This is a genomic window from Vibrio mytili (genome assembly GCF_000830505.1).
Lineage (GTDB): Bacteria > Pseudomonadota > Gammaproteobacteria > Enterobacterales > Vibrionaceae > Vibrio > Vibrio mytili.
The window spans coordinates 1-113,919 of sequence record NZ_JXOK01000058.1 but is presented as its reverse complement, the minus strand read 5'-3'; the positions used below and the strand labels follow the sequence as shown (position 1 = coordinate 113,919).

Sequence of the window (113,919 nt, the reverse complement as noted above, 5' to 3'; positions counted from 1 at the left end):
GGGGATCAACGTAAGTGTCACGAGGGTCAAGAATGCTTGTCTCTACACCAGGTAGTGATGTCGGGACTTCAAGGTTGAAGATCGGAATATGTTTGGTCGGTGCATCTTCGATTGATCCGTCTAGGATCGCGTCAATGATGCCGCGGGTGTCTTGAATTGAGATACGCTTACCGCTGCCGTTCCAGCCAGTGTTGACTAGATACGCCTCCGCGCCAGACGCTTCCATACGTTTTACTAATACTTCCGCATACTTAGTTGGGTGAAGTGTTAGGAACGCAGCACCAAAACAGGCCGAGAAGGTCGGTGTTGGCTCAGTAATACCACGCTCGGTTCCGGCCAATTTCGCGGTAAAGCCCGACAGGAAGTGGTACTTGGTTTGCTCAGGAGTCAATTTCGATACCGGTGGCAGTACCCCAAACGCGTCAGCAGAAAGGAAAATGACTTTGTTGGCATGACCGCCTTTCGAAACTGGCTTCACAATGTTTTCGATATGATGGATCGGGTAAGAAACACGCGTGTTTTCTGTTTTTGAACCATCATCGAAGTCGATAGAACCATCATTGCGCACCGTCACATTCTCGAGTAATGCATCGCGGCGGATAGCGTTATAGATGTCAGGCTCTGCTTCTTTAGATAGCTTAATGGTTTTCGCGTAACAGCCGCCTTCGAAGTTGAAGACACCATCATCGTCCCAGCCGTGTTCATCATCGCCGATTAAAGCGCGTTTTGGATCGGTAGACAGTGTGGTTTTACCCGTACCAGACAGGCCAAAGAAGACCGCGACGTCACCGTCTTTACCCATATTCGCGCTGCAGTGCATAGATGCAATGTCTTTGAGAGGAAGGAAGTAGTTCATCATGGCGAACATGCCTTTCTTCATTTCACCGCCGTACCAAGTGCCGCCAATCAGCTGCATGCGCTCCGTTAAGTTAAAGACAGTAAAGTTTTCAGAGTTTAGACCTTGTTTTTCCCAGTTTGGATTGGTGCATTTCGCACCGTTCATGACCACAAAGTCGGGTTCAAATGTGGCGAGTTCTTCTTCTGTTGGGCGAATGAACATGTTTTTCACAAAGTGAGCTTGCCAAGCCACTTCAGTAATCACACGAATGTTCAGGCGTGTGTCTGGATTAGCACCACAGTAACCATCAATAACAAATAAACGCTTACCTGATAGCTGATTGGTCACGAGATCTTTCAGCTCTGACCATACTTTTTGATCAATGGGTTTGTTGTCGTTTTTTACTTGCTCAGAGGTCCACCACATGTTTTCTTCGGTCGTGGCATCTTTAACGATGTATTTATCTTTCGGTGAGCGGCCAGTGAAGATACCTGTATCGACGGCAACGGCACCTAATTCAGTAACCACACCGCGCTCATAACCCGTTAAGTCGTCGCGCGTTTCTTCCTCAAACAACACTTCGTAGCTTGGGTTACGAACAACCTCTGTTACGTCGTGCAGTCCATGTTTGGTTAGATCAAGTGTTGCAGCCTTAGTATGTTCCATAACGGTCATAGGTGCTCCTTATAAGGATTTTTGTAGGGATTTTGTAAGAATTTTTTAATTTTTGTCTGCTCACCATGCTAGCAACGGGTCCGGGATAAAACAGGGATATAGCTCAAAAAATACCCACTATTTCTTTGTGGTTGTAGGTGTCCCGTCACATATTGGCGTAAGTAGTGTATCGTGTGCGGAATCTTTTCCGCTAGGGGAAAAGGATTATTAATTGATTAAAATTAAGCCGTTGTTTTATTACGTGTGAGGCTAGGTTTTACGCGGGATTGATCACAAAAAAGCCAGCGGTTTGCTGGCTTTTTTTGGGGAAATTACGTGCTTGATGGTCTATGAAAATTAATGCAGTGTTTTATTCTCGTTAGACGCTTGCGTATAGAGTGCGGTAACTTCAGATTCATCAAATGAATAGGTTGTGCCACAGTAATCACAGTGTAAAGAAACGGATCCGACTTCGGCTAAAATGTCATAAATTTCTGTTTTATCGACGGTAATGATTGCTGCACCGCTACGCTCACGAGAACAGCCACAATGGAATGTTACTGGCTGAGGTTCGTACAAGCGCACTTTGTCTTGGTTGTAGAGACGGTAAAGCAGTTCATTCGCTTCTAAGCTAAACAGCTCTTCGTCCTTTACGGTGTCGGTCAGTTGCTCAAGGTGTTCAAAGTCATCGGCAGATCCAGTACCATCAGGAATGACCTGAATCAACATGCCCGCTGCGTGCGGCTTACCTTGATATTCACCAGTACGTATCCATAGGCGGGTTTTCAATTGTTCTGAGTTAGCGAAGTACCCTTCGATAACCTCGGTCAAATTGTCTCCGTCTAAGCCGACGACGCCCTGATAACGCTCCCCAACCTTTGGCTCAATGGTGATCACTAAATGACCTTTACCCATCATGTCGTGCAGAGTGGCATCATTTGCGATATCGCCTTCCCAGCGAGCAACACCACGGATTTGTTGTTTGTTGTCACCGTTGATCACCGCGAGTGACACTGGACCATCACCTTGTAGCTGAATAGTGATAGAGCCTTCAAACTTAAGAGTTGCGGTTAACAGTGTGGTTGAAACAAGTAATTCACCTAGCAGCTTCTGTACTGCTACCGGATAGTCTTTGCTGGAGATAACACGTTGGTACGCTTCATCCAATTGTACCAATTCGCCACGAACTGAAAGGTCTTCGAATAGGTAACGGTTTAAAACATTGTTTGCCATGGAGTGCTTTCCTCGTTGGTAATTCCGGCTTTTTATTGGTGCTTGAATTTAATGATATCTCGACGTTGCTTTTTATCTGGGCGACGATCAGGACTTGGGTTATGGGCATTGAGTTTGCGTTGTGTCGCATGTTCTTCACGTTTCGCTACACTTTCTTCAGTTTCGCGATACAAAGTTTGTGCGACAGGGGCACCGCGACGTTGATCTGAAATGATTTCGATGATCACGGTTTTTTCTTCATTACCTTGACGAAGTTTTATTTCAGCGCCCACTTCAACAATTTTACTTGGTTTGCTTCGTTGGCCATTATAGTGGACTTTACCACCGTCGACCATATTGCGTGCAATTGAGCGGGTTTTATAGAATCTTGCGGCCCAAAGCCACTTGTCTAGCCTTACGGCCTCATTTATGGAACTCATAGAACATTACGCTATCTAAGCACTGCCTCCCGAGAGTGAAAGGCAATGAGTGATGGATTATTTTCTTACAAATGGAGCCATGACGTATTTTTTTCAAGGGAGTTGGCAAAAACTGCACAAGTCAAAGGTATGAGAAACCAGTTGTGATATAATCGGCGGATTTGCATATATTTATAATATCATTGTCATTTTAGCTATATAGAGTCGAGGTTTTTTGTAAGTAAATTCGGCTTTTATTTGGAATAAAGGAATCAATTTCGTGAAGCGATTAGAGCTAAGTGCTGGATTATCAAACAGCCCGCTACTGGCTCAGTTCAAATCTCATCATCTTGCTATTCAAGCAAAACTCAGCGTGTTGCTCACGTGTTTATTTGTGGCGATGACAGGGTGGATACTCGGTAAGGTGGTGTGGTTGGCTGTGCCTCAATCTTCGGATGTGCAGCAGTGGCAACCTACGGCAAGTCGAACGATGGTTGGGGACAAAACTAATACGATTGATTTCAATGCTTTGCAAAGTGCCAACCTATTTGGCAAGTACAGTGAGCAAAAGCCAGCGGTTATCGAACAACCTGTCGTGAAGGACGCCCCTAAAACTCGCCTAAACTTAACCTTAGTTGGTGCAGTGGCCAGTACTCAAGTACAAACTAGCCTCGCAGTGATTGCGAATCGTGGTAAGCAAGCCACCTATGGTGTCGGAGAGGAAATAGACGGAACGCGGGCAAAGCTTAAAGCCGTACTGGTCGATCGAGTCATCATCGAAAACCAAGGTCGGGACGAAACGTTAATGATGCAGGGGATAGAGTATAGCAAGCTGTCTGAATCCTCCCCTCGCTCAGAGCCGTCAGAGGCGGAGCCAGCATCGGATATGAGCGAAAGGTTATCTCAAATTCGAGAGGAGATAGCGCAAAATCCGCAAAGCGTCTTTAAATACATTAGTATCTCGCCGGTAAAAGATGGTGAGAACATTGTTGGTTACCGTGTTTCACCGGGACGTGAGGCTGCATTGTTTAATGATGTAGGTCTAGAGCCGGGCGATATTGCGGTACAACTAAACGGGATCGATTTAAGTGATCCTTCGTCCTCAGCTGAATTGATGCGTGTAATGAGTAACCCGCAAGAGCTGAGTTTAACTGTTGAGCGAGACGGCCAGCAGTATGACATCTACATCCAATTGTAATACTTAGGCTGGTTAGCAGCGTGAGTTCAGGGAGACATACGTGAAACATTGGTTAAGCAAAAGTGCCTGGTTACTGGCGGGGAGCTTGCTTTGCGCTCCGGGTGCAATAGCGAATGATTTTAGCGCCAGCTTTAAAGGCACTGACATTCAGGAATTCATCAACATCGTTGGTCGTAACTTAGAAAAGACCATCATTGTGGATCCGGCGGTACGCGGAAAGATTGATGTGCGTAGCTACGATGTGTTGAATGAAGAGCAATACTACAGCTTTTTCCTCAACGTACTTGAAGTGTACGGCTATGCTGTAGTTGAAATGGACAACGGTGTACTCAAAGTCATCCGAGCGAAAGACTCAAAAACCTCTGCGATTCCAGTTTTAGGTGACGGTAGTGCCCATGGCGATAGTGTCATTACTCGCGTTGTGGCCGTGCGCAACGTGTCGGTTCGTGAGTTATCGCCACTGCTGCGTCAGCTTATCGACAATGCGGGCGCGGGTAACGTGGTTCACTACGACCCTGCGAACATCATTTTGATCACCGGGCGTGCAGCCGTTGTGAACCGCTTAGCGGAAATCATCAAACGTGTCGACCAAGCGGGTGATAAAGACATTGAACTGGTTGAGCTACGCAATGCCTCCGCGGCTGAGATGGTGCGCATTGTGGAAGCGTTGAATAAGAGCAACAACCAAAAGAGCACTCCGGAATTTTTAGAGCCTAAGATCGTCGCAGATGAACGCACCAACGCAATTTTAATTTCAGGCGATCCAAAAGTACGTGCTCGCCTTAAGCGTTTGATTCGTCAATTAGATGTAGAAATGGCGACCAAAGGCAACAACCGAGTGGTGTACTTAAAAAACGCCAAAGCCGAAGAGCTGGTCGATGTGTTAAAAGGCGTCTCGGATAACTTGCAAGCAGAAAAGCAAGCTGGGCAGGGAAATGCGAGCTCTCAACGTGGTGAAGTCGTGATCGCCGCGCACCCGGCAACGAATGCATTGGTGCTCACTGCGCCACCCGATATTATGTTAGCGCTGCAAGATGTCATTGCTCAGCTAGATATTCGCCGAGCTCAAGTACTCATTGAAGCTCTGATCGTTGAGATGTCTGAAGGTGATGGTATTAACCTTGGTGTTCAATGGGGCTCGCTAGAAAGTGGCGCAATGATTCAGTATGGCAACACAGGTGCGCCGATTGGCCAAGTGATGGTCGGTTTGGAAGAAGCGAAAGATGTAACAAAGACTGAAAGTTACTGGGACAGTGATTCCAGCAGTTGGCAGACACGCGAATATACCGAAGACGGGGATTATTCGACGCTAGCTGCCGCTCTCGGCGGAGTAAACGGGGCGGCGATGAGTATTATGATGGGCGATTGGACAGCGCTAGTGAGTGCAGTATCAACCGATTCCAACTCAAATATTCTGTCTTCGCCAAGCATTACCGTGATGGACAATGGCGAAGCCTCATTTATTGTCGGTGAAGAAGTGCCGGTGATTACTGGTTCCACTGCGGGTTCTAATAACGACAATCCTTTCCAAACCGTTGATCGTAAAGAAGTCGGTATCAAACTGAAAGTGGTGCCACAAATCAACGAAGGCGATTCCGTTCAGCTCAATATCGAGCAAGAAGTTTCCAATGTATTGGGTGCTAATGGTGCGGTTGACGTTCGTTTTGCTAAGCGTCAGCTTAATACGTCAGTTATGGTTCAAGATGGACAAATGTTGGTGCTCGGTGGCCTGGTTGATGAACGAGCGCTAGAGAGTGAGTCAAAAGTACCGCTATTAGGTGATATCCCCGTGTTGGGACACTTATTCAAATCAACCAGCACTGAAACACAGAAACGCAACTTGATGGTGTTTATTAAACCGACCATCATTCGTGATGGTATGACGGCCGATGGTATCACTCAGCGCAAGTACAACTTTATTCGTGCAGAGCAGCTGTATAAAGCGGACCAAGGCTTGAAGCTGATGTCGGATGACAAAATTCCAGTGATGCCTGAGTTTGGTCATGACATGAAGCACCCTGCTGAAATCCAAGCATTCATTGATCAGATGGAAACGAACTAATGGTGGATATGTTAGACACTGCGCCAAGTATGCGTCGTCTGCCATTCAGTTTTGCCAATCGCTTTAAACTGGTTTTGGAGACAGAGCATCCTGAGCGCCCTCCAATTCTGTATTATGTCGAGCCGCTTAATCCTGCGGCTTTGGTTGAAGTGCGTCGAGTACTTAAGCAGAGCTTCGTACCGCAGCCGATTGATCAGGACGCGTTCGATAAGAAATTGACCGAGGCGTACCAACGTGATTCTTCTGAAGCGCGTCAATTGATGGAAGACATCGGTGCGGATAGTGATGACTTCTTTTCTTTAGCCGAAGAGTTACCTCATGATGAAGACTTGCTCGAGTCTGAAGATGATGCGCCGATCATCAAATTGATTAACGCGATGTTGGGCGAAGCGATTAAAGAAGGCGCTTCGGATATTCACATTGAAACGTTTGAGAAAAAACTCTCGATTCGTTTCCGTGTTGATGGTGTACTTCGCGAAGTGCTTACTCCGAGCCGCAAATTGGCACCGCTTTTGGTCTCCCGTGTTAAAGTCATGGCGAAGCTGGATATTGCGGAAAAACGTGTCCCTCAAGATGGTCGAATTTCGTTGCGCATTGGTGGCCGCGCGGTAGATGTGCGTGTTTCTACCATGCCGTCTTCCCACGGTGAACGTGTGGTGATGCGTTTGTTAGACAAAAACGCTACGCGTCTTGATTTGCATAGCCTCGGTATGACCCCGTCGGTTCACGACAACTTCCGTCATCTTATTCAACGACCGCATGGCATTATTCTCGTTACCGGTCCGACTGGTTCTGGTAAATCGACGACCTTGTATGCTGGCTTACAAGAGATCAACAGTAACGAGCGCAATATCCTTACGGTAGAAGACCCAATCGAATTTGATATTGACGGCATCGGTCAAACTCAGGTGAACACCAAAGTGGATATGACCTTTGCGCGTGGTTTGCGTGCGATTTTACGTCAAGACCCGGACGTGGTGATGGTCGGTGAGATTCGTGACTTGGAAACTGCCCAAATTGCGGTACAAGCCTCCTTAACCGGTCACCTCGTGATGTCCACATTACACACCAATACTGCGGTGGGTGCGATAACGCGTCTGCGCGATATGGGTATAGAACCGTTTTTAATTTCATCGTCCTTGCTTGGTGTGCTTGCACAACGATTGGTGCGAACGCTTTGTTCTGACTGTAAAGAACCGTATGAAGCAGACAGTGAACAGAAGAAGCTGTTTGGTCTTGCGGAAGAGGAACCTTTAGTTCTACATCGTGCAAAAGGTTGTGAAAACTGCAACCAGAAGGGCTATCGTGGCCGTACCGGCATCCATGAGTTGGTGATGGTCGATGAGAAAGTCCAAGAGCTGATCCACAGAGAAGCGGGCGAACAAGAAATCGATCGAGCTGTGCGTGCACATACACCAAATATTCGCAGTGATGGCCTAAGCAAAGTACGTCGTGGTATTACGTCACTTGAAGAAGTGATGCGAGTGACGAAGGAAGCGTAATGGCAGCATTCGAGTACAAAGCGCTGGATGCTAAAGGCAAACAGAAAAAAGGCACCATCGAAGGCGATAATGCCCGCCAAGTTCGTCAGCGTCTCAAAGAGCAGGGAATGATCCCGGTTGAAGTGATTGAAACCAAAGCAAAGTCTTCCAACTCTTCTTCTGGATCACAAGGGTTTAAGCGTGGGATAAAAACGTCCGAGTTGGCGTTAATCACTCGCCAAATCTCCACTTTGGTTCAGTCAGGCATGCCACTGGAAGAGTGTTTGCGTGCTGTGTCTGAGCAAGCGGATAAACCGCGTATTCGTTCTATGATGGCTGCTGTACGTGCAAAGGTCACGGAAGGGTATCCACTGGCCGATAGTCTGGGTGACTACCCACATGTTTTCGACGAGCTGTATCGCTCCATGGTGTCAGCGGGTGAGAAATCCGGTCATTTAGATGCGGTTTTGGCGCGATTAGCAGATTACGTCGAGAATCGACAAAAGATGCGTTCTAAGTTATTGCAAGCGATGATTTACCCGGTGGTCTTAGTCGTATTTGCTGTGGTTATCGTCTCTTTCTTATTGGCGACCGTCGTACCTAAAATCATCGACCCGATTATTCAGATGGGTCAAGAGCTACCACAATCGACGCAATTCCTACTGGCCGCCAGTGAGTTTGTGCAAAATTGGGGACTGATCATTTTTGTGGTGATGGTGGTGTGCTTTTATAGCCTGAAAATCGCACTGAAAAAACCTGACTTTCGGCTTGCTTGGGACAGAAAGATACTCAGTTTGCCCTTGTTAGGTAAGATATCGAAAGGTCTAAATACCGCTCGTTTTGCTCGAACATTGTCGATTTGTACCTCCAGTGCGATTCCCATTTTGGAGGGGATGCGAGTGGCGGTGGACGTGATGTCGAATCGGTTTGTTAAGCAACAAGTGCTTATCGCAGCGGAAAACGTTCGTGAAGGGGCGAGTTTACGTAAAGCACTAGACCAAACCCGTCTGTTCCCACCAATGATGCTGCATATGATTGCCAGTGGTGAGCAAAGTGGCGAGTTAGAAAGCATGCTGACGCGTGCCGCGGACAACCAAGAACAGAATTTTGAGTCGACCGTTAACATTGCACTTGGTATTTTTACACCCGTATTGATTGCTTTGATGGCAGGTCTGGTATTGTTCATTGTCATGGCAACCTTGATGCCAATGCTAGAAATGAACAACTTGATGAGTGGATAATATTTCAGTTTGGGCATGTCTTAACACATGCCTAAGGCTAACTTTTGGAGAGAAAAAATGAACTTTAAGCGCAGTAAGCAACGCGGCTTCACCTTATTAGAAGTGATGGTCGTAGTCGTTATTTTGGGGATTTTGGCCAGCTTTGTTGTGCCAAACTTGCTTGGTAACAAAGAAAAAGCAGACCAACAAAAAGCTGTGACTGATATTGTTGCATTAGAAAACGCGTTGGATATGTACAAATTAGACAACAGTGTCTACCCAACGACGGACCAAGGTTTGGAAGCGTTGGTGACTAAACCGTCTAATCCAGAACCACGCAACTACCGTGACGGTGGCTATATTCGTCGTTTGCCAACAGACCCTTGGGGTTACGAATATCAATACCTAAGCCCTGGCGATAATGGCACGATTGATGTCTTCACACTAGGTGCAGATGGTCAAGAAGGCGGAGAAGGTCCAGCAGCGGATATTGGTAACTGGAACATTCAAGACTTCCAATAAGTCACACAAAAGCCAGCACTAATGAAACACATGCAAAAACATAACGGTTTTACATTGATAGAGGTTCTATTGGTGCTGGTGTTAATATCTCTCACAGCAGTCGCTGTCATTACCACTTTGCCTGCCAATCAAAACGATCTCTCTAAACAGTACGCCCAGAGTTTCTATCAACGCCTACAGTTACTTAATGAAGAAGCTGTCTTGAGCGGTAAAGACTTTGGTGTGCGTGTGGATGATGCGAAATCCACCTATGTGCTATTGAGTTTAACCGAAGAAGGTTGGCAGCCTTTGGCATTGAAGCAAATCCCAAGCAAGACCGAGTTGGATGAGATTGCACTACAGCTTGATCTTGGCGGTGGCGTTTGGGACAAGGACGATCGCTTGTTTGAGCCTGGCTCTTTGTTTGATGAGGACATGTTCGCCGAAGAAGAAAACCAAGAGGCAGTAAAACCGCCACAGGTGTTTCTTTTTTCTAGTGCGGAATTGACGCCATTTACCCTGTCTTTCTATCCCAAAAATGGTGATGCTTTTAATGATGGCTGGCGTGTCATAGGTAAAGAAAGCGGGCAAATATTGCTACTCGCACCGGGTGAAGAAGTCGAAGAGGATGAGAATGCGCAATACTAAGCAGGCTCAATCAGCCTTTAAGCATCGCCGTGTGAGAGGGATGACACTATTAGAAGTGCTGGTGGCTCTAGCCATTTTTGCTACGGCCGCCATCAGTGTGATTCGTTCTGTGAGTCAGCATATTAATACCGTCAGTTACTTAGAAGAAAAAATGTTTGCAGCCATGGTTGTGGATAATCAAATGGCGAGTGTGATGTTGAGTACTGAGGAATTGAAAGCCAAAAACGGAACTGAAGAACTGGCTGGACGTACCTGGTATTGGAAGTTGACTCCTGTCGCCACCACGCAACCATTGCTGAAAGCATTTGATGTAAGCGTATCCGTCGAAAAAGACGCGAGCCCAATCGTAACGGTGCGAAGTTATGTGGCGCAATAACAGATTAAGCGTGACAAAGCGCAGACCGGAAAAAGGTTTTACACTGATAGAAGTGTTAGTGGCGATTGCTATCTTTGCGAGCTTGAGCGTCGCTGCGTATCAAGTGGTCGCGCAAGTGCAGCGCAGTAATGCTTTGTCACAGGAAAAAACGCAGCGCTTGAATGAAATTCAGCGCGCGATCGTCATGATGGATAATGACTTTCGTCAAATCGCGTTGCGCCGGACTAGAACCAATGGCGAAGGGCCAGCGAGTAAACTGATTTTCTGGTCGGACTATTTATTGGACTCCGATGCGAAGGGCATAATGTTTGCGCGCTTAGGTTGGCACAATCCGCAGCAACAATTCCCTCGCGGTGAAGTGACCAAGGTTGGCTACCGTATAAAAGACGAAACATTACAGCGAGTTTGGTGGCGCTATCCCGACACACCCGTTGGTCAGGAAGGGATGATTACCCCGTTGTTAGCGCAAGTGACGTCTTTCAACGTACGTTTTTATAATGGCTCTGAATGGACAAATGAGTGGGAAAGCACTACGGAACTCCCTAAAGCCCTGTCTGTGGTGATCCGCTTGCAAGATTACGGTGACATTACTCGCACTTATCTTACCTCCGGTGGCAAAATCGGCGCGGTTAATACGCAGGAGCAGCAATAATGGTGAAGCGTCAACGGGGTGTCGCTCTGATCATCGTTCTTATGTTGCTAGCGATCATGGCAACGGTTGCTGCGAGTATGTCAGAGCGCCTGTTTTTACAGTTTCAGCGCGGTGCCAATCAAATCCATTTCCAACAAGCTTATTGGTACAGTGTTGGGGTAGAAGCGTTAGCTAAAGCGGGTATCGAGCAAAGTTATAGTGATAGCGATACGATCAACTTGAGTCAGGTTTGGGCGCTTAAAGAACAAGTGTACCCTCTCGATTATGGTCAAGCATCAGGCAATATTGTCGATAAACAGGCGTGCTATAACCTCAACGTTCTCAGTCGCGTTCAGCCCACAGGGCAACAAACAACTCGGCCGTACTTGGTGCAAGTATTACAGCGATTACTGGAAGAGTCTGAGGTTGACCCTTATCAGGCGGAAGTCATCGCCGACTCTGTGTGGGAATACATTGATAGCGATTCCATTGTACGGTCCACTACAGGCGTAGAAGATAGTACGTATGAAGCAATGAATCCATCGTATTTACCACCGAATGGCTGGATGGCCGATGCCACGGAGTTGCGTTCGGTTTACCAAGTCAGTGGTGACATATACCAAAAACTTGCGCCGTTAGTGTGTGCGATTCCAAGCGATGATTGGCGTTTGAATGTGAATACTATAGCGATAGAGCAGGCGCCAATTTTAGTTGCGATGTTTTCACCAGGTTTAAGTGTTGATGTCGCAGCGCAGTTGATTGAGAAGCGGCCATTTGATGGCTGGAACAGCATTGATGACTTTTTAGCAGAGTCGGAGCTGGCAGGTTTGAGCAATGACGTAAAAGATGAAGCCAAAGGCTATTTAAGCGTCGATAGCTCCTTCTTTGAATTGGATGCACAAGTGTTAGTGGATGAATCACGCGTGCGTATCCGTAGCCTTTTGCAAAGTACAAATAGAGAGACGGTCACGGTCGTGCGCCGTCGTTTTGGAGGGATCAGTGAGCGAGTTTCTAACCGTTCGGCTGAGTAGCGAACAACAAAGCACCATTCCTTGGTTGGTATGGTCGACAGAACAGCAGGAAGTGATTGCCAGTGGCGAACTCGCCGGTTGGGAACATTTGGATGAGTTGGTTTCGTATGCCCACCAGCGTCAAGTGTTTGCCCTGTTGGCGAGTAATGACGTGGTGCTCACTCAGGTGGACATTCCACCGGGTGCTGAGCGCCAATTTGATACGATGTTGCCTTATTTGGTTGAAGACGAAGTGGCGCAGGATGTCGATGGCTTGCACTTTACGGTATTAAAAAAGCAGTCCGGGACCGCGCAAGTGTGTGCGGTTGAGCGAGCTTGGATTCAGACCGTATTACAGCGTTTTTCTAGCCAAGGCATGACCATAAATCGCCTCTTACCTGACGTACTGGCATTACCTGTTGGTGACAACAGCAGTGCGGCAGCGATGGGAGCACAATGGCTCATCCGTCACTCGCAAACCGAAGGGGCGGTGGTGGACATATCCTGGTTGGATTTGTATCTCTCGTCTTATCTGCAAAATCATCCCGGTTGGAAGTTGGACTGCTACAGCTCCGTACCTGACTCTGAGTTGACGGAGGTTTGGGTACAACAACCAGAAGAAATGACCATGGCACTGCTGGCTAAGGGAGCGTTGGCAAGCAAAGTTAACCTGTTGACCGGAGCGTTTAAACCTAAGTCTTCTTGGGGCAAGTACATAAAAATTTGGCAAAAAACAGCAATAGCGGCAGGAGTGTTACTGGTGGTTTTGGTCGCCCAACAGTTGTTTGTGGTGCACAAATATGAAGCCCAAGCACAGGCGTACCGTGAGGAAAGTGAACGCATTTTCCGTCAGGTGTTCCCTGATAAACGTCGTATTCCGACGGTGAGCTACCTCAAACGTCAAATGGAAGACGAAGCGCGTCGCTTGTCAGGCGGTACGAGTAATGAAGCAATGTTGGAATGGTTGGCGGCCCTACCGTCAACGCTTGGCCAAGTAAAAGATTTGCAGGTCATGAGTTTCAAATACGATAGTCAGCGCGGAGAAGTGCGCATTAACGTAAGTAGCTCTGATTTCCAACCTTTTGAACAAGCTCGAGTCAAATTAGCCGAAAAGTTTACCGTTGAGCAGGGACAACTGAACCGCAGCGGCGAGGTTGTGACAGGCAGTTTTGTTTTGAAGCGTTTGTGAGGTTGAGGTCGGTATGAAAGATTTAATTGCTCAAGTACAAACTTGGTGGAGCAGTATCTCACAGCGTGAGCAGCGTTTGATGTTGGGGTGCGGTGTCATTGTCGTGATCGGCATACTGTATTGGGGGCTTATTCAGCCTGTGACTCAGCGCGCTGAATTGGCACAGTCACGAATTAAGAGCGAAAAACAACTACTGGTATGGGTTCAAGACAAAGCCAATGACATTACCGCGCTGAGAAAAAGTGGTGGAGTGACTTATTCGAATCAGCCACTAAACCAGCTTATTTCTTCGTCTGCTCGCCGGTTTAAGGTTGAGTTAATTCGCGTTCAACCGCGCAACGAAAGCGTACAAGTATGGATAAAACCAGTGGCGTTCAATCAGTTGGTGGATTGGCTCCGCTACCTGAAAGAGCAACAAGGGATTGAAGTGGAATTTTTAGATATCGATCGAACAGAGCAAGCGGGGATGGTTGACGTCAACGCCTTCAGTTTAAGCGAGGTTAAGGTGAAGCGAGCGGTACTTTATACAGGTATTTTTGTTGTTTTCTTTTCGTTGAGTCTTGTCATGGGATTGCCTGTATCTTGGGCACTTCAGCAACTGCCAACGGTAAGAGGACTCGATATCCAAGGCGCCCACGGCTCTATTTGGCAAGGTGATGCCACCAATGTACGCTGGCAGCGTCAAAACTTAGGTGAATTAAACTGGGACTTTCAATGGTCCTCATTGTTTACAGGTAAAGCTGAGTTTGCGGTGCGCTTTGGTCGCGGCAGTGCCATGGATGTGCGAGGTCGTGGACTGGTTGGTTATAGTCTGAGTGATGGCCCGTATGCTAAAAACTTAGTGGCATCAATACCCGCTGCTAAAGTCTTTGAACAGGTACAGCTTCCGGTCCCAATAGATGCGGAAGGTCAGCTAGAATTAAATATTCGTCATGCTACTTATGTCGCTCCTTGGTGTGGTACCGGCGAAGGCACCTTGGTTTGGAATGCCAGTCGATTACAGAGCCCGATGGGGGAGCTCGATCTAGGCCCAGTCATTGCGGACTTGAATTGTAAAGACAGTGTACTGACCACGTCTGGGGAGCAAAAAAGTAAACAGGTTTCTGCAGCGTTTTCCGCGGAGTTAATGCCAAATCAACGTTATTCTGCAAAAGCATGGTTTAAGCCAGAGGCGGAATTCCCAGCCAATATGCGTGACCAACTGAACTGGTTGGGTAACCCAAATGTAAAAGGGCAGTATGAGTTTGATTACAAGGGGCGTTTTTAGCGCGATCACTTACCAGTAACGGATCCTCCTCATCACCATAAAAAGAGCTGCACATCGGCAGCTCTTTTTCTCTCTCTTTCTTACTCATGCATCTGCCTTGCTCATCATGCTGTGCGTGATCAAACAACATGTCTGAGTTACTTAACCTTTCTCTTTGTATTGTAGGATGGTATCCCAAGGCAGGCTTTCATCGCCCAACACGATAAAGTTTGGATTTTCTAACGTCTCACGTTCGTTATACGACAAAGGTTCTAATAGCGTACTGAGAATTCGTCCCCCCGCTTCCTCCACAATACATTGTGTCGCTGCCGTATCCCATTCGCCAGTCGGCCCCAAGCGTAAGTAACAGTCTACCGCTCCCTCGGCAACCAAACACGCCTTTAGTGCGGCTGAGCCGAGTGGGATAAGGTCGTAGTTCCAGGCGCTACTCATGTGGTTAGTGATTCGGTTGATATCTTGGCGACGACTGATGGCAATCGCAATGTTTTGCCCAGGGTGTTCATGGCTGTGGGTATGAATTTTCACACTTTCAGACATATCTGGGATTTTCCAGGCACCTTTACCGCTGTAGGCGTAATACGTCACACCAGAAACTGGGCCATATACGACGCCCATGGTGGGTTTGTTGTTGTCAACCAGTGCAATAATCGTGGCAAAGTCGCCACTACGAGCAATAAATTCTTGTGTGCCATCGAGTGGATCAACCAGCCAGTAGCGCTGCCATTGAGCTCGTTTTTCTAAACTGATGTCTGCGTCTTCCTCTGATAGCACTGGGATGTCGGGGGTCAACTCGCGTAATCGCTCAGTAATCAGTTTGTGGGCGGCAATATCAGCGCTGGTGACAGGAGTCTCATCACTTTTGATAAAGGCCTGATATTCCTTTTTCTGGTAAATATCGAGAATAAGTTGACCTGCACTGCGAGCGATTTCTATCACTTGAGGCAGTAGGTGGGATAGATCTTTTGTCATTGGCATAAGTGATTGTCCTTACTCACATCGATGTCATCGTTTTTGGTTGTTATTGATTGTGAGTGGTCTGAGGTAAGTGTTTCAACGCTAGCATGAGTGCAGTGATACTGCGGGCTTCACAGAAGTCTAAATGCGTTAACAGTTCTTCTGCTTGTGCAAGCGGCCAGCGTACTATTTCTAATGGTTCGGGTTCGTCCCCTTCTTGCTTTTCCGGATACAAAGATTGGCCAAGAAATAAGGTCATTTTGCTCGAAAAATAAGAAGGAGCCAGAATGACTTGTTTCAGCGGGGTTAACTGATGACAGCCAAAACCGATTTCTTCTTTTAATTCACGATCGGCGGCTTGGTGTGGTGTCTCGCCGGGGTCAATCAACCCTTTAGGGAATCCAAGTTCATAGCGTTCCGTCCCAGCCGCGTATTCACGCACGAGGAGTAAGTCACCTTGATCTGTAATGGGGACGACCATCACAGCATCTCGACCACTTGGCTTCATACGCTCATAAGTACGATGCTCACCATTAGAAAAGCGCAGATCAAGGGACTCCACTGCAAACAGTTTGGATCGAGCGACCGTCTGACAGGAGAGAATCTCTGGTGGGGTCCTTTTAGGCATAGCGCTGACTCCTTGGTGTCGTTGACTCATGGGTTAAGTGAGTAAGATTCTTAATATATGAAAAGTCTGAGTGAGTTTCTAGCTGGAATTTATCGCGCCAGACATAAAACAGATATAAAAATGGGAGACATACGCCTCCCAATTTAACTCATTACCCTTACTTTAGTAGTAAGAGTGATCACCGCGATCATGCTCTGTTGCATCACGAACTGCAGTTAGCTCACCAATGAATTGATTAAGCAGTTCTTTTTCGATGCCTTCTTTGAGTGTGACGTCGACCATAGAACAACCGTTACAACCACCACCAAAGGCAACAATCGCAACGCCATCGTCCGTAATCTCAACCAGGTTGACGTGACCACCGTGCCCCGCAAGTTGTGGGTTGACCTGAGTTTGGATAACGTACTCAACACGTTCTACCAAGGGAGCATCATCCGACACTTTACGCATTTTTGCGTTTGGTGCCTTCAATGTAAGTTGCGAGCCCATTTTATCGGTCACGAAGTCAATTTCTGCATCCTCTAGGAATGGCAAGCTGAGTTCGTCCACGTAAGCTGTAAAACCGCTGTATGGGATTTCTGTGTCGGTAGACTCCACCGCTTCTGGTGGGCAGTAAGACACACCACACTCAGCGTTTTGTGTACCAGGGTTCACAACGAAAATACGAATGTTAGTGCCTTCAGGTTGTTGACCTAGAAGGTTTGCGAAATGCGTTTGAGCAGTTTCTGTAATAGTAATATTTGACACGACGAATACCCGAGTAATTTTGTAGGTTACTGCTGCTATTCTACTCTTGTTGACGTATGGATCTAGTCTTTTTGATGATAAGACATGGCACTGCGTTCTAGAGTGAATCAGGAGCGGCGGTTCTGCAGATGCAGTAAATATCAATTCTTTCGACCCCAACTTCAAGCAGTAAATGACATAATTGTCGAATCGTACTCCCAGTCGTTACGACGTCGTCAACGATCGCGACATGCGAAGACGTTGGCCTTTTATTCAGCACAAATACACCTTTCAAGCTCTGCTCTCGGCTCGATTTCTTCCTGCCTCGTTGTGAAGCAGAGTGTTTAACACGTCGAAAAATGCTCAAATCAAACTCACCGTTCAGATGCTTAGCCAAGTGCCGGGCAAGGACGTCGCTTTGATTGAATCCTCGTTGTAAGTAGCGTCGCCAGTGTAGGGGAACACTAGTAATGAGAGGGGCGGGGCCCGGAATGCGCGCGGCAAGCAATTGTGTCATGGCGCTCACGTGCCAAGACTCGCCATGATCTTTAAAACGTTGTACTTCTTGACTTAGCGGGTAACCATAATTGCCGAGGGTAAACAAATACTGCCAAGGTGGAGGATCCGATAAGCAGTCACCACAGATGGTTGGGTTTGGCGATGTCTGTTCATCATCGGGGAGAGCCAAACCACATTGTATACAGCGATATTCAGGAGCCAAGTGCGCCAAGCATGATGGACACCAGCGTAAAGGGTTCGATGTGGATTCGTGTGTTAACGGCAACCGACATAAGCCACACTGGCTGCCCAGTACACGATGCATGATGTTTTGCCACTGATGAGATATCATACGATTTATTCAAGGTTGGATGACCTATAGGCTAACGCTTGGCGCACGTTTATAGGCATAGGATAAGTAGGAGACATTGAGAGCATGAGCACGAATTTACACTGGCAGTCGTTTGGTTGTGGACCAGACTTGGTGCTTTTGCATGGTTGGGGGATGAATGGTGCGGTTTGGCAACAAACGGTTGAGTCTCTTCGGGCTGACTTTCGTGTCCATGTGGTTGACCTTCCCGGTTATGGGCACAGCGGCGAACATCATGGTCAAAGCTTAGCTGACATTGCCGATATGGTGCTATCAGATGCCCCTTCGCAAGCGGTGTGGTTAGGATGGTCACTGGGTGGGCTGGTGGCTACGCACATTGCACTCAATGCACCGCAGCGCGTGACGAAACTGATTACGGTGGCCAGTTCACCTAAGTTTGCTGCAGAAAAACCATGGCGTGGTATTCAACCCAATGTTCTCAGTGCGTTTACTGACCAGCTTCTGGAAGACTTTGCGCTTACGATTGAGCGCTTTATGGCGTTGCAAGCGATGGGCAGTCCGTCGGCACGAAAAGACGTGAAGCAGTTGAAGCAGGCGGTATTGTCTCGCCCGCAGCCTAACCCAGATTCCTTATTAGTGGGACTCAATATGCTCGCTGAGGTGGACTTGCGTGATTCCCTAGCGGCGCTTTCCATGCCGATGTTGCGACTGTATGGGCGCTTAGATGGGCTGGTACCAATCAAAGTCGCCAATGACTTAAACCAGCAGCTACCACATACCAAGCAGTTTATTTTTAACCAATCTTCCCACGCCCCTTTCATAACTGAGCATGAAGCATTCTGTATGCAAGTACGTGACTTTGCTTACGAACAGCCGCAAACCGAGCAACATAAAATGCCGAAATAAGCGTAAAGTTGCTTAAACATTGGCCGATACAAAGTGTGGTAGGTTTACTCACCTACCGCCTTGACGAGTTGGGCGACCTGAGGAGGGTTCGCAATGATTGTGTCACCGACCAATGTAAGTGTGCCACTGATCGCCCCATCCGTTAATGTGCAAACAGAGCAAGTGGCGCGTGACAACCGAGTCCGAGAACCGGTGACACCGACGATGGCATTGGCGAAAACCAATGCGGAGCGCAAAGTAAAAGGTGATGACAAACGGCGGCGTCAATCCGCTTGGGATCCGGCAGAACATCCGGATTACGAAGTAGACGTTGACGTCGAAACGGAATATCACGAAGAGGCAAACGATACGTTAGATAGGCTCTTCAATTTACTGGCGCTCTCTTCGTACAGTGACACACAAGGTAGAGGCTATGCGATACGTTTTCGCTTACCCAAGCGCATTTTGGATGCTGCGATCAATCAAGGGTTAATGGAAAAGCGCCGAAAAGTGATCAGGTTTCATTATGGTCACTCAGTGGTGCCTCATACTCCGTCAGAAGTCATAGCGGTATTGTGATAGGTATGACAACTCAAACCAAAACCAAAACGCTCCAACCAGAAGCCCTGGTTGGAGCGTTTTCTTGTCTAAGTCAATTTAGTTGAGACGGCTATTTTTTGGCTTTTGCAAAGGCGGCTGCAAACGCACCACCCATTGCATTATTCGATGACGGCTCATCACGGCGTGGCTGACGACGTTGCGAATCGTTGCGGCGTGGTGCGGATGCACGTTGGCCACGGTTATCTTGTCCCGGCTCGTCGTTGAGACGCATAGAAAGAGCGATCCGCTTGCGTTGCACATCCACTTCCATCACTTTCACTTTAACGATATCTCCGGCTTTGACGACTTCGCGCGGGTCAGATACAAAACGATCAGTGAGGGCAGAGATATGTACTAAGCCATCTTGATGCACACCGATGTCGACGAAGGCACCAAAGTTGGCGACGTTCGATACCACGCCTTCTAAGATCATACCCGGCTCTAAGTCGGATACCGCGTTGACCCCTTCGGCGAAAGTCGCGGTTTTAAACTCAGGACGCGGGTCTCGCCCAGGTTTGTCGAGCTCTTTGATGATGTCTGTTACGGTCGGGACACCAAAGTTGTCATCGGTGTAGTCCACGGCGTGCAAGCCTTTTAAGAATGTCGAGTCACCGATCAGTGCTTTGATGTTCTTGCTGTTTTTCTCTGCGATGGCTTTTACGACAGGGTACGCCTCCGGGTGAACTGAAGAGGCATCAAGCGGGTTTTTACCATCCATAATGCGCAAGAATCCAGCACATTGCTCAAACGCTTTTGGCCCTAAACGCGGCACTTTTTTGAGCGTAGTACGTGCATCAAAGCGGCCATTTTCATCACGGAAGCCAACGATATTTTGTGCGATGGTGGTGGACAGGCCCGCCACGCGAGTTAACAGCGCCGCAGATGCTGTGTTAACGTCAACACCGACCGCGTTTACACAGTCCTCTACCACGGCATCCAAACGTTTAGCCAGCATCGATTGGCTCACATCGTGCTGATATTGACCTACACCAATAGATTTTGGATCGATTTTCACCAACTCTGCCAGTGGATCTTGCAGACGTCGAGCAATAGAGACTGCGCCACGCAGTGACACATCCATATTCGGGAATTCATTCGCTGCCAGTTCCGACGCTGAGTAAACCGAGGCTCCGGCTTCGCTGACCATGATCTTTTGTACTTTCAGATTGCCACGTTTAATGACATCGGCCACGAAGCTGTCGGTTTCGCGTGATGCCGTGCCATTACCGATGGCAATCAGATCGATGTTGTACTTACGGACTAACTGGTCAACGATTTGCGCGGATTTATCGTATTGATTTTGCGGTGGATGAGGATAGATAGTCTCGGTCGTCAACACTTTGCCAGTAGAATCGACCACCGCGATTTTAGAGCCGGTACGCAGACCCGGATCCAGACCAAGCGTGGCGCGTGGGCCAGCAGGTGCGGCCATCAAGAGGTCTTTTAAGTTAGTTGCAAAGACTTCAATCGCTTCGATTTCCGCGCGTTCTTTCATCGCACCCATCAGTTCGGTTTCCATGTGCATCGACACTTTGATGCGCCATGCCCAGCTGATCACTTGTTTGCGCCATGCATCCGCAGGTGCACTGCTTAAGGTTACGCCATAGTGATCGGCAATGATGGTTTCACAGTACGACTGGCGCACGCCTTCTTCTTGCTCCGGATCGGCATTCATGGCGAGCGTCAGGAAGCCTTCATTACGACCACGCAGCATAGCCAGAGCACGGTGTGACGGTACTTTGTTCAATGGTTCATTGTGGCTAAAGTAATCTTTAAACTTCTCGCCTTGCTGCTCTTTGCCTTCAACCACACGTGAAACAAGCTCTGCATGTCGGTTTAAGTGGTTACGAATCTTTTCCAGTAAATTTGCATCTTCTGCAATGCGTTCCATGATGATGGCACGAGCGCCATCCAAAGCGGCTTTGGTATCAGCGATGCCTTTTTCAGCATCAATGTACTTACTGGCTTCACTTTCTGGTTCGGTTTGTGGTTGGTGCCAAAGGGTATCGGCCAAAGGCTCTAAGCCAGCTTCAATGGCGATTTGACCCTTGGTTCGACGCTTGGGCTTGTAAGGGAGGTAAAGGTCTTCAAGGCGAGTTTTACTGTCTGCCTGAGTGATTTCTTGCTCTAGCTCGGGGGTTAACTTACCTTGCTCTTGGATGGACTTGAGTATGGTTTGACGACGATCGTCCAGCTCTCTAAGGTAAGACAGACGGCTGTCCAGAGTTCGTAATTGAGTATCATCCAGTCCGCCGGTCACTTCTTTACGGTAACGTGCGATAAAAGGGACTGTGTTACCATCATCAATTAGGGTGACGGCAGCATTAACTTGCTCTGGGCGAACATTGAGTTCTTGAGCAATCATACGACAGATAGCTTGGCTCATCCGTGGGTTCTCTTTTGATTCATTGGCTGTTAATACGAGTAAACATTGGGGTCATTCATCGAATTTGCAATGTTTTAAACGAATTTACTCAGCGCTGGTGGACATCAGTCATGTTTGTGTCAAAACTTTAGGTAAATTGAGAACTTATAACTTCATTTATCAACTAATGAGTATCACTCAGATCATACGGATAATAATGATGATGAAAAAAATGTCTTTGGCTCTGGTACTTACGAGTGCCTTACTTGCTTCCCCGTTGAGCTGGCTCAAGCGCTTTCGGCGACCACGCAAGATCCAATTTATGAGCTCGATGGAAAAGTGATCTTAGGTCGGGTTGAAAGTGTTTACTACAGTGATATCCCAAAATTAAAGGATGTGCCATTCATCGGTAAAATCGATACGGGTGCGGATACCACCTCAATGCATGCAGAAAACATTCATCTTTACAGTAATAATCCTGAATTCAAAACATTAAAAGACAATGAGTTGATGTGGGCTATCTTTGGCGACTTGATCGGAACCGACGGTTCGTGGGACGCAGAAAAGTTTCATTCGTCGAGTATTGATCCGGAAGATTTTGATGCTTACCAAGTGCACGTTACGTTCACCATTCCCCATCCATTGACAGGAGAGGCGGTTAAAGTTGACGACGAACTAGAAAGACTCAGTGTCATTCGTAACCGAACCAGCAAAACGCCGATTCTGCGTCCAACGATTGATTTGCCGCTGACGATTGCGGGCAAAACCGTAAATACCGAGGTTAACCTGACCAAGCGTACCCAATTTTCTGCACCGATACTAATTGGTAAAACGTTTTTAAAAGATAATGCTTGGGTGTTCGCTGGCTACGATTATCTGCAAGAGCAACCGAATGCCACCATGATGGGTAAAAAAGAAATCGTTGAAGTGGAAGGCATACCTTATAAAGTCAGTATATCTACCACCAGTCGTTACACCAACGTGCATGCGTTAGATATTCGCGTTGATGAAAAGAACAAACAAGTCTCGTTCACGTTAGAAGGTGAAAATGGTAAGCGCCATCCGATGACCTTACCTTTGGTCCGGATGTTAAAAACGACCAAAAGTGAACGACCGCTGGTGTACTTACCGGTCAAAGTGAGTGACAACCAAACCCAATATTGGCTGGTTTACTTGCGCGACCGTAGCAAGTTCAGCTCGCAAATTCGTCTTGGCCGAGACGTGGCCAGCCAGCACTTTGTTATCGATACTGACAGAGAAAATATGCTGGGTGGAGTAGAAAAAACCTTTAGCCATGCATTGAAATCGAAACCGTTGGTGATTTCTCCTGAAGAAGAAGTCAGTATTGACGGTTACACCGTTCCTGCCTATCCAACCTTTACCGTTAAAACGCCATTACTAAGGGTTCACAGCTTCGAGCTCAGTGGTAAAGGCAAAGACGAAGTGGTGACCTTTTATTTGACCAATAAAAAGGGCAAAGAAGAGAAAGTAACCAAACCAGTGGTGAAGAAACTCAAAGTTGGTGACATGGTACGTCCAGTTGTAGAAGGGAACTTTTTATTTGGTCGCAAAGAAACCTCAATGGAATTTGCCATCGATGTACTGGATAAAGATGAGAAGCAGCCATTTTTTGTATTCGGTCATGACATCACGCAAGGGGGAGTGCTGCTCAACACTCGCGCCGATCACTTGCTTGATGCGCGTCCCTTATTCCGAGCGGGTCACATTGAAGTCGCAGAAGTTGAGGGGATGTTCTTTCCGGTTAAGCTCGACACCGGCGCAGATATCAGCTCGATTAATGCGAAAGACATCAAGTCATTTCAAAAAGACGGTAAAGACATGGTGACGTTCACTTATCAGAACGACTTGGGCATGGAAAAAACGTTTACCCGTGAAGTCGTCGACGTGATGCGCATTAAGGCGAAGAAAGGGGAAAAGGTTAACGTTCGTCCTGTGGTTGAAATGCACGTTAAGTTAGGTCAGCTAGAGAAGAAAATCCGGGTGAACCTACAAGACCGTGCGCGTTTTCATTACAGCATGATCTTAGGTAAAAATTTCTTAAAACACGGTGCACTGGTATCCAGTGACCAGAACTACATCGTGACGGAAAAACCAGAGTATGAAAAATAAGGAATTAAGTTGAAAACCAAGCTCATTACGCGTGAAGGTTATAACAAACTCAAACAAGAGCATGATTATCTGTGGCACGAGCAGCGCCCAGAGATCACCAAAATCGTCACTTGGGCTGCCAGTCTGGGTGACCGCTCTGAGAACGCGGACTACACCTTCAACAAACGATTACTGCGTCAGATTGATCGCCGTGTGCGCTTTCTTCGCAAGTTTTTACCGGAAGTCACCGTGGTCGATTACTCCCCACAACAAGAAGGTAAAGTCTTTTTTGGTGCTTGGGTTGAAATCGAGAATGAGGCCGGGGATGTCAAAAAGTTCCGTATTGTTGGACCGGAAGAGATCTATGGTGATGCAAAAGACTATATCTCGATCGACTCGCCAATGGCGAGGGCCATGCTGAAAAAGCAAGTCGATGATGAATTTACCGTCAGAACACCAGAAGGTGAGAAAGAGTGGTTCATCAATGCGATTGAGTACCAGAAAAATGGCTAAAACCTTTTAAAAGCGTGGCTAAGATAAAAAGAGTAACAATTTGCACAAGCACGGTCGAAAAAACAGTGATACATTTTTGGCAATAAACGCGGTTGAAAGGATGTTTCAATGCAAGAAAATCATAAAATTTTAGTGGTTGATGACGATGCTCGTTTGCGTGCGCTGTTAGAGCGTTACCTATCTGAGCAAGGTTTTCAGGTGCGCAGTGTTGCCAATAGTGAACAGATGGATCGCTTACTCACGCGAGAAAACTTCCATCTGATGGTGTTGGATTTGATGTTGCCGGGTGAAGATGGTTTATCCATTTGTCGCCGTTTAAGAAACGCCAACAACATGCTGCCAATTCTCATGTTGACAGCCAAAGGTGACGAAGTCGATCGTATTGTGGGTTTAGAGGTAGGGGCGGATGACTATCTGCCAAAACCATTTAACCCTCGCGAGTTACTTGCACGTATCAAAGCCGTATTGCGCCGCCAAAGCGTCGAGTTACCAGGTGCGCCAAGCAGCGAAGAAAAAATCGTAGAGTTTGGCGAGTTTCGTCTAAACCTAGGGACACGAGAAATGTTCCATGGTGATGAGGCCATGCCGTTAACCTCTGGTGAGTTTGCGGTACTTAAAGCGTTAGTGACGAATGCGCGTGAACCGATGTCACGTGACAAGTTGATGAACATGGCTCGTGGTCGTGAATATTCTGCGATGGAACGCTCTATCGATGTACAGATCTCGCGCCTTCGCCGCATGCTTGAAGACGACCCAAGCAAACCGCGTTACATTCAGACAGTATGGGGCTTAGGCTACGTCTTCGTTCCGGATGGTAAAGAAGCGTAACTCATCGCTCTTTAACGCCAGTAATTCCGTCTTCATTCTCATCTGGAATGAGGACGGTCAGTGCTCGCTGGGCCTGTGTTAACACTCTCAATGACCTGTTAACGCTCTCAGAAACGGTCTCAACCCCTTCAGGAACTTTCCATGCGAATCCGAAGTTCACTTACTCAGTCTATTCTTTTGTTTATCTCTTTGCTTCTCGCTAGCCAAGTTTTCTCTTATTACGCCGTATTTAACTATGCCTTGATGCCGAGCTTGCAGCAGTTCAATAAGATTCTCGCTCACGAGCTAAACTTAGTTCTCGATACCGAGGGGGCACTGAGATCGGACGCACCATTAAGACGCCAATTACTCGAAAGATTAGGAGTGACCGTCCACGGTATCGATAGCGAAAAAGCCTCCGAGTATGCCCACGCGATGTCGATCGATTTGATGTCGGAAGAAATGACCCAAGAGCTAGGCTCACCGACAGAGGTACGCCTGTTTTTGGGAGATGAGAGCTACGTATTATGGATGCAGATTGAGAAATTACCCAATTCTCTGATTCGTATTCCCTTGTCAGAACTGCAAGAAGAAGACTTTGCCCCGCTGTTCCGCAACAGCCTGATCATGGCATTGCTGATCATTATCGGCGGATGGTTGTTCATTCGTTTGCAAAATCGGCCGCTTGTCGCATTAGAGAAAGCGGCGAAAGAGGTTGGGCAGGGAGACATTCCTCCACCATTGCCTGAAAAAGGCGCCACCGAGATTCGCTCAGTGACACGAGCGTTCAATCAAATGTCGAAGGGGATCCAGCAATTAGAAGAAGACCGTGCGTTATTGATGGCGGGAATCAGCCATGACTTACGCACACCATTAACGCGCATTCGTTTAGCCACGGAAATGATGTCACCGGAAGACAGCTATTTAGCGGAAGGTATCATCAGCGATACCGAAGAGTGTAATGAAATCATCAGCCAGTTTATGGACTACCTGAAACCCGTCAATAAGGAATCGTTTGAACTGGTTGATATCAGTGCGATTGCGGGTGACGTTGCTAACTCCCAAAGTGGCTATGAAGCGGAAATCGAAACCGACTTGACGACAAATCTACCGCAAGCCAAAGGCAGCCCAATTGCGATAAAACGTGCGGTCAGTAATCTTGTGGTGAATGCGTTACGTTACGGCGATAGCTGGGTAAAAGTGAGCACTGGCGTGACAGCCGATAAACAACTGGTGTGGATATGCGTTGAAGACAATGGTCCTGGTATTGAGCAAAGCCAAATCGCTAAATTATTTGAACCTTTTACCCGGGGCGATACCGCGCGCGGCAGCGAAGGACGGGACTCGGACTGGCAATTGTCAAACGTATTGTCAGCCAACATTCCGGTGCGGTGGTGATGCGTAATCGTAGCGAGGGCGGATTGATGGCACAGATCAGCTTTCCGACGAAATGATGTTTTTTTAACCGACTGATGGATCATCAGCCGAGGTTCAAGGCCCCCAGTTGTAACACGACGACTGGGGGCTTTTTTATTGTCTTTGCAACGGACTTTTGAAGGCAGAGCACCTTGCTGTAACCAGTGTGAAAATTACGTCTCATGTTGCGAACTTACAGGACACCGAAACAATTTGTTTTACTTTTCTCTGACAAAATGGGTCAAAAAACGCACTTTATCACGATTTATTTTGACAATACGGTGTAATTTATATTTTTGTTAAAACTAACTATGTATAATCCGCAAGATATGGCTCTCGAAATGATAACTAATATGAATATACCCAAAATTGTATTGTCATTGTTGGGATTGAGCTTACTCACAGGATGTGCTGAGCCAAAACCCATCGTGATGAAAGAAGCGACGCTAAAGATCCATAACTTGACTAGCGATAAAATCAGCAAAGTGACCTATAAAAGGTGCGACTCAGCGGATGAAAATGTTGTATTTGAAAACATTCGAATTGGGCAAGTCGTAGAAAAACCAATGTCGGTCAATTGCGCGGATTTTTACGCCTACGATAGGAAAGGTAAAGTCGTCGGTAAGCAGGTCAGTGTTGAAATGCCGCCTAGTTTACAGTGGAAAATAACCAATTTAGCCCATTAAGGATTGATGAATGAAAAAAACAACTTTACTCGCTCCTGCCGCATTATTGTTTTTGGCGGGTTGTAGTACCACGGATTTTTACCAGGTTAAATCTCAGTTTCGAGTGAACGATGCCGGTGAAGCGCCCGCAAGTGTGACACGTGCGCGTGGTTTTGATACCGCCTTTGATAGCATCCAAGTCATCGCGGTCAAAGCACCAGACCGTTGTATCAGTGAAACGGAGACGCAAAGCACTGGTCGAGCTACGTCTGGCAGCACGGTAATGAAAACCGAATGTGGTGTTGAGATGGCGCAAATTGAGCGCGAACTGGCGAAAGCAGGATACTCTGTCATCAGTTGGAAAATCCTTGAAAACCAAATGGCGGCGTCTAAAACGCACTTAGAAGCAGCAAAATCACTTGATGCCGATGCCTTGTTCCAAATTAACTCATTGGAGCGTACTACGTCTGCCAAAGGACAAGACGCTCGTTGGGATCGACGTTACTACAAATCTGATGCCAAAGGGGTACTGGGTGCGCCAGCTTCAGTAAAAGAAGGCACTGCAAATCAGTTAAACTACATTGCGGACCTAGAAGAGAAAGCGATTCTCCCATCATCGGACGCATTAAGTGCAACCATCAATGCGAATGTGACCTTGGTGGCAAATGCGCGAAACATTTGGTTCTACGATTGGAACCATCAAGAAGCCATTGCTAAAGATGGCGTGATTGAGCACTACTCGTTGGTGCGTTGTTCTGACGAATCTGATTACTATCGTTGTCTTCCTTACATGGCGAAAAAAGAACAATCCAACGACGATGGCCTTGTTCAAGGTTCAAGCCAAGGTTTTTCTAGAAATGTAAATCTTGAAGATAAAAAGCGTTTCAAGCAAGACCAGTTGATGAAAGAAGTCATTTCAGACATGGTGAAAAACTTCTCCCGTTAATCCATCCTTAGTAAGACGCCTTTACGTTGCTCCTTAAAGGCGTCTCTTTCCCAGTTGAGTTGATGTATTAAGACTCTTTCGCTTCTTGAGCGTTGATCTCTTCCTCTTCCAATTTTTCAGGCAGAAGCAGGTTCAACACGATCGCTGTGATACCACCAGCAGCCACACCAGTCGAAAAAATGCTCTTAATGAATTCTGGCATAAACTGCAGAATCTCGGGCTTTTGCGCAATACCTAGTCCCATTGAGAATGAGAGCGCCATGATTAAAATAGCGCGGCGGTCGAGATCGACACGAGAAATGATACGCACACCTGCAGCGGCAATTGTACCGAACATCACGATGGTTGCACCGCCGAGCACTGGCTCAGGGATAAGCTGGACGAAGCTTGCCACACCTGGGAACAAGCCGAGTACAACCAGCATCGCCGAAATAAAACACCCTACGTAGCGGCTTGCGACGCCGGTTAGCATGATGATGCCGTTGTTCTGGCTGAAGGTCGAATTTGGGAAGCTGTTTAACAGCGCCGCAATCGCGGAGTTCAGACCATCTGCCAATACGCCACCTTTGATTCGCTTCATGTATATCGGCCCTTTTACTGGCTCGCCCGACACTTCTGAAGTCGCGGTAATATCGCCAATCGCTTCCAATGCGGTGATAAAGAAAATCAGTACCAATGGAATAAACAGTGACCAGTCAAATGACAGGCCGTATTGCATCGGTACTGGCAAAGCAACTAGATCGGTTTGTCCTAATTGTGAAGTATCCACCATGCCCATCAAATAGGCCATGACATAACCGACTAACATCGCAATGACGATGGATGCAACGCGTATGTAAGGATTCTTAGAGCGGTTTAAAATCACTATCAAACCAAGAACGGTGCCTGCCAGAGCGAGCTTATCTAAGCTGCCAAACGTACCGTCACCTAGTGCTGCATAACCGCCGCCCATGGAGACCAAACCGACTTGAATCAGCGTCAGGCCAATCAACGTTACCACAATACCCGACACCAATGGCGTAATGATTCGGCGCGCATGTTCTAGCACTCGTGACAGGAGAATTTCAGCAAAAGAAGCCACCAAAATGGTGCCGAAAATCGCCGCCATCATCGTACTGATATCCGCGCCGCCTGCTTTTAACGACAAGCCCGCACCAATAATTGGACCCAAAAAGTTAAAACTGGTGCCTTGCACCGAAAGCAGCCCCGATCCCACAGGACCAAAGGTACGAATTTGAATAAAGGAGGATACACCAGACGCAAATAACGACATACTGATGATGGTGTTGGTTTGATCGGCCGGAACACCTAACGATTGACAAATGATCAACGAAGGCGTGATAACCGCAACGAACATCGCCAATAGGTGTTGAATGGCGGCAAAAATCGTTTGAGGCAATGGTGGACGATCATTGAGTTGATAGATCAGTTCCGAGGAACGGTTTGGAGTAGTCATGGTTTTTCTCGCTTGTCGCAATGTTTCTGGCCCAGAATTCGCTGAATGGGAACTTTGGGGTGAGCTGATGTTTTGATCTGTGATTGCTGTTAGTCAGCATCAGCTCTGGTAGCCAGGCAATTTGCTCCACCCAAAAATGGTGTAAATGCCCTAAAATTTGTGCGCGATTATAGAGAGATTGAGACAAAAAGCAAACGATTGCTTGGTGGGGAATTAGGTGCCGAATGAAAAAGGTAATGCTAAAGATATGCACATAAGGCAGCGTAAATCGCAGTTATGCCTTGGAATAAATATCTCGTTCGCCTAGCCAACGGTCAATAATAGCGGATGCATTCGTTGGGTAATTGTCGTGAATATGACGAGCAATACGCTGAACTTCTGGGATTAGGCGTTGATCTCGAATTAAATCCGCAATCTTAAAGTCTGCCAATCCAGTTTGCTTAGTGCCTAACAACTCACCTGGACCACGGATTTCCAAGTCCTTTTGTGCAATCACAAAGCCGTCATTACTTTCACGCAATACGCCCAAGCGCTTTTGCGCTGTTTTTGACAACGGTGAATGATAGAGCAATACACAGTGACTCGCGACGGAGCCCCGTCCTACCCGACCTCGCAACTGGTGCAATTGAGCCAGACCGAGTCGCTCTGGGTTTTCGATGATCATCAAGCTGGAGTTGGGCACGTCCACTCCCACTTCGATCACGGTTGTGGCAACCAGTAGATGCAGTTTATTGTCTTTAAAATCCTGCATCACCGCTTGTTTTTCAGTGGGTTTCATTCGGCCGTGGACTAAGCCAATTTTCACATCCGGAAGTTTACGCTGCAGTTCTTCTGCGGTGTCAGCGGCGGCTTGTGCTTCTAATACTTCTGATTCATCAATCAGAGTACACACCCAATACGCTTGTTTGCCTTCATTGAGACAAGCATGACGAACTCGTTCAACAATATCATCGCGCTTGGTGTCCGGAATCGCCACGGTTTGGATCGGGGTTCTACCCGGCGGTAATTCGTCTATCACCGATGTTTCTAAGTCGGCATAAGCGGTCATGGCGAGGGTACGAGGTATCGGAGTCGCGGTCATGATCAGTTGATGCGGATAAGCGCCTTGTTTCGCGCCTTTTTCACGTAACTCCAAGCGTTGATGAACACCAAAACGGTGTTGTTCATCAATAATCACTAACGCCAGGTGGTGGAATTCGACGTGCTCTTGAAACAGCGCGTGAGTGCCCACGACCATTTGCGCCTCACCATTGGCGATGCGCGTGAGCTCGGCTTCCTTGGCTTTGCCTTTTAATTTGCCTGCCAACCAGCCGACCTGAATGCCCATGGCTTCAAACCAATTGGCGAAGTTGACCGCATGCTGCTCGGCGAGCAATTCGGTGGGCGCCATCAATGCCACTTGATATCCGTGTTCAATGGCTCTTACTGCCGCCAGTGCGGCCACTAACGTTTTACCCGAACCCACATCACCTTGTACTAAACGCATCATTGGATGCGGCTTCTCAAGGTCTGTTTCAATCTCTTTGACTACGCGAGTCTGAGCATTGGTGGGCGAGAACGGCAGTTGATGCAGAAGCTGGTTTTTCAGTGTGTCACAAGGCGCAAGTGGTAACGCGATGTCTTTTTGCCCTTTGCTGCGCACCGCGAGCATAGAGAGGTTTTGCGCCAGCAACTCTTCCATAATCAGGCGAATTTGCGCCGGGTGTTTTCCTTCGTCAAACTCATCCAAGTTAATGGTTGGCGGTGGTCGATGAATGGTGTGCAGCGCCTGAGACATGGTGATTTGGTGGTTGTACAGGCCGGCAGGGAGTAGTTCTTGAACTGCGGCTTTATCGAGTAGAGCTAACGCTTGTTCTGTCAGGTTGCGCAGGGTAATTTGTCTTAACCCATCGGTGGTGGGATAAACTGGGGTTAAGCTCTGTTCTACATCGGGCTTTTGCTCACTGATATAGAATTTGTAATCTGGGTGGACGATCTCTAGCCCCATCCCGCCACGCTTTATTTCCCCGTAAGCATGCACTAACTTACCTTGTGCAAAGTTGTTTTTCATTGCGGCGGTGAAGTTAAAGAAACGCAAGGTAATGGTGCCGTTGCCATCGCTGATCTTAACCGTCAACATTTTGCGCTTACCGAATAGGGTATCGACCGCCATCACTTTTCCTTGCACTGCCGCCCAGAGACCGGCATGAAGTTTTGCGATGGGGTAAATGCGGGTGCGATCTTCGTAACGAAGCGGTAAATGAAACAGCAAATCCTGAACTGAATGCAGACCGACCTTAGCCAATTTTTCTGCGACTTTGGCGCCAACCCCAGAAAGTGAGGTTAATGGAACAGCAGATAACAGTTGGGCAGACATAGCAGGCTCAGAAAATGGTTAACATAGCAATATGTTAACCACGGAGCTGTGTTTTTGTACAGGAATAATTTTTTGGAAGGTCCTAGGTGGGGAAAAGGTCCTAGGAAAAGAAAGGTCCTAGGTTATAGGATCCTAGGTCCTAGGTGTGGTACACGAGGCTTCAGTGTTACTTTGTCGGTATTTGTTTTTGCTGTTTGGAATACTGATTACAGAGTACAGAAGCGTTTGATATTGAATTGGTTTGGTCGAAAAATAATCCGTAATCCGTAATCCGTAATCCGTAATCCGTAATCCGTAATCCGTAATCTGTAAGCGAAGCGTCCCGTATTCCCAAGTCTTTTCCCTAGGACCTAAAACCTAGGACCCTAGGATCTTTCTTTTACCTAGGCCCTTTCTCTTACCGAGAACCTATTTTTTTTGCATCTCTTTCCACCATGCTTCATCGGCGACGATTTGACCTTCGTCATCAAGAGGCGGGTAAGCTAAGCCTTTGCGTTTGGCCACTTTTGCCAAAACCGGATGACCGCGCTCAAACAGAATACGGTGGATGGTTTCTTGTGGTAGGGCGCTTTCTTCACGGTCGTACATGCCTGCGGCTTCACGCTGACGTTGTGCTTCATACAAAATGACTGCACTGGCCACTGAAACATTGAGGGATTGAACCATGCCTACCATAGGGACGATGATGTCTTGATCCGCAAGCTGTTTCGCTTGCTCAGAAGCACCGACTTTCTCACTGCCGAGAATGATCGCTGTTGGTTTGGTGTAGTCGATATCACGAAAATCAACTGCAGTGTCTGAAAGGTTGGTAACCAATACCTGCATATCCTGTGCTTTTAATGCCGCAATAGCAGAGTTGATGGAATCGTGTGTGTCCACTTCGACCCAGTTACGTGCCCCCGCTGAAGTATGGCTCAACGTACGCATTTTATCCGGCCAAATGGCGTGAACTTTATGCAGGCCAGTGGCATCGGCGGTGCGGATCACGGCGGAGACATTGTTCGGCTTGTGGACTTCTTCGAGGCACAGAGTTAAGTCGGTTTGGCGCGCTTTCAGGACTTGGTGAATACGTTTATAGCGTTCTAAATTCATAATGTGTTTATAGGCAGGTAAAAAATCGCCACCGAACTGACTAAGTCGGTGGCGATGGAGGTTATCTTCTTCTACGTCTGACGGTCGTTGTTTGTGGCATCGCTTTGATTTTTCGCATAATGCTAGCCAAATGAACACGATCTTTCGTGGTTAATAACACGGTGACGGTGTACAGGCGACCATCACGTTCCTCTGTGGAGAGGCCGTGGATGTTAGAACCTGTTTTAGATATCACATTGGTTAACTCAGCTAAAGCGCCCTGGCTGTTAAGCATGTCGACTTTGAGTTCAGCAATAAACTCTTTGTCGTAATCCTCAGACCAAGCTACGGCCATGTAGCGATCTGGCTCTTTTTGGTAGCCGCGAACGTTCGGACAGGTTTCACGGTGAACCACGAGACCACGACCCGGTGACACGTGAGCAATAATGGAGTCATCTGGAATTGGATGACAACAATTGGCAAATGTCAGCAATAACCCTTCTGCGCCACGAATTGGCAGCTTGTTCTTGGCGTCGGTAGGAATCGAACTGGTGGTGGTCAACTCTTCCGTATCGCCCAATAAACGACGGGCAATAACGATGCTCATCAATTCGCCCAAACCAATTGCTGCTAATAGGTCATCAATACTTTTTAAACGTAGGTCGTTTAGGACTTCTTGGACGTTTTCTGGGTAAATCGAATCAATCGAGTGGCGACCCAGTGCATGATTTAACAATCGGCGACCCAGTGTGACTGACTCTTCACGGCGCATGGTTTTTAGTACTTGGCGAATCTTAGTACGTGCGCGAGAGGTCACCACGTAGTTCAGCCAAGCGGCATTTGGCCGCGCGCCTGGCGCACTAATGATCTCAACGGTTTGACCGTTTTTCAGTGCCTTACTTAGCGGGTAAGGGTTACGGTCTACTCGCGCGCCAACGCAGGAGTTACCCACGTCAGTATGCACGGCATACGCGAAGTCAACCGCTGTCGCGCCAAGTGGTAATTCGACGATACGACCTTTAGGCGTGAAGACGTAGATTTCATCTGGGAAGAGATCCGATTTAACGTTCTCAATGAACTCAAATGAGTTCCCCGCACTTTGCTGTAGCTCCAGCAAGCTTTGCATCCAACGTTGCGCTTTCACCTGTGCGGTGGTGCCGGACTTGTCGCCCTTGTCTTTATAAGACCAGTGCGCTGCGACCCCTTTGTCTGCCATTTGGTCCATATCTTCAGTACGGATCTGAACTTCGACAGGCACGCCGTGAGGACCGACCATCGAAGTGTGCAGAGATTGGTAACCGTTGGCTTTGGGTACGGCGATATAGTCCTTCATGCGACCTGGACGAGGTTTGTACAAGCTGTGTACTTGGCCTAGAGCGCGATAACAGGTGTCGGCACTATCAACAACAACACGAAACGCATAGATATCCATAATGGTGTGGAAGCGCTGTTCTTTGGTTTTCATCTTGTTGTAGATGGAGAACAGGTTTTTCTCACGACCTAATACACGCGCTTTTAAGCCAACATCTTGCAGTCGACCCTCAATCTCGCTGTGTATACGCTGAATCATCTCTTTACGATTGCCGCGTGCAGTTTTTACCACTTCTTTAAGAACGCGATACCGATTTGGATAAAGGGCTTCAAAACCCAGCTCTTCAAGCTCGGTTTTAATATTGTGAATACCAAGGCGGTGTGCGAGCGGTGAGTAAATTTCTAATGTCTCACGAGCAATACGACGTTTTTTATCTGGTCGAAGTGCGCCAAGTGTCCGCATGTTATGCGTGCGGTCAGCCAGCTTGATAAGAATGACGCGAATATCTTGCACCATTGCCAGAACCATTTTACGAAAGTTCTCTGCTTGGGCTTCTTTTCTGTCACGGAATTTGAGTTTGTCTAACTTAGAGACACCATCAACCAGCTCTGCAACGGTATTGCCGAATTGCGCTTCGAGATCTTCTTTGGTGACATCACAATCTTCGATGACATCGTGCAATAGAGCCGCTTGGAGGGTTTCGATATCAAGGCGCATTTCGGCCAAAATACGAGACACAGCAACAGGATGGATGATGTATGGTTCACCACTAGAACGGGTTTGCCCTTCATGGGCATCTCGCGCTACCACATAAGATTGACGCAGAGCCTCAATTTGAGGCTCTGTTAGGTATTCTTGGGCAACGTCTTTGAGACTATCGAATAGATACAAATTATAGGCCCGGGAGGTTGTTGAATTCTAGAGACAGAATTAACGGTTATGAGCGATGCTGCTGACTGCCGCTAGCTCTGCCGCTTCTTGCTCTTGTTGTTCTTGACGTTCACGAGCGTCGAGAACTTCTTTCGTAATTAAACCTTCTTCGATTTCGCGTAGAGCGATAACCGTCGGCTTATCGTTCTCTTCTGGCACTAGTGCATCTTTACCGCCAGTTTGCATTTGACGAGCGCGGCGAGCCGCAATCAGTACTAGGTCGAAACGGTTGCCAACTTTTTCAACAGCGTCTTGAACAGTTACGCGTGCCATGAGGACTCCAAATAGTTAACTAAAATATTAGAATGACGAGAAAGTATACAACCTAACAATGTTATTTACTAGCAATTAGGTTGCTCACGCACAGTGGGCTTTCTCGGGGGTATTATTATAAGTTCTTTGCGCTGTGCAAAGTACCAAAAAATTCTTTATCTCTTACAGAGAGGCGCTTATCAATAGCGACTACTATGATAACAACAGCGGTTACTCTGCTAACAACGCGTCAAGCATACCTTTATATTTAGCAGCTTGTTTTTCTTCCTTCAATCTTTCTGCACGCAGGATGGCTTTAAAGTCCATCAATGCAGAGTCGAAGTCGTCATTAATGATGACGTAGTCGTATTCGTTGTAGTGTGAGATCTCTGACTTGGCTTCTGCCATGCGCTTTGCAATGACTTCTTCACTGTCTTGACCACGTGTGTTCAAGCGACGTTCTAGCTCGCCATTTGATGGCGGCAAAATGAAGATGCTTTTTGCTTCTGGCATCTTTTCACGAATTTGACGTGCGCCTTGCCAGTCGATATCAAGGAATACGTCGATACCTTTGTTGAGTGTTTCTTCAATCCAAGCGCGTGATGTGCCGTAGTAATTCCCGAACACTTCTGCGTATTCTAAGAAGTCGCCTTTCTCGATCAAAGCTTCAAATTCGTCTTTTGCGACAAAGTGGTAGTGGATACCGTTTTCTTCACCAGGGCGCATACTGCGCGTAGTGTGAGACACAGACACTTTCATGGCGTATGTTGGGTTGCGCTCCAACATCGCTGAGATCAAGCTAGATTTACCTGCGCCGCTTGGTGCAGATACGATATAGAGAGTACCTTTGCCCATTGTACTTTTCCACTTTTGATTGGATTGATGAATGCCGAAGGAAAGGTTCGACAAAACGATAACGATAGCACTGGCTTTGTTGAATGTCGCACCAATAGGATGGAGATTGGTGGTGAATCCGCCAGAAAAATGGAGGCGAAGAGTATCATGATCTTTCCGTTGTTGCCAGTTGATCTTTTGGCACAATCACGAGAAAAACAACCACGAGAAAACCAATGGAAAAAAGGGGAAGCTTTCACTTCCCCAGGCGTGCGACTGACTCACACTTAACGCTTATTGTTTGAGTTTAACCTTGAGTCTCTAAGAAGTTGATCCAAGGGTTGGCCATGGCCTTCATGTCCGGAGACTGCGCTGCACTCTTCATTGCTTTAAGGGCATTATCCGGTTGATTCAACTCGAAGTATGCCATACCACGGATGTAGGCTAATTCACCTTTTTGTTCGCGTTTGGCATCTGAAGCTGCATTTTGCGCAAATTTCGCTGCTTGTTGATACTGTTTATCCAACATCATTAAACGCGCAATTTTTATTTGCGTTTTTGCTTTTGGTGAAAGGCGATAAACCTGTTGGTAAACATCGATTGCCTGCCCAAGTTCTTGCGCTTGTTGCCAAAATTCGCCCAATTTTTCCAGGTTATCCGCATTGCGCTCTACATGACCATCATCAAAAGCTGTCTGCAGTGTTTTTGCTGCGCGGAATGGGACGCCTTGGTAAGCTTGGAAATTGGCTAAACGTAAATACTCTTTTTCGGTTTCGAGAAGTCCCATTTTATAGGCCATCTCTAACGTTGAAAGGGCATTGCGTTCTTGGTTTAACTCCATATATATGCCCGATAACTGCGTCCAGTACCGTTTGTTTTTCGGGTATTTGGTGGTGAGAATCTTCAGCACCCCCGCGACACTTTTGAATTGTTTTAACTCATAGTGTGCCGACATCAGAAGTTGGTACCAAGATTCACTTGGGTCTTTACTCATCGCAATTGCCTTTTTGGTTGGCGGAATCGCGTTTTTGTAATCTTCCATTTGAATGTAAGCACTGGCTAACGTGATGTAAGCGTGAGCTTGTGGCTTTTCTTCGGTTGTCTCGGCGACTTTGAACCACTCATTCATAGCCCTGACTGATTTTTTGTACTGACCTTCAGCGAGATACAGCTGCGCTAAGCTATAGCGAACTTGTTGTGCAACAGGTACCGGTAAGGCATCTAAGCTCAATGCCTCAGCAAAATACTTCGCTGCTTTCGGGTAATCATCTTTTAATGAGTATAAAAACCCCATTTGCTGCAATAATACCGCACGATCGTATTGGCGTTTGCTGGAGCTACTTAGGGCTGAATTCAGCTTAGATAAGGCCTCCGAATACTGTTCCGTTGCGATCAGCTCTTGAACTTTATTTACGGTTCTAAATGTTCTGTCAGACAGCTCAGGCGTGCTGGCAAAAACAGGCGCGCTATACGCGCCTGTCATGAGCACCAGAGAAGCCAACAATGTTGTGTATGATTTCATAATTGCGACTCCTAGTTAGTAGAGAACTCGATTTCTTGAGAAAGGCGAGAACTGACCGCTTTACCATCGACCATCTTAGGTTTGAAAGTCCATTTGGAGACGGTTTTCTTCGCTTCTCTACCAAGACCAAGTTTACGTGGCGACTCTTTTAAGATCCTTACATCTTGAACGCTGCCGCGCACTGTCACCGTAAACTCTATCAGTACAATCCCTTTTTCCAGTCCTGAACGTGCAGCCTTACGTGGCATTTGCGGTTGGAAGGTTGCTAAAGGAACCGGACCTCCGCTACTGGCCATTTGCGCACCGCCACCTTGGGTGTAGTGCCCGAGTACTGAGCCGCCGGTCACGTTGACGGCAGATCGAGTTTAGGCATGTCCATTGGTACTTGATCCATCACCGGTTTTACGGTCGCAGTCACCTTCATCTCTGGTGGCGGCGGCGGACGCTTCGGTGGTGGTGGTTTCGGGAGTTCGCGTTTTTTCTCCTGTATCTTTTCTTCTGGTTTAATGCGAATGAACTCGACCATACGTTGATCATCATTCGACACTAGCTCGTGGCGCTCTTTATTTACTAGCTTGTCCATGCCCCAGAACAGTCCGAGGGAGACAATGAGCGCCAGTGCAATTGAGGCCAGATACCGCATAGGCTTAATCCTTACTTGTTGCGGCAATGGAGATGTTGTCGACACCTGCCATCTTAATCTGGTCCATTACCTTCACGACAATACCTGATTTGGCTTCTGTATCGGCTTGAATCACCACAGCACCATCAGGGCTTTCTGCGCGAAGACGTTCGATGTTAGCGCGAACCGCATCCACTTCTATACGGCGCTTATCGACCCAAACATCGCCAGCGGCACCCACGGCAACCATAATATTGCCTTTTTTCACGGTTTGCGCGGAGCTAGCCGTTGGGCGATTAACTTCTAATCCTGCTTCTTTAACGAACGACGTCGTGACAATAAAGAAGATCAACATGATAAATACGATGTCGAGCATCGGTGTCATATCGATAGCGGTTTCATCACTGCTATCACTGCTATAGCGTCTCTTCATGACCTATACCTCTAATTCCTTTTACTCAGGCAATGTGCTTAAGCTTATCTTCCAGCTTTTGCGTTGTGACTTTGGCTAAATGATCAAGACGTGAACTAAAGAACAGCCCTGATAGTGAAGCCACCATCAGCTAACGTTGGGATTGTTGCCTTTGAGATCCCCGAGGCCATTGCTCGAGGGCTTCCTGTTCCTGTTACCGCTAAGATGTCGAATACTTGGATCATGCCGACAACGGTGCCGAGCAGACCGAGTAGGGGACAAAGCGCAATCAGTACCTTGACGATGGGCAGTCCCTTTTTATTCTCAATATCCTGACGAGAAACGATTTCTTGTCGGATCATCTTTGCGTTCCAGCTCTGATGTTCTGGGCGTTCACTCCATCCGCTGACGGCTTTTTTCATCGCCCTAGGAGCAACGGCGACAAAGTAGAACCAGCGTTCTAGCAATACGGCCCACAACATAAAGCTGAGGATAAAGATGGCGACAAGTACATCGCCACCCATTCCCAAGAAGCGCCTAATCGATTCAAGTTCTCCAACTAACCACCACATAACGCCTCCTTAGCTTTCGGCTTTATGCAGTTTTTCCTGATAGCGAGCGATGAAGCCTGCACTCTGTTCTTCAAGAGATTGAACCAAACGACGACCCTTACTGTGAACAATGGTGTAGAGGAACAGTAGAGGAATAGCGACGACCAGACCTAGCATGGTGGTCACCAGCGCTTCTGAAATACCACCTGCCATGAGTTTTGGATCGCCAGTACCAAATAAAGTGATGGCTTGGAAGGTGCCGATCATCCCCATAACCGTACCAAGTAGGCCGAGTAGCGGTGCGACGGAAGCAAACAATTTGATTGAGCTGACAAAGCGTTCGATTTTAGGTGCATTGCGCAGGATGATTTCGTCCAGTTTGGCTTCGAGATCTTCCAGGTTATCACCTTTGTGTCCTTGGTAAGCTTCAATGACTTCACCTAGTGGATTACCAGGAATAACCGTGTCTGATTTTGCTTGTTTACGCATCTTGCCGCCAATAATTTGCAGGCGTAGGTAACAGATCAGTGCGATGATAGCACCCACTGCACCCATAGCAAGAATGACATAACCGACAATGCCGCCTTGATCAATACGTTCTTGTACGGTTGGGCTTTGTACCAGTAGAGACAGAATCACACCACGAGAAGGGTCAATAAACAGGGGCTCGTAAGTGCCTTTCGCGGATTCAAACCCCGCAATTAATTTGGTGATGTTGTTGCGTGGCTGGCGAGACAGTTCTTCAAACTTGCTCGTTTGCGGAACGTAAGTGACGTATTTACCATCAGCAATCGCATTAAACTCACCGATAAGTGTTACATCGCGAACGGCTTCTTTCCCCTCGCCGTAAACCACCGTGGCGTGGGTTGTTGCGGTTTCACCTGAGACAACGATTTGTTGAAGAATGGTGTGCCAGAAGGCTTCTAACTCTTGAGTGGATGGCAGTTCTTTGCTTTCTGCCAGTTTCGTTAGCAGTGCATCACGCTCTGGGAACTGAACCGCATTCTGTGAAGCAGCAAACAGACCTTTAAACTCGCCCGCGTACTGGCGAACCACACCAAACATTTCACCCAATGTTCCAGAGCGAACGCGTAGCGTTTCAGTGAGATCGGTAAGCTGTTTATCGTTCTCATCGAACGTGGCTTTCAATTGATCTCCGAGAGCTTGCTGCGATGCCAGTTCATCACGCGCTTGTTGCAATAGAGCGGCTTGTTGGTCGCGATCGCGTTTGAAAATCGCTTCACGCTCTTTGTTTTCTTTTGATTCAACAATACTCTCTGACTTTACATTTTTCAGCAGTTCAGACAGCGTTTGTGGCGTGTTGGCATGAACGCCCGACACCATAAATAAGCCCGCTAATAGGCCAGCGGCTAGCGTTTTGAATCCTTTCATCTCTTATTCCTCCCCAGCAAATACAGGCAGTTTGATCAGCGCAGGTGGCGCTTGTTTCTTCGCGATACGAAGGCCTTGCTGTACCGCTATGCGGTAGCTTTCCGGTAGTGTTTCCCACTGACGAGTTTGTTGGTTCCACATGCCTGTTTCACCGCCATCAGGAGATTGGAATAGAAGGGCTGTACGACCAATGCGTAAGAAGTCGTAGGTCACCACTTCGCCGTTGCGGTCTAAGCTGGCTTTATACGACTCGATGGAGCGAGAGAAGCCTTCTTCGATTTGGTAGGCTTCCATCACTTTACGGAATTTTTCTGAGGTGGTGACATCAGCGCGATCCATTAAGCGATGCAGCTCATTCACGCGTGCGGTGCGTTCTTCTTTTTGGAAAGGGAGGTCTAGGGTGACGAACTCATCCAGAGCGTCGATCATTTTTAATGTCAGCGGCACCACTTCGGTGGCGGTCTGATCGATCTGTGCAATCTGACTGTTTAACGAGTCCAATTCACCTTGTTGCGATTGAACCATGCGGTTAATTTGCTCGTTGTAGATTTTCATACTGTCGATTTGACGAAGCAAACCTTTGTATTCTGCCAACATGCTCTCTGTACTTTCCGCATAGTTGTCGATTTTTTGTTGTGAAGCCTGAGAAGACTTAGTGGTTTGTGCTTGGTTAGCGACGACGGTCCCTGAGTCAGCAGCCATTGCTGTACCACTTACCGTGAGAATCGCGGCAGTCACTGCACTTACGCCAAATTCCTTTAACGTCATAGTAGCATCCTTGTTAGTGTGTAAAGTTAGTCAGTCGAATAGGGCGCAGGAAAGACTCCTGCGCCAAAGGGGTTAATTAAAAGTCTTGTGAGTACTTCAGGAAGTAAACACGGCCTTGAATGCTGTATAGGTCAGAATTGTAAGTCACACCGTCAGATTCAAATGCCGGATCTTCATCCGTTAGGTTACGTACGCCAGCGGTGAACTTACCGTCCCATGGTGCTAGGTAGTTATATGCGACGTTGTAAGTGGTGTGGCTTGGGATACTGCCAATTTTCTTGTAGTTGTCGTCAACATCTTGCGCCTGACCTGCAATGTGATCTGCCGATAGGTAGATGTCATGACCTTCAAGGAAACCAACACCAACACCTGTGTTAAAGCGGTATTCAGGCAGACCATTGCGGCCAACTTGGTTGTTTACTGGCCCATTCACGTATTCAGGGGCGCTGTAGTCCAGTACATAGGTACCCATAAAGTCGTAACGAACCGTTGCGTAGTCGAAGTCGTAGCGGTAACCCAACTTCAAGTCGAGGCCAGAAGTATCCAGTGTACCTAGGTTTTCAAGACCAGCAGTTGCTTCAATAATACGACCGCTGCCATCACGTATGATTTTTGGATTCGAAACGCCCGTATTACGCTCTTGGTCGATCATGTCTTGAAGCGATACAAATGTAATCACGTCTTCGATGCTGATGTTGTAGTAGTCGACGGTTATATCTAGGTCTTCAATTGGTGAGTAACTTGCACCGAAGTTAAATGATACGGATTTTTCTGCATCAAGATCTTCATTCGAGGTACGAGTTACATCATATTGTGATTCCGGACAGTCAGCAAAGGCTATGCCATTCGCCGTACAGAAGGCGTAATCTTTCGCGTAGTCAGATGAGAAGCTATCCGCAGAATAAAGGTCTGATAGTGTAGGGGCACGGAAGCCAAGGCCTGCACCAGCACGGAACATCAGGTTATCAAGAGGTTGGTAACGGAAAGAGACTTTCGGTGATATTTCTTCGCCAAAATCGCTGTAGTGGTCGTAACGAGCGGCAAGATTCATTTCTAGCTCATCGGTAAACGCGATCAAAGATTCTGCGTATAACGCGTAAGTTTCGCGATCACCGCCTGCAGAGTTACCCGCACTACCAATGATATTGCCTGCTTCACTTTGTGAGTCATACTTGTCGAAGTAATTGTATGAGGTGAACTCACCACCAACATACAGTGGAATGGTAATGTCACCAATTTCTGCAAGATCAAATTGAAGACCGCCATAGATTTGGTGCATTTCCATTTCTGTTTCACGGCCAGTTGGTGCAGATAGCTGTGCTGTCGCGTCGTCGCTGAATTCACCGTTTACGAAGTTACCCGATTCCGCAAGCGATGATGCGACTGAACCAAATACGTAACCTGAGCCAATTTCGTTGCTGTTGGAGTAGTTTAGATGGTAGCCAGTTTCCCAAATTACATCGCCAAAGCTGTCAGTATAAAGCGTGCCGTCTAGGCCAGCTTTGAAATCTGCTTGGAAGTCGGTAACGCTGTTATCACGTGTCCCCACGTTATTGAAACGGTAGTATATCGATGCAGGACCTCTGCTGGGTCTAAGCCATTGCCTGCAAAGAAATCTGCACCACCGTCGGTGTTCGGGTCAATCGAAAATATACCTGCAGCTGGCGCAAATCGGCTGAAGCTTTTATTCCGGTTTAAAAGTAATTGCGAGTTAAAAGTCGTATCGTTGTTTAAGAAAATATTACCGTTTATAAAAACTGTATTACGTTCGATAGATGCTGTTTGTGCGGCTTCTGATGTGTAATCGTAGCCACAGATATCTCCCAAACCAGGGTACGTTGTTAACCCAACAAAACCTCTTGATGGGTCACACGATGCATCCGTGTCGTATCCCTTGAGCGCTTTTAACTCACCATTATGATAGACGTTACGACCGTAAATACTCACACCGGACATGTCGAAGTAGTCGGCTGAATCAGTGTTGGTTGAACTTAGATAGTCTCGGCTTCGTTGATAAATTTCATCTTTGCTATCATGTTCAAACGAGAACATGATGTTACCCTTTTCACCGCTTGTTCCCATCACCAGAGCTACGTTTTCTTCATCTCCGCCCTCTTGGCTTGGGATACCCGAACCCACGGTGACGTTAATACCATCAAACTCTTCTTTAAGAATGATGTTGACGACACCTGCAACGGCGTCAGAGCATAAACTGCTGAGCCGCCGTCGGCCATTACTTCTACACGTTCTACAATGGCTGATGGGATAGCATTGATGTTTGCTGCACCACCGCCCATGGTTGCAGAGCCTGGTAAACGTTTGCCGTTAACCAACACCAAAGTACGTTCGCCACCAAGACCGCGAAGGCCGATAGTCGCTTGACTCTGCCACGAGCTACCAGAGGTCTCACTGTATGAACCAAATGAGTTGAAAGAGGATTTACGTAAAACGTCTGCGATCGAAATATCACCGGCACGCTCAATTTCTGCTCGGCCGATGACGGCAACGGGTGTGCTCCCCTCCATCGATGCACGAGTTAAACGCGAACCCGTTACTTTCATCTTTTGAAGTTTTTCAACTTGTTGCTCTTCTGCCTGTGCTGTTAGAGGGGCTACGGCTGCCGCGGTACCCAAAGCAAGACTGATAGCAACTGATAAAGCTGTTGTGTTTTTATACATCCTTGTTGCTCCAATTTTTCATATTTCCCTATGCTGGTCCACACTGCGACCAAATGTAACGCCTATGTTTCATTAGCGTTTCGCAAATGTATAACCGAGATGAAAAAAAGAAGTCAAACCAGTAGTAACGCAATATGGCTAAATGTAATAAAGATGTAAAAAACTATATATTTAGGCATTTTTAGTTTTTTATATACAATTAAGTTAATAAATGAATATTAAAATCCAAAATAAACGTGTGTTTTATGTTTTATTTAGAATTTAATGACTTATGTTGCATGTGGTTTTTATGTGGGTAATAAAGTTTGAATATGTGTAAATATGCAGTGAATTGTTCTGATTGGTTATCTATGTAGTTCATTGTGCCTATTAATCCGTACAATTAATGTGGTATCAAAAAGTGATACCTAAATACAGCAAGGGGTTCACCATGTTTTTAAGGTCAATAGTCACTTTGGGTGATATGCGTTTTTATTCCATCAAGGTAAGTTTTTATACTGATTAATCACTCTAATTTGCTTAGATTGAAATTCTGCGTGGGTTGTTTTTGTGGTTTTTTATCATTTTTTTCAAAAATATTTCGCTTTTTTGACGCTACAAGAAGTTCGTCATGTTTTGTTTTTAAACACTTGAAGACAATGTGGATTCAAGATACATATGACGTCGAAATGATTAACCATAAGTTGTTGGAATGCAGGGAGTGTAAGCCAACATCATTGGGCGGAGTATTACTACTTCCCCTCAACTACTATGCTAAAAATACTTACCATTTTTAGGTCGGAACACGGCTCGCTATCCGGCTTGAATTGGACAGTGGACAAGGAGCAAGTTGTATATGCTGTCGTACTTTTTACGTCGTTTAGCGTTGGTTATCCCAACGTTTCTCGGTATCACTATTCTCATTTTTGCTATTACTCGCTTTGTGCCTGGTGGTCCTGTTGAACGCATGCTGTCTCAGATGCAAGCGCAGGGAGACGGTGCGGCATCCATGACCGCAGCAGGAGGGAATACCGCACTTTCTGACGACCAGATTGCTGAGCTTAACGCCTTCTATGGGCTCGATAAGCCAGTGATGGAAGCTTACGTTGAGTGGCTGGGTCGTCTCGTGACATTAGATCTTGGCGAGTCTACCCGTTATTACGAACCAGTTTCCGATATGATTGCTGAACGCCTTCCGGTATCGCTGTTTTATGGGGGGATGACGTTCTTTATCAGTTACTTTATTTCCATCCCACTCGGTTATTACAAAGCGCTCAAACACGGCTCCGTCTTCGACTCCAGCTCTTCAATACTGATATTCGTTGGTTATGCCTTGCCGGGTTATGTGGTGGGTGTCCTTCTTATCACCTTGTTCAGTTATCACCTCGAATGGTTCCCAATGGGAGGCTTTGTCGGTGATGATTTTGATGACTATGAGACCTTCTTTGAGCGCGCCAAAGACATTATGTGGCACGCGGTGTTACCGCTGATTTGTTATTTGATTGGTGACTTTGCCACGCTCACCATGACGATGAAAAACAACCTAATGGAAAACTTATCGTCGGATTACATACGTACTGCGATTGCCAAGGGCCTGCCGTTTAAAAAGGCAGTACGTAAGCACGCATTGCGTAATAGTCTGATCCCAATTGCAAGCCATTTCGGAAACTCCTTATTGTTCTTCATGACAGGTGCTTTCTTGATTGAAGTAATTTTTAACATCGACGGTATTGGCCTGTTGGGATACGAATCCATCATGGAGCGTGATTACCCTGTGGTAATGGGTATTGTTGCCATCAACGCGATATTGCTGCTGATCGGTAACATTGTTTCCGATATCTGTGTTGCTTTAGTCGACCCACGTGTGAAGTTTGGAGCGTAATATGATTAAAGTCAGTCCATTAACTCAAAAGAAAATTCGCCACTTTAAAGAAATCAAACGAGGTTACTGGTCGTTTGTGATCCTAGCGATCATGTTGATCTTATCGCTGTTCGCTGAGCTATTGATCAACAGTAAAGCCTTGGTGGTGAAGTACGATGGTCACTTCTATTTCCCGGTGGTGAGCGATGTGCGTCTTGGTAGTGAATTTGGCCAAGCCTCCTCCAGTGAAGCTGATTATCGTGTACTACAAAAGACCTTTGCCGACGAAGGGGGAGATAACTTCGTTATTCTGCCAATCGTGCCTTGGAACCCGTATGAGCAAGACTTTAGCGGAGATTTTCCGCCGACCGCTCCTAATGCTGATAATAAACACTACTTGGGTACGGATGTTATCGGCCGCGATATATTAGCTCGATTGGTTTATGGCTTCCGTACTGCGATGGGGTTTGCTCTGTTAACCATGGTGATCTCATACGCGATTGGTACCGCAGTGGGCTGCGCGATGGGTTATTGGGGCGGTAAGTTTGACCTTTTTGTTCAGCGATTGATTGAAGTGTGGTCTATGGTGCCATTCTTGTATGTCATCATGATCTTAGTTTCTATCGTCCAACCGACCTTTACGCTTTTTGTTGCGATAAACGTCCTGTTTACTTGGATGGGAATGACGTGGTACATGCGGACCATGACGTACAAAGAAGCCGCGCGGGAATACGTGATGGCGGCACGTGCATTGGGCGCATCAACCGCTCGGATCCTGTTTAACCACATTCTACCCAACACCATGGTGATGATTGTGACCCTTGCTCCGTTTACGATTGCTGCCAATATTACCGCGCTGACAGCGCTCGATTACTTAGCTTAGGCCTAATGCCGCCGACACCAAGTTGGGGGGAATTGTTGCAACAAGGTAAGTCTAACCTAGACTCTCCATGGATCGTTGCTTCGGTTGTTACCTCCATTGTTTTGGTACTGGTGATGGTCACGTTCATTGGTGAAGCGATTCGAGCTGCATTCGACCCGAAAAAATTCACACGCTATGTTTAAACAAGTGGTGTGAAGAGAACATAAAAGGGAAGTTTTATGAAACGTATATTTTTAGCGTCAATGTTGGGCGCTGTGAGTTTTGGGACAATGTCCGCGACGCTCCCGACGGATTTAAACTGGCAAACAAACTGGGATGAGCCACAATATGGATCGCCTGAAGCGAAACGCGGCGGCACTTACCGCACCTATATGTCCAGTTTCCCTCAAACCTTACGTAGTGTGGGTCCGGATGCCAATGCAGGGCTGCGTTCTTACTTTTTAGATGAAACGCCAGGGTTGGTCGTCCGCCACCCAGACACTTTGGAATTCATTCCTGAAATGGCGAATGAATGGGCACTCGCGGGTGATAATAAAACGGTTTATTTTAAGCTCAATCCAGCGGCTAAATGGTCGGATGGCGAGCCAGTCACGGCCGACGACTTCGTGTTTATGTTGAAGTTTTATCGCTCAAAAGACATTCTCGAACCTTGGTATAACGACTACTACAGTAAAACCATTGCCGATGTGGTGAAGTACGATACGCATACCTTTTCGGTTTCAGCGGCCAAAGAGTTCAATCCAGAAGAGTTGTTGCTGCGTATGGGCTCGTTGCGACCTCGTCCAGCACACTTCTACGCCAATCCGAAGAAAGACGAAAATGGCGACGGTATTCAGGATAATTTCGTTCGCTACTACAACTTTAAGAGTGAACCGACAACCGGGGCGTATCACCTTGCGGATGTCAAGAAAGGCAGAAGTGTGACGTTTGAGCACGTGGGTGAAGATTGGTGGGGTTATACCAACAAGTATTACAAAAACCGTTATAACGTCGACAAAATTCGTATTACGGTGATCCGTGATAACGATATTGCGATGAAGCACTTTGAAAAGGGCGATCTCGATGCCTTTGGGCTTGTGCTGCCAAGTTTGTGGCATGACAAGTCTAATTCAGGGCCTTATCAGAAAGGCTATATCGAGAAGTTTTGGGGTTATAACCAATACCCTGTAGGGGCTGGTGGAATTTGGATCAATACCGCGCAGCCGTTGCTAAACGATCTGAATATCCGCAAAGGCATCACTTACGCGACAGATTTTGATGGCATGATAGAAAATCTTATGCGTGGTGACTATACACGCAAGCCGAACCCGACGGGGTTTGGACACGGTAAATACACCTTGCCAGATGCAAAAGCGCCGGCCTTTGATGTTGATAAAGCAGTGGCCGCTTTTGAAGCGGCCGGGTTTGACCAAATTGGCCCTGATGGTATTCGTGTCAACGCAGACGGTCAGCGTCTGAGTTTTGAGCTGACGTATGCAACGCCTGTCCATACACCGCGTATCGCTTACCTCAAAGAGCAAGCGAAGCTCGCCGGTTTAGAAATTGAGCTGAAACTGATCGACGGCTCATCAATGTTTAAGTACGTCAGTGAGAAAAAACATCAACTTGCGTTCCTGACCATGAGCACGTCCGAGATCCCAACTTATTGGGAGTACTTCCATTCAGCAAATGCGAATAAGCCACAAACCAATAACTTTACCAACTACAGTACGCCTGAGCTGGATAAAAAAATCATGGAGTATCGTTTCAGCTTAGATATGGATAAAAAGGTTCAGCTTGGTTACGAGATTCAGCGTGATATTACCAACGCTTACGTCATCGTTTCTGGATATATGGTGCCTTATGTCCGTTACGGTTACTGGCGTTGGCTAAAATTACCGGAAAAACCGATGACACGAATGACCGAAGCGTTGTTTAGCGGGGGCATTATTGGCGACGGCACATACTGGATTGACAAGGATGTGAAAAAAGAAACCCAACAAGCGATGAAATCCGGCAAAACCTTTGAGCCAGTGGTGACCATCGACGATACCTACAAGCTGTAAGGAACGAGCTGTAAGGTACAAGTTGCAAGGTATAAGTGGTAAGGCGGTGTTATGGAAAACGATGTAATTTTAAGTGTGAAAGACCTCGAAGTAGAGTTCATCACTGACGATGGGCCAGTCAAGGTGCTGCATGGGGTCAACTTTGATGTGCGTGCTGGTCGCACTCTAGGCTTAGTGGGCGAGTCCGGTAGTGGTAAGAGTGTCACCTCCATGTCGATCATGGGGTTATTGCCAAAGCCATACGGAAATATTATTAACGGCGAAGTGAATTACCGTGGCACAAACTTAGTCAATTTGCCGGCAGAGCAGATGTATGCGATGCGTGGAAATCGTATCTCAATTATCTTCCAGGATCCGATGACGGCGTTAAACCCAGTTCATAGTATTGGTCGTCAGATTTGCGAAGTGTTGGAACTTCACCGTCCCGAGCTGGATAAGAAAGATCGCCAATCCTATGCAATTGAAATGCTCGATAAAGTAAAAATTCCTATGCCGGAGAAGCGGCTCAACGAGTATCCACATAATTTATCCGGCGGTATGCGACAGCGCGTGATGATCGCTATGGCATTGGCGTGTAAACCGGACATATTGATCTGTGACGAACCGACTACAGCATTGGATGTTACTGTGCAGGCGTCTATCCTTGAACTAATGAACGAGCTGCAAGAAGAAACCGGCATGGCGATGATCTTCATTACTCATGATCTTGGCGTTGTCGCCGAAGTCTGTGATGACGTTGCTGTCATGTACGGTGGTCGAATTGTCGAAAATGCAGAGATCTTTGAGTTGTTTGATAACCCTCAACACCCATACACCGAACGTTTAATGGGATTGATGCCAAGCTTAGATAATGAACCGAAGCAAATGATCGACATCAAACCGATCGATGCCAGTATGTTTGCCAGTTAATGGATACAAAGTGTTCAGTCATGAATCAGTCATAAAAGAGGATGTGATGACAAAAGAAGTATTAAGGATTGAAAATCTTAAGCAGCACTTTGTATCTGGTAAAGGGTTGTTTAAAAAAGGTTATACCATCAAAGCCGTTGATGGTGTCTCTTTGTCGGTGAGTGAAGGAGAAACTCTGGGGCTAGTTGGAGAGTCGGGTTGTGGCAAAAGCACCTTAGGCCGAACCATCCTCAAGCTTTACGAACCCACGGAAGGTAAGATTTTCTTTGAAGGTAAAGACATCACCAGGCTTTCGGTTAAAGAGATGCGCGCATTACGTAAAGAGATGCAGATTGTCTTTCAGGATCCGATGGAGTCACTCAACCAACGCCATACTATCGGTATGATTTTAGAAGAGCCGTTTGTGATTCATAAAGTTGGCACTCCAGCCGAGCGTAAGCAGTGGGTCAAAGAGTTATTAGTCAAAGTGGGCCTGCCAGAAACAGCAGTCAATCGCTATCCGCATGAGTTCTCTGGCGGTCAGCGTCAGCGTATCGGGATTGCTCGAGCGATCGCGCTTAAGCCAAAACTACTGATTTGTGATGAGTCGGTGTCCGCGTTGGATGTTTCCGTTCAGGCACAAATTCTGAACTTGCTATTGCAGCTGCAACAGGAAATGAACCTGGCGATTATTTTCATTTCGCATGACCTATCGGTGGTAAAACATGTCTCGGATAAAGTTGCGGTGATGTACTTTGGTAAAGTGGTAGAAGCGGGCAGCGCGAAAGACATCTACGCCAATCCGCAAAATGAATACACCAAAAAACTGCTCTCTGCTATTCCTATCACGCACCCTAAATACCGTAAGAAAAAGCGTCTGGCTGAAAAAAAGCAGCAAGTGGCGTAAGTCGTGCCACTACGACAGTCAACCAGCACCGCTCTGGCAAGTAGTCAGAGCGTTTTTCTTTAGTATGCTTTTTGTACTTACATGCTAAACTCAGGCTTATCTATTTGGTTTTGTTTGGATAATTGGCTATGGCGTCAGAATTACCTAAATCGTTCAGTCGACCGTTTTTAAAAATCTTCCACTTCTTCGAAGCGGTATTATTGGTCGCGATCACCTTGGCGACGCTCTACGCATGGTGCAAGAGTTCATTCATGTGTTTGTCGAAAAGCGCGTCCTGCTTACCGACATCTTATTAATGTTCATTTATCTCGAAGTGTTGGCGATGGTGCGCCAGTTCGTCATGAACGGCAAGATCCCGGTACGTTATCCGATGTACATCGCAATGATGGCCATTGCGCGCTACATCACTTTAGGTATGAAAGAGTTAGATGCAGTCCCAGTCGTATGGCTCTCCTTGGCTGCGCTGATACTCGCCGCTGCCACGTTGTTAATTCGCGCTGGTCACCATTATTGGCCCTACGTTGATAACCGAACTTTGGAAAAAGACGAATAAAAGAAGTCGACGATGAGTTTTGCGTCAAAATCGCCATAAGGTGACAAAGAGTGGTTTGTGAACGCCATTCGTTATTCGCAATGATATTACTTAAGCCCGTGGTATACGTTTAGCGCGATGTTCGACGTACGTCACTAGGTGAATGTTGAAAGCTGCGTTTGTACGCACGAGAAAAGCTCGACAGCTGTGAAAATCCCACTTCGGCGGCGAGTTCTGTCATAGGCATATGGCTGTTACGCAGCAAAAATTGTGCTTTTTGCATGCGTCGCTGCAAAACGTACTTTTGTGGCGTCACCCCAAACTGCCTTTGGAATAAGCAGTAAAAATGACTTTCGCTTAGGTGCATGGCCTGAGCAAGCTGAGCATTGGTTAACGGCGTCGAAATGTTTTTATCGATATACGTATTTAAATGGCTAGCTTCCAAGCGACGATGCGGGGCAGGTAGCGTAGCACTGGAGGACATTTGACCAAGCTGCGTTAAAAATAATGACACGAGCTGGCAGTTTATCTGTGGTGACATTTGGCCTTGGCTGACTTTCTGCGCAGCAAAATCGAGCAATACCTGACTTTCTGTGCCTAGGTCTAGGAAGTAAGGCTGTTGAAATACCGACTCTTTTAATGACAAATTACACGCTTGTTCCAGCGCTTGGATGTAAGGATCTGCTGGCGCTAAGTCGATGACGAATAACTCACTGTCTTCACTTAAACCATTATAAAAATGAGGAGCATTATCCGGCACTATCGCCACAGTGCCATGCCCTATATTTCCACTTTCAAGTTCAAACTCGCACGCCATTGTACCTCGCCAGCCTAACAATATCTGAGCATAGTTGTGCAGGTGTTGGCCTTGTCGTCTGGCAATAACATTTCTTCTTATCTGAGTTTGATTCACAGTGAGTTTCCTACGTTTCTCTGAGCGCTGAGTTTCCCCAAAGTAACTTTTCCTTCTCCAACGTTTTTCAGTTTCGGAGTCTGGGGTAAATACCACAGAGTTTCGGGCAAATGAATGGCGCTATTAATAGGTAAAATAACAATATATTAACAATAAAGGAAGAATGACATGCAACTCAACCAGAAACAGGTTTGCGACGCACTACCTTGGCTACCATTGGTCGACGCTTTAAAAGATATTTTTACACGTGATGTAACGGCGCCTATTCGTCACCATCACACAATGAACGTACCGCAAGACCCTAGCGCGACCTTGTTATTAATGCCGGCATGGATTGAAGGAGAGTACTTAGGCGTAAAACAGGTGAATGTCTTTCCGGGGAACTCTGCTCGTAATCAACCTGGACTCAGCAGTCATTATTTACTGAGTTGTGGTCAGACAGGACAAATGCTGGCCCAGATCGATGGTAATGAGCTCACTGCGCGCAGAACTGCGGCGGCTTCGGCACTGGCTTCTCGTTACCTCTCGCGTGAAACGACCAGAAAAATGTTGATGGTTGGGGCAGGGCGCGTTGCACGACGTCTAATACCAGCCCATATGAGTGTACGTCCCATTGAAACGGTTCATGTATGGGATATTAATTCGGCCGCGGCTGAGCAATTGGCTACAGAATTGCGTGATGAGGGCGTTGATGCCATTGCATGCTCCGATGAGCAGTTAGAAACGGTTGCGCGCGAAGCCGATCTCATTAGCTGTGCCACGCTTTCAACCGAACCACTCATTAAAGGTGAGTGGCTTAAGCCGGGTGCGCACTTAGATTTAGTGGGGAGTTTTACGCCGACAATGCGTGAGACCGATAACGAAGCGTTGCAGCGAGCGAATGTATTCGTGGATGTGAAGGCGGCGGCACTGGTTGAAACGGGCGAGTTGATCATGCCTATCCGTGACGGAGCGATTACCGAAGATAAAATCTTAGCGGACTTTTCGGGGTTGTGTCGTGGCCAACATGCAGGGCGTGCAGTCCTCGACGAGCCAGAAACAGCGATCACCTTATTTAAATCGGTCGGTGACTCTCGTGAAGATCTGGCGGGCGCGATTCTGGCTTATCAGTCAGTTCAGATTGCGTAAATAGTAATCAAGCTGACGCATATCTTGGCTTTTCTTTTGCCCTGCTTGCGGTGTTGTTATCCGCTATCAGGCTTTCCATGCGTGCCGCATTTTTTAGGTGCGGTCCTGCGCAACGTGATTCGGAAAAAGACCTATGACTAAAAAGAACTCAGATTATACGGCACCGCCACCATTAGGCCTGGCAGTCGTACCGATTATCCTCACTATTGGCTTGTTAGCGACACAGATTTTTTATTATGACGATTTTACTCCTCATATCGCGTTAGCTATTGGTTTTGCTATTACTGCGTTAGTCGGTTGGTATCAGGGGCTACGTTGGCAGGACATCGAGTCCGGCGCATTTCGTGTCTTACACGTGGCGATGCCTCTATTGCGACCCTTATTGTGGTAGGGATGCTGGTAAGTACCTGGATAGCTAGTGGTACGGTGCCTACCCTAATTTATTACGGTTTAGTCTTGATTGAACCGGAGTGGTTTCTAGCAGCGACCATGCTGTTGTGCTCTGTAGTATCTCTTTCCATTGGTTCGAGTTGGACAACCGTGGGCACGGTCGGCCTAGCGTTAGTTGGAATTGGTTTTGCGTTTGGTATTCCTGCGTATTGGACGGCGGGTGCTGTTGTCTCTGGGGCTTTTTTTGGCGATAAGATTTCACCGCTGTCGGATACCACGAACCTTGCTGCTGCCGTAACCGAAACCAATGTATTCGCTCATATTCGCAATATGATGCCGACAACCATACCCGCAATGCTGATCGCTTTGACGCTGTACTCGATTCTGGGTGGTGCAGTAATGGGAGATGCGACCTCTGGCGCCCAGCAACAGCTACAACAAATTACCGCAATTCAATCGGGTCTGGAGAGTCACTTTTCGCTCGGTTTTCTGCCTTTGCTGCCGCTCTTTGTGGTGATGCTATTGGCGTTTTATAAGATAGCACCTATCCCAGCCCTGTTTATTGGCTTTGTTCTCGGGGCAGGTGTCGCGGTTCATAATTATGACTATAACCTGAATGATATTCTCACCTTTGCCCACAGTGGGTACAAGATAGAGACAGGTTCGGCTGCGCTGGATAACTTGCTCAATCGCGGTGGCGTCACCTCAATGACTTGGGTGATCACTTTGATGATGTTCGCCTTGGCATTTGGTGGTGCACTGGAGCGGACTGGGTGTTTGGAGTCGGTCGTGAATGCCGTGATGAAGTCGACACGAGGCTTTAAAGGGTTACAAACGAATGCCATTCTGACTTCTATTGCGACCAACGCCGTATCAGGTGATGTATACCTATCGATTGCCTTACCTGGGCGTATGTTTGGGCCGCAATATGACAAGTTGGGCTATAGCGACTTAACCTCTCCAGAGCGATTGAAGAAGGGGGAACTTTAGTCTCGCCATTGATCCCTTGGAATGCGGGTGGCGCATTTGTGATGGGAACCTTGGGGCTGATTGTCGCACCGGGCGATTACAGTGCTTTGTTGTACGCTCCGTTAGCGTTTGCTTGTTGGTTATCACCAGCGATTGGCATTTTATATGCTCAAACGGGGTGGTTCTCAAAGCGAGTGGAGCAAGAGGCGACGGCAAGCTCGGAGTCCGGCTCACCAGTGAGCAGCAGCTCTCATTAAATCGTATCCAATACCTTTTTCATCTAAGTCAGTAGGTAGAACATGACACAACCCGCGATACATATCGCTTTTAACGACAAGTCCTCAGTTGCTGTAGTGGGAGCTGGAGTTGTAGGGCTTTGCACAGCGCTAGAAGCACAGCGCCATGGCTATCAAGTCACTTTGTTTGACAAAGGTTTGCCCGGTAAAGGCGCGTCGTTCGGTAATGCTGGTTATTTAGCAACAGAATTGATTGAACCTCTGGCAACGAAAAAAATATTGGCTGCCGCACCAAGGATGTGGATGGATCCTAAGGGGCCGTTGGCCCTACCTTGGACGTATTTACCTAAAGCCCTGCCTTGGTTGGCGCGTTTTGTTCGCTCTGCCTCTTCTTCGCGAGTGGAGTTTAGTCGACAAGCGCTTTACCAGCTCAACCAAGCCGCCATTCCTGCTTGGCAACGCTGTTTGGCGGATATTGGGGCCGAAGAGTACCTCGTGCCGTCAGGCTACTTGCTGGTATGGGAGTCAGAAAATAAGTTAGATGAGGCTAAAGCGCATGCTGCTTACCTTGCTCAATGGAACATAGAAAGTGTCCTACTGCAAGGTGCACAACTGAGGGAAAAAGAGCCAGAGCTGGCTGATACTGTCAGTCACGCTCTGTTTTTCCCCAATGCGTGTCGAGTGAAAGATCCTTACTTACTGTCGAAACAACTGTTTGCGGTTTTTCAAGCGCGTGGTGGGTGTTTTGAACAAACCGAAGTCAGTGAAATTCTTCCGCAAGAGAACGCAGTAGAGGTAGTCACGACGAGTAAAAATAGGTTCGAACATGTGGTGCTTTGCACAGGCGCTTGGGGTAAGCCACTGTTAGAACAAACAGGGATATCTGTCCCACTTGAAGCAGAGCGCGGCTACCACCTGACGATAGAGACTGCCGATATGGAGACGCCGCCACTCCAACATCCTATTGGTTCCGCGGAACGTAAATTTGTGATGAGTCCTTTGGCATCTGGTTTAAGGGTGGTGGGCATCACTGAAATTGGTGGTTTGCGTTTACCTGAGTTTGCTCGCCGGTTTAATGTGCTGCGCCATCATAGTAAGCAACTATTACCAAGGTTAAACAACTCTGCTCTGAACGTGAGTGAATGGATGGGACATCGGCCGACTCTGGCGGATTCGTTGCCTGTGATAGACCAGCACCCGAGTTATCCACGGTTATTGTTTGCCTTTGGGAATCAGCACTTAGGCTGACTCAAGCCGCCATTAGTGCAGAGTTAGTTATTAGTCTATTGCGCGAAGCGGAGCCTGAGTGTGATTTGGAACCGTATCGGGTAGACCGATTCTGAGGGCTAAAGACAGTCGTTAGTAGAACGATAAAAGATAGGCGCGAATGGCGGTGATTTTGCTCACCCTACCTATTGGCTCTCACTTGCACATCATTGACATATCACGGCTTGCCTATACTTGATTATTTCCCGCTTATTCGTGGCTATTGATGAATTTCATGGGTATCTGTAGACGATTAAAACTACAAAGCCCTTTTAATCAAGGGCTTTGCAGAACGTTAAACAATAAGTTGAACGTTATTCAATATTCTGGATCTGCTCACGCATTTGCTCAATAAGCACTTTTAACTCAACGCCAGATGCGGTGATGTCGGTGCTGATGGATTTAGACGCGAGGGTGTTCGATTCACGGTTGAACTCTTGCATCATGAAATCGAGACGACGACCTACTGAGCCACCTTTTTTCAAAATATTGGTGGTTTCCTTAACGTGAGAGTCAAGACGGTCCAGTTCTTCAGCTACGTCAGACTTTTGTGCCAATAGAATAAGCTCTTGTTCAACACGCGATGGATCTAATTCCACTTTGGCGTCTTCAAATTTGGAGAACAAACGTTCACGTTGCCACTCTAAAATCTCAGGCATGCGCGCACGCACTTTCACCACTTCTGCAGTGATCGCCTCTAAACGTTGCTCGATCAGGGCTTTCATGTTGTCGCCTTCACGACCACGAGCTTCAATAAAGTCGCTGAGTGCCTCTTCAAAGCCTTCTAGCAATGCTTTATTGACGGTGTCCATGTCTTGCTCTGGCGTTTCCATGACACCTGGCCATTGCATGACTTGGAATGGGTTGATGCGGCTCAGTTCGCCCGTCATATGCATCACTTGTTCTGCCGCTTTAATCACTTGGTTAGCCAGTGACTCATTGATGCTGAGTTCACCTTTTGCGGCTGGGTTAGCTTCAAAGCGAAGGTTACATTCCACTTTACCGCGGGCTAAACGCTTACGAAAACGCTCACGCAATACTGGCTCGAGTGCGCGAAACTGCTCTGGCATGCGAAAGTAGGTTTCTAGGTAACGTTGGTTAACGCTGCGGATTTCCCATACCGCAGAACCCCAATCGCCTTTTACTTCTTTGCGTGCATACGCCGTCATACTGTAAATCATCGAATTTTCCTGTCTTCAATTTTTGAAAATTACTTAAAGAGTGTATCACGGAGCAGAGGTGGGTGCGCGGGGGAGGAGGGGAAATGTTTACGGTGTGGCGAATGTGTAACCTATGAATTCGATATTGATTCCGTTATAATCCCCGCCCAACCAAATCGTCTTCTCCTCATTATTTAAGGTAGATGCCCATGCGTCCAAACGATCGCAAGGCGGACCAAGTTCGCCCAATCAAAATGACCCGAAACTACACTGCTTATGCTGAAGGCTCTGTGCTAGTTGAGTTCGGTAACACCAAAGTGTTGTGTAATGCGACCGTCGAAGAATCGGTTCCTCGCTGGCTAAAAGGCCAAGGCAAAGGCTGGGTCACAGCAGAATATGGCATGCTACCACGTGCTACGCACTCTCGTACCCGTCGCGAAGCGGCCATTGGTAAGCAGGGCGGCCGCACGATGGAAATCCAACGTCTTATTGCTCGCAGCTTACGTGCCGTGGTGGACTTAAAAGCCATGGGTGAGTTCATGATCACGGTTGACTGTGACGTTATCCAAGCCGATGGTGGTACACGTACGGCGTCAATCAGTGGTGCAAGCGTTGCTATGGCCGATGCGTTCCAACACCTGGTTGATAACGGCAAGCTAAAAGCTAACCCGATGAAAGGCCATGTAGCGGCTGTGTCTGTTGGATTGCTGGGTGATGATGTCTTATGTGACCTTGAATATGTCGAGGATTCTGCGGCTGATACTGACATGAATGTTGTCATGACAGAAGAAGGCAAGATGATCGAAATCCAAGGCACGGCAGAAGGTGAACCGTTCAGCCACGAACAGCTGATGGCATTGCTAGAATCGGCGAAAGGCGGGATTACCGAAATCGTCGCGGCGCAGAAGGCGGCGTTAGAAAATTAATTGTTTAAATAGCTTCCCGTTAAGGAAGCTATTTTTTTACGTATTCCTAGGACCTAGGACCTAGGACCTAGGACCTAGATACTGATATCCATAAAAACTGAAAATCGAGAGAAAATAATGAAAGCATACCAGCGTGAATTTATTGAGTTTGCACTTGAGAAAGAAGTTCTTAAGTTTGGTGAGTTTACTTTGAAATCAGGCCGTAAAAGCCCTTACTTCTTTAACGCTGGTCTTTTCAATACAGGTCGTGACTTAGCGCGTCTTGGCCGCTTTTATGCCGCGGCTCTAGCAGATTCAGGCATCGAGTTTGATGTGTTATTTGGCCCAGCATACAAAGGCATCCCAATTGCGACAACGACGGCAGTTGCTCTGGCGGATCACCATGATATCGATACGCCTTACTGCTTTAACCGTAAAGAAGCCAAAGACCATGGCGAAGGTGGTAACTTGGTAGGCTCTGCACTAGAAGGCCGTATCATGCTGGTGGATGATGTGATCACTGCAGGTACAGCCATTCGTGAATCAATGGAAATCATCAAGGCAAACGGTGCGGATCTTGCGGGTGTGTTGGTGGCGATTGACCGCCAGGAGAAAGGCAAAGGTGAGCTGTCAGCAATTCAGGAAGTGGAACGTGACTTCGGTTGCGCGGTTGTTTCTATTGTCAGTTTAGGTGATTTGGTCACTTACCTTGAAGAAAAAGGCAACGCAACAGAACATCTCGATGCAGTGAAAGCGTACCGTGCGCAATACGGGATTTAAAACAAGGTCCTAGGGGAGTATACATAGGTCCTAGGTTTAGCGCGCTGCAACTCAAGAGATAAACGGTGGGCTTTGTGTTTGCTGTTTTGGAATACAGAGCGCTTCGCTTACAGATTACGGAATACGGAGAAGGTCCTAGGGAAAAACAGATCCTAGGTCCTAGGTGTGGTACACGAGGCTTCGGTGTTCCTTTGTCGGTATTTGTTTTTGCTGTTTGGAATACAGATTACGGAGTACTGAAAACGGGTTAATCTTTTCCTGTAATCCGTAATCCCAAATCCTTTCCCTAGGGCCTAGAACCTAGGATCCTAGAACCTTTCTGTTACCTATACCTAATCCCTTTCGGTACGTTTTCATCCGCCATGGTCTTGTAGCGCTTGTGCAGCCACATCCATTGCTCAGGCGCACGCAGGATCACTTCTTCAACGTACTTGTTCATGTAGGCGGCAGCGGCCACTTCGTCTTTTTGTGGGTAATCGGCTTCGATGCACTTATCAGCGATGATCTCGTATTTTCCTTGTGCATTGCGAAAGCCTGAGCCCGGAATGATGGCACATTTTGATGTGTACGCCAGAATGCTGGTTCCTGTGGTCGTACACGCATCCTCTACGGCGAAGAAAGGCACATAAACCGATTTATTGCGGCCGTAGTCATGATCCGGTAAGTAAAACAGACGTTCACCGCTGCGCAGTACGCGGATCATTTTTTTCACGTCTTTACGGTCAATTAACTTGTTGCCGTTATGCGTACGCCCCCAGTATTGAATAAAGTTGTAAGCATCATTGTCGTGTGGACGGAATGCGCCATAACCGGGAACGCCAAGTACGGCAAAGGCTCGCGCCGTGATCTCTAAGTTTAAAGCGTGAACGCAGCACAGTAGCACCCCTTTGCCTTCGGCATCTTTTTGTCTCAGAGCATCGAGATCTTTCTCTACGATAAGGGTTTTAAAACGCCAGGTAGGCCAAAACCACGTAATTCCCGTTTCAATCAACGCCATGCCGGTGTTTTTAAAATTCTCTTCCACGATGGCTTGAACGTCTTCTGGCGTTTTGTCTGGAAACGCGAGCTCCAGATTGCGCGTTGCTACATGGACACGACTTTTGCCGTAGCGCATGCCCAGCTTACCGACAGAGCGACCTAATGACAGCAATAGGCGATAAGGCAGAATATTGACGACGATGGCCAGCAGACCAAAACCAAGCCAGACTCCCCAGTTACGAGGATGAAGAAGGGAAAGAGAAAATTCAGGCTGTTTAAGGTTGTCTTTACTCATAATCTTTACTTAATTTGTGCGCTTAGCAGAGCCCAGTACTCGTCAAAGTTTGCAGTTGGCTGATATTTAAAGTCACTGCGTACAAAGCGGTTCAGGCTGCCCTCTACTTGCCCCAAAATTTGCGCGGCAAGAATTCGTTCTTCGACAGGGAAAGATTTACCTTCACGTAGCTTACGCTCGCGTAGGATCTGACGCAATTGGGTTTCAATGCGTTCAAACAACTGATTAATGCGTTCACGTAGACGTTCATTTTCGAACATCAAAGCATGGCCAGAAAGAATACGTGTTAGACCTGGATTACGTTCTGAAAAAGCAAGAATCAAATGCATCACCATGCGGATGCGCTCTAAGGTATCTTTCTCGTCGTCCAAAATGCGATTGATACGCGTCATTAACGCTTCTTCAATGAACTCAATCAACCCTTCAAACATACGGGCTTTACTTGGGAAGTGGCGGTATAGTGCGGCTTCAGATACACCGACTTGTTTTGCCAGCTTTGCCGTAGTAATGCGGGAAGCGCCGTCGGTCGACTCAAGCATTTCTGCTAATGCTTGTAAGATCTCTTCACGACGATTGGATTTTCTACTACCGGCCATTAGTTACTTCCTTTCAAAATACAAAGTTGAGCGGAGGGGATTATAAGACGCTATGCTGCATCAAACTAGACTACTGAGAGCGGAATGGGAGATTTAACGCTCTCAATTGTCATGTGCGTAGCAAATTTATGCCAGTTTTTGACAAAAATTGAAGCTCTAGTTACATAAGTTCGTGCATTTTTTCCAGAACTTTAAAGCTCAAGGCTTCTTTTGATTCCAAAGCGAGAGTCAGTTCACCTTCTGGCCAAAACAGCGTGAGCGCATTGTTACTGCTGTTAAAGCCTTGGCCTGCAACCGATACATCGTTTGCACAGATCATGTCGAGGTTCTTCTTGGCTAATTTACCACGTGCGTACGTTTCGACATCGTTGGTTTCAGCAGCAAAACCAACCGTAAATGGACGTTGCTCTGTCAATGCGGAAACCGAGGCCACAATATCAGGGTTTTTGACCATTTTGATGACCATGTGATCGTTGTTTTCTGTCTTTTTCAATTTTTGAGACGCCACGTCTTGAGGGCGATAGTCCGCCACCGCAGCGCAACTGATAAAGGCATCGTGACTGACGGCGTTTTCCATCACCGCGTCATACATTTCTTGTGCACTTGAAACGTCAATACGCGCAACACCACTTGGCGCGTTTAAGCTTACTGGACCACTGACTAAAGTCACTGTCGCGCCCATTTGAGCCGCTGCACTGGCCAATGCATAGCCCATTTTCCCAGAGCTGTGGTTGGTTAGGTAGCGCACCGGGTCGAGTGCTTCGCGCGTTGGTCCTGCACTAATCAGTATTGATTTTCCTGCCAAAAGTTTTGGCTGAAAGAATTGCTCACACAAATGCACCAACTGCATCGGTTCCAACATACGGCCCGGACCCACATCGCCACAGGCTTGTTCGCCAGCTGCCGGTCCCCAAATGTGCATGCCTCGACGTGCCAGGGTTGCAATGTTCTCTTGTGTCGCGACGTTTTGATACATCTGCTGGTTCATCGCAGGAGATACCGCAACTGGCGCATCAGTGGCAAGTACCAAGGTGGTCAGTAAATCATTGCCCATGCCGGCAGCCATACGCGCAATTAAGTCCGCCGTGGCAGGCGCGAGTAGAACGATATCGGCCCATTTGGCGAGTTCAATGTGTCCCATTGAAGCTTCAGCAGCAGGGTCGAGTAAGCTGTCAGAGACTGGATTACCTGAGACGGCTTGCATGGTAAGAGGGGTAATAAATTCCTTGGCGGCTTTAGTCATCACAACCTGAACTTGCGCGCCTCTTTCGATGAGACGACGCGTTAGCTCCGCACATTTATATGCAGCTATGCCGCCACTGATGCCGAGTAGAATTTTCTTTCCTGCGAGTGTTTGCATGTGAGATCTCCAATTTTTCTGGCGACGATTTTAGCACAACTACCAAAAGTCTCATCGTCTGCTTACCTCTTGCTGAGCATAATACTCACCGTTTTAGGGTGTTCTGAACCTTATATATGGAACAGCGAATAGTGAGATGTATGCAAGACTAAGCTCAAAAGTGCCCTCACTTAAGCTTTCTCACCACGATGATAGAAGCTTTCGATTGAGTCGGAGATTATCACTATTGATGAACGACTAAATTACACAGAAAGCCATAATGACACGAAAAAAGCGCACGATGAGCTCGACTTTTGTGCTTTATTTTGTGCAATAAGGGCTGTTTATCTTCAATGAGAAGCCTGATGATACTAAAAGCTCTGCCGAGTGAGTCGATGCCGAGAGAGAAATTACTCCAGCGCGGCCCTCAAGCATTAAGTGATGCTGAACTGCTGGCGATTTTTCTCCGGACTGGAACGCAAGGTATGAATGTACTCGAACTGGCCGACTTCCTTATTCAGGATTTTGGGTCTTTAAGACAGTTGTTCTCAGCGTCAGAAAAAGAATTTTGCCAACACAAAGGATTAGGGCAAGCCAAATACGTGCAACTCCAAGCGGTCTTAGAAATGACACAGCGTTATTTGGCGGAAACTTTAAAGCGTGGGGATGCGCTGACCAGTCCGGAACAGACCAAGTTATATCTTTCTTCTATATTAAGAGATCGACAAAGAGAGGCTTTTTACATTCTTTTCCTAGATAACCAGCATAGAGTGATAAAAGATGAAATCTTGTTTGAAGGAACATTGGATGCGGCGTCTGTGTATCCACGAGAAGTGGTTAAGCGAGCCTTACATCACAACGCAGCAGCTTTGATTTTAGCGCATAATCATCCATCTGGAGTGGCAGAGCCGAGCCAAGCCGATAGAAGAATTACTCGTCGTTTAATTGATGCGTTAGCGCTGGTGGATATTCGTATTTTGGACCATTTCGTCATCGGTGACGGAGAAAGTGTTTCTTTTGCAGAAAGAGGGTGGATATAACTGTGCGTTTTTTAGGTTGTTAGTTGCTAAAAATCTGCTATCATCCACGCCACTAAATTTTTAACTGAATTCAGCTTGGACTGCTAAAAAAATCTGCTGTCTAAAAAAAGATCACGAAAACCTGTAAAAAGGATCTGTTCGGGTCTTGAGCAATGCATATCAAGTTAGTATAATGCGCGACCTTTGATAGCCTTGTATGGATTTTCCATAGCGGTTCTTAACCTCTAACTTCTTTCCAAGAAATAGAGAGGTTCGGCCACCAAGGTTGATATCGAGCTGAAACGATTTTGGAGAAGACATTCATGTCACGAGTATGCCAAGTAACTGGTAAGCGTCCAGTAACGGGTAACAACCGTTCACACGCACGAAATGCTACTAAGCGTCGTTTTCTGCCGAACCTACAAACTCATCGTTTCTGGGTAGAGAGCGAAAAACGTTTTGTTAAACTACGTCTATCTGCTAAAGGTATGCGCATCATCGATAAGAAAGGTATTGATACCGTTCTTGCAGACATGCGTACACGTGGCGAAAACGTTTAAGAGGAAATAAGCAATGGCAAAGAAAGGCGTTCGTGAGAAAATCCGTCTAGTATCTTCTGCAGGTACAGGCCACTTCTACACAACTGATAAGAACAAGCGTAACATGCCAGGCAAATTTGAGATCAAGAAATTTGATCCAGTAGTTCGCCAGCACGTTATGTACAAAGAAGCAAAAATCAAGTAATTGATTCCGTCTCTTTAGTGTATTGAAAAAACCCAGCTCTCGAGCTGGGTTTTTTTTGAAACAAGATCCTAGGGGAAAGACAGATCCTAGGTCCTAGGAAAATATTACGTTTATTTTCAGATGTTTAAATCTAACGTCAAGCATTTCTGTATTCTGTAAGCGAAGCGCTCTGTATTCCCAAAACAACACACTCAATAGCCTTTGTGAATACATAACGTACCAACAAACTCCCCCTAGGACCTAGTACCTTTCTTTCCCCTAGGACAGTATACCCCTAGCACCTAGGAGCCTAGGATCTTATACTCAACTACTATCTTCCTCCCTCTAGGATATCAAACCATGCGCATTAGTCCGGCTCGTCGCCGCCGATGGAACAATATTCTGATGCTTGGCATCATCGCATTTATTGTTATTTTAAATGCGCCGACGTGGATCAAAACCTACTTGTTATCGGAAGAGGCTGATGCTTATCCGAACTTGTTACGTTCCGATCATGAGGTGAGTGCAATTTACTACGGTGGTTGGGAATTAGAGAACATTGACGGGCAGTGGCAATCGAACATTAAAGCCAATATTCCTGCGCAACAACTGGTGTCTCGCTGGCAGTCTTTGGAAGGAACCGAGCTTTCTGCTGAGCAATACCAACAGTTGAAGCCTGAGCTAAAAGTCCCAGAAACCATCGAAATTTGGTATCAAGGTATTGAAGAGCCGCAACGTGTGACCTTTTATCGCCTTAAAAACTTTTGGCTTTTCAAAAACTGGCAAGAACAATGGATTGCGGTTTCGGTCGATGGCAATTACCTGCTTCCTGAATAACTCGAATTGTTCGAGTAACCTTAAAAACCTTCCGTATATCTCTTTCTGCATTTCGATTATGCTAACCAAAATTGCGGAATCAAGTGGATAAATGGAGCCAAACATGCCTGAATTACCCGAAGTAGAAGTCAGCCGAATGGGGATTAGCCCACACCTAGTCGGACAGACGATTCAGTCATTTACGTTTCGAACGCCCAAATTGCGTTGGGACATTCCTCAGGAGCTAAAGCTGCTTGAAGGCCAAGTCATCCGCACCATTAGCCGCCGCGCTAAATATTTATTAATTGAAACCGATAGAGGAACCGCGATTGTGCACTTGGGCATGTCGGGGTCACTGCGGGTGCTAGATGCGGAGTTTCCTGCGGCAAAGCACGATCATGTTGATCTTAAACTGAACAACGGCAAAATTCTGCGTTATAACGATCCGCGTCGTTTTGGCGCTTGGCTCTGGTGTGCGCCGGGTGAGTCCCATGCAGTACTAGAGCATATCGGGCCTGAACCATTAACCGAGGCGTTCAACCCGGAGTACGTGGCCGAAAAAGCCCAAGCGAAGCGAGTCGCAGTCAAACAGTTCATTATGGATAACAAAGTCGTCGTTGGTGTGGGGAATATCTACGCTAATGAATCGCTGTTTAAGTCCCGCATTCATCCCACCCGACCTGCTGGTAAAGTCACGGCACAAGAGTGGAGTTTGTTGGTAGAAAATATCAAAGCCACACTCGCCATTGCCATCAAACAAGGCGGAACGACACTTAAAGACTTCGCTCAAGCAGACGGAAAACCAGGCTACTTTGCCCAAGAGTTATTGGTTTATGGGAAAGCTGGAGAGCCTTGCCCGCAATGCGGTGAGCCGTTGCAAGAGCTAAAAATTGGTCAGCGAAATACGTTCTTTTGTGATGACTGTCAGAAGTGAGTGTATTTGAACGGTGAGTCACCGGAAGAAAGGAGCCTGACAAACGTTTGTATCGTATCTCAGGCTTTTTATTTAGGTTTATCCGTTCAGCTTTTTACTGTGCATGGCATCCGCAACAATCTGTGGAACAAAGGCACTGACATCACCGCCGTGAATCGCAACTTCGCGAACGATGGTTGATGAGATAAATGCGTATTCTTCAGCGGGTGTGAGAAAAACACTTTCCAAGCCAGGCAATAATCGGCGATACATATTAGTTAAGCCGAACTCGTACTCAAAGTCCACAGTGGTTCTGAGGCCCCGAATCAGTACATTGGCATTAACATCTCGAGCAAAATCGACCATCAAGCCAGAAAAGCCTTGAGCAGAGACATTGGTTAAATGTGCGGTGACGCCTTTAACAAAATTAACACGCTCTTCGAGAGTGAACATGGTGTTTTTACTTGGGCTCTCAGCGACCGCGACAATCACTTCATCGAACATATCCGCAGCACGCTCAATTAAATCAAGGTGTCCGTTGGTAATAGGATCAAAGGTTCCTGGGTATATGACTTTTTTCATCGCAAAGTGTTCTCGTAAACGTCTGCATATTGATTAGCAGTGTAGCTTATGTCGAAGGTTTTCAATTTCTCTTGGCCATTTTTGATCAATCGCTGACGAAGTTTAGAGTCACGTGCGATGGTCATGATGGCTTTGGCGAGCGCGTTCGCATCGCCTGGCGGAACTAACAAACCATTAAATTCGTGTTTAATGATATCCGGAATACCGCCAGCGCGAGAGCCAATAACAGGCAAGCCTGCTCCCATGCCTTCCAAGATCACCGAGCCGAGTCCTTCGGTGTAAGACGGGTGGATTTGCAGATCTGCCGCTGCAAACCAGTCCCCCATATTGCTTTGTTTGCCTTCAAAGCTCACATTCGTGATCCCTTCAGCCTGCGATTCAAGCGTTGTGCGCTCAGGCCCGTCGCCCAGCAAACAAATATGGATAGGTAACTCTGACTTTTCAAGTAGCTTGGCAGCCGCGGCAATAGACACATCAAAACCTTTATGTTCCAACATGTTTGCCGCGTGAATAACCAAAAACTTGCCAGCAAAGCGTTGCCTGATGTTGGCAACATTCTCCTTGTTGGTCGGGTAGTTGACTGGAGAGCTTGGAATTCTATACGTAGTGAGCTTTGGGTAAGCATCTTTCACTTTGTGTACAATTTCTTTACTCAGCCCCACAACCGCAGCGGCTTTGGAGTAAGCAAGGTTCGCCAACCACTTCTTTTTTAGCGTGTTATCGATTCGGCGCGTCACAATATAGGGGGTGCCAAACAGCATATGTTGAATCAGCGCCCAGTAAATGGCTCGGCCTTCATGAACATGGATTAATGCACAATCTTTGGTAATCGATTTAGCGTGCGCTTTAGTAAAATGTGTCGCTAGCACGAGTTTCACATCCAATTGGCGAATCGCATCGGCAAACGGGCTTTTCGGATTGGCGACCACGGTGAGGTGGTAACCCTGCTTAACCTGTTGCTTGATGAGCTGAAGAGTTTGGTTTTCGCCGCCGTGATAACCGGAAGCTAAGTTGACGTGACAAATATTCATGCGTTGACTTGCTCAGATTGAAGGGTAGGCAACATGTTATCTAGCATGTTGATGACCTGTTCGCTGGTGATTCTTTGCATCGCTTTTTCATCCTGAACTCGGGTTCTCCAGTCGACCTCATCTGGTTGTTTTTGGGTTTCTGCCCAGAGCGCTTCGTTATAGGCGGATACGACGAAATCACGATAATTATAAGGTCCTGTGCGCTCAGGATTATGATGGGCGTAGAGTCCAATCACTGGTGTCCCCATCGCATTAGCCATATGTGTCGGTCCTGTATCCGGAGCGATAACAAGGTCGGCTTTATCAAGCAGTGCTAACATTTGCAGCAGCGAACTTTTGCCAATCAGGTTCGTAACAGGTACATCAAGTCGTCGCTCAATGTCTTGACCAAGATCTTTCTCCACTTGTGCAGGGCTGCCAGCAAGAATGACATTCAAGTTATTCGCCACCGCATAATCAATCACGTCTACGTAACCGGCTGCTGTCCAGTTTTTGTACGCCTTACTCGCCCCGGGTACGATCACTAGATTAGGCTTACCTTTGGAGAGGTGCGTAGTTGCCCAGTTTGCTGCTTGCTCAGAATAGTTCAGTGACCATTCAGGCACAAATGCTGGCACACCAAGGGTCGTGGCAAATTGGCATAATCCATCCAATACATGATAAGAGGACGGCGACGGAACTTTCACGTTGGTAAACAAACGCTGACCGTCTTGGCTTCTCTTCGCATCAAAGCCCAGTTTGTATCTGGCTTTGATACCGACGGTCAGAAGGCTGGCTCGAATGGCATACTGCATGTGAAGCAGCGCATCAAAGCGAATAGGTTTTAACGCTCGCCAAACCCGAAAGTACTCTTTTAAACCTTTCTTTTTATCAAACACCACCACATTAATGTTTGGAATAGATTGGAGTAATTGTGCTTCCAACTTTCCGGTTATCCACGTGATTTCTGTGCTCGGCCAGTGCTTTTGTATCGCTTGTACCACCGCAATGGTGTTGCACACATCGCCAATAGCCGAGAGTCTTAGAATACAGATTTTCTTCGGAGGTGTCGTAAAAAGGCTCATGATTGCAAAAAAGTGATTGTTAATAATTGAATTATGCAGTTGCATCCAATGAATGTATACCCTAATCACCTCAAGATGCCGAGTTCTAAGAGAATCTCCGGATAGTGCAAGTATCCTCCACGGGTTGATCATTAAATTGCAAAACTCTCTTATTATCTTAGGCGCATATTATTTCAATCGTGCACCCACTGTCGCTTTTACCCACAGCCTAGTGGTGCCAATATTTGAGCTTGGTTTTGTTTTTGCATTTTCTTCTTCAAAAAATTCGTTCTGAATGTAAATACCATGTCAATTTTTGATATAGTCCGGCGTCCGGTTAATGATCAAGTTTTCGGCATTTCTGGTGACTATCAGTCATGCTTTTTGTATATCAGGTGGATATATTAATGACAAACGTGGCTGTATTCGTTCCACACAGAGCCCAATTTGGCAATATCACAACGCAAATTCCCTTACTTTGTGCAATCAGAAAAGAAATTAAAGACGCAAAGATAACGGTGTATACCAAGTCCAACAACAGTGAGTTGCTTGTGACTGCGGGACTTGCTGAAAAAATTGTTAACTACAAAGGTTGGAGCATCTTCAAAATTGTCTCGAGTCTCAACGCCCAAAAGTTTGATAAAGTATTCAACATCTACTCCGGATCGGAGCGCGTTCACGCCGCGTTATTTTTGGCAAAAGTGAAAGAAAAATATGCGTTTAGCAATTCCAAACTGCTGGATAAATATGGGTTCTACAGCCAACACGTGTTCACGCAAAAAGGCAAGCAGTACGTTGCAAACAATAACTTAGAGTTAGGTAATGTGGTGTTTGGCACACAGTACGACACGAGCATTATTAATATGCTCGGCAGTAAAGATTCTGCTCAACAAACCAAGTCGCGCTTGACCATAGTACCAGCGGGTGGAGCAGGTGAGTTCAAAGTCTGGCCAATAGAAAAGTATTGTGAGGCGGCGAAGACGATCTATCAAACGTCGAAAAGTATTGAGACCATCACGGTGATTTTAGGGCCGCAAGAGTGCGATAAAGCCGCAGTCGTAGAAGCGTGCCTGAAAGGCTGTCCTTATGAAATTGTCCAATCTCCGAGTATCCAGACGTTAGTGGATATCGCTAACTCGTCGCGAATCACTCTGGCCAATGATTGCGGACCGTGTCATATATTCCAAATGTTGAAAGTCCCAATGGTGATGATTTGGGGCTGGAATGTAGGAAGTTGGGGCGCAACCTCACCTTATATTCCGTTGCAGGAGTGGTACCACTGCACCAATCACTCTTGGTGTGTGTTCCCTGATGAAGAGAACAAAGCCATTCAATCGATTTCGGCAGAGCGAGTAACCAGCCTTGCGTTGATGGAACTAAGTCGCGACCCAAAAAGCAAAGAGAGCATATAACTGCTCTCTGAGTGAATTTGTATTGACGCTAATTGGACGGTGTCTACTTTTGTTGCTTTTTCTGCCATGCTTTTTTTATCAGCTGATAGTTCATCTCCATGATGTTATTCACATCGAGTGGAGCGACGGACTGTCGGCATGCGTTACGGAACTCGTCTGACTTCGCTTCTTCTGCCCAATATGTCATTGCCTCGGCCAGTTTTTCAACGGTGTAGTCTTTTTCAAGAATGGTACTAACGCTGTCGTTCATCACCTCTTTTGCACCGCAATCGACGGTTGTGATCACCGGACAGCCGCTCGAGAGTGCCTCGATGGCGGTAAAGCCAAACGGTTCATACTTGGTTGGGAACACATAGCAAGACGCCATACTAAAGAACACTTCAGGATTGCCTTGTTTGCCTAAAAAATGGCATTTGTCTTCAATACCTAACGATTTAGCGAGGTCTTTATAAGGTTGTGGATGTTGCTCGTTGCCGACAATCACTAAGCTGGCTTGTTGCTTTAGCAAGCTGAATGCTCGCAGTGTGGGCTCCAGACCTTTGCGGTTGTAACCTGAGCCTAAAAATAGAAAAATCGGATGTTGATCATTAAGTTGAAGTTTCTGTTTGAGTTGTGCAACTTGTTCTGCACAACGTTCACGAGAGAAACGGTTAAGATCAACAGCATTATGAATCGTCGCGATTTTATTTGCGTCAACGCCATAGTCTTCCATGATTTCAGTGCTGCTTTTGTGTGAGTTCGACACCACAAACAGGTTGTTTTCAGAAGTTAGTGCTTTTTGTTCAATGTACATCGAAACGCGATCACGCGGAGTAGGCCGCTGGTCTTTTCTCAGTTTAACGATGTGTTTACGTGTACCACCACCAACGCGAATCAGATCGTGTGTCCAGGTTTTCCCTAATGCGTAGACAATGTCGTAATCGCTTTCTGCGACATGCTTTTCAACCGCTTTAGCAAAACGGTATGCACGATGAGCTTTGCCTAAGCTCCACGGTTTGAGTTGAACAAACTTGATGTTTGGATGGCTCGGCTCTTCGTGAGAACGGCAAATGACAGTGACTTCTTCACCTTGCTCACAAAGGTACTTAGACAATTGATTTAAAAAGAGCTCTGTGCCACCAACCTTGGCGTGACGCATGTGAATCAGTGCTATCTTCATGATGAACCTTTCGACTAGAAATATTAGGATATCTATCAGTGTGCTAAGTGTACCAAAGCTTGTTTGATAATAGTGATCTTACTTGAGATTTTTAAACGTCCGTACTACTTCGCTTGAGCTGTATCAGTTTTCTTATTGCTTTGATTGGTCCCTGAATCAGAACAAGGTAACATACTGTATAGCCCATTCATTGATGCAAAAAAGTTTATCTATAAGCGAATGCCTGATTCGTGAGGGAACTTGGACATGCATTTCTCAGCTAAGGTATACCATGAAGCTTTTCCAACAGAATAACCTCCGAATTTGGTACGATGAATCCAGCGTTTCTGACCCAGTACAATCCCTGTTTGATATCGATTATTGGCAACGGGAAGGCGCGGTGGTTGGCAGTGCTACTGGGCGCGGTACGACTTGGTTTGTCCAGCTCAAAGGTATGCAAGCGGCCTTACGGCATTATCGACGTGGTGGTTTGTTTGGCAAACTAGTCAAAGACAATTACTGGTTCTCTGGTTGGGAAAACACACGCAGTGCGCAAGAGTTTCAGCTGTTACTTACGCTGACAAAAGCGGGCGTGAACGTACCTAAGCCGATCGCCGCAAGAGCGGTAAAAATGGGTTTAACCTATCAAGCTGACTTACTGAGCGAACGTATTCCACATGCGAAAGACTTAGTTGATATCCTTCAAGAGCAGAGTTTATCGGCAAAAATGTATGAGCGTATTGGCGAAGAGATTGCAAAAATGCATAACGCAGGCGTGAATCATACGGATTTGAATATCCATAATATTCTCATCGATGCAGATGATACGGTATGGATCATTGATTTCGATAAGTGTGCTCAAACACCGGGTTCGAGCTGGAGACAGGGTAATCTAGACAGGTTACATCGTTCATTTCAAAAAGAATTGGCAAAGTGCAAAATCCACTGGCAACCAACCGAGTTTGATGCGGTTGTTAAAGGTTATGAATCATCCGTTCGCTGAGTGGAACCGAACATGCGGTTCAGTTTCGTTGAAGAATGTTTCATCATTCGCGCCATGGAAGACTCACCAGCGACTCGCTAAATTTGTTATACTTCCCCATTATTTATCAGGCATGTTCGCTTGGCGTAGAATGCGTTGATTCATTTCATGTTGGACAATTATCAAAATGAAGATATTAGTTACTGGTGGTGCAGGATTTATTGGTTCTGCTGTCGTACGTCACATCATTAATCACACTCAAGACTCTGTTGTTAACGTCGATAAACTGACTTACGCGGGTAACTTAGAGTCACTGACTGAAGTGGAATGTAATGAGCGCTATGCGTTTGAACAAGTTGATATCTGTGATCGCATTGGGTTGGAGCGTATTTTTGCACAGTACCAACCTGATGTGGTCATGCATCTGGCAGCAGAATCACATGTTGACCGTTCAATCGATGGCCCAGCCGCGTTTATTGAAACCAATATTGTTGGCACTTATACGTTGTTAGAAGTAGCGCGAGCCTATTGGAAACAACTTGAAACAGAAAAGCAAGCCGCGTTCCGCTTCCATCATATTTCAACGGACGAAGTCTACGGAGACTTGGAAGGCACCGATGACTTGTTTACCGAAGAGACACCGTACGCACCATCTTCGCCTTATTCTGCGTCAAAAGCGTCCAGCGATCACTTGGTGAGAGCATGGCAGCGCACTTATGGCTTTCCGAGCCTGATAACCAACTGTTCCAATAACTATGGTCCATTCCATTTCCCTGAGAAACTGATCCCGTTAATCATTCTGAATGCGCTGAAAGGTAAACCACTGCCAGTTTATGGTGACGGAATGCAAATTCGTGATTGGCTATTTGTTGAAGATCACGCACGGGCCCTATATAAGGTCGCGACAGAAGGTAATATTGGTGAAACCTATAATATCGGTGGGCATAACGAAAAGGCCAATATTGAGGTTGTGCGCACGCTGTGTGAGTTGCTCGAGGAATTGGTTCCGGAGAAGCCAAAGGACGTTGTGCACTACCGTGACTTGATTACTTTTGTTAAAGACCGCCCTGGGCATGATGTGCGATATGCCATCGACGCCTCGAAGATCGAGCGCGACCTTGGGTGGAAACCACAGGAAACCTTTGAAACCGGGTTGCGTAAAACCGTCGTATGGTATTTAGAAAACGAAATGTGGTGGCAGCGTGTTTTAGATGGGTCATACAGTCTAGAGCGTCTTGGAAACTAATCGATAGCGGGATTTAAATGAAAGGTATTGTACTAGCGGGTGGGTCAGGGACCCGTCTTTATCCGATAACACGTGGTGTATCAAAACAGTTACTACCAGTGTATGACAAACCAATGGTTTATTATCCGTTGTCTGTACTCATGCTCGCAGGCATCAAAGACATCTTGATAATCACCACACCAGAAGATCAGGATGGTTTTAAGCGCTTGCTTGGCGATGGTTCTGATTTTGGTATTTCGTTGACCTATGCCGTGCAAGAAAAGCCGGAAGGTCTGGCTCAAGCGTTTATTATTGGTGAAGAGTTTATCGGTGAAGAATCGGTTTGCTTGGTATTAGGCGATAATATTTTTTATGGACAATCCTTTTCTCAGGTATTGCGACGTGCCGCAGGCCAAAAAACAGGCGCGACAGTTTTTGGGTATCAGGTAAAAGACCCAGAGCGTTTTGGCGTAGTTGAATTTGATTCAGAGATGAAAGCTAGGACAATCGAAGAGAAACCTAAAGTCCCTAAGTCTAATTATGCAGTCACTGGTTTATATTTCTATGATAATCGTGTTGTTGATTGGGCGAAAACGATTCAACCGTCAGAAAGGGGCGAGTTAGAAATTACCGCTTTAAACCAAATGTATCTAGAAGATAGCTCACTAAATGTAGAGTTATTAGGAAGAGGTTTTGCGTGGTTAGACTCTGGTACGCACGAGAGCTTGCATCAAGCTTCCTCGTTTGTTCAGACCATTGAAGAAGTTCAAGGGCTAAAAGTTGCCTGCTTAGAAGAAATTGCTTGGCGCAATGGTTGGTTATCAAATGAAGACATGGTACGTATTGCGACTCCAATGTCAAAAAATGAATATGGTCAATATCTTTTGCGCTTAGTATCGGACACAAAAAATGATTAAAGTTATTGTGACTGGCTGCAATGGTCAGGTAGGCACCAGTTTAGTGTCGAAACTAAATTTGAGAACTGATGTTGAGTTGTTTGCTTTTGATCGAAAAGAACTTGATATCACGAATGCAAATTGCGTGGCTTCTACTGTTAAGTTGGTGCAACCGCATGTGATTATTAACGCGGCAGCCTACACAGCCGTCGACGACGCTGAACAAAATTCGCCGCAGTGTTATGCCGTCAATGTCGATGCTGTTGAAAACCTTGCTAAAGCTGCGTCTCATGTGGACGCAATTATGCTGCATATTTCAACCGACTATGTGTTTGATGGTGAAAGTGATAAGCCTTATTCCGAAAAAGATATTACTAACCCACAAAATGTTTATGGGGAAAGTAAACTTAAGGGAGAGCAAAAGCTTATGGCTATGTCTTCTCGCTATGCAATACTTAGAACTTCCTGGGTGTTCGGGGAAATTGGTAATAACTTTGTGAAGACCATGCTCAGATTATCAAAGACGCGAGACGAAATTAGCGTGGTAGATGATCAAGTGAGTGCTCCAACCTATGCTGGAGACATTGCTCATACGTTGATTAGTATGATGGACAGGATGTTGAATACTGAAGAGGATCTGTCTGGTATTTATCATTATTCTGGATGGCCTCACGTTAGTTGGTATCAGTTTGCGGAAGAAATTTTTTCTAACGTTTCATCTTCATTAGATGACAGTAAAAAAATGATAGTGCATCCAATCCCCACCCAAGAATACCCATTGCCTGCCAAAAGGCCATTGGATACTCGACTAGACTGCAGCAAGATAGAAGAAGTCTTCTCAGTTAAACCAAGCCTGTGGAAAAAAGCTTTAAAAAACATAAAGGCATATCAAGAATGAAGGTAACGTCAACCGCTATTCCAGATGTTAAAATTATCGAACCCCAAGTGTTTGGCGATGAGCGAGGTTTTTTCATGGAAACCTGGAATCAAAAAAAATTTGAAGAGCTAGTTGTTGGTAAAAAGGTTCAATTTGTTCAAGATAATCACTCGAAGTCCAAAGGTGGTATTTTACGCGGACTGCATTTTCAAAAAGAGAACACGCAAGGAAAGCTAGTACGAGTTATCTCTGGTGAAGTGTTTGATGTGGCTGTTGATATCCGTAAAAACTCTCCAACTTATGGCCAGTGGGTCGGAGAATATTTGTCTGCAGAAAATAAACGTCAACTCTGGGTACCGGAAGGGTTTGCGCATGGCTTTTATGTCACCAGCCTAGAGGCTGAGTTTGTATATAAGTGCACTGATTATTACAACCCCGGGGCAGAAGTCTCTATCGCATGGGATGATCCAGAGATAGGGGTCGAGTGGCCTCTAACGGATCAGCTTGCTCCAAAGCTCTCTATGAAAGATAGTGAAGGCATGCTTCTCTGTAATATTCAGCCACTGTAGTGAATTTGAGTTTTTCGCTACAGTATTAACTGGTTCGGTTTGATATGTATCCTACATGGTCAATCTAAATATTGTTTATTTTTGCATCCATATCATCAAATTTGTTGACATCACTAGGTAAGTTTTTGGCAGTAGTTTTATCTCGTCATGATTTTTCTACTCGTAATTACGGGGCATTTTATTTATTCCTACTAGACCGTGTGTTCACTGAGTTTAGGTTAATTGGATTTATTGTTAATATGGCCCGAATGAGCTTTTAGTGAAAAGTAGCCTTGGACTTATCATCTCTTCAATGAACGCTTTGGTGGATATTTTGAGACGTTGCTCTCAATAAACAACTCAAATTACTTACGGAATCGTTCAATAGCAATAAAACGCTTCGGAATAAAGTTATGAAATATGATTATTTAATAGTAGGTGCGGGGTTATTTGGTGCCGTATGTGCTAATGAGCTGACAAAGCTAGGACGCTCAGTGCTGGTGATAGATCGTCGACAGCATATTGGCGGCAATGTGTACACTGAAGATAATGACGGCATTCAAGTACATAAATATGGTGCTCATATCTTCCATACGAATGATAAAGCGATATGGGATTATGTTAATGAGCTCGTGGAGTTTAACCGCTTTACCAACTCACCGTTAGCTAACTATAAAGGCAAATTATATAACTTACCCTTTAATATGAACACGTTTTATCAGTTGTGGGGAGTGACTACACCCGCTGAAGCCGAAGAAAAATTGTGTGAACAAAGAGCTGAAATGGCGGATAAAACGCCGACCAACTTAGAAGAGCAAGCGATTTCTTTGGTAGGGCGTGATATTTATGAGGCCTTAATAAAAGGGTACACGGAAAAACAGTGGGGACGAGATTGTTCTGAGCTTCCTGCTTTTATCATTCGCCGTCTTCCGGTACGTTTAACTTATGATAACAATTACTTTTCTGATCGTTATCAGGGGGTTCCAATTGGGGGATACACCAAGCTGATTGAAAAGATGTTAGAAAAGGCGGAAGTTCAATTAGGTGTAGACTTTTTATCGGACAAAAATCACTTTCAATCAATGGCTGACAAGGTGATTTATACCGGACCAATCGATGAATACTTTGATAATCAACTTGGGCGCTTAGAGTACCGCTCTTTAAGATTTGAAAATGATCGAATGGATACCGCTAACTTTCAAGGTAATGCGGTTGTTAACTATACAGAACGCACCATACCTTATACTCGAATCATTGAACACAAGCACTTTGACCCGGTAGAAACGGCGCATACTATCATTACCAAAGAGTATCCTTCCGAGTGGAAACCTGGTGACGAACCGTACTATCCGGTAAACGATGAAAAAAATATGGCGTTATTTAAACAATATCGACAGTTGGCAAAAGAAGAGTCTGAAAATGTAATTTTCGGTGGCCGACTCGCTGAGTATAAATACTACGATATGCACCAGGTCATACGAAGTGCATTAAACAAAGTGCTTGATATGGAAGGAAATGATTGAACCATGGATAAAGTTATTGTTCTCTGTCCAGCAAACAGTGTCACTGGTGGTCCAGAGTTGATTCATCAGTTTGTGGACGCTCTGACCCGGCTAGATGTTGACGCTAAAGTGCTGTATTACCCTTTTACGGAAACGCATCAAACTCCGTCCGCGTATGCTCATTACAATGCACCATTAGCGAGAGTTGAAGAGTGCCGAGATGCTGTTGTTGTGGTACCAGAAGCGGCAACAAAGTACTTAAACTTGGTGGAAGGGAAAAGAAAAATAGTTTGGTGGCTGTCAGTAGATAACTACTTTAAGTCTCACCCCAATACGTTGTTCAAGCATATAAAACATTGGTATAGACGTAATGTGACAAACAAGCCAAAGTTTTTACCGATGAATGAGCTAAAGAAATACTCACATTTAACCCAAAGCTATTACGGTGAGTTATTTTTGAATCAACATGGTATTACGGATGTGTTCCACTTGAGTGATTATCTTGGTGAGGAGCATTTAAACCGAGAAGTTGATATTAAGCTAAAAGAAAATATTATTTGCTACAACCCTAAAAAAGGTATCGAAACAACAAATAAATTAATATCAGCCATGCCGTCAGTAAAGTTTGTGCCGATTCAGAATATGACCGCATCGGAAGTTGCTGACTTACTAGCCAAGAGTAAGGTTTATATCGATTTTGGCAACCATCCGGGTAAAGATCGTATTCCTCGTGAAGCTGCAATGGCAAAGTGTATCGTCATCACGGGTGAAAAGGGTAGTGCAGGGAATGCAGTAGATATAGCCGTTCCTAAGAAGTATAAACTGAATGAGTCTGGTGCCGGGTTCACTGACAATGTGAGCTCTTTAGTTAAAGACGTATTTACTCACTTTGATCGCGCACTGGATGATTTTGAATTTTACCGCAATAAAATTAAAGAAGAGAAGGTTGTATTCAATCAAGAGGCTGCGGATTTTGCTAAAAAATTCTTGTGATCTTGATGAATAAGCATCTGAATCAATTCGAGAAATAATCGAAATATTCCGGTGTAGCATCATTGACGAATTGGTATCATCGTCAATGATGCTTACTCTAGGGAGATATGCAGGTTTATTGCTTATCTCTATAATGTTTTCCAGTCATAATCGCTTTGAATATATACCCTTCTAGGTCCTCTCTGCCGTACAGGCGGTTTTTTAAGCTTTTTAATCCTGTGCGTATTGTGTATACGATCAAACTTGATTTGCTTTTGTAGTACCTTGCTCTGAGGCCTTCATCATAGGCTCGTTCTTTTTTTCTAAAGTCACTAATAGCGTCTGGTTCTGTAGAAAGGCGAGAGTACGAATGTTCAAACCCAGGGATTACACAAAGGTGTTCAAGAAGTCCTGCGCGTTCTAAGCGAATGAAAAATGTCGTATCAACACCATAGAGTAAAAAGTGTTCATCAAAAACACTGCCGTAAGTGGCTCTTAATTTATGAGCGACACTTGTCCCTACTGCTACACCGCTGCCAACGGCTCTAAATCGACTACGATCCTCTGGTAATGTCGTTCCTTCCACTTTCATCTTTTTAAGTGTTGGACTTTGAACTGCACCATTGTGAGTGAGAATAGGAACGGCACAGGCAGTTCGATCGGTTTTTAGCACCGATTCAATATAGTCAGTAGATAGGTCGGAGTCATCATCTAGGAAGATGCAATAATCATTTTGTCTAAAGCCTAACGCATAATTATAAATTTTGGCGAGGCCCGCATTTGAGAGATCTTCGCGGATGGTAACGCTCTTAAACTTTTGGGTGTCTTTTTCGTCTAGATGTTTACTTATCTCATTGGGTCCATTATTCCAAATAAGAAGGTCTACGGTTTGCAAACTACCTGCATAGTTGATGAGACTGTGGTAAGTGCTCGAATCTGATATTTCTTTGTTATATAAAACAATAAGAAGTGTGCCCGTATTTGCCACTATTTATTCCTCAAGGATCAATTTGATGGTTTCGGCAAGAGGGCTGTGATGCTTTTCCCATTGCGACTGTGTGGTTTTTGGGTTGCCGAGTTGCTCAGAAATATGCTCTGCCAGTTGCTTACTGCTATCAACAATTTCCAGAGTATTAGACTGAGATAAGACAGTAACAATCTCTGCAAAGTTATAATAACTCGGCCCCGTAATCACAGGCACACCAAGCGCGGCAGGCTCGAGAACATTGTGGCCGCCAACTTTATCGCCGATTAGGCTTCCGCCCATAAAGCAGACATCGGCCGCACCAATTAACACCAGCATTTCACCCATGGTATCGCCTAAGTACACTTGAGTAGAGTCCGTAATTTCTTCCTGTGCGTTAATGCTTGATAATGCCGTGCGGCGAACGGTATTAAATCCTTGCTGTTGGCATAGCGCGTAAACATCATTAAATCGCTCTGGATGTCGAGGAACTAAAATCAATAACGCATTTGGCTGAGACTCAAGTACTTGCTTATGCGCATCAAGCACTTGCTCATCTTCGCCTTTATGGGTACTGGCAGCGATCCACACTGGACGATTTACTCCCAGCTCACATCTAAGCGCTTTGCCTTGGTCTTTGACGTCGTCTGATATTTGAATATCAAACTTAATCGAGCCAGTAACCGCAAGCTTTGCTTGGTTGACGCCCAAACGTGCAAAACGCTCGGTATCAGAATCTGTTTGGCACAGAACCTTCGTTAGACAAGGATGCAACAGGTTAAACAATGGCTGAACTTTACTGTAGTTCTGGCAAGATTTCTCGGACAAACGAGCATTGACAACGATGATCGGAATACCCGCTTTGTGCACAACATTAAGAGTGTTCGGCCACAACTCGGTTTCTATGATCAGCATCTGTTTTGGATTTATCGCTTTCAAAAAGCCTTTTATTGCAAAGCCAAAATCGATCGGCATGTAGCGGTGCTCAACCAGATCACCCAGTTTTGCTACTTGTTCAGCGCCAGTACTAGTAGTTGTTGTTACCAATATGGCTTGCTCTGGGTTCTGCTCTTTCAACGCTTTTATCAGTGGTGTCGCAGCGATGCTTTCACCGACAGATACGGCATGGATCCAAATAGGGCGCTGGTGTGTGTCAAGTTTTGGTGTGATACCAAAGTGCTCTTTCCAACGCGCACCAAATTTTGGCTTGTTTGGCTTACTTTTGTATAAACCAAATAAGAGAATCGGTGAGGCGAGCGCCAGCAGTAGCGTATAAACAAGACGAATTAGCATGACTCGACCGTAATCGCTTCCAGTTTTTGAATGCTACTCAACACTTGTTTTGGTGACAACTCGGTTAAACATTTCAGATGTTTGAACTGACATTCACGTTTAAAGCATGGGCGACAGTCAATATCGGTATGAACGATTTCGACCTTGTCAGCGAGCGGTGGCGTATATTTTGGTGACGTCGAGCCATAGACCGCGACGACGTTACAACCGACAGCAGCCGCGACGTGCATCAGACCTGAGTCATTGGCAACGACCGTAGAGCAAGCTCCGAGTAAATCGACGGCTTCGATTAAGCTGGTTTGTCCGGCCAGCACGTGAATGTATGGGTGATAGTCACTTGGGACCAACGAACGAATGTTGTTACAAGTCTCGATATCTTTTTGTGAACCAAACAACCAAACTTGACGGCCCTCTTTACACATTTGTGTCGCGACTTCGGCGTAGTGAGTTTCTGGCCACTTCTTGGCTGGGCCAAACTCAGCACCAGGACATAACCCGATCACCGGGCGTTGCTGGTCGAGGTAAAACTTACTGATGGTTTCTTGTTGTTCTTGCTCATTGATTGTCAGGCGAGGGCGTGGCAGGGTTTCTAATCCGCCAAGTGACGCGGAACCTTGCATCTCTTGAGCCGGATACGCCAAAGCGACATAACGTTCTACCATGTATTGGAACGACTTCATATTCGGGCGCAAGTCATTCAATAAGCCGTAACGCATTTCGCCTTTCCAGCCCGTACGAAGCGGGATTTTTGCAAACCAAGGAATCAGCGCTGATTTGGCCGATTTAGGTAAAATGTAGGCGTGGTCGTATTGCTTTTCTCGTAACGTTTTACCGATTTCACGTCTGCCTAGAAGATTAAATTCACCATGACCGAGCGGCATTTCGATGGCTTGGTGAACCTCTGGCATTCGCTCTAGAATAGGTTTACACCAACCCGGGGCAATGACATCAATCTCGCTGTCAGGATCCAGTTGTTTTAAAACGATGTACAGGGACTGCGACATCACCATATCGCCTACCCAAGATGGACCAATAACTAGAATTTTGTTTTTCGACATGTTGATATCACTTCTGTTTGATAAAGCCATGCTCACGCATTTCACTGTATGGATTACTGCCATCGGCTTGAGTACGCAGTAAGCGCAGAGTCCACATGTATTGTTCCGGACTTTTCGTTACAAAGTATTCAATTGCTTCATTTAAGGAGCGAGCATCGTCGCTATCGGTTTCTTGAAGCGTCAGAGGGGGCATGAACTCAATGCTAAAACGGCCCGTACTCGGATCCAGTGAAGCAAATGTAGGGATTACTTTTGATTTGGACAGCTTAGCCAGTTTGGTTAAGCCAGGTAGTGTGGCTTTTGTAGTCGCGAAAAAGTCAACAAACTCACTGAGCTCAGCGCCATGGTCTTGGTCCGGCAAGTAGTAACCTAAATAACCGTCTTTAATTGACTTGATGAAAGGTTTGATCCCGCCAGAACGCTCATACACTCGGCCGCCATATTGCACGCGCTGACGGTGCATCAACCAGTCGGTTACCGGGTTTTTCTGCCTTTTGGCCATGGCAGACACGGGTAAATCTTTTGATGCCAGCAGTACGGCTGGAATGTCAATTGACCATGAATGTGGCACTAATAAGATCACTTTTTCGCCTTGCTCGGTCAGATCGAATAAGTATTCTGGATTAACAAATTCGCACTGTGATTGTAGCCATTGCGGTGAACGTAGCGACACCAAGCCAAATCGCAACGTAAACACACCAGCGGTATAAAGCGTTTTATACGTCAGTTGGTCTCGTTCTTGTTCACTCAAGTGAGGAAAACATAAGGCTAAGTTGGTTTTTACATTATTGACTGAGTTGGCTTTCGACTTAACCAAACGTGATGCCAGAATTTTTGCCAGCCATTGGTGAAAAGAGAGCGGTAGCAAAGCGATCAGCACAGAGCAAAATACAGCGAGCCAAGTGCCCCAATATTTTGGCGCGAGAAAGTGGCGCTCAAATGTTGGGTTGTAAGCTTTGGGATCGAAATCATCACGTTGAGTGGTCATGAATGTTTACGCACCTATTTTGAGAGCAAGTGTTGAAAGCAAGGTAAAGGAAGATGGTTTACATGATACAAGCTATGCCATCTGCACGATTACACATGAAAAGTTGCATCAGAGTTAAGGTGACAAAGCTTGCTCTGTCACCTTAATAGGAAAGATTAACGATTTTGAATCGCGAGGTATTCCGCTACCCCTTCGGCAACGGTTTTGAATTCCACGTCACAACCCGCAGCACGCAGTTTCGTCAGATCCGCTTGAGTGAATTCTTGGTACGCGCCTTTAAGGTGCTCAGGGAAAGGAATGGTTTCAATTTCACCCTTACCGTGATGCGCGATCACTGCTTTGGCCACTTCTTCAAAAGACTCTGCTCGGCCAGTACCACAGTTAAAGATGCCGGACACGCCGTTCTTCAAGAACCATAGATTGACTTTGCACACGTCGCCAACGTAAACGAAATCACGAATAAAACCTTCACTGCCTGCAAACAGTTTTGGGTTTTCGCCCGCGTTGAGCTGGTTATTTAGGTGGAAAGCCACCGACGCCATGCTGCCTTTGTGGTCTTCACGTGGGCCATAAACGTTGAAGTAACGGAAACCGGTAATTTGCGACAGCGTTTCACCATGTTCTTCCGCATCTTTCCATAAGCGGCGAACGTAGTTATCGAATTGCTGTTTTGAGTAACCGTAAACGTTAAGCGCACCTTCGTATTGGCGCTCTTCAACAAAGGTTTCTGTCTCACCGTAAGTCGCCGCAGAAGAGGCATATAGGAACGGAATCTCACGATCTAAACAGTAATGCAGCAGCTCTTTTGAGTACTCATAGTTGTTCAGCATCATGTACTTGCCATCCCACTCGGTCGTAGCAGAACACGCGCCTTCATGGAAAATTGCTTCGATCGGACCGAAATCATCACCCGCCATGATCTGGGTAAGGAAGTCGTCACGATCCATGTAATCTGTGATGTCCAGATCAACTAAGTTCTTAAACTTCTTGCCATTTTTTAGGTTATCGACAACCAAGATATCGTTGATACCCGCTTCGTTAAGCGCTTTAACAATGTTGCTGCCAATCATGCCAGCACCACCAGTGACGATGATCATAGAACTTCCACCATAGATTAAAATTTTCTCAAGAATTTTAGCAAGAAAAGGGGGGGAAGAGAAGGTCCTAGGTTCTAGGGGGAAAACATAGGTCCTAGGGGAAAAATACAGGTCCTAGGTTCTAGGGTCCTAGGCCCTAGAGGAGATCGCTGAAGTTACGGTGACAAAAACGGGGAAGTCGAGAAGACGGTTTTGGAATACGGAATACAGATTACGGAATTTACCACAAGCTCCTCCGTAATCTGTGAGCGAAGCGCTCTGTAATCCGAAACCAAAAGAACCGAATTAATGTTGAACGGAGGAGTTCCAACAAACTCCTCCGTGTTCTGTTGTTTTCCCTAGGACCTAGGACCTAGAACCTAGGATCCTAGGCCCTTGGTTTTATTTCTCCGACCTATTCGGCCTTTGATACCAAGGGTTTCGGTCATCGGTTAGTTCAATCAAGCTGTACTTACGACCCAGTTTCTGACCGCCGTCTCGTGTAATAGGCTGCCAACTGAAGTTCGCGCGGTTGTTGCTTGGTTTAACTGTCATGATGTCGAATGGAATCGAAATATAGAAGCCTTTGGTAAAGCTGCCTTCACCGAATTCATCCGCAGATAGGTCACTAACCGAAGCGAAAGCACCAGCGATGACGCCACTCTTGAACTGCTTGGCAACATTAAACTGAGCACCTTTGTCGCCACCGAGGAACTGTCCCACATCCACCTGAATCATCAAGTCAGAGAGGAATTCCCATTGTGGGTAGTAGTAACCCGAAACAAAACCTGTAAAGCCCTTGTCGATGACTTGGAACGGACGGCCATACTCAGGGATGTTTTGGTATTTTTCATCGTAAATGCCAAAGTAGCTTTGCGGATCACGTTGAGAAACCAAGTTCGCATCAGCGCCAATCGCCCAGTTTGCGCCTTGCGGACGGTACAAGAACTCAGTACCCACACCAGCAAACATACTTTCTAAGTAACCCGCGTAGAACTGCTGATCCATCGAATCAGAATATTCTTGGAACCAGGTTAACTGTAGGTTCTGCATGGTGACGTTATGCTCATTTTGGTAAGCACGGAACAAGGTACGCACACGAGGGATGGATGTACCATCCGGCGGAGCGATGTAGTTAAACTGATCGTAGTTGTTATACCAATCCCAGTATAGTGAGCCACCAAGTTCTAGGTTATCCGTCAGCCAGTAAGACGCGTTGCCACTTAAGCCAACACTGAACAGATAAAAGTCTTCAGAGCTACCTAAAGTTTGCACCAACTTAGGCGCAAAGCCATACTCAAAACGCTCAAAACCATCGTAGGTCAGATCACCTTGCGGTTTATTATTTGACGTGGCAGTCGCATCTTTCATGTTGGCATCAATGTAGTTGACTTCAGCCACATCACGGTATTTGTCTTTCGAAATCACCGTTTGACCGGTTGTTAAGCCGCGGTTGCGCTCATTGATGGTAAACGTATCAACGCTATCCGGTACTTGATTGTAGAGTACAGCAGCGGCTTTTTCGTGTGCTTCGTTGCGGTCACGGTATTTCTTTTGCTCACCGACTATCGCTACGGTATCACCTTGCGCGTAAATCTTGGTGTCTTGGTAACCAGCAATTTTGTCTAGATCTTCTGAGACGCGCTGCCAATCGACATCGGATAGCTCATCCGGTTGATTATTTTCTGGTTTTGGCGTTGGTGTATCACGCCAGAACGACGGCATCTCATTAAAGTTGGTGAATAAACTCACACCCGCAACCAGCGTATCACCACGTTCATAGCTCAAGCGTAAGTCTGCCATGTTACCTAGGCGATAGAGCACACCGACGTTCCATGGTGTCTGTGGTGTCATGTCCGCGTCGCCACGTATGACAGGTAGATCTTCACTGTAGTCGTTGCTGTCATATTCGAGCTTAAAACGCAGCGGTGCGTATAAGGTTTGGTACTCAACGCCACCAAAAATGGCAGCGTTGCCTTTAAACCAGCGCTCAAAATCGACACTTCCGCCATTATCTTTAAAGTCTGAAGGGCGAGAGCAGTATCGGTCAGCCACTTTACACGCCGGGTTGGTGATATTGTCGCGCGTACCGAGGTAACCCCAGCCCATACCTAAGGTAAAATCAAAGGTTCCTAAGTTCGGGTTCGAATAGCGTTTGGTCGCGGCAACAAACTCGGCATCAAACAGCCCTGTACCAGCAAAATCACGCACACCGACCGAGAGCTCGGGTAAGTACTGGGATTCTTCTAACAAACGGAATTTGAAATCGATGCCTTTATCGGTGTATTTGGTATCACCAGAGAAACTAGGATCGTTACTGTAAAGCGAGTCATTAACCAGGGTATAGCGCAGTGTGGTTTCCATCCAAGGCAACACCTGCAGCGTCACGTTGTAGAATTGATACTCGTCACTGAAGTTGACCGCGAAATTGAACTCGCCTTCGGGCGCCATACGCCCCGTTGGCATTTGCATCAAGCCGACACCACCAAAGTCCATCTGCGAAGGTTGCAATGGCGGTACTTCAAATGGCATATCTTGAGCCCACACCAAAGCAGGACCCATTAAAGCTGGACCCATTAAAGAAAGAGTTAAAGTTGTTCTGGTTAGCATCATAGTTGGCTTTTCACTGTGATTGACTTACTTTGCGACTTAAGCGGCTTACTTTGCGTTTTCTGTTGCGGTTTTAGCTGGGTAAGCAACGTAACGATATCTTGATCCAGTTCGGAGGTGGCATACGCTTCAAACGGCACATACACCATGGTCAACGGCGGCAAATAATATTGCGTATTTAGCCAAGCACCGTGGTGCGGCTCAATTACCTTGCCATCGGGGTAAATCAATACCGGTGCCTGAGCCAGTTCACTAAAGTCTTGCTCTAAATTGGTTAATTGCTGTTGAAGTGGGATGCCCGCTTGAGCCTTAACAGAATAAACCTTATCCAAGTTACCGAGATAAAAGACCTGCTCTTCTCGCTGAGGGGCGACAAGCGCGAGATCACCATTCAGCAGCGGATTGTTCTGCTTATCCAAACGCACATTATCAATATCGACTGCAGACAGCAGTCTCGGTGCAAACTGGTGACTCTGAATAAATTTATACAACGGATGTGAAACCAAGTTGTGCTGAATCATGCGGTTCAACACGCTGTTTTTCAATTTTGTCGCCGATCGCTTAGCTTGTTCGGATTGATCAAATAGAGTAGTCGCGAGTGGGTATTCCAGCATGATATCTTGTTGCTGAGCCTGTTTGAGTACATCCACCAAGCGTGTCGATTGTTCAAACTGCAACTGTTTACCTACGCTCATCAATTCGACCTGCAGGGGCAGTTGCGTATTCACGGTGCTCTTATTTACCGAGCCTTTATTTACAGAATTTTCGTCTGCAGTATATTGCGCCCATACAGGTGCGGTTACCATGCTTGCCAATAACAAGCTTAATAAAGGGAATGATCGTTTACTCATGACTGACTGTATCCTTTCAAAATCGTGAGTTCGAGAGCCGGCATATTCGGCCCTAAGTGCTGCAATGTCTTCACCACTTGGCCTTGCGCATCCACCCAGTAATAGTTTTCTACTGAGCTTGATAGAGTAGGGAAGTTGACAGATTCACGATACACATCGGTTTGAGTGGTCGAGATTGGCGTTGTCACCATCTCGTTACCTTGGTAAGTGCGTGTTACTTGAGCCGGGAAGCCATAGCGATACTGCTGTTGCCAATCGTAAGAGAGGGAGAAGTCAGTATCGGCTTTGCTAAATGCAGGAATTGGATTATAGGTGCCCGCAAGGTTTTGATGTTGTAAACCCACGGTTTTCACTATATGACCATTTTCGGTGACGATCATGGCTTTATCGGCACTGACCCATTTCAGTTGGGTTTGACCACTAATCGGGTTTTGCTCTGCAAATGCCAACACCACAAAAACTTGTTTTTGATCGCCGATTTTTAGGTAGGCACTGGCATAAGGTACGGCGTTAATTTCATCAGCAGAAAGATCGATATCGATATAACCGTTATAGGCTTCTTGCACAGTGGCGGAAACATCGTTGATTTTTTGTGTACAACCGACACCGAGGCTTAATAATGGCAGGGCAACCAGTAGGCGCATCCAATGGCGTGTAAGAAAGGTAGTCATGATTCCCTCTTAAAATAAAATCGCCCTGAATAATCAGGGCGATTCTCTAATACAAGCTAATTCTAACGAAATTAGTTAGTCGTAGGAGCTGAAGCTGAAGCTGAAGTAGTAGTTGAGTCACTATCAGTTGCTGCTACTGCTACTACTGTTGCTGCTGCTGCTGCACCAACGCCAACTGCTGTTTCACCGCTTGCTGCTGCTGCTGCGCTATCTGCGCTTTCAGTGGTAGTTGCTGCGAATGCTGTAGAAGCGCTTAGAGCCATAAGAATAGCGAGTGCTGTATTCTTCATTATTATTCCTTAAGTATTTCCGGTATTAAAAACATCGATGTTTGGAACATAAACCTATACTCCAAAGATGATTTTAGATAAAAAATCACCAACATGTAAATAGTTTCTTATGCTTTTTGTTGTTTTAGAAAAGAGAAAGGAAGAAACAAGATCCTAGGTTTAAAAGACAGGTCCTAGGTTCTAGGGTCCTAGGGCCTAGGAAAAACAAGGAATACAGGAAAAGGTCCTAGGTAGAAAACAGGTCCTAGGTTCTAGGGCAGCTTGTTGAAATTATCGTGACCAACGAAAAAGTTTTTCGCTTGTGGTTTTTGATTACAGAGCGCTCCGCTTCCAGATTACAGAGGAGCAAGCTGTGAATTCTGTATTCCGTAATCCGTAATCTGTTTTCCCAAACAACACCCATATAGTTTCGTTAGGCCAAGGAGTCACCACGAGTATTCCTAGGACCTTTCTTTATCCCCTAGGACCTTTCTTTTTCGTTAAATTTTAGTAGCAAAAATCTCACTTCTGACACCGCAATGTTTCCTACTCTTGCCGTTTGGTGACGAACAATGCATAATTTGCCAGCTTTTGTGTGACTCATGTCTAAGTATGATTTTTGAGCGAGTCTCACATAAAAGTAAGGCTTAAAAGATCGCCGTTGAAAAACGCGGTGAACTAACTAAAAAATAATAAACCGAATCAATCGGCTAAGCATCAACAAGCAAATAATCAGCGAACAGTGGCTAACGCGTAATGCCGCCGGGCGGTAGCGTGGAAAACGCACAAACTATCATTTGGGACAAGGCTGCGGGTTAGGCCGCGGTACGTCGACACTAAGGAACCACTTACGTGATAAATAAACGACCATGGCTAGGGGCGTTGAGTGCAATCAGTTTAGGCTTGTGCTCTTTTTCTGCCTCAGCAGATTTCTATGCTGGCGCATTATTGAGTTACTCAAACGCGGAACTTCAATCTCCTTCCTCTTCTTCTGTAGCAGAAGGCAACCCGTTTCTTCTTCAAGCTCAGGCTGGCTACTTCTTTAACGACTACCTCGCTTTAGAAGGTCGATACGGCACCTCGCTTAAGCGCGACAGTGGCTTATCGGTTGATCGCCTTGCCAGTGGCTTCGTTAAATTCAATATTCCTGTGTCTGGTCGCGTTGCCCTTTACGGCTTGGCAGGGTATTCGAGCATCGAAATCGATCAAAAAGGCATCGGCTCCGATACTGGCCAAGGTGCGAGCTTTGGTGTGGGCGTACATTACGCGATGGACAAACACAGTGCAGTGGTCTTCGAGTTTGTTGACTACAGCGCAGAAGACGACGTTCGCCTTAACGGTCTATCACTCGGATTCCAACACCGATTTTAATCAAAGCCCCGAGTGCTCAGCCTAATCCATGCGCCGAGAACTTGGTCTCTAAGATTTTATTCACTCTTTACTGACAGCGGATTACCATGCTTAAAGGATATTTCTCCATTGCCGTTTGTGTATTGGCAAGTCTGTTTGCGCCATACACCTTGGCGCAAAACCCAACCCCAGAACAGCTTAAAATGTTTCAAAGCTTACCTGCCGCGCAACAGCAAGCATTAGCAAGTAAGTATGGCATTACCCTGCCTTCTGGTTCGTCACAGTCGACCAGCTATGAGAACCCTAAAGTGGTTGAGCAGCGTCCGGAAGCGACGAACGCTAATGCTGTGGACAGTGACCAGTTTGACTGGTTGAAGCCCGAAGAAGATCAAGAGCTCAAGCGTTTCGGCCTTGATTTATTTGCTGGTTCTCCAACCACATTTGCGCCGATCAGTGATGTTCCCGTACCTGCCGATTACACCATTGGCGCAGGGGATGAACTGGTTATTCAGTTGTTTGGTAAAGAAAACACCACGCATCGCTTACGCGTGAATCGTGCCGGCATCATTAACTTTCCGTCGCTAGGCCCGGTACAAGTGGCTGGCATGACCTTCTCTGAAGTACGTGATTCGCTAAACCAACGTGTGCAAGAGCAGATGATTGGTGTGCGCAGCGATATCTCACTGGGTGAAATGCGCACCATGCAAGTGTTTGTGATGGGGGATGCTTACAAACCAGGTGCTTACACCGTGAGTGCCTTGTCGACGATTTCTCAAGCGATCTACTACAGTGGTGGTTTTAGCGATAGCGGTGCGCTGCGTAATATCGAGCTAAAACGCAATGGTCAAGTAATTCGTAAGCTAGACATGTACGACCTGCTGCTCAAGGGTGATGCGCGTAACGATGTACGTTTGTTACCTGGCGATGTGGTGTTTATTGGCTCGGTGGCCCAAACGGTTTCTGTGGATGGCGAAGTGAACCGCCCTGCAATTTATGAAGTGAAACCCGGTGAAACCTACAAACAGCTGATTCAAATGGCGGGTGGCTTTACTGCCAACGCGTTCTTTGAACAAATCGATATTAAACGCTACGGCACCGAAGGCGTTCGAGAAGCGTTAACTCTGAACTTTGTCAACCCACAAGACCAGCAAGTGAAAGTCAAAGTTGGTGATGAAGTTAACGTACTGAAGAAAAGTGAAGAGCTAACCCGTTACGTGCAAATTGAAGGTGATGTGCGTCACCCAGGCTTTGTAGAATGGAAGAGCGGCGTGCGCGTTGCGGATCTGTTCCAATCGGTCGATTCTTCATTTAACTCGACCGCAGACGTCAGCTACGCTGTTATCGTACGTGAAATTAATTCACAGCGCGATATCGAGACCTTCCAAGTTAACTTAGCCAATGCGATTCTCTCACCAAACAGCAGTGACAACATTCAACTGCAATCGCGTGACCGTGTTTTAGTCTTTAACCGTTTTAACAATGAAGATTTGGACAATCTTGCAGAGCAAGATACGGTAGCCAAAGCAAAAACCTTAGAAGAGGCACAAGCACAAGCTGAGATGGATCAATTGAGAGAGCAAGAAATGCGTAGCACTTCAGTGGCTATCTCTCCTTCTCAAAATGGTTTGTCGAACGGTACTAACAACACAAGTGCAAATCAGGCCGAAAAACAGCAAAAGATCATCTTCCGTGGTAAAGAAATTACTCAAGAAGAGTTCGATGCCATGAAGCAAAATACGCGTCAAACGTTACTTGCTCCAGTGCTTTTACAGCTTCAGCAGCAGTCTAAACTAGGCCTTGCACCACAAATCGCTGAAGTCTTCGGTGAAGTAAAATACCCTGGTCGTTACCCAATTACGCCACGAATGACAGTCTCTAGCTTATTAGAAGCTGCGGGCGGTCTTACGTACAACGCGTTTACTATCAATGCAGAGTTGGCCCGTACCGTCATCAATAACGTTGACGAACGTGCATCGATTAATGTCGAACGCATTGACTTGCGTAAAGCGATTCAAGGTAGCACTGCAGACGATGCGATCATTGTCGGCCGCGACCGCTTGAACGTATTGGAAAAACCAAGTGTGAAGCTGCAAAGCACCGTCACGCTACAAGGCGAAGTGCGCTTCCCAGGTACGTACACCGTTAGCCAAGGTGAAACATTAGGTGAACTGCTAGAACGCGCGGGTGGCCTAACCGAATTTGCTCACCCACAAGGTGCAATCTTCACTCGCGAAGCACTACGCTTACAAGAGCAAAAACTGCTTAACCAGTATGCAGCCGACATGCGCGCAGAAACCGCGAAGAAGACCTTCCGTGCCGACAGCAACATGAGCTCAGTGATTTCTGACCCGGACAAGACGCTGAAGTTTGTTGAAGAAGCCAGCCGCAGCAAGGCGCTAGGCCGCATGGTGGTACAGCTAAACCGCATCTTAGACAACGAGCGCTCTGCCGACTTTATGTTGGAAGATGGCGATTTCTTGTTTGTACCGACCTTCCGCAACACGGTTTCTATCATGGGTGAAGTTCAGGTACCAATCACCTACTTGCTTGATAGTAAGCTGGACGTGAATGATTACCTAAACAAAGCGGGCGGCGCGAAGAAACAAGCCGACGAAGATCGTATCTTTGTGGTGCGCGCTGATGGCTCGGTATACAAACCAACATCAGGCTACTGGTTCGGTAACAACGACGACGAGCTGAAAGCGGGCGATACTATCGTTGTGCCAATCGACACCGATTACCGCGACGCACTTAGCACCTGGACAGCCGCAACCCAGATCCTATACCAAACTGGTGTAGCGATTAATGCGCTTAAGTAAATAGGAGCTAGGTTCCTAGGTCCTAGGGACTAAGGACTAGGAAAACCAATACAGGAAGTGGATGATGCGACAACTTGCTTTTGAAAAACTAGATGTTTGGAAACGCAGTTGTCGCCTTTCTTGCGAAGTGTATAAACAACTAGAACCTTGCAAGAACTTCGGGTTTAAAGATCAACTATCCCGAAGCGCACTTTCGATAGCATCTAATATTGCAGAGGGTGAAGAGCGAGAAACAGCAAACGAGTCAGCGAGATTTCTATACATCGCCAAAGGCTCCGCTGGAGAAGCAATCACCCAGCTTTACGTTGGAATAGAAGCAGGCTTTATAGAAAAACAAAAAGGCCTAGCACTCATCAACGAGACAAAAGAAATATCCGCAATGTTAGCCGCCCTAATCAAGCGCAGAAAAGGCTCAGTCCGCGAACCGCCCGCAAAGTATGAAAACTAGATACTAGCCGTAAAAAACTTTATTAACAGATTAAACTCGATCCTAACCCCTAGCCCTTGGTTTTCACCTAGGATCCTAGGACCTAGGATCCTAGGACCTAAATACCCTATGGACCCACAAAAAGAACCACAACACAACTACTTACCATACCCACCCCAACCTTCAGCGCCCGCCGACGAAATCGATCTCCGCGAACTCTTCGCTGCCATCTGGAAAGGTAAGTGGATCATCATCGCGACAACTTTTGTTTTTGCCGTAGGCTCTGTACTTTATGCCCTTAGCTTGCCGAACATCTATAAAGCGGATGCTTTGCTAGCTCCTGCAGAAAGCTCCAACGGCGGCGGCTTAGCCAAAATGGCAGGCCAACTTGGTGGCTTGGCAGCTTTAGCGGGCGTTAACCTTGGAGGAGGAGAGTCTTCCCAAACTGATCTCGCTGTACAAGTGATGAAATCACGTCAATTTGTTGATGCGTTTATTAACAAACACGATTTGTTAGTACCAGTAATGGCAGCCAAAGATTGGGACTTGACCAGCAACCAGCTAATTCTAGACGAAGAAATCTATGACCCAAGCTCTGGAGAATGGTTACGTGAGCCAGATGGTTTGCGAGGTGCAACACCAACGGCACAAGAAGCATTCGAAGTGTTCAAGAAAGATATTTTAAGTGTTAACTCAGATACAGAAACGGGATTGTACACAGTATCCGTCAAACACTATTCCCCTTATGTCGCTCAGCAATGGGTAAACTGGCTGATAGAAGACATTAACAAAGTAATGCGCGAGCGTACCATTGCAGAGACGTCACAAAACCTTGATTACTTAAATACTCAACTGCAAAAAACCGCTGTTGCCGATATGCAAAGCACCTTTTATAGCTTAATTGAAGAGCAAACCAAAAGCTTAATGTTGGCAGAGGTTCAAGATGAGTTTGTATTTAAAACTGTGGATCCTGCAGTAGTTCCTGAATTAAAGGATGCTCCGAAACGTGCCTTAATTTGTGTGTTGGGTACTTTACTTGGCGGCATACTAGGTATTGCGTTTGTTCTTGTACATTTTGCGTTTAGAAAGGAGTATGAGCTTCCCGTAAATAGTTAAATAAAGTACTAAAAGCAGTTGATTATAAAGTGATTTAAGTAATGTTGTTTTGCTTTCCTATAGTAGGAGTGTCCATTGTTTTATTTTTTTTGTAGGGTAAAGTTGGTGAAGGTTTGAATAAAAATATATTATATTTGAGTCTTGTTCAAATATTTAAATTTGTTATCCCAATAATTACTTTTCCTTATTTAACTCGAGTTCTTGGTGTCGAAAGCTTTGGTTATTTGGCTTTTGCAACTGCACTTTTGAGTTATAGTATGATAGTTTGTCAGTATGGTTTTGACTTGAACGCTACTTCTAAAATAGCAAGGATAAAAGATAATAATTTTAAGATGGATGTATATTGTAGTGGTATATATAGTTCGAAGTTGGTATTGTTTTTTATATCATTAACCATCTGCTTTTTGTTTTTATTTTTATATGATGACTTAATGTTAACTAAGTTGTCACTTTGTATGTTACCTATGGCACTTGGGACTTTGCTCTTACCTACGTGGTTATTTCAAGGTTTAGAAATGATGAAGGAGTTAGTTTTTATTACACTAATTAGTCGATTGCTTATTATTCCGTTTGTTTTTATTTATATCAATAGTAGTCAAGATTTATTTCTTGCAGGATTTCTTCAGGCTCTTCCTTTTTTTATTTCGGGTGTTCTTTCTGTTATATACATAAAAAATAAAAATGTATTTTATTTTTCACTTTCAAAATATAAATATGTACTTGTAATCCTTAAATCAGGATGGGATGTTTTTCTTACTAGTTTAGCTTCAAGTGTTTATTTGACATTAATTCCCATTGTTATTGGTGTTTTTCACGGACCGATAAGTGTTGGCTACTTTAATGTCGCTGATACTATAAAAAAAATATGTATTTCATTTTTTACTCCTATTTACCAATCTGTCTTTCCTAAAGTCAATTCTTTAATTGTTAATGATAAGCCTAAAGCCAGTGAAATTGTTAAGCGATATTTCTATATTAGTTCTATATTAGCGTTATTAGGAACCGCTTTTGTGGCGTTTTATGTTATTGAGATTATCATTTTAGTCTCTGGTAGCGAATTTATCCCCGCTAGAGAAACAGTTCTCATTATGATGGTTGTAGTTATAGTCAGTGTTGCTAATAATTTTTTCGGAATTCAGAGTTTGATTCCGACTAAAAATGAGAAGGTCTTGAGAAAAATTGTAGTAGCTGGAGCTACTTTGTGTCTAATTATGATGGGGCCTGTGATTTATTATTTTGATTATATAGGTTCTGCATTCCTGGTGTTATCCGTAGAAGCGTTCGTATTTGTGCTATTGGGCTTGTATCACTTTAGATTTAATGTTGGTATGATTTTTGATTGGGGAGTTAAGCCATGAAAATATTATTAACCGGTGGAGCTGGATTTATCGGCTCTGCGGTAATTCGTTTTATCATCAATAATACACAAGATAGCGTTATTAACGTTGATAAATTGACCTATGCTGGTAACTTAGAATCTTTAGATGGTGTCAGTGACAATGCGCGTTACACATTTGAACAGGTTGATATTTGCAACCGCACTGAACTTGATCGTCTTTTCTCGCAATACCAACCGGATGCGGTGATGCACTTAGCTGCCGAATCTCATGTTGACCGTTCGATTGATGGCCCTGCGGCATTTATCGAAACCAATATTGTTGGCACTTATACTCTACTTGAAGCGGCGCGTCAGTACTGGAATACGCTAGAAGGAGAAAGCAAAGCGGCCTTTCGTTTCCATCATATCTCGACCGACGAAGTTTATGGTGATTTAGAAGGTACAGCTGACCTGTTTACGGAAGACACCTCTTACGAGCCATCTTCACCTTACTCTGCGTCAAAAGCCTCCAGCGACCACTTAGTGCGAGCTTGGCTACGTACCTATGGTTTACCTACCATAATGACCAACTGTTCCAACAACTATGGTCCGTTCCATTTCCCTGAAAAACTGATCCCACTGATGATTCTTAACGCCTTAGACGGTAAACCGCTGCCAGTGTATGGAGATGGTATGCAGATCCGCGATTGGTTATTTGTTGAAGACCACGCTCGCGCACTGTACAAAGTTGTGACCGAGGGTGTCGTAGGACAAACCTATAATATAGGCGGTCATAATGAAAAAGCCAACATTGAGGTGGTGAAAACAATTTGCTCGCTGCTTGAAGAGCTAGTGCCTAACAAGCCACAGGGTGTTGCTCAATACCAAGATCTGATCACTTACGTAAAAGACCGCCCGGGGCACGATGTGCGTTACGCAATTGATGCGGCGAAAATTGAACGTGAACTAGGTTGGAAACCGCAAGAAACATTTGAATCTGGTATTCGTAAAACCGTGGAGTGGTACTTAAACAACACCACATGGTGGAGCCGTGTATTAGATGGCTCTTACAGCATGGAACGTCTAGGGGCAGGAGAGTAGCAATGAAAGGAATTATTCTGGCGGGTGGTTCTGGCACACGTTTATATCCAATTACTCGTGGCGTTTCTAAACAATTACTGCCAGTTTACGACAAACCTATGATCTATTACCCGCTATCAACACTGATGTTGGCGGGTATTCGCGATATTCTGATTATTACTACTCCTGAAGATAACGACAGCTTCAAACGTTTGTTGGGCGATGGCAGCGATTTTGGTATTAGCCTGCAATATGCTATTCAGCCAAGCCCTGATGGTTTGGCACAAGCTTTCTTGATTGGCGAGGAGTTTATTGGCGACGACAGTGTATGTTTAGTGTTGGGTGACAATATTTTCTATGGTCAGTCATTTGGCAAGCAATTAAAGCGCGCATGTGAACTCAGCTCGCAGAGCGTGGCAACCGTATTCGGTTATCAAGTAAAAGACCCTGAACGCTTTGGTGTGGTTGAATTTGATTCGCAAATGAAAGCGGTATCGATTGAAGAAAAACCGCAGCATCCCAAATCAAACTACGCGGTGACGGGTTTGTATTTTTACGATAACCGTGTCGTCGAAATGGCAAAACAGGTTAAACCTTCTGAACGTGGCGAACTAGAAATCACTACCTTGAATGAAATGTATCTCAATGATGGTTCATTAAATGTGGAATTGCTTGGTCGTGGCTTTGCATGGCTAGATACTGGCACCCATGAGAGCCTACATGAAGCATCTTCGTTTGTGCAAACCATTGAAAACGTGCAAGGCCTTAAAGTTGCGTGTTTGGAAGAGATTGCATGGCGCAATAGTTGGTTAAGCAATGACGAGTTAGCCACTATTGCCAAGCCTATGTTGAAAAACGCTTATGGCCAATATTTACAGTCATTAATTAAGTAGCAGGGCAAGTGATGAAAGTTTTGATTACTGGTTGTAGTGGTCAGGTGGGTCACTGCCTGACTAAGCGTTTAACCAAACAAGCAGAAGTGCTGGCGTTAGATTATGAAGGATTAGACATTACGAACCGTGACGCAGTGCTAAATACTGTTTCTGAGTTTCAGCCCAACTATATTATCAATGCTGCAGCACACACTGCGGTTGATCGAGCAGAGCAAGAAGTTGAGCTTTCGTATTTAATTAATCGTGATGGGCCAAGTTATTTAGCGCAAGCGGCAAGCGATTGTGGCGCGGTGATGTTGCACATTTCTACCGACTATGTGTTTGATGGTATGGGTGATAAGCCTTATCAAGAAAGCGACGCTACTGTACCGCAAGGTATTTATGGGCAAAGCAAACTGGCGGGTGAACAAGCCGTGGCAGAAAACTGCCAACAGCATTTGATTTTACGAACCGCTTGGGTATTTGGTGAACACGGCAATAATTTTGTCAAAACCATGCTGCGTTTGGCACAAAGCCGTGATGAACTGAGCATTGTTGGCGACCAGTTTGGTGGCCCAACGTATGCGGGTGATATTGCTGATGCATTAATCGCTATGGTGCAACACCTAGAGCAAGGTAAGCAAGCTAAGTGGGGTATTTACCACTTCTCTGGCATGCCTTACGCCAGTTGGTTTGATTTTGCCAACGCGATATTCCAAGCAGCAGAGCAGCATGATGTGCTTGCCAAGCAACCTAAGCTTGCAGAAATTCCATCCTCTGCTTACCCTACACCAGCGAAGCGCCCTGCAAACTCTCGTTTAGATTGCAAAAAAATAAAAAATCAATTTGGCATTAAACCGAGTGATTGGAATGCCGCGTTGAACAATATTCAAGCTTATAAGTAATTAAAATTATGAAAGTTATTGATACCAAAATTCCCGATGTGAAAATTATTGAGCCAGCCGTGTTTGGTGATGAACGTGGTTTCTTCATGGAAACATGGAACCAAAAGCGCTTTGAAGAGCTAGTGACTGGCAAACCGACAAAATTTGTCCAAGATAATCATTCAAAATCGAAAAAAGGCATTTTACGTGGGCTACATTATCAAACGGAAAATACTCAAGGTAAATTGGTGCGTGTAGTTTCGGGTGAGGTTTTTGATGTAGCGGTTGATATTCGCAAAGGTTCAACAACGTTTGGTCAATGGGTCGGCGAATATTTGTCAGTTGAAAACAAACGTCAGTTGTGGATTCCGGAAGGCTTTGCTCATGGATTTTATGTGATCAGTGACGAAGCGGAATTTGTATATAAGTGTACTGATTATTATAATCCGAGTGCAGAAGTGTCGATCCGGTGGGATGACTCAACAATCGATGCTAAATGGCCGATTATAGGATATCCCCAACTGTCCATTAAAGATAAAAATGCTATCTCTTTAATGGAATTAATCTTAGTTGAAAATTAAATTTATATTTTATGTAGATAATGTTTCTTTTTAATACATGATTTTTTCAAATTTTATAGTGAGTTATCATTGTAAGTGATATTTTTTAATTAATTTAAAGTCAATAGTAGGTCGGTCATGAGTTTTGAAAATTTAAAAGTTGGAATAGTCGGGCTTGGATATGTTGGTTTACCTTTAGCGGTAGAGTTTGGTAAAAAATACAATACTATCGGTTTCGATATTAATGAACCAAGAGTAAAAGAGTTAACCTCAGGTAAAGATTCAACTTTAGAATGTACAAGTTCAGAACTATCTGAAGCGTATTTATTGAAATACACCTCGCATTTGGAAGATATTAAAGACTGTAATTTTTATATCGTAACGGTTCCTACTCCCATCGATAGTAGCAATGCGCCGGATTTGACTCCGTTGAAAAAAGCTTCCGAAGCGTTAGGAAAGGTTATTTCTGTAAATGATGTCGTTGTCTTTGAGTCAACAGTTTATCCAGGTGCCACAGAAGAGGTTTGTTTACCGATCATTGAACGAGTATCAGGGTTGAAGTTCAACAAAGATTTTTTTGCTGGCTATAGTCCAGAACGTATCAACCCAGGTGACAAAGTTAACCGCTTGACAACCATTGTCAAAATTACTTCAGGTTCAACCCCTGAAATTGCTGATTTTGTCGATTCTGTATATCGTTCAGTTGTGACTGCTGGTACTCATAAAGCTTCGTCAATCAAAGTTGCCGAAGCAGCTAAAGTGATTGAAAATACGCAGCGTGATTTAAATATCGCGATTATTAATGAGTTCGCCAAAATTTTTAACCGATTAGATATCGATACAGAAGAGGTATTGAAAGCCGCTGGTACTAAGTGGAATTTCTTACATTTCAAACCAGGTTTAGTGGGCGGGCATTGTATCAGTGTTGATCCATACTATCTTACTCACAAAGCAAAAGAAGTCGCTATATGCCAGAAGTGATTTTAGCTGGTCGCCGCATTAATGATGGCATGGGTAGTTATGTCGCTACTCAGATGGTTAAGAAACTTGCTAGTAAGAAAATTCATATTGATGAGGCCAATGTGCTTGTAATGGGGTTCACCTTTAAGGGGGATTGTCCAGATGTGCGAAATACCAAGGTCATCGAAATAATTAAAGAGCTTCAAAGTTTCAATATTAATGTCGATGTACACGATACTTGGGCTGAACCTGAAGAAGTTAAGCATGAATATGGCGTTGAGCTAACGTCAGATCTAAAAGAAAATTATTATGATGCATTATTTTGGCCGTAGATCATAGTGAACTTAAACAGATGGGGATTGAGAAAGTAAGAACTCTTGGCAAAGAAAATCATGTTGTTTATGATGTGAAATATGTATTCCCTCTCGATGCTGCAGATATTCGTCTATAAGGAATAAGTTAATGAAAAAATTTGCTCTAATTGGAACTGGTGGTTATATCGCTCCTCGTCATTTGAACGCCATCAAAGACACAGGAAATGACTTGGTTGTTGCGATGGATATTAATGACTCTGTAGGTATTATGGATATGCATTTCCCAGAGTCTGAGTTTTTCACTGAGTTTGAAGATTTTGCGGCATATGTAGAGGATGAAGCTTTAAAAGGCAATAAGCTTGATTATATTTCTATTTGCTCTCCTAATTACCTACATGCACCGCAGATGAAGTTTGCATTAAAAAACGGCATAGATGTTATCTGTGAGAAGCCTTTAGTTCTCAGCTCTTCAGAGATTGATACTTTAAAAGTATATGAAGAAAAGTATGGAGCAAAGGTCAACAGCATTCTTCAATTACGTTTACATCCATCGATTATCGCATTACGTGAAAAAGTTCAAAATAGCCCTTCAGATGAAATATTTGATGTTGAACTCACTTATATGACATCTCGTGGTAAGTGGTATTTAAAATCTTGGAAAGGGGTTGATGAGAAATCTGGAGGGGTTGCTACCAACGTAGGTGTTCATTTCTTTGATATGCTTCATTTTATCTTCGGTGAAATCAAGTTTAATGAGGTTCATTATAAAGATGAACAAACAGTTGCTGGTTATTTGGAATATGAGAGAGCACGTGTGAAGTGGTTCTTATCTATTGATGCAAATAACTTACCTGAAAACGCAGTTCAAGGCGAGAAGAAAACATATCGTAGCATTTTGATTGGTGATGAAGAGCTTGAGTTTTCCGGTGGTTTCACTGACTTACATACTCAGAGCTATGAGAATATCTTAGCTGGAAATGGCTATGGGCTTGAAGAGAACCGAACAGCTATTGAGACCGTAGAGAAAATACGTGATCAAAAAGTTGTTGCTAACACAGAGCACTATCACCCATTAATGTCTAAATTAGTCTAATTATCTTGGAACCTGCAAAAATGAATTATATGAAACACGAAACGGCGATCATTGATGAAGGTGCAGTGATTGGTAATGATTCAAGAGTATGGCACTGGGCACACGTATGTGGTGGTGCGAGAATTGGGGAAGGAGTTTCTTTAGGACAAAACGTTTTTGTAGGTAACAAAGTTACTATCGGTGACAAATGTAAGATCCAGAACAACGTATCAGTGTATGACAATGTACACCTAGAAGAAGGTGTATTTTGTGGCCCGAGTATGGTTTTTACCAATGTATATAATCCTCGCTCGCTTATAGAGCGCAAGGATCAGTACTTAGATACCATAGTAAAAAGAGGTGCCACTTTAGGTGCCAATTGTACTGTTGTGTGTGGAATCACGATTGGAGAATTTGCATTCATTGGTGCTGGCACGCTTGTGAATAAAGATGTCAAACCTTTTGCATTAATCGTTGGCGTTCCAGCAAAACAGATTGGTTGGATGAGCTCATATGGGGAAAAGTTAGATTTACCTCTGTCAGGTAATGCAAAGGCAATTTGTCCACATACAAATGACGTTTATAAGCTGACAAATGACACTCTTATTCGCGAAGAATCAAAATAGAATTGAGTATTAGAAATGCAATTTATAGATCTTGAAGCACAGTATCTTCACTTAAAAGATAAAATTAACTCTCGTATACAAAAAGTCTTAGAGCATGGGCAATATATTATGGGACCGGAAGTACAAGAGTTAGAGGAAAAACTAGCTGAATATGTAGGGGTAAAACACGCCATAACATGCGCTAATGGTACAGATGCATTGACTTTAGCGATGATGGTTTTAGGCATAAAAGAAGGAGATGCCGTTTTTTGTCCGACATTTACCTTTTTTGCAACGGCAGAAGTTATTGCTTACGAAGGAGCTACACCCGTATTTGTTGATTCAGATCCTGATACATTTAATATCTGCCCTATCGATCTTGAAAAGCGCATTCAAGCAACAATTTCGGAAGGTAAGCTAATTCCAAAAGCAATTATTGCAGTTGATTTATTTGGTTTACCGGCCAATTACCCTGAAATACAAAAAATTGCCGACAAGTACAATTTAAAATTAGTTGAAGATGCAGCTCAAGGTTTTGGTGGTAGTATCAATGGTGAAAGAGCTGGAAGTTTTGGTGATATTGCTACAACAAGCTTTTTCCCTGCAAAGCCACTAGGTTGTTATGGTGACGGTGGCGCAATATTCACTAATAATGATGAATATGCTGAACTTATAAAGTCATATAGAGTTCATGGGAAAGGAACTGATAAATACGACAATGTCAGAATTGGAATGAATTCTCGGTTGGATACTATTCAAGCCGCTATTTTGTTGGAAAAGCTAGCAGAGTTCCCAACTGAACTTGTTAATCGTAATAAAGCTGCAAAAAATTACGAAAAAACGTTGGCAGATAAATATAAGCTCCCTCAAGTACCAGAAGGCTATATTAGTTCTTGGGCACAATATACATTGGTTTCTGATAATCGAGATGCAGAAATGGCAAAGTATAAAGAGCAAGGCGTACCTACAATGATTTACTATAGTACTTGTATGCATCAGCAAACAGCATTTTCTTACTTACAATATATGGACGGAGATTTTATCGTTGCTGAGAGGTTAGCTCAAGAGGTTTTTAGTTTGCCTATGCACCCATATCTTAATATATGAAAGATAACAATAAATAATAACTTTTATGACTTATAGATAGTTATAAAAGTTATCTAAATTAAAAATAATATTAATTATAAATACATCATAGAATAAATTTTGAGAAATTATATATATTAAATATTGATAAATCAACAACTAAACCGGGATGCGTGTAACGGCCTGAGTAGTTCCCCTTGTGGTTTTCATAAAAAATTATTAAGTTAAGGGTAGCGCATGTCTTATCATGTGATCAAATAGTTCTGAGAAATCAACTGTTCAGACGGCAAGATGGTGCAGACTCAATATTTTACGTGCTTTCTTCACCAATTCGTCGACCCCAATATCGTATTCACACTGTTTTCTAGTTTTTCGGGATTAAATTTCAAGTAACTATTTAGCCTCGAGCTATTAAAGACTTTTTATGCTAAGAACGAGTTTTTATCCTGAAACTTGAGCGTATGATATTCAAAGGTTTTGTGAGGCTATTTATGAATGGAGATTTATTGTAGTTTTTCCGTCTCGAACAAAGAGAGTGCACTCGCAGAGACTTAGCGCCTCGATATAGGGTATCTCATTTATTAGTTATATTCAGAGTTTCAGAAATATGGAATTGAGTACTTGTAAATTATAGATAAATATCTTTTCGTAGGATAGGGGAATTTCCTCTAAAATATATTTTCATGGAAACTATAAAAATGAAAAAAAGAATATCAGTTGTTATGGCGACGTTTAATGGTGCTCGTTATATAACTGAGCAGTTAAATAGTATCGATAATCAAGATGTTTTACCTGATGAAATTATTATTAGTGATGATTGCTCATCTGATAATACTAGAGAATTAATAACAAGCTGGATTGCTAGTTCTAAAATCAGAAATGTAGTATTTATTAAAAATGAAATAGGTAAAGGGTGTAACAAAAACTTTAATGATGCAATCTCGTGCTCTTCAGGTGATTTTGTTTTTGTGTCAGATCAAGATGATGTTTGGTATCCGAATAAAATAAGTTCTATGGTTAGTGAAATGTTAAGGGGAAATAAATTTTTACTAGTTCATGATCTATTATATTGTGATGCAGAACTTAATAGAAGTAATATTAAAAAATTTGATAGATTAAAAAAAACATTAGACTTAGATGTGTTGAAATATAACGTTACGGGGATGTCTACTTGTTCTAATGGTAAATTTATTCGTGAAACAAGTATTCGAAATACTAAAAGTTATGCTTATGATAATTGGATATCTGATGCGGCGTATTTTCTTGGAATGAAGAATTTGGTTAATGAAGTTTTGTCGGATTATAGACGGCACGATAGCAATGTAACTGGTACTAATTTAACAAATTCTTATTTAGTCTCAGGAAGGATTGGTTTGATTTTTAGCAAAATTAAAATGAGACAACTTGTTGATTATGATTACTTTATAAGTTATTACACAGCATTATACGAAACTCTGTCTGATGAGAATTATTTATTGGCTATACAATATGATACTGATAAACTAGATCTTAAAGAGTTGCATGAAAAAATAGAGACAATGAAGCTGAGGAAGTTGGTGAACTCTAATTTTGGTTTGGAATGGGTTTTTAATTTTTTCAAGTTGTTTAAGCTGGTTTTTTATAAGTCTGATTATAAATTAAGGCATCTTTTAAATGATGTGTTCTTACGATAGCGAAATTTACAAAAACAATAGAAGATTATCTTTATCGATTTTCTTTGCTTCTGTTTTTATTTTATTTTTTCTAGCTGCATTTAGGCCATTAGGAGTTGATGCGGACTCTTTGGGATATAAATATCTAGTCGATAATTCTAATTTGACAGAGTTGACGATCGAACCTACGTTTATGCTCTTATCCTACTTTTTTAAGTTGGTTTTTGATGAATATGCATATAGAGGTGTGTTTGTTTTTTATGCATTACTAAATTTATATTTTCTAGTTAAAGTAATATATGACCGTTCTTGCTATATTAATGTCAGTCTAGCAACTTATTTTTTAATTTCATATTTTATTTTAACTTTTACTCAAATAAGGTTTTCGATTGCTTGTTCGATATTTATTTTGTCAATTATTGATATAGTAGATAGGCGTTTCTTTAAATTTTTCATTAAAATAGCATTTGCATCACTATTCCATTTTTCTGCTGTGATTTTTATTTTTTTCTATATTTTAGGAAGTGATAAATTTAGAGTTTCTTATTTATTTATTTTGTTGGTTTTTAGTTTTATATCCATCTCATTTTCACATGTTATCTTGAATATTTTATTGGGTAATATTTCTTTTCTTCCAGAATATTTTTATTACAAATTATATGCGTATTTAAATAGTGGAAATTTTAATAGTTTTAACCCACTAAATTCTCTTAGTGTTATTGTTATTTTTTTTTCCATAGTTTTTGCGTGGGTAATCGTTTTTTATGATGTGAAGTTTGATGCGTTTAACCTTACATGTTTTAAAATTATGGTTTTAAGTGTGTCCTGCTTTTTCTTTTTTCTATCTTTCCCTACGTTAAGTATACGAATGTTGAATATATCGGCATTGATGCTGATGTATTTGGTGCCATTTATTTTGAGTATTGTAGTTCAAAAAAGAATATCCTTGATTTTGATTATGGTTGTCTTTTTTGCTTACTTTTTAAATCAAAATTTTGTTAATGGATTGATAGATGTTTCCCTTTTGTTATAGTGGTTCATTTTATGTCTAAAAATATATTGTATATTCATCATTCCCCTGTCTTCGGAGGGGCGTCGAGAAGTTTGCTTGAGATGATAAAAGCTTTTCCTAGTCATGAAGTGGAGCCCTATTTTATATGCACAAAGGGTAGTGCATCTGAACAGTTTATTACTGTGTCTAATAAAATTTGTTCTACATTCGGTATCAGTTGTTTTGATCATACTAGATTCGGTCATTACACAGGTAGGCGTTGGTTTATTTTGCTGAGGGAGATTTTATTTATTTTCCCCACTTTATTTGTGTTTGCTAAAGCTTTTTTTAAGTGGAGAAAAATAAAATTCACTGCAATACATGTTAATGATTTGGTTTTATTACCTGCTGTTTTAATATCAAAGTTTTTATTTAAAGCTCCTATAGTATTGCATTCTAGATGTTTGTTTGAAAATAAAAAAGGCGTCTTTCGTCTTTGGTTGATAAAAAAAATAGTCGATAAAAATGTTGACGTTATTGTGGCTATAGATTCGGACTGTCACAAAGATATTAAGGATTTTTTTTGTTCAAAAAGTATTGTTATACATAATGGTCTATGTGTTTATGACAATAAAATTACGGATGAGAAAAGTGACGATGATTTTATTGTTGGTTTTGTTGGAAATATGTTACCGAGTAAAGGTATATATGAATTAGCTGGCGCTGCTGTAAAATTGAAGGAATTAGGCCATGATGATATCGTATTTTTAATCGTTGGTCCTAAAGTAAATAATAATGTTTCTTTACGTTCCAAAGCTCTGGATTATTTTGGGTTTAGAGAGCTTACTTCAGAAAAAATTGATAAAGTAATCACAGATAACAACTTGGATAACATTGTTTTTTCAGGATTCTGCACTGATATAGAAGAGCAGTATAAGAAAATGAGCGTTCTAGCTTTTCCTTCGCGACTTAATGCTGTTGGTCGTCCCGTCTTTGAAGCTGCTTATTATAGAGTACCTAGTATTGTAGCAGTTGATAACCCTACATATGATACATTTATTCCTGATGTTACAGGTTTGCAGATCAAACAAAACGATATTAATGATTTAGTGGAAAAGATTTTGAAACTCAAGAATGACCATGAATTTTTGCAAGAACTAGGTGAAGGAGCCTTTTCTATGACTGAGAAATTTTATAATATTAATAACAATGCAAAGAAAATGCTAAGTGTGTATGACAATTTATAAAATAAAATAGAGTAGGTATTATGTTTTTCGAGAAGGTCTTATTGATTACTGGTGGCACAGGTTCTTTTGGCAATGCTGTTTTAGATCGTTTTTTAGATACAGAAATTAAAGAAATTCGTATATTCTCTCGTGATGAAAAAAAACAAGATGATATGCGGAAAAAATATAATAATGATAAGCTAAAGTTTTATATTGGTGATGTTCGCGATTATCAAAGCATTTTGAATGCAACACGAGGTGTAGATTATATCTATCACGCAGCCGCTTTAAAGCAAGTTCCGTCTTGTGAATTTCACCCAATGGAAGCGGTTAAGACTAACGTTTTAGGTACTGAAAACGTGCTAGAAGCGGCGATCCAAAATGAAGTGAAGCGCGTAGTGTGTTTAAGCACAGATAAAGCGGTTTATCCGATTAATGCGATGGGTATCTCTAAAGCGATGATGGAGAAAGTCATCGTTGCTAAATCTCGCAACGTTGATCCAGAAAAAACAGTGATCTCAGCGACTCGCTATGGGAACGTAATGGCTTCTCGCGGTTCGGTTATTCCTTTGTTTCTACGTCAAGTTATTAATGGACAGCCTATAACCATCACCGACCCTAATATGACTCGTTTTATGATGACGCTTAATGATGCAGTTGATTTAGTGTTACATGCGTTCGAAAATGGAACTAACGGTGACATCTTTGTTCAAAAAGCACCTGCTGCAACTATCGACGTGTTAGTTAAGGCTTTGCTTAAGATCACTGCTAAACCTGAACATCAAGTTAATATTATCGGCACTCGCCATGGTGAAAAGCTCTATGAAGCCCTTTGTAGCCGAGAAGAAATGTTCGTTGCACAAGATCAAGGTAACTACTATCGCATACCTTCCGATAACCGTGATCTGAACTACTCAAAATACAATGAAGAAGGTGAAAAAGATCTTTCGAATGTTGAGGATTACAATTCACACAATACTGAGCGTCTTGATGTCGATGGTATGGTTAAGTTATTGCACAAACTAGACTTTATCTCTGATATTGAAGCGGGCAGTTTGGTCGTACCGGAAGGTGTATAAATGAAGATTGTTGTAACAGGAGCTAAGGGTTTCATTGGTAAAAACCTTTGTGTCATGCTTCGTGAGCATGGTTATGAAGATCTTATCGAAATAGACCGCGATACGTCGCGCGAGCAAACAACTGATGCTTTAGTAAATGCAGATTTCGTCTACCATTTAGCGGGAATTAATCGTCCAAAAACGGAAGCGGAATTCCAAGAAGGCAATGTTGATTTTACTGACTTTGTGGTTGAACAGCTCAAAGCTAGTGGTCGAAAGACGCCTCTTGTTGTGAGCTCTTCTACACAAGTTACTCAAGATAATGCATATGGATGTAGTAAAAGGGCTGCGGAGCATAGCGTTGAGCAGTATGGACAAGAGTGTGGCGCGCCATTTTATATTTTTCGCTTCCCAAATGTATTTGGTAAGTGGTGTCGCCCTAATTACAATTCTTTTGTGGCTACCTTTTGTTACAACATACTCAATGACCTAGATATTACTATAAATGATCCTAAAGCCTCGGTAACGCTTGTCTACATAGACGACGTTTGCCGTAGCTTACTTTCCTTACTCGACGGTACTGAACCGTGTGGAGCTAAAGCAGTTTCGCCGGAATATCCAACCACGGTGGGTGAGGTTGCGGATTTACTGCGAGCGTTTAAAGAAAGCCGTGAGAACTTAGTTACTGAAGATGTGGGGATGGGTTTAGTTCGGGCGTTGTACTCAACCTACTTAAGTTACATGTCACCTGAACAATTCAGCTATACCATTCCTAGTTATGGCGATGAACGTGGCGTATTTAGCGAGATGCTAAAAACGAAGCAGGCAGGCCAGTTTTCTTTCTTCACAGCACATCCTGGGATAACTCGAGGCGGGCACTATCACCACAGCAAGAATGAAAAGTTCCTTGTATTAAAAGGTAAAGCTCGCTTTAAGTTTGAACACATCGGAACAGGTGAGCGTTATGAACTGGAAACAGAAGGCTGCGCTCCTCAAATCGTAGAGACCGTACCTGGTTGGTCTCATGACATCACAAATATTGGTGATGAAGAAATAATAGTGATGTTGTGGGCGAACGAAGTCTTTGATCGTGAAGCACCAGATACTTTTGCTTATCCTCTGTAATTTTGGCTATACAAGAGAAATAAAATGAAAAAATTGAAAGTGATGTCGGTAGTTGGAACTCGCCCAGAAATCATCCGTTTGTCTCGTGTACTTGCAAAACTAGATGAGCACTGTGAGCATATTCTCGTCCACACAGGACAAAATTACGACTTTGAGCTCAACGAGGTGTTCTTTAATGATCTTGGTGTACGTAAACCTGACTACTTCCTGAACGCAGCGGGCAAAAATGCGGCTGAAACCATTGGTCAGGTAATTATTAAAGTTGATCAGGTATTAGAGGAAGTTCAACCAGAGGCAATGCTGGTACTCGGTGATACCAACTCTTGTATTTCGGCTATTCCTGCTAAACGTCGTAAAGTACCAATTTTCCATATGGAAGCGGGTAACCGTTGTTTTGACCAGCGTGTTCCTGAAGAGACAAACCGTCGTATAGTTGACCACACAGCAGATATTAATCTGACTTATAGTACGATTGCTCGTGATTACTTGTTAGCAGAAGGTTTACCTGCAGATCGCGTGATAAAAACGGGTAGCCCAATGTTTGAGGTGTTGAATCACTACATGCCTCAAATTGACAGTTCAGATGTTGTTGAGCGCCTTGGTTTAGTGAAAGGTGAATTCTTTGTTGTGAGTGCACATCGCGAAGAGAATGTCGATTCACCTAAGCAGTTAGCTAAACTTGCTGAAACATTAAATATGGTAGCTTCGAATTATGATCTTCCAGTTATTGTTTCAACTCATCCTAGAACGCGTAACCGAATCGAAGCCCAAGGTTTGGAGTTCCACCAAAATATCCAACTGTTAAAGCCGCTAGGGTTCCACGACTACAACCATCTTCAAAAGAATGCTAAGGCTGTACTTTCTGATAGTGGGACTATCAATGAAGAATCTTCAATCATGAATTTCCCTGCATTAAACCTACGTGAAGCTCATGAGCGTCCTGAGGGGATGGAAGAGGCTTCAGTAATGATGGTTGGTCTCGGGGTGGAACGAGTTATGCAGGCTTTGGCTATACTAGAGTCACAAGCGCGTGATGATGAGCGTTTATTACGTCAGGTTTATGACTATTCAATGCCAAATGTGTCAGAAAAAGTCGTGCGTATTATTCATTCTTATACGGATTATGTAAAACGCGTAGTTTGGAAAGAGTATTAATGCATTTTGCTTTTATTATTGACGATTATTTGCCTCATAGCACTCGTGTTGGGGCAAAGATGTATCACGAACTCGCGTGCTATTATATATCCCTAGGTCATGAAGTAACAGTGATTACTCCTAACGATAAGCAGAGTGACAAACTTGTGAAGTGCACGATCGATGGTGTTAGCGTTTGGAGTTTTGCTAGTGGCGCAATAAAAGATGTACCTAAAGTTAAACGTGCTGTTAATGAGACGTTGCTATCATTTCGGGCATGGAGAGCTATAGCTAACGAAGTTAAACCTGATACGTTTGATGGGATTGTGTATTACTCGCCGTCAATTTTTTTTGGCCGATTAGTTAGTAAGTTGAAATCACGTTGCCAGTGTCGTTCCTATCTGGTTCTTAGAGATCTTTTTCCCCAATGGGTTATTGATGCAGGCATGATCAAACAAGGCTCGCTAATTGAAAAGTATTTTCGTGCATTTGAAAGCCTCTCGTATGCTCAGGCAGACACAATTGGTTTGATGTCGAAGAAGAATCAGTCTCTTTTTGAACAGTTAACAGAAAATAGTTTTTCTACTGAAGTTCTTAGAAATTGGGCCGCGTTAACTCCTCATACTTTAACTTCTGACAACCGCAGCATTCGAAAAAAGCTTAATTTAGGAAATAAAGTTATTTATTTCTATGGTGGTAACATCGGTCATGCTCAAGATATGCCAAATTTGATGCGACTGGTAAAATCAATGAGCCAATATGATGATGCGCATTTCTTGTTTGTTGGGCAAGGGGATGAAGTTAACCTTATTAACGAATTAGCTGTTAAGTGGGAGCTTGATAATTTCACTTACTTGCCTTCTGTCAGTCAAGCTGAGTTTAAAGATATCTTGGCTGATATCGATATCGGCTTGTTTTCACTCTCAATTCAACATACAGCACATAATTTTCCTGGAAAACTTCTTGGGTATATGGTCCAGTCTATTCCTATTTTAGGTAGTGTAAATCAAGGAAATGATTTGGCTAATATTGTTAATGATAACAATGCTGGAATGATCTCTGTAAATGGTGAAGACGATGTGTTGTTTAGAAATGCGGTTGCGCTCTATAGTGATATTGAGCTAAGAAAGAGTATTGGACGAAACGCTTTTTCCCTTCTTGAGCTCGAATTTTCAGTGCAATCCGCAGGAAACACGATCCTAGAGAAGCTAAAGGGGCAACATGAAAGTATATAGCGATAAATCACTGATTTCACTTTATGAATTAGCAGCAAGCTCTCCACGACAAAGAGCACATTTAAATTTACATGCTAGTTATGATGAGAAAGTGCAACGATTGTTTATCGCGTTACAAAAAGGAAGTTTTGTTGAGCCTCATTACCATGAGTTGCCCAATCAATGGGAAATGTTCATCGTGATTCATGGCGTTATTCGAGTGTGTCAATACCAAGCTAATGGACATTTAGCTTCTGAAGTTTTTGTTGGTGATTCTCAATCAAGTAAGGTTGTTGAGTTCCAGCCCGGGGATATACATAGCGTTGAATGTATTTCAGAAACAGCGCTGATGTTGGAGGTTAAAGAGGGGCCCTTTAACCCTGAATATGCGAAGGTGCCGTTTGAAATAAAATAATTAACCAACGTTTAGCTTTGGCTGCAACCAAATAAAATAGCCGTTTTACTGGCTCAAACGGCTATTTCGTTTAATCATGCAATGTTCACAGATGAGCTGCCTTTTCTACTAAACTTAGTTCGTAAAAAGCTGGTAATACGCCAAATATAGCTCAGTACGGTTGCATAAACGACGAAACATCCAATAAATAGTGCAAACATAGTTACTTCAGGGATATTTGTTGCTTCGCCGTAAATACCAAAAGAGGCATACGCTGTAGCAATTAAACAAATTGCTACGAGTGTTTGCCTAGGGCCTAACCCTAGTCGTTGGAATAAGTGGTGTAGATGATCACGGTCTGGTTTGAATGGCGAGTCTCCACGGCGAATGCGACGAATCATGATCGCTGCCATATCCATTAACGGTACTGCAATTAGCCACAAAGCGGTTACTGGTCTCATAAGCGGTTCTGAGTGCTCGGTTTGCTTACGCCTAAAAGAAGCCAAATCACAGTGAAGCCAATCATCATGCTGCCAGCATCACCCATAAAGACTTTTCGTTCTCGGCCTAAAATCCCGAGGTTCATAAAGATATACGGTAGCATTGCAACAATGAATACAACGCATAGGTAAGCTGCGCCATGTTGGCTATCTACTTGCAATAGGAAGGCTAACGCGCCAAATGTGACAATAGAAAGCCCACCTAATAAGCCATCTATTCCATCCACCATGTTAAATGCATTGATTGCGCCTATTACCGCCAAGATGGTAATAATGCTGCCACTCCACCCCAATGAAATCTCACCGAAGCCAAACATATTACCTAAGCTGTGAAGTTCAATGCCTGCAACTTTCATCATCACGATAGAAAGTGCTGCTTGAATACCCATTCTTACCTTAAAGCTCAGATCGATCTTATCATCAACAGCGCCCACTAATGTCAGCAGAGCAATAGACAGCACGAATAACCAACTGTGCTCAAGCGCCTCTGGTCTAAAGGTTAAGTATTGTGCAACCACCAAGCAGATCGAAATACCACCAACTAAAGGGACGGCACCATCATGAAGTTTTCTTGCGTTAGGTTTGTCTACTAGACCGATTCTTTTTGCGATTTTTCGCATTAGGAATAGGGTGGTAAAAGAGGAAAAAAAGATAAAACTAAGCTCAAGGAACATAAGTCGCCAACGGTTGTCTTTAATATTATTGGTCAATTTTAGATCAAGTTGGCAATTTTAAAAAGTAGAGATTTGATCAAACCTTGGACGAAATCGGTTACATTTTGTTGTAACTAGTGCTGATTTTCATTCTCTGGTACTCTTTGGGATAAATGATACAAGGAATCACCCATGAAAATTGCAGTTGCTGGGACGGGCTATGTTGGTTTGTCCAATGCTATGTTGCTAGCTCAAAACCATGAGGTAGTGGCTGTCGACATTATTCCAGAGAAAGTGGCGCTATTAAATAATAAGCAGTCACCGATTGTGGATGCAGAGATAGAAAATTTTCTTGCAAACAAACAGTTAAACTTTGTTGCGACGACCGATAAAACCCTCGCTTATCAAGATGCGAAGTATGTGGTGATCGCAACACCAACCGATTATGACCCGATAACCAACTACTTTAATACCTCTTCCGTAGAAGCGGTCATTAAAGACGTAATGGCAATTAATCCTGATGCGGTTATGGTGATTAAGTCGACGGTACCGGTTGGTTATACCACTCGTATTAAACAAGATCTCGGTTGTGAGAATATCATCTTTTCTCCTGAGTTCTTGCGCGAAGGTAAAGCCCTTTACGATAACTTGTACCCATCTCGGATCATTGTCGGTGAGCGCAGCGAACGTGCTGAGGTATTTGCCAGTTTATTGGTTGAAGGGGCGGTTAAAGAAGACATTCAAGTTCTATTTACTGATTCGACTGAAGCCGAAGCGGTTAAGCTGTTCTCTAATACTTATCTTGCAATGCGTGTAGCGTATTTTAATGAACTAGATTCTTACGCAGAAGCGCATGGCCTAGACGCACGTCAAATCATTGAAGGGGTAGGGTTAGACCCACGTATTGGTAACCACTACAACAACCCGTCGTTTGGTTATGGCGGTTACTGCTTACCAAAAGACACTAAGCAGCTGTTGGCCAACTATCAAGAAGTGCCAAACAACATCATTGGCGCAATTGTAGAAGCGAACCGTACGCGTAAAGACTTTGTTGCTGAGTCGATTCTTAAGCGACAACCAAAAGTGGTTGGTATTTATCGCTTAATCATGAAAGCGGGGTCTGATAACTTCCGAGCTTCTTCGATTCAAGGCATTATGAAACGCATTAAAGCCAAAGGCGTTGAAGTTGTGGTTTACGAACCAGTGTTAAAAGAAGACGACTTCTATAACTCTCGCGTAATTAAAGACTTTGAAGAGTTTAAGCAGGCTGCTGATGTAATTGTCTCCAACCGCATGGTAGAAGAACTGGCCGATGTGGCGGATAAAGTTTACACCCGAGATTTGTTTGGGAGTGATTGATAACTAAAGGTCCTAGGGAAAAGAAAGGTCCTAGGTCCTAGAGGAGTGCGCTGTAACTGAAGTGATAAACGTTGGGTATTGTGTTTGTTGTTTTTGGAATACAGAGCGCTTCGCTTACGGAATACTGAGAAGGTCCTAGGGAAACCAAAGATCCTAGGCCCTAGGTGGCAAGCGCTGGCTGTTTTGTCGATAACCCAGCATGCGGTGCTTGCTTCTTTGGAATACAGAGCGCTTCGCTTCTAGATTACGGAGGTGTTTGCTGTGGTTTCCGTAATCTGTAATCCCAAACAGCGAGCACCAGTCTGTTGTTTATTCACCATAACCCCAGCGATCTCA

General features: G+C 44.9%; 97 protein-coding genes and 11 pseudogenes. 68 read left to right on the top strand and 40 right to left on the bottom strand.

Annotation, left to right across the window (positions count from 1 at the left end):
- From pckA to hslR, 3 genes are all read right to left on the bottom strand, one after another.
- The coding region (gene pckA, locus SU60_RS15310; RefSeq protein WP_041156273.1) for a phosphoenolpyruvate carboxykinase (ATP) at positions 1-1,513 on the bottom strand (1,513 nt) is incomplete at its 3' end.
- Positions 1,514-1,849: 336 nt separating this feature from the next.
- Positions 1,850-2,725 (bottom strand): Hsp33 family molecular chaperone HslO, encoded by an 876-nt coding sequence (gene hslO, locus SU60_RS15305; RefSeq protein WP_041156272.1) that lies wholly within the window; start codon positions 2,723-2,725, stop codon positions 1,850-1,852.
- A 32-nt stretch (positions 2,726-2,757) separates the two neighbouring features.
- Entirely contained in the window at positions 2,758-3,144 is a 387-nt protein-coding gene (hslR, locus tag SU60_RS15300) for a ribosome-associated heat shock protein Hsp15 (protein ID WP_041156271.1), read from the bottom strand.
- A 259-nt stretch (positions 3,145-3,403) separates the two neighbouring features.
- Here hslR and gspC point away from each other — a divergent pair, with 259 nt between their 5' ends.
- The 12 genes and pseudogenes from gspC (at position 3,404) to SU60_RS15245 (ending at position 14,706) form a co-directional block, all read left to right on the top strand.
- Positions 3,404-4,321: a type II secretion system protein GspC gene (gspC, locus tag SU60_RS15295; RefSeq protein ID WP_041156270.1), complete on the top strand. Its 918-nt coding sequence runs from the start codon at positions 3,404-3,406 to the stop codon at positions 4,319-4,321.
- A gap of 40 nt (positions 4,322-4,361) precedes the next feature.
- Positions 4,362-6,383, top strand: a complete 2,022-nt coding sequence (gspD, locus tag SU60_RS15290) for a type II secretion system secretin GspD (RefSeq protein ID WP_041156269.1) — start codon at positions 4,362-4,364, stop codon at positions 6,381-6,383.
- A complete protein-coding gene (gspE, locus tag SU60_RS15285) occupies positions 6,383-7,885 on the top strand; it encodes a type II secretion system ATPase GspE (RefSeq protein WP_041156268.1) in 1,503 nt (500 codons plus the stop codon). The genes gspD and gspE overlap by 1 nt, the downstream gene beginning before the upstream one ends.
- Positions 7,885-9,105 (top strand): type II secretion system inner membrane protein GspF, encoded by a 1,221-nt coding sequence (gene gspF / locus SU60_RS15280; RefSeq protein ID WP_041156267.1) that lies wholly within the window; start codon positions 7,885-7,887, stop codon positions 9,103-9,105. Before gspE ends, gspF begins: the two co-directional genes overlap by 1 nt.
- A 57-nt stretch (positions 9,106-9,162) precedes the next feature.
- The gene (gene gspG / locus SU60_RS15275) at positions 9,163-9,606 is read left to right on the top strand and encodes a type II secretion system major pseudopilin GspG (RefSeq protein WP_041156266.1); all 444 of its coding nucleotides are present in this window, start codon (positions 9,163-9,165) and stop codon (positions 9,604-9,606) included.
- A gap of 30 nt (positions 9,607-9,636) precedes the next feature.
- Positions 9,637-10,233: a GspH/FimT family pseudopilin gene (locus tag SU60_RS15270; RefSeq protein WP_041156265.1), complete on the top strand. Its 597-nt coding sequence runs from the start codon at positions 9,637-9,639 to the stop codon at positions 10,231-10,233.
- Positions 10,220-10,609, top strand: a complete 390-nt coding sequence (gene gspI, locus SU60_RS15265; RefSeq protein WP_209419716.1) for a type II secretion system minor pseudopilin GspI — start codon at positions 10,220-10,222, stop codon at positions 10,607-10,609. Before SU60_RS15270 ends, gspI begins: the two co-directional genes overlap by 14 nt.
- A complete protein-coding gene (gspJ, locus tag SU60_RS15260) occupies positions 10,596-11,261 on the top strand; it encodes a type II secretion system minor pseudopilin GspJ (protein ID WP_041156263.1) in 666 nt (221 codons plus the stop codon). Before gspI ends, gspJ begins: the two co-directional genes overlap by 14 nt.
- Entirely contained in the window at positions 11,261-12,271 is a 1,011-nt protein-coding gene (gspK, locus tag SU60_RS15255; protein ID WP_041156262.1) for a type II secretion system minor pseudopilin GspK, read from the top strand. The genes gspJ and gspK overlap by 1 nt, the downstream gene beginning before the upstream one ends.
- Positions 12,240-13,439: a type II secretion system protein GspL gene (gene gspL, locus SU60_RS15250; RefSeq protein WP_041156261.1), complete on the top strand. Its 1,200-nt coding sequence runs from the start codon at positions 12,240-12,242 to the stop codon at positions 13,437-13,439. Before gspK ends, gspL begins: the two co-directional genes overlap by 32 nt.
- Positions 13,440-13,452: 13 nt before the next feature.
- Positions 13,453-13,943, top strand: a pseudogene (locus SU60_RS21455) (type II secretion system protein M).
- Position 13,944: 1 nt separating this feature from the next.
- On the top strand, positions 13,945-14,706 hold the full coding sequence (locus SU60_RS15245; RefSeq protein ID WP_041156282.1) for a type II secretion system protein N: 762 nt from the start codon (positions 13,945-13,947) through the stop codon (positions 14,704-14,706).
- Positions 14,707-14,847: 141 nt separating this feature from the next.
- Here SU60_RS15245 and cysQ read toward each other — a convergent pair whose 3' ends face one another.
- The 4 genes from cysQ to SU60_RS15225 form a co-directional block, all read right to left on the bottom strand.
- On the bottom strand, positions 14,848-15,681 hold the full coding sequence (gene cysQ, locus SU60_RS15240; protein WP_041156260.1) for a 3'(2'),5'-bisphosphate nucleotidase CysQ: 834 nt from the start codon (positions 15,679-15,681) through the stop codon (positions 14,848-14,850).
- Positions 15,682-15,724: 43 nt separating this feature from the next.
- Entirely contained in the window at positions 15,725-16,288 is a 564-nt protein-coding gene (gene nudE / locus SU60_RS15235; protein ID WP_041156259.1) for an ADP compounds hydrolase NudE, read from the bottom strand.
- Positions 16,289-16,450: 162 nt separating this feature from the next.
- Positions 16,451-17,035, bottom strand: coding sequence for a Fe-S biogenesis protein NfuA (gene nfuA / locus SU60_RS15230; RefSeq protein WP_041156258.1), 585 nt, complete (start codon positions 17,033-17,035; stop codon positions 16,451-16,453).
- A gap of 97 nt (positions 17,036-17,132) precedes the next feature.
- On the bottom strand, positions 17,133-17,864 hold the full coding sequence (locus SU60_RS15225; protein ID WP_041156257.1) for a ComF family protein: 732 nt from the start codon (positions 17,862-17,864) through the stop codon (positions 17,133-17,135).
- An 84-nt stretch (positions 17,865-17,948) separates the two neighbouring features.
- On the opposite strand from SU60_RS15225, the gene bioH reads away from it, so the two are divergent.
- Positions 17,949-18,749, top strand: coding sequence for a pimeloyl-ACP methyl ester esterase BioH (bioH, locus tag SU60_RS15220; RefSeq protein ID WP_052481547.1), 801 nt, complete (start codon positions 17,949-17,951; stop codon positions 18,747-18,749).
- A gap of 93 nt (positions 18,750-18,842) precedes the next feature.
- Positions 18,843-19,307: a hypothetical protein gene (locus SU60_RS15215; protein ID WP_041156256.1), complete on the top strand. Its 465-nt coding sequence runs from the start codon at positions 18,843-18,845 to the stop codon at positions 19,305-19,307.
- 91 nt (positions 19,308-19,398) lie between these two features.
- On the opposite strand, the gene SU60_RS15210 is transcribed toward SU60_RS15215, so the two are convergent.
- Complete coding sequence (locus tag SU60_RS15210) at positions 19,399-21,714, bottom strand: Tex family protein (RefSeq protein ID WP_041156255.1); 2,316 nt, start codon at positions 21,712-21,714, stop codon at positions 19,399-19,401.
- Between the two features lie 199 nt (positions 21,715-21,913).
- On the opposite strand from SU60_RS15210, the pseudogene SU60_RS15205 reads away from it, so the two are divergent.
- The 6 genes and pseudogenes from SU60_RS15205 to SU60_RS15180 all read left to right on the top strand — a co-directional run bounded on the left by SU60_RS15205 (position 21,914) and on the right by SU60_RS15180 (position 28,149).
- Positions 21,914-23,823, top strand: a pseudogene (locus SU60_RS15205) (putative ATP-dependent zinc protease).
- 9 nt (positions 23,824-23,832) lie between these two features.
- Positions 23,833-24,315, top strand: coding sequence for a transcription elongation factor GreB (greB, locus tag SU60_RS15200; protein ID WP_041156254.1), 483 nt, complete (start codon positions 23,833-23,835; stop codon positions 24,313-24,315).
- A 108-nt stretch (positions 24,316-24,423) separates the two neighbouring features.
- Complete coding sequence (gene ompR, locus SU60_RS15195; protein WP_041156253.1) at positions 24,424-25,143, top strand: osmolarity response regulator transcription factor OmpR; 720 nt, start codon at positions 24,424-24,426, stop codon at positions 25,141-25,143.
- A 141-nt stretch (positions 25,144-25,284) separates the two neighbouring features.
- A pseudogene (envZ, locus tag SU60_RS15190) lies at positions 25,285-26,576 on the top strand (two-component system sensor histidine kinase EnvZ).
- Between the two features lie 315 nt (positions 26,577-26,891).
- Complete coding sequence (locus SU60_RS15185; RefSeq protein ID WP_128814690.1) at positions 26,892-27,224, top strand: hypothetical protein; 333 nt, start codon at positions 26,892-26,894, stop codon at positions 27,222-27,224.
- Positions 27,225-27,234: 10 nt separating this feature from the next.
- Positions 27,235-28,149, top strand: a complete 915-nt coding sequence (locus tag SU60_RS15180; RefSeq protein WP_041156251.1) for a hypothetical protein — start codon at positions 27,235-27,237, stop codon at positions 28,147-28,149.
- 67 nt (positions 28,150-28,216) lie between these two features.
- Here the strand turns inward: SU60_RS15180 and SU60_RS15175 are convergent, their stop codons facing one another.
- The 13 genes and pseudogenes from SU60_RS15175 to SU60_RS22790 all read right to left on the bottom strand — a co-directional run bounded on the left by SU60_RS15175 (position 28,217) and on the right by SU60_RS22790 (position 44,305).
- On the bottom strand, positions 28,217-29,605 hold the full coding sequence (locus SU60_RS15175) for a uracil-xanthine permease family protein (protein WP_041156250.1): 1,389 nt from the start codon (positions 29,603-29,605) through the stop codon (positions 28,217-28,219).
- 274 nt (positions 29,606-29,879) lie between these two features.
- Entirely contained in the window at positions 29,880-31,961 is a 2,082-nt protein-coding gene (recG, locus tag SU60_RS15170) for an ATP-dependent DNA helicase RecG (protein WP_041156249.1), read from the bottom strand.
- Positions 31,962-32,369: 408 nt separating this feature from the next.
- Positions 32,370-33,053 carry a tRNA (guanosine(18)-2'-O)-methyltransferase TrmH gene (trmH, locus tag SU60_RS15165; RefSeq protein ID WP_041156248.1) on the bottom strand — a complete coding sequence of 228 codons (684 nt, stop codon included), beginning with the start codon at positions 33,051-33,053 and terminating at the stop codon, positions 32,370-32,372.
- Between the two features lie 61 nt (positions 33,054-33,114).
- Positions 33,115-35,235: a bifunctional GTP diphosphokinase/guanosine-3',5'-bis pyrophosphate 3'-pyrophosphohydrolase gene (spoT, locus tag SU60_RS15160; RefSeq protein WP_041156247.1), complete on the bottom strand. Its 2,121-nt coding sequence runs from the start codon at positions 35,233-35,235 to the stop codon at positions 33,115-33,117.
- Positions 35,236-35,274: 39 nt separating this feature from the next.
- Positions 35,275-35,547: a DNA-directed RNA polymerase subunit omega gene (gene rpoZ, locus SU60_RS15155; protein ID WP_005379346.1), complete on the bottom strand. Its 273-nt coding sequence runs from the start codon at positions 35,545-35,547 to the stop codon at positions 35,275-35,277.
- Between the two features lie 210 nt (positions 35,548-35,757).
- The gene (gene gmk, locus SU60_RS15150; protein WP_041156246.1) at positions 35,758-36,381 is read right to left on the bottom strand and encodes a guanylate kinase; all 624 of its coding nucleotides are present in this window, start codon (positions 36,379-36,381) and stop codon (positions 35,758-35,760) included.
- Between the two features lie 286 nt (positions 36,382-36,667).
- Positions 36,668-37,882, bottom strand: coding sequence for a tetratricopeptide repeat protein (locus SU60_RS15140; protein WP_052481546.1), 1,215 nt, complete (start codon positions 37,880-37,882; stop codon positions 36,668-36,670).
- 11 nt (positions 37,883-37,893) lie between these two features.
- Positions 37,894-38,525: pseudogene (locus tag SU60_RS15135) on the bottom strand (energy transducer TonB).
- Between the two features lie 4 nt (positions 38,526-38,529).
- Positions 38,530-38,937, bottom strand: a complete 408-nt coding sequence (locus SU60_RS15130; RefSeq protein ID WP_041156243.1) for an ExbD/TolR family protein — start codon at positions 38,935-38,937, stop codon at positions 38,530-38,532.
- A gap of 25 nt (positions 38,938-38,962) precedes the next feature.
- A pseudogene (locus SU60_RS15125) lies at positions 38,963-39,488 on the bottom strand (MotA/TolQ/ExbB proton channel family protein).
- Positions 39,489-39,497: 9 nt separating this feature from the next.
- The gene (locus SU60_RS15120) at positions 39,498-40,859 is read right to left on the bottom strand and encodes a MotA/TolQ/ExbB proton channel family protein (RefSeq protein WP_041156242.1); all 1,362 of its coding nucleotides are present in this window, start codon (positions 40,857-40,859) and stop codon (positions 39,498-39,500) included.
- 3 nt (positions 40,860-40,862) lie between these two features.
- Complete coding sequence (locus SU60_RS15115; RefSeq protein WP_041156241.1) at positions 40,863-41,627, bottom strand: DUF3450 domain-containing protein; 765 nt, start codon at positions 41,625-41,627, stop codon at positions 40,863-40,865.
- A 76-nt stretch (positions 41,628-41,703) separates the two neighbouring features.
- Positions 41,704-44,305: pseudogene (locus tag SU60_RS22790) on the bottom strand (TonB-dependent receptor plug domain-containing protein).
- Positions 44,306-45,140: 835 nt separating this feature from the next.
- On the opposite strand from SU60_RS22790, the gene SU60_RS15105 reads away from it, so the two are divergent.
- The 6 genes and pseudogenes from SU60_RS15105 to SU60_RS15080 all read left to right on the top strand — a co-directional run bounded on the left by SU60_RS15105 (position 45,141) and on the right by SU60_RS15080 (position 51,421).
- On the top strand, positions 45,141-46,166 hold the full coding sequence (locus SU60_RS15105; protein ID WP_041156240.1) for an ABC transporter permease subunit: 1,026 nt from the start codon (positions 45,141-45,143) through the stop codon (positions 46,164-46,166).
- A 1-nt stretch (position 46,167) separates the two neighbouring features.
- A pseudogene (locus tag SU60_RS15100) lies at positions 46,168-47,210 on the top strand (ABC transporter permease).
- A gap of 36 nt (positions 47,211-47,246) precedes the next feature.
- Complete coding sequence (locus tag SU60_RS15095) at positions 47,247-49,073, top strand: extracellular solute-binding protein (RefSeq protein WP_041156239.1); 1,827 nt, start codon at positions 47,247-47,249, stop codon at positions 49,071-49,073.
- A 51-nt stretch (positions 49,074-49,124) separates the two neighbouring features.
- The gene (locus tag SU60_RS15090) at positions 49,125-49,982 is read left to right on the top strand and encodes an ABC transporter ATP-binding protein (RefSeq protein ID WP_084735886.1); all 858 of its coding nucleotides are present in this window, start codon (positions 49,125-49,127) and stop codon (positions 49,980-49,982) included.
- 46 nt (positions 49,983-50,028) lie between these two features.
- Positions 50,029-50,868, top strand: coding sequence for an ABC transporter ATP-binding protein (locus tag SU60_RS15085; RefSeq protein WP_084735882.1), 840 nt, complete (start codon positions 50,029-50,031; stop codon positions 50,866-50,868).
- A 128-nt stretch (positions 50,869-50,996) separates the two neighbouring features.
- Positions 50,997-51,421: pseudogene (locus tag SU60_RS15080) on the top strand (phosphate-starvation-inducible protein PsiE).
- Positions 51,422-51,530: 109 nt separating this feature from the next.
- On the opposite strand, the gene SU60_RS15075 reads toward SU60_RS15080, so the two are convergent.
- Positions 51,531-52,313, bottom strand: a complete 783-nt coding sequence (locus tag SU60_RS15075; RefSeq protein ID WP_041156238.1) for an AraC family transcriptional regulator — start codon at positions 52,311-52,313, stop codon at positions 51,531-51,533.
- Positions 52,314-52,481: 168 nt separating this feature from the next.
- Between SU60_RS15075 and lhpI the strand changes: the two genes are divergently transcribed.
- From lhpI to SU60_RS15060, 4 genes and pseudogenes are all read left to right on the top strand, one after another.
- The gene (gene lhpI / locus SU60_RS15070) at positions 52,482-53,441 is read left to right on the top strand and encodes a bifunctional Delta(1)-pyrroline-2-carboxylate/Delta(1)-piperideine-2-carboxylate reductase (RefSeq protein WP_041156237.1); all 960 of its coding nucleotides are present in this window, start codon (positions 52,482-52,484) and stop codon (positions 53,439-53,441) included.
- Positions 53,442-53,574: 133 nt separating this feature from the next.
- Positions 53,575-53,832, top strand: coding sequence for a hypothetical protein (locus SU60_RS22425; RefSeq protein ID WP_245228417.1), 258 nt, complete (start codon positions 53,575-53,577; stop codon positions 53,830-53,832).
- Positions 53,833-53,834: 2 nt separating this feature from the next.
- Positions 53,835-55,057: pseudogene (locus SU60_RS15065) on the top strand (Na+/H+ antiporter NhaC family protein).
- Positions 55,058-55,099: 42 nt separating this feature from the next.
- Positions 55,100-56,284: an NAD(P)/FAD-dependent oxidoreductase gene (locus SU60_RS15060; RefSeq protein ID WP_245228416.1), complete on the top strand. Its 1,185-nt coding sequence runs from the start codon at positions 55,100-55,102 to the stop codon at positions 56,282-56,284.
- A 332-nt stretch (positions 56,285-56,616) separates the two neighbouring features.
- On the opposite strand, the gene SU60_RS15055 is transcribed toward SU60_RS15060, so the two are convergent.
- Positions 56,617-57,483 (bottom strand): YicC/YloC family endoribonuclease, encoded by an 867-nt coding sequence (locus tag SU60_RS15055; protein WP_041156236.1) that lies wholly within the window; start codon positions 57,481-57,483, stop codon positions 56,617-56,619.
- A 188-nt stretch (positions 57,484-57,671) separates the two neighbouring features.
- Here SU60_RS15055 and rph point away from each other — a divergent pair, with 188 nt between their 5' ends.
- From rph to SU60_RS22010, 3 genes are all read left to right on the top strand, one after another.
- On the top strand, positions 57,672-58,388 hold the full coding sequence (rph, locus tag SU60_RS15050; protein WP_041156235.1) for a ribonuclease PH: 717 nt from the start codon (positions 57,672-57,674) through the stop codon (positions 58,386-58,388).
- Between the two features lie 117 nt (positions 58,389-58,505).
- Positions 58,506-59,147, top strand: coding sequence for an orotate phosphoribosyltransferase (pyrE, locus tag SU60_RS15045; protein ID WP_041156234.1), 642 nt, complete (start codon positions 58,506-58,508; stop codon positions 59,145-59,147).
- Positions 59,148-59,221: 74 nt separating this feature from the next.
- Positions 59,222-59,398: a hypothetical protein gene (locus SU60_RS22010; protein ID WP_164833049.1), complete on the top strand. Its 177-nt coding sequence runs from the start codon at positions 59,222-59,224 to the stop codon at positions 59,396-59,398.
- A 71-nt stretch (positions 59,399-59,469) separates the two neighbouring features.
- Here the strand turns inward: SU60_RS22010 and SU60_RS15040 are convergent, their stop codons facing one another.
- From SU60_RS15040 to coaBC, 3 genes are all read right to left on the bottom strand, one after another.
- Positions 59,470-60,420, bottom strand: a complete 951-nt coding sequence (locus tag SU60_RS15040; protein WP_041156233.1) for a Kdo(2)-lipid IV(A) acyltransferase — start codon at positions 60,418-60,420, stop codon at positions 59,470-59,472.
- 5 nt (positions 60,421-60,425) lie between these two features.
- Positions 60,426-61,016 (bottom strand): nucleoid occlusion factor SlmA, encoded by a 591-nt coding sequence (gene slmA, locus SU60_RS15035; RefSeq protein WP_041156232.1) that lies wholly within the window; start codon positions 61,014-61,016, stop codon positions 60,426-60,428.
- 160 nt (positions 61,017-61,176) lie between these two features.
- A complete protein-coding gene (gene coaBC / locus SU60_RS15030) occupies positions 61,177-62,376 on the bottom strand; it encodes a bifunctional phosphopantothenoylcysteine decarboxylase/phosphopantothenate--cysteine ligase CoaBC (protein WP_041156231.1) in 1,200 nt (399 codons plus the stop codon).
- A 344-nt stretch (positions 62,377-62,720) separates the two neighbouring features.
- Between coaBC and radC the strand changes: the two genes are divergently transcribed.
- The 5 genes from radC (at position 62,721) to mutM (ending at position 65,847) form a co-directional block, all read left to right on the top strand.
- Positions 62,721-63,395 carry a RadC family protein gene (radC, locus tag SU60_RS15025; RefSeq protein WP_041156230.1) on the top strand — a complete coding sequence of 225 codons (675 nt, stop codon included), beginning with the start codon at positions 62,721-62,723 and terminating at the stop codon, positions 63,393-63,395.
- Positions 63,396-63,697: 302 nt separating this feature from the next.
- Positions 63,698-63,934, top strand: coding sequence for a 50S ribosomal protein L28 (gene rpmB, locus SU60_RS15020; protein WP_041156229.1), 237 nt, complete (start codon positions 63,698-63,700; stop codon positions 63,932-63,934).
- Between the two features lie 13 nt (positions 63,935-63,947).
- Positions 63,948-64,118, top strand: coding sequence for a 50S ribosomal protein L33 (gene rpmG / locus SU60_RS15015; RefSeq protein WP_004410866.1), 171 nt, complete (start codon positions 63,948-63,950; stop codon positions 64,116-64,118).
- A 339-nt stretch (positions 64,119-64,457) separates the two neighbouring features.
- Positions 64,458-64,934, top strand: a complete 477-nt coding sequence (locus tag SU60_RS15010; RefSeq protein ID WP_041156228.1) for a hypothetical protein — start codon at positions 64,458-64,460, stop codon at positions 64,932-64,934.
- A 103-nt stretch (positions 64,935-65,037) separates the two neighbouring features.
- Positions 65,038-65,847 carry a bifunctional DNA-formamidopyrimidine glycosylase/DNA-(apurinic or apyrimidinic site) lyase gene (mutM, locus tag SU60_RS15005; RefSeq protein ID WP_041156227.1) on the top strand — a complete coding sequence of 270 codons (810 nt, stop codon included), beginning with the start codon at positions 65,038-65,040 and terminating at the stop codon, positions 65,845-65,847.
- Between the two features lie 78 nt (positions 65,848-65,925).
- Here the strand turns inward: mutM and coaD are convergent, their stop codons facing one another.
- The 3 genes from coaD to SU60_RS14990 are packed head-to-tail and all read right to left on the bottom strand — an operon-like array spanning position 65,926 to position 68,503.
- Entirely contained in the window at positions 65,926-66,408 is a 483-nt protein-coding gene (coaD, locus tag SU60_RS15000; RefSeq protein ID WP_041156226.1) for a pantetheine-phosphate adenylyltransferase, read from the bottom strand.
- Positions 66,405-67,439: a glycosyltransferase family 4 protein gene (locus SU60_RS14995; protein ID WP_041156225.1), complete on the bottom strand. Its 1,035-nt coding sequence runs from the start codon at positions 67,437-67,439 to the stop codon at positions 66,405-66,407. Before SU60_RS14995 ends, coaD begins: the two co-directional genes overlap by 4 nt.
- The gene (locus SU60_RS14990; protein WP_041156278.1) at positions 67,436-68,503 is read right to left on the bottom strand and encodes a glycosyltransferase family 9 protein; all 1,068 of its coding nucleotides are present in this window, start codon (positions 68,501-68,503) and stop codon (positions 67,436-67,438) included. The genes SU60_RS14995 and SU60_RS14990 overlap by 4 nt, the downstream gene beginning before the upstream one ends.
- Positions 68,504-68,889: 386 nt before the next feature.
- Between SU60_RS14990 and SU60_RS14985 the strand changes: the two genes are divergently transcribed.
- Positions 68,890-69,894: a glycosyltransferase family 9 protein gene (locus tag SU60_RS14985; protein WP_041156224.1), complete on the top strand. Its 1,005-nt coding sequence runs from the start codon at positions 68,890-68,892 to the stop codon at positions 69,892-69,894.
- Between the two features lie 43 nt (positions 69,895-69,937).
- Here SU60_RS14985 and SU60_RS14980 read toward each other — a convergent pair whose 3' ends face one another.
- Positions 69,938-71,053, bottom strand: coding sequence for a glycosyltransferase family 4 protein (locus tag SU60_RS14980; RefSeq protein WP_041156223.1), 1,116 nt, complete (start codon positions 71,051-71,053; stop codon positions 69,938-69,940).
- A 271-nt stretch (positions 71,054-71,324) separates the two neighbouring features.
- Between SU60_RS14980 and SU60_RS14975 the strand changes: the two genes are divergently transcribed.
- From SU60_RS14975 to SU60_RS14945, 7 genes are all read left to right on the top strand, one after another.
- Positions 71,325-72,035, top strand: a complete 711-nt coding sequence (locus SU60_RS14975) for a 3-deoxy-D-manno-octulosonic acid kinase (RefSeq protein ID WP_041156222.1) — start codon at positions 71,325-71,327, stop codon at positions 72,033-72,035.
- Between the two features lie 166 nt (positions 72,036-72,201).
- Positions 72,202-73,260 (top strand): dTDP-glucose 4,6-dehydratase, encoded by a 1,059-nt coding sequence (rfbB, locus tag SU60_RS14970; RefSeq protein ID WP_041156221.1) that lies wholly within the window; start codon positions 72,202-72,204, stop codon positions 73,258-73,260.
- Positions 73,261-73,277: 17 nt separating this feature from the next.
- Positions 73,278-74,156 carry a glucose-1-phosphate thymidylyltransferase RfbA gene (gene rfbA / locus SU60_RS14965; RefSeq protein ID WP_041156220.1) on the top strand — a complete coding sequence of 293 codons (879 nt, stop codon included), beginning with the start codon at positions 73,278-73,280 and terminating at the stop codon, positions 74,154-74,156.
- A complete protein-coding gene (gene rfbD, locus SU60_RS14960) occupies positions 74,149-75,033 on the top strand; it encodes a dTDP-4-dehydrorhamnose reductase (protein ID WP_342418118.1) in 885 nt (294 codons plus the stop codon). Before rfbA (SU60_RS14965) ends, rfbD (SU60_RS14960) begins: the two co-directional genes overlap by 8 nt.
- Positions 75,030-75,581, top strand: coding sequence for a dTDP-4-dehydrorhamnose 3,5-epimerase (rfbC, locus tag SU60_RS14955; protein ID WP_041156219.1), 552 nt, complete (start codon positions 75,030-75,032; stop codon positions 75,579-75,581). Before rfbD (SU60_RS14960) ends, rfbC (SU60_RS14955) begins: the two co-directional genes overlap by 4 nt.
- 392 nt (positions 75,582-75,973) lie before the next feature.
- Entirely contained in the window at positions 75,974-77,083 is a 1,110-nt protein-coding gene (gene glf / locus SU60_RS14950; RefSeq protein WP_041156218.1) for a UDP-galactopyranose mutase, read from the top strand.
- 3 nt (positions 77,084-77,086) lie between these two features.
- A complete protein-coding gene (locus tag SU60_RS14945; protein ID WP_041156217.1) occupies positions 77,087-78,055 on the top strand; it encodes a hypothetical protein in 969 nt (322 codons plus the stop codon).
- 115 nt (positions 78,056-78,170) lie between these two features.
- On the opposite strand, the gene SU60_RS14940 is transcribed toward SU60_RS14945, so the two are convergent.
- From SU60_RS14940 to SU60_RS14900, 9 genes are all read right to left on the bottom strand, one after another.
- Positions 78,171-79,022, bottom strand: coding sequence for a glycosyltransferase (locus tag SU60_RS14940; protein ID WP_041156216.1), 852 nt, complete (start codon positions 79,020-79,022; stop codon positions 78,171-78,173).
- A 3-nt stretch (positions 79,023-79,025) separates the two neighbouring features.
- The gene (gene waaA, locus SU60_RS14935) at positions 79,026-80,291 is read right to left on the bottom strand and encodes a lipid IV(A) 3-deoxy-D-manno-octulosonic acid transferase (RefSeq protein WP_041156215.1); all 1,266 of its coding nucleotides are present in this window, start codon (positions 80,289-80,291) and stop codon (positions 79,026-79,028) included.
- Complete coding sequence (gene waaF, locus SU60_RS14930) at positions 80,285-81,349, bottom strand: lipopolysaccharide heptosyltransferase II (protein WP_041156276.1); 1,065 nt, start codon at positions 81,347-81,349, stop codon at positions 80,285-80,287. The genes waaA and waaF overlap by 7 nt, the downstream gene beginning before the upstream one ends.
- Positions 81,350-81,356: 7 nt before the next feature.
- Positions 81,357-82,337 carry a lauroyl-Kdo(2)-lipid IV(A) myristoyltransferase gene (gene lpxM, locus SU60_RS14925; RefSeq protein ID WP_041156214.1) on the bottom strand — a complete coding sequence of 327 codons (981 nt, stop codon included), beginning with the start codon at positions 82,335-82,337 and terminating at the stop codon, positions 81,357-81,359.
- Between the two features lie 155 nt (positions 82,338-82,492).
- Positions 82,493-83,434: an ADP-glyceromanno-heptose 6-epimerase gene (rfaD, locus tag SU60_RS14920; RefSeq protein WP_041156213.1), complete on the bottom strand. Its 942-nt coding sequence runs from the start codon at positions 83,432-83,434 to the stop codon at positions 82,493-82,495.
- A 381-nt stretch (positions 83,435-83,815) separates the two neighbouring features.
- Entirely contained in the window at positions 83,816-86,026 is a 2,211-nt protein-coding gene (locus tag SU60_RS14915; protein ID WP_041156212.1) for a YjbH domain-containing protein, read from the bottom strand.
- The gene (locus SU60_RS14910; protein WP_052481545.1) at positions 86,023-86,874 is read right to left on the bottom strand and encodes a capsule biosynthesis GfcC D2 domain-containing protein; all 852 of its coding nucleotides are present in this window, start codon (positions 86,872-86,874) and stop codon (positions 86,023-86,025) included. Before SU60_RS14910 ends, SU60_RS14915 begins: the two co-directional genes overlap by 4 nt.
- On the bottom strand, positions 86,871-87,545 hold the full coding sequence (locus tag SU60_RS14905; protein WP_041156211.1) for a YjbF family lipoprotein: 675 nt from the start codon (positions 87,543-87,545) through the stop codon (positions 86,871-86,873). The genes SU60_RS14910 and SU60_RS14905 overlap by 4 nt, the downstream gene beginning before the upstream one ends.
- A 71-nt stretch (positions 87,546-87,616) precedes the next feature.
- Positions 87,617-87,835, bottom strand: coding sequence for a hypothetical protein (locus tag SU60_RS14900; protein ID WP_041156210.1), 219 nt, complete (start codon positions 87,833-87,835; stop codon positions 87,617-87,619).
- Between the two features lie 831 nt (positions 87,836-88,666).
- Between SU60_RS14900 and SU60_RS14895 the strand changes: the two genes are divergently transcribed.
- The 21 genes and pseudogenes from SU60_RS14895 to SU60_RS14795 all read left to right on the top strand — a co-directional run bounded on the left by SU60_RS14895 (position 88,667) and on the right by SU60_RS14795 (position 111,092).
- The gene (locus SU60_RS14895; RefSeq protein WP_041156209.1) at positions 88,667-89,185 is read left to right on the top strand and encodes a porin family protein; all 519 of its coding nucleotides are present in this window, start codon (positions 88,667-88,669) and stop codon (positions 89,183-89,185) included.
- Positions 89,186-89,271: 86 nt separating this feature from the next.
- Positions 89,272-91,983, top strand: a complete 2,712-nt coding sequence (locus tag SU60_RS14890) for an SLBB domain-containing protein (protein WP_041156208.1) — start codon at positions 89,272-89,274, stop codon at positions 91,981-91,983.
- A gap of 61 nt (positions 91,984-92,044) precedes the next feature.
- Complete coding sequence (locus tag SU60_RS14885; RefSeq protein WP_342418117.1) at positions 92,045-92,431, top strand: four helix bundle protein; 387 nt, start codon at positions 92,045-92,047, stop codon at positions 92,429-92,431.
- A gap of 108 nt (positions 92,432-92,539) precedes the next feature.
- Complete coding sequence (locus SU60_RS14880; protein ID WP_041156206.1) at positions 92,540-93,526, top strand: Wzz/FepE/Etk N-terminal domain-containing protein; 987 nt, start codon at positions 92,540-92,542, stop codon at positions 93,524-93,526.
- Positions 93,527-93,639: 113 nt separating this feature from the next.
- The gene (locus SU60_RS14875; protein WP_041156205.1) at positions 93,640-94,884 is read left to right on the top strand and encodes an oligosaccharide flippase family protein; all 1,245 of its coding nucleotides are present in this window, start codon (positions 93,640-93,642) and stop codon (positions 94,882-94,884) included.
- Entirely contained in the window at positions 94,881-95,945 is a 1,065-nt protein-coding gene (rfbB, locus tag SU60_RS14870; RefSeq protein WP_041156204.1) for a dTDP-glucose 4,6-dehydratase, read from the top strand. Before SU60_RS14875 ends, rfbB (SU60_RS14870) begins: the two co-directional genes overlap by 4 nt.
- A 2-nt stretch (positions 95,946-95,947) precedes the next feature.
- A complete protein-coding gene (gene rfbA, locus SU60_RS14865; protein WP_041156203.1) occupies positions 95,948-96,817 on the top strand; it encodes a glucose-1-phosphate thymidylyltransferase RfbA in 870 nt (289 codons plus the stop codon).
- Between the two features lie 11 nt (positions 96,818-96,828).
- Entirely contained in the window at positions 96,829-97,701 is an 873-nt protein-coding gene (gene rfbD / locus SU60_RS14860; protein ID WP_041156202.1) for a dTDP-4-dehydrorhamnose reductase, read from the top strand.
- 8 nt (positions 97,702-97,709) lie between these two features.
- Positions 97,710-98,261 (top strand): dTDP-4-dehydrorhamnose 3,5-epimerase, encoded by a 552-nt coding sequence (rfbC, locus tag SU60_RS14855; RefSeq protein WP_041156201.1) that lies wholly within the window; start codon positions 97,710-97,712, stop codon positions 98,259-98,261.
- A gap of 117 nt (positions 98,262-98,378) precedes the next feature.
- A pseudogene (gene tviB / locus SU60_RS14850) lies at positions 98,379-99,651 on the top strand (Vi polysaccharide biosynthesis UDP-N-acetylglucosamine C-6 dehydrogenase TviB).
- Between the two features lie 11 nt (positions 99,652-99,662).
- On the top strand, positions 99,663-100,607 hold the full coding sequence (locus SU60_RS14845; protein WP_041156200.1) for a Gfo/Idh/MocA family protein: 945 nt from the start codon (positions 99,663-99,665) through the stop codon (positions 100,605-100,607).
- A gap of 20 nt (positions 100,608-100,627) precedes the next feature.
- On the top strand, positions 100,628-101,212 hold the full coding sequence (locus SU60_RS14840; RefSeq protein WP_041156199.1) for an acyltransferase: 585 nt from the start codon (positions 100,628-100,630) through the stop codon (positions 101,210-101,212).
- A gap of 15 nt (positions 101,213-101,227) precedes the next feature.
- Positions 101,228-102,298, top strand: a complete 1,071-nt coding sequence (locus SU60_RS14835) for a DegT/DnrJ/EryC1/StrS family aminotransferase (RefSeq protein ID WP_041156198.1) — start codon at positions 101,228-101,230, stop codon at positions 102,296-102,298.
- A gap of 677 nt (positions 102,299-102,975) precedes the next feature.
- Complete coding sequence (locus SU60_RS21025) at positions 102,976-103,950, top strand: glycosyltransferase (RefSeq protein WP_052481544.1); 975 nt, start codon at positions 102,976-102,978, stop codon at positions 103,948-103,950.
- A complete protein-coding gene (locus tag SU60_RS14825) occupies positions 103,931-104,962 on the top strand; it encodes an EpsG family protein (protein ID WP_041156197.1) in 1,032 nt (343 codons plus the stop codon). The genes SU60_RS21025 and SU60_RS14825 overlap by 20 nt, the downstream gene beginning before the upstream one ends.
- Positions 104,963-104,973: 11 nt before the next feature.
- Positions 104,974-106,167, top strand: coding sequence for a glycosyltransferase family 4 protein (locus tag SU60_RS14820; protein ID WP_128814688.1), 1,194 nt, complete (start codon positions 104,974-104,976; stop codon positions 106,165-106,167).
- A gap of 20 nt (positions 106,168-106,187) precedes the next feature.
- Positions 106,188-107,225 carry a polysaccharide biosynthesis protein gene (locus SU60_RS14815; protein WP_041156195.1) on the top strand — a complete coding sequence of 346 codons (1,038 nt, stop codon included), beginning with the start codon at positions 106,188-106,190 and terminating at the stop codon, positions 107,223-107,225.
- Entirely contained in the window at positions 107,226-108,329 is a 1,104-nt protein-coding gene (gene wbjC, locus SU60_RS14810; RefSeq protein ID WP_041156194.1) for a UDP-2-acetamido-2,6-beta-L-arabino-hexul-4-ose reductase, read from the top strand.
- A gap of 24 nt (positions 108,330-108,353) precedes the next feature.
- On the top strand, positions 108,354-109,484 hold the full coding sequence (wecB, locus tag SU60_RS14805) for a non-hydrolyzing UDP-N-acetylglucosamine 2-epimerase (protein WP_041156193.1): 1,131 nt from the start codon (positions 108,354-108,356) through the stop codon (positions 109,482-109,484).
- On the top strand, positions 109,484-110,698 hold the full coding sequence (locus tag SU60_RS14800) for a glycosyltransferase family 4 protein (protein WP_041156192.1): 1,215 nt from the start codon (positions 109,484-109,486) through the stop codon (positions 110,696-110,698). The genes wecB and SU60_RS14800 overlap by 1 nt, the downstream gene beginning before the upstream one ends.
- The gene (locus SU60_RS14795; RefSeq protein ID WP_041156191.1) at positions 110,685-111,092 is read left to right on the top strand and encodes a WbuC family cupin fold metalloprotein; all 408 of its coding nucleotides are present in this window, start codon (positions 110,685-110,687) and stop codon (positions 111,090-111,092) included. Before SU60_RS14800 ends, SU60_RS14795 begins: the two co-directional genes overlap by 14 nt.
- Positions 111,093-111,166: 74 nt before the next feature.
- Here the strand turns inward: SU60_RS14795 and wecA are convergent.
- A pseudogene (gene wecA / locus SU60_RS14790) lies at positions 111,167-112,245 on the bottom strand (UDP-N-acetylglucosamine--undecaprenyl-phosphate N-acetylglucosaminephosphotransferase).
- A 171-nt stretch (positions 112,246-112,416) separates the two neighbouring features.
- Between wecA and SU60_RS14785 the strand changes: the two are divergent.
- Entirely contained in the window at positions 112,417-113,583 is a 1,167-nt protein-coding gene (locus SU60_RS14785; protein ID WP_041156190.1) for a nucleotide sugar dehydrogenase, read from the top strand.
- Positions 113,584-113,919 lie beyond the last annotated feature (336 nt).

What these genes read in the sequence shown, in the direction of transcription:
- hslO (WP_041156272.1), bottom strand. Translation starts at nt 2,725, where the DNA reads ATGGCAAACAATGTTTTAAACCGTTACCTATTCGAAGACCTTTCAGTT.
- hslR (WP_041156271.1), bottom strand. Translation starts at nt 3,144, where the DNA reads ATGAGTTCCATAAATGAGGCCGTAAGGCTAGACAAGTGGCTTTGGGCC.
- gspE (WP_041156268.1), top strand. Translation starts at nt 6,383, where the DNA reads ATGGTGGATATGTTAGACACTGCGCCAAGTATGCGTCGTCTGCCATTC.
- gspF (WP_041156267.1), top strand. Translation starts at nt 7,885, where the DNA reads ATGGCAGCATTCGAGTACAAAGCGCTGGATGCTAAAGGCAAACAGAAA.
- gspG (WP_041156266.1), top strand. Translation starts at nt 9,163, where the DNA reads ATGAACTTTAAGCGCAGTAAGCAACGCGGCTTCACCTTATTAGAAGTG.
- SU60_RS15270 (WP_041156265.1), top strand. Translation starts at nt 9,637, where the DNA reads ATGCAAAAACATAACGGTTTTACATTGATAGAGGTTCTATTGGTGCTG.
- gspI (WP_209419716.1), top strand. Translation starts at nt 10,220, where the DNA reads ATGCGCAATACTAAGCAGGCTCAATCAGCCTTTAAGCATCGCCGTGTG.
- gspJ (WP_041156263.1), top strand. Translation starts at nt 10,596, where the DNA reads ATGTGGCGCAATAACAGATTAAGCGTGACAAAGCGCAGACCGGAAAAA.
- gspK (WP_041156262.1), top strand. Translation starts at nt 11,261, where the DNA reads ATGGTGAAGCGTCAACGGGGTGTCGCTCTGATCATCGTTCTTATGTTG.
- cysQ (WP_041156260.1), bottom strand. Translation starts at nt 15,681, where the DNA reads ATGCCAATGACAAAAGATCTATCCCACCTACTGCCTCAAGTGATAGAA.
- nudE (WP_041156259.1), bottom strand. Translation starts at nt 16,288, where the DNA reads ATGCCTAAAAGGACCCCACCAGAGATTCTCTCCTGTCAGACGGTCGCT.
- SU60_RS15225 (WP_041156257.1), bottom strand. Translation starts at nt 17,864, where the DNA reads ATGATATCTCATCAGTGGCAAAACATCATGCATCGTGTACTGGGCAGC.
- bioH (WP_052481547.1), top strand. Translation starts at nt 17,949, where the DNA reads ATGAGCACGAATTTACACTGGCAGTCGTTTGGTTGTGGACCAGACTTG.
- SU60_RS15215 (WP_041156256.1), top strand. Translation starts at nt 18,843, where the DNA reads ATGATTGTGTCACCGACCAATGTAAGTGTGCCACTGATCGCCCCATCC.
- SU60_RS15210 (WP_041156255.1), bottom strand. Translation starts at nt 21,714, where the DNA reads ATGAGCCAAGCTATCTGTCGTATGATTGCTCAAGAACTCAATGTTCGC.
- ompR (WP_041156253.1), top strand. Translation starts at nt 24,424, where the DNA reads ATGCAAGAAAATCATAAAATTTTAGTGGTTGATGACGATGCTCGTTTG.
- SU60_RS15185 (WP_128814690.1), top strand. Translation starts at nt 26,892, where the DNA reads ATGAATATACCCAAAATTGTATTGTCATTGTTGGGATTGAGCTTACTC.
- SU60_RS15180 (WP_041156251.1), top strand. Translation starts at nt 27,235, where the DNA reads ATGAAAAAAACAACTTTACTCGCTCCTGCCGCATTATTGTTTTTGGCG.
- SU60_RS15175 (WP_041156250.1), bottom strand. Translation starts at nt 29,605, where the DNA reads ATGACTACTCCAAACCGTTCCTCGGAACTGATCTATCAACTCAATGAT.
- recG (WP_041156249.1), bottom strand. Translation starts at nt 31,961, where the DNA reads ATGTCTGCCCAACTGTTATCTGCTGTTCCATTAACCTCACTTTCTGGG.
- trmH (WP_041156248.1), bottom strand. Translation starts at nt 33,053, where the DNA reads ATGAATTTAGAACGCTATAAACGTATTCACCAAGTCCTGAAAGCGCGC.
- rpoZ (WP_005379346.1), bottom strand. Translation starts at nt 35,547, where the DNA reads ATGGCACGCGTAACTGTTCAAGACGCTGTTGAAAAAGTTGGCAACCGT.
- gmk (WP_041156246.1), bottom strand. Translation starts at nt 36,381, where the DNA reads ATGGGCAAAGGTACTCTCTATATCGTATCTGCACCAAGCGGCGCAGGT.
- SU60_RS15140 (WP_052481546.1), bottom strand. Translation starts at nt 37,882, where the DNA reads ATGAAATCATACACAACATTGTTGGCTTCTCTGGTGCTCATGACAGGC.
- SU60_RS15130 (WP_041156243.1), bottom strand. Translation starts at nt 38,937, where the DNA reads ATGAAGAGACGCTATAGCAGTGATAGCAGTGATGAAACCGCTATCGAT.
- SU60_RS15120 (WP_041156242.1), bottom strand. Translation starts at nt 40,859, where the DNA reads ATGAAAGGATTCAAAACGCTAGCCGCTGGCCTATTAGCGGGCTTATTT.
- SU60_RS15115 (WP_041156241.1), bottom strand. Translation starts at nt 41,627, where the DNA reads ATGACGTTAAAGGAATTTGGCGTAAGTGCAGTGACTGCCGCGATTCTC.
- SU60_RS15105 (WP_041156240.1), top strand. Translation starts at nt 45,141, where the DNA reads ATGCTGTCGTACTTTTTACGTCGTTTAGCGTTGGTTATCCCAACGTTT.
- SU60_RS15095 (WP_041156239.1), top strand. Translation starts at nt 47,247, where the DNA reads ATGAAACGTATATTTTTAGCGTCAATGTTGGGCGCTGTGAGTTTTGGG.
- SU60_RS15090 (WP_084735886.1), top strand. Translation starts at nt 49,125, where the DNA reads ATGGAAAACGATGTAATTTTAAGTGTGAAAGACCTCGAAGTAGAGTTC.
- SU60_RS15085 (WP_084735882.1), top strand. Translation starts at nt 50,029, where the DNA reads ATGACAAAAGAAGTATTAAGGATTGAAAATCTTAAGCAGCACTTTGTA.
- lhpI (WP_041156237.1), top strand. Translation starts at nt 52,482, where the DNA reads ATGCAACTCAACCAGAAACAGGTTTGCGACGCACTACCTTGGCTACCA.
- SU60_RS22425 (WP_245228417.1), top strand. Translation starts at nt 53,575, where the DNA reads ATGACTAAAAAGAACTCAGATTATACGGCACCGCCACCATTAGGCCTG.
- SU60_RS15060 (WP_245228416.1), top strand. Translation starts at nt 55,100, where the DNA reads ATGACACAACCCGCGATACATATCGCTTTTAACGACAAGTCCTCAGTT.
- SU60_RS15055 (WP_041156236.1), bottom strand. Translation starts at nt 57,483, where the DNA reads ATGATTTACAGTATGACGGCGTATGCACGCAAAGAAGTAAAAGGCGAT.
- rph (WP_041156235.1), top strand. Translation starts at nt 57,672, where the DNA reads ATGCGTCCAAACGATCGCAAGGCGGACCAAGTTCGCCCAATCAAAATG.
- pyrE (WP_041156234.1), top strand. Translation starts at nt 58,506, where the DNA reads ATGAAAGCATACCAGCGTGAATTTATTGAGTTTGCACTTGAGAAAGAA.
- SU60_RS15040 (WP_041156233.1), bottom strand. Translation starts at nt 60,420, where the DNA reads ATGAGTAAAGACAACCTTAAACAGCCTGAATTTTCTCTTTCCCTTCTT.
- slmA (WP_041156232.1), bottom strand. Translation starts at nt 61,016, where the DNA reads ATGGCCGGTAGTAGAAAATCCAATCGTCGTGAAGAGATCTTACAAGCA.
- coaBC (WP_041156231.1), bottom strand. Translation starts at nt 62,376, where the DNA reads ATGCAAACACTCGCAGGAAAGAAAATTCTACTCGGCATCAGTGGCGGC.
- radC (WP_041156230.1), top strand. Translation starts at nt 62,721, where the DNA reads ATGATACTAAAAGCTCTGCCGAGTGAGTCGATGCCGAGAGAGAAATTA.
- rpmB (WP_041156229.1), top strand. Translation starts at nt 63,698, where the DNA reads ATGTCACGAGTATGCCAAGTAACTGGTAAGCGTCCAGTAACGGGTAAC.
- rpmG (WP_004410866.1), top strand. Translation starts at nt 63,948, where the DNA reads ATGGCAAAGAAAGGCGTTCGTGAGAAAATCCGTCTAGTATCTTCTGCA.
- SU60_RS15010 (WP_041156228.1), top strand. Translation starts at nt 64,458, where the DNA reads ATGCGCATTAGTCCGGCTCGTCGCCGCCGATGGAACAATATTCTGATG.
- mutM (WP_041156227.1), top strand. Translation starts at nt 65,038, where the DNA reads ATGCCTGAATTACCCGAAGTAGAAGTCAGCCGAATGGGGATTAGCCCA.
- coaD (WP_041156226.1), bottom strand. Translation starts at nt 66,408, where the DNA reads ATGAAAAAAGTCATATACCCAGGAACCTTTGATCCTATTACCAACGGA.
- SU60_RS14995 (WP_041156225.1), bottom strand. Translation starts at nt 67,439, where the DNA reads ATGAATATTTGTCACGTCAACTTAGCTTCCGGTTATCACGGCGGCGAA.
- SU60_RS14990 (WP_041156278.1), bottom strand. Translation starts at nt 68,503, where the DNA reads ATGAGCCTTTTTACGACACCTCCGAAGAAAATCTGTATTCTAAGACTC.
- SU60_RS14985 (WP_041156224.1), top strand. Translation starts at nt 68,890, where the DNA reads ATGACAAACGTGGCTGTATTCGTTCCACACAGAGCCCAATTTGGCAAT.
- SU60_RS14980 (WP_041156223.1), bottom strand. Translation starts at nt 71,053, where the DNA reads ATGAAGATAGCACTGATTCACATGCGTCACGCCAAGGTTGGTGGCACA.
- SU60_RS14975 (WP_041156222.1), top strand. Translation starts at nt 71,325, where the DNA reads ATGAAGCTTTTCCAACAGAATAACCTCCGAATTTGGTACGATGAATCC.
- rfbB (WP_041156221.1), top strand. Translation starts at nt 72,202, where the DNA reads ATGAAGATATTAGTTACTGGTGGTGCAGGATTTATTGGTTCTGCTGTC.
- rfbA (WP_041156220.1), top strand. Translation starts at nt 73,278, where the DNA reads ATGAAAGGTATTGTACTAGCGGGTGGGTCAGGGACCCGTCTTTATCCG.
- rfbD (WP_342418118.1), top strand. Translation starts at nt 74,149, where the DNA reads ATGATTAAAGTTATTGTGACTGGCTGCAATGGTCAGGTAGGCACCAGT.
- rfbC (WP_041156219.1), top strand. Translation starts at nt 75,030, where the DNA reads ATGAAGGTAACGTCAACCGCTATTCCAGATGTTAAAATTATCGAACCC.
- glf (WP_041156218.1), top strand. Translation starts at nt 75,974, where the DNA reads ATGAAATATGATTATTTAATAGTAGGTGCGGGGTTATTTGGTGCCGTA.
- SU60_RS14945 (WP_041156217.1), top strand. Translation starts at nt 77,087, where the DNA reads ATGGATAAAGTTATTGTTCTCTGTCCAGCAAACAGTGTCACTGGTGGT.
- waaA (WP_041156215.1), bottom strand. Translation starts at nt 80,291, where the DNA reads ATGCTAATTCGTCTTGTTTATACGCTACTGCTGGCGCTCGCCTCACCG.
- waaF (WP_041156276.1), bottom strand. Translation starts at nt 81,349, where the DNA reads ATGTCGAAAAACAAAATTCTAGTTATTGGTCCATCTTGGGTAGGCGAT.
- lpxM (WP_041156214.1), bottom strand. Translation starts at nt 82,337, where the DNA reads ATGACCACTCAACGTGATGATTTCGATCCCAAAGCTTACAACCCAACA.
- rfaD (WP_041156213.1), bottom strand. Translation starts at nt 83,434, where the DNA reads ATGATCATCGTCACTGGTGGTGCTGGCATGATTGGCAGCAACATTGTT.
- SU60_RS14915 (WP_041156212.1), bottom strand. Translation starts at nt 86,026, where the DNA reads ATGATGCTAACCAGAACAACTTTAACTCTTTCTTTAATGGGTCCAGCT.
- SU60_RS14910 (WP_052481545.1), bottom strand. Translation starts at nt 86,874, where the DNA reads ATGAGTAAACGATCATTCCCTTTATTAAGCTTGTTATTGGCAAGCATG.
- SU60_RS14905 (WP_041156211.1), bottom strand. Translation starts at nt 87,545, where the DNA reads ATGACTACCTTTCTTACACGCCATTGGATGCGCCTACTGGTTGCCCTG.
- SU60_RS14900 (WP_041156210.1), bottom strand. Translation starts at nt 87,835, where the DNA reads ATGAAGAATACAGCACTCGCTATTCTTATGGCTCTAAGCGCTTCTACA.
- SU60_RS14890 (WP_041156208.1), top strand. Translation starts at nt 89,272, where the DNA reads ATGCTTAAAGGATATTTCTCCATTGCCGTTTGTGTATTGGCAAGTCTG.
- SU60_RS14885 (WP_342418117.1), top strand. Translation starts at nt 92,045, where the DNA reads ATGATGCGACAACTTGCTTTTGAAAAACTAGATGTTTGGAAACGCAGT.
- SU60_RS14880 (WP_041156206.1), top strand. Translation starts at nt 92,540, where the DNA reads ATGGACCCACAAAAAGAACCACAACACAACTACTTACCATACCCACCC.
- rfbB (WP_041156204.1), top strand. Translation starts at nt 94,881, where the DNA reads ATGAAAATATTATTAACCGGTGGAGCTGGATTTATCGGCTCTGCGGTA.
- rfbA (WP_041156203.1), top strand. Translation starts at nt 95,948, where the DNA reads ATGAAAGGAATTATTCTGGCGGGTGGTTCTGGCACACGTTTATATCCA.
- rfbD (WP_041156202.1), top strand. Translation starts at nt 96,829, where the DNA reads ATGAAAGTTTTGATTACTGGTTGTAGTGGTCAGGTGGGTCACTGCCTG.
- rfbC (WP_041156201.1), top strand. Translation starts at nt 97,710, where the DNA reads ATGAAAGTTATTGATACCAAAATTCCCGATGTGAAAATTATTGAGCCA.
- SU60_RS14845 (WP_041156200.1), top strand. Translation starts at nt 99,663, where the DNA reads ATGAAAAAATTTGCTCTAATTGGAACTGGTGGTTATATCGCTCCTCGT.
- SU60_RS14840 (WP_041156199.1), top strand. Translation starts at nt 100,628, where the DNA reads ATGAATTATATGAAACACGAAACGGCGATCATTGATGAAGGTGCAGTG.
- SU60_RS14835 (WP_041156198.1), top strand. Translation starts at nt 101,228, where the DNA reads ATGCAATTTATAGATCTTGAAGCACAGTATCTTCACTTAAAAGATAAA.
- SU60_RS21025 (WP_052481544.1), top strand. Translation starts at nt 102,976, where the DNA reads ATGAAAAAAAGAATATCAGTTGTTATGGCGACGTTTAATGGTGCTCGT.
- SU60_RS14825 (WP_041156197.1), top strand. Translation starts at nt 103,931, where the DNA reads ATGATGTGTTCTTACGATAGCGAAATTTACAAAAACAATAGAAGATTA.
- SU60_RS14820 (WP_128814688.1), top strand. Translation starts at nt 104,974, where the DNA reads ATGTCTAAAAATATATTGTATATTCATCATTCCCCTGTCTTCGGAGGG.
- SU60_RS14815 (WP_041156195.1), top strand. Translation starts at nt 106,188, where the DNA reads ATGTTTTTCGAGAAGGTCTTATTGATTACTGGTGGCACAGGTTCTTTT.
- wbjC (WP_041156194.1), top strand. Translation starts at nt 107,226, where the DNA reads ATGAAGATTGTTGTAACAGGAGCTAAGGGTTTCATTGGTAAAAACCTT.
- wecB (WP_041156193.1), top strand. Translation starts at nt 108,354, where the DNA reads ATGAAAAAATTGAAAGTGATGTCGGTAGTTGGAACTCGCCCAGAAATC.
- SU60_RS14800 (WP_041156192.1), top strand. Translation starts at nt 109,484, where the DNA reads ATGCATTTTGCTTTTATTATTGACGATTATTTGCCTCATAGCACTCGT.
- SU60_RS14795 (WP_041156191.1), top strand. Translation starts at nt 110,685, where the DNA reads ATGAAAGTATATAGCGATAAATCACTGATTTCACTTTATGAATTAGCA.
- SU60_RS14785 (WP_041156190.1), top strand. Translation starts at nt 112,417, where the DNA reads ATGAAAATTGCAGTTGCTGGGACGGGCTATGTTGGTTTGTCCAATGCT.